At 62.9% G+C, this 112,228-nt stretch carries 114 protein-coding genes and 2 tRNA genes (1 of these 116 running past the window's edge); 73 read left to right on the top strand and 43 right to left on the bottom strand.

Translation table 11 applies throughout. From position 1 onward, the window contains the following. The 13 genes from hisD to N5095_RS11375 form a co-directional block, all read left to right on the top strand. Positions 1-233, top strand: the 3' end of a protein-coding gene (gene hisD, locus N5095_RS11435) for a histidinol dehydrogenase (protein ID WP_267622967.1). It extends 1,084 nt beyond the left edge of the window; the window shows 233 of its 1,317 coding nt (coding positions 1,085-1,317); the start codon falls outside the window, past its left edge; its stop codon occupies positions 231-233. A 116-nt stretch (positions 234-349) separates the two neighbouring features. After that, positions 350-778: a hypothetical protein gene (locus N5095_RS11430; RefSeq protein ID WP_267622966.1), complete on the top strand. Its 429-nt coding sequence runs from the start codon at positions 350-352 to the stop codon at positions 776-778. 151 nt (positions 779-929) lie between these two features. Next, positions 930-1,295 (top strand): HesB/IscA family protein, encoded by a 366-nt coding sequence (locus N5095_RS11425; protein WP_267622965.1) that lies wholly within the window; start codon positions 930-932, stop codon positions 1,293-1,295. Between the two features lie 78 nt (positions 1,296-1,373). Further along, positions 1,374-1,931 carry a DoxX family protein gene (locus N5095_RS11420; RefSeq protein WP_267622964.1) on the top strand — a complete coding sequence of 186 codons (558 nt, stop codon included), beginning with the start codon at positions 1,374-1,376 and terminating at the stop codon, positions 1,929-1,931. Positions 1,932-2,042: 111 nt separating this feature from the next. Next, positions 2,043-2,288: a DUF5816 domain-containing protein gene (locus N5095_RS11415; protein WP_267622963.1), complete on the top strand. Its 246-nt coding sequence runs from the start codon at positions 2,043-2,045 to the stop codon at positions 2,286-2,288. 176 nt (positions 2,289-2,464) lie between these two features. Further along, positions 2,465-2,806: a DUF7116 family protein gene (locus N5095_RS11410; protein ID WP_267622962.1), complete on the top strand. Its 342-nt coding sequence runs from the start codon at positions 2,465-2,467 to the stop codon at positions 2,804-2,806. 106 nt (positions 2,807-2,912) lie between these two features. Next, on the top strand, positions 2,913-3,641 hold the full coding sequence (locus tag N5095_RS11405; RefSeq protein WP_267622961.1) for a mechanosensitive ion channel domain-containing protein: 729 nt from the start codon (positions 2,913-2,915) through the stop codon (positions 3,639-3,641). Positions 3,642-3,732: 91 nt separating this feature from the next. After that, complete coding sequence (locus N5095_RS11400; RefSeq protein ID WP_267622960.1) at positions 3,733-4,701, top strand: metal-dependent hydrolase; 969 nt, start codon at positions 3,733-3,735, stop codon at positions 4,699-4,701. Between the two features lie 119 nt (positions 4,702-4,820). Next, the gene (locus N5095_RS11395; protein WP_267622959.1) at positions 4,821-5,579 is read left to right on the top strand and encodes a hypothetical protein; all 759 of its coding nucleotides are present in this window, start codon (positions 4,821-4,823) and stop codon (positions 5,577-5,579) included. Next, complete coding sequence (locus N5095_RS11390; RefSeq protein WP_267622958.1) at positions 5,579-6,241, top strand: DUF2238 domain-containing protein; 663 nt, start codon at positions 5,579-5,581, stop codon at positions 6,239-6,241. Before N5095_RS11395 ends, N5095_RS11390 begins: the two co-directional genes overlap by 1 nt. 133 nt (positions 6,242-6,374) lie before the next feature. Continuing rightward, positions 6,375-6,584 carry a dodecin gene (locus tag N5095_RS11385; protein WP_267622957.1) on the top strand — a complete coding sequence of 70 codons (210 nt, stop codon included), beginning with the start codon at positions 6,375-6,377 and terminating at the stop codon, positions 6,582-6,584. A 118-nt stretch (positions 6,585-6,702) separates the two neighbouring features. Further along, entirely contained in the window at positions 6,703-8,259 is a 1,557-nt protein-coding gene (locus N5095_RS11380) for a bifunctional metallophosphatase/5'-nucleotidase (RefSeq protein WP_267622956.1), read from the top strand. 33 nt (positions 8,260-8,292) lie between these two features. Beyond that, on the top strand, positions 8,293-8,700 hold the full coding sequence (locus N5095_RS11375; protein ID WP_267622955.1) for a universal stress protein: 408 nt from the start codon (positions 8,293-8,295) through the stop codon (positions 8,698-8,700). 34 nt (positions 8,701-8,734) lie between these two features. Here the strand turns inward: N5095_RS11375 and N5095_RS11370 are convergent, their stop codons facing one another. Continuing rightward, positions 8,735-9,691 carry an EamA family transporter gene (locus tag N5095_RS11370; RefSeq protein WP_267622954.1) on the bottom strand — a complete coding sequence of 319 codons (957 nt, stop codon included), beginning with the start codon at positions 9,689-9,691 and terminating at the stop codon, positions 8,735-8,737. Positions 9,692-9,832: 141 nt separating this feature from the next. On the opposite strand from N5095_RS11370, the gene N5095_RS11365 reads away from it, so the two are divergent. Together N5095_RS11365 and N5095_RS11360 are read left to right on the top strand one after the other, a co-directional pair. Beyond that, a complete protein-coding gene (locus tag N5095_RS11365; RefSeq protein ID WP_267622953.1) occupies positions 9,833-10,417 on the top strand; it encodes a hypothetical protein in 585 nt (194 codons plus the stop codon). Between the two features lie 10 nt (positions 10,418-10,427). Then, entirely contained in the window at positions 10,428-11,360 is a 933-nt protein-coding gene (locus N5095_RS11360) for a glycosyltransferase family 2 protein (protein ID WP_267622952.1), read from the top strand. Between the two features lie 2 nt (positions 11,361-11,362). On the opposite strand, the gene N5095_RS11355 is transcribed toward N5095_RS11360, so the two are convergent. From N5095_RS11355 to N5095_RS11340, 4 genes are all read right to left on the bottom strand, one after another. Beyond that, positions 11,363-12,811 carry a sodium-dependent transporter gene (locus tag N5095_RS11355; protein WP_267622951.1) on the bottom strand — a complete coding sequence of 483 codons (1,449 nt, stop codon included), beginning with the start codon at positions 12,809-12,811 and terminating at the stop codon, positions 11,363-11,365. Positions 12,812-12,998: 187 nt separating this feature from the next. Next, positions 12,999-14,342: a sodium-dependent transporter gene (locus N5095_RS11350; RefSeq protein WP_267622950.1), complete on the bottom strand. Its 1,344-nt coding sequence runs from the start codon at positions 14,340-14,342 to the stop codon at positions 12,999-13,001. Between the two features lie 174 nt (positions 14,343-14,516). Then, positions 14,517-15,233, bottom strand: a complete 717-nt coding sequence (locus tag N5095_RS11345; protein WP_267622949.1) for an SDR family oxidoreductase — start codon at positions 15,231-15,233, stop codon at positions 14,517-14,519. Between the two features lie 89 nt (positions 15,234-15,322). After that, a complete protein-coding gene (locus N5095_RS11340; protein WP_267622948.1) occupies positions 15,323-15,487 on the bottom strand; it encodes a hypothetical protein in 165 nt (54 codons plus the stop codon). Between the two features lie 268 nt (positions 15,488-15,755). Between N5095_RS11340 and moaA the strand changes: the two genes are divergently transcribed. The 3 genes from moaA (at position 15,756) to N5095_RS11325 (ending at position 17,678) form a co-directional block, all read left to right on the top strand. After that, positions 15,756-16,730 carry a GTP 3',8-cyclase MoaA gene (gene moaA, locus N5095_RS11335; RefSeq protein ID WP_267622947.1) on the top strand — a complete coding sequence of 325 codons (975 nt, stop codon included), beginning with the start codon at positions 15,756-15,758 and terminating at the stop codon, positions 16,728-16,730. Between the two features lie 222 nt (positions 16,731-16,952). Next, positions 16,953-17,312: a helix-turn-helix domain-containing protein gene (locus tag N5095_RS11330; protein ID WP_267622946.1), complete on the top strand. Its 360-nt coding sequence runs from the start codon at positions 16,953-16,955 to the stop codon at positions 17,310-17,312. Between the two features lie 3 nt (positions 17,313-17,315). Then, the gene (locus tag N5095_RS11325) at positions 17,316-17,678 is read left to right on the top strand and encodes a type II toxin-antitoxin system PemK/MazF family toxin (RefSeq protein WP_267622945.1); all 363 of its coding nucleotides are present in this window, start codon (positions 17,316-17,318) and stop codon (positions 17,676-17,678) included. A gap of 99 nt (positions 17,679-17,777) precedes the next feature. Here the strand turns inward: N5095_RS11325 and N5095_RS11320 are convergent, their stop codons facing one another. After that, positions 17,778-19,280 (bottom strand): MATE family efflux transporter, encoded by a 1,503-nt coding sequence (locus N5095_RS11320; protein ID WP_267622944.1) that lies wholly within the window; start codon positions 19,278-19,280, stop codon positions 17,778-17,780. Positions 19,281-19,509: 229 nt separating this feature from the next. Here N5095_RS11320 and N5095_RS11315 point away from each other — a divergent pair, with 229 nt between their 5' ends. Beyond that, the gene (locus tag N5095_RS11315) at positions 19,510-19,899 is read left to right on the top strand and encodes a hotdog family protein (protein WP_267622943.1); all 390 of its coding nucleotides are present in this window, start codon (positions 19,510-19,512) and stop codon (positions 19,897-19,899) included. A gap of 76 nt (positions 19,900-19,975) precedes the next feature. Further along, positions 19,976-21,346, top strand: a complete 1,371-nt coding sequence (locus tag N5095_RS22245; protein WP_303651564.1) for a DUF389 domain-containing protein — start codon at positions 19,976-19,978, stop codon at positions 21,344-21,346. Here N5095_RS22245 and mct read toward each other — a convergent pair. Further along, complete coding sequence (mct, locus tag N5095_RS11305; protein WP_303651563.1) at positions 21,287-22,492, bottom strand: succinyl-CoA:mesaconate CoA-transferase; 1,206 nt, start codon at positions 22,490-22,492, stop codon at positions 21,287-21,289. The two genes, N5095_RS22245 and mct, sit on opposite strands and share 60 nt — an antisense overlap. Before the next feature lie 159 nt (positions 22,493-22,651). On the opposite strand from mct, the gene glmS reads away from it, so the two are divergent. The 5 genes from glmS to citE are packed head-to-tail and all read left to right on the top strand — an operon-like array spanning position 22,652 to position 28,109. Then, positions 22,652-23,092, top strand: coding sequence for a methylaspartate mutase subunit S (glmS, locus tag N5095_RS11300; RefSeq protein ID WP_267622942.1), 441 nt, complete (start codon positions 22,652-22,654; stop codon positions 23,090-23,092). A 1-nt stretch (position 23,093) separates the two neighbouring features. Next, positions 23,094-24,611, top strand: coding sequence for a methylaspartate mutase subunit E (locus tag N5095_RS11295; protein ID WP_267622941.1), 1,518 nt, complete (start codon positions 23,094-23,096; stop codon positions 24,609-24,611). Beyond that, positions 24,608-25,948 (top strand): methylaspartate ammonia-lyase, encoded by a 1,341-nt coding sequence (locus tag N5095_RS11290; protein ID WP_267622940.1) that lies wholly within the window; start codon positions 24,608-24,610, stop codon positions 25,946-25,948. Before N5095_RS11295 ends, N5095_RS11290 begins: the two co-directional genes overlap by 4 nt. Beyond that, a complete protein-coding gene (mch, locus tag N5095_RS11285) occupies positions 25,945-27,036 on the top strand; it encodes a 2-methylfumaryl-CoA hydratase (protein WP_267622939.1) in 1,092 nt (363 codons plus the stop codon). The genes N5095_RS11290 and mch overlap by 4 nt, the downstream gene beginning before the upstream one ends. Then, positions 27,033-28,109 carry an L-malyl-CoA/beta-methylmalyl-CoA lyase gene (citE, locus tag N5095_RS11280; protein WP_267622938.1) on the top strand — a complete coding sequence of 359 codons (1,077 nt, stop codon included), beginning with the start codon at positions 27,033-27,035 and terminating at the stop codon, positions 28,107-28,109. The genes mch and citE overlap by 4 nt, the downstream gene beginning before the upstream one ends. 19 nt (positions 28,110-28,128) lie before the next feature. On the opposite strand, the gene N5095_RS11275 is transcribed toward citE, so the two are convergent. Together N5095_RS11275 and N5095_RS11270 are read right to left on the bottom strand one after the other, a co-directional pair. Next, complete coding sequence (locus N5095_RS11275) at positions 28,129-29,061, bottom strand: ABC transporter permease (protein WP_267622937.1); 933 nt, start codon at positions 29,059-29,061, stop codon at positions 28,129-28,131. Continuing rightward, positions 29,058-30,146 carry an ABC transporter ATP-binding protein gene (locus N5095_RS11270; RefSeq protein ID WP_390203004.1) on the bottom strand — a complete coding sequence of 363 codons (1,089 nt, stop codon included), beginning with the start codon at positions 30,144-30,146 and terminating at the stop codon, positions 29,058-29,060. Before N5095_RS11270 ends, N5095_RS11275 begins: the two co-directional genes overlap by 4 nt. 185 nt (positions 30,147-30,331) lie before the next feature. Here N5095_RS11270 and N5095_RS11265 point away from each other — a divergent pair, with 185 nt between their 5' ends. From N5095_RS11265 to N5095_RS11245, 5 genes are all read left to right on the top strand, one after another. After that, the gene (locus N5095_RS11265) at positions 30,332-30,760 is read left to right on the top strand and encodes a winged helix-turn-helix transcriptional regulator (protein WP_267622935.1); all 429 of its coding nucleotides are present in this window, start codon (positions 30,332-30,334) and stop codon (positions 30,758-30,760) included. A 145-nt stretch (positions 30,761-30,905) separates the two neighbouring features. Continuing rightward, positions 30,906-31,547 (top strand): NAD(P)-dependent oxidoreductase, encoded by a 642-nt coding sequence (locus N5095_RS11260; RefSeq protein ID WP_267622934.1) that lies wholly within the window; start codon positions 30,906-30,908, stop codon positions 31,545-31,547. After that, complete coding sequence (locus tag N5095_RS11255; RefSeq protein ID WP_267622933.1) at positions 31,514-32,413, top strand: NmrA family NAD(P)-binding protein; 900 nt, start codon at positions 31,514-31,516, stop codon at positions 32,411-32,413. Before N5095_RS11260 ends, N5095_RS11255 begins: the two co-directional genes overlap by 34 nt. A 97-nt stretch (positions 32,414-32,510) precedes the next feature. Further along, entirely contained in the window at positions 32,511-32,780 is a 270-nt protein-coding gene (locus N5095_RS11250; protein WP_267622932.1) for a hypothetical protein, read from the top strand. Next, complete coding sequence (locus tag N5095_RS11245; protein ID WP_267622931.1) at positions 32,777-33,613, top strand: beta-keto acid cleavage family enzyme; 837 nt, start codon at positions 32,777-32,779, stop codon at positions 33,611-33,613. Before N5095_RS11250 ends, N5095_RS11245 begins: the two co-directional genes overlap by 4 nt. A gap of 33 nt (positions 33,614-33,646) precedes the next feature. Here N5095_RS11245 and N5095_RS11240 read toward each other — a convergent pair whose 3' ends face one another. After that, entirely contained in the window at positions 33,647-34,519 is an 873-nt protein-coding gene (locus N5095_RS11240) for a DMT family transporter (protein ID WP_267622930.1), read from the bottom strand. A gap of 245 nt (positions 34,520-34,764) precedes the next feature. Here N5095_RS11240 and N5095_RS11235 point away from each other — a divergent pair. From N5095_RS11235 to rpsB, 13 genes are all read left to right on the top strand, one after another. Further along, positions 34,765-34,849, top strand: a tRNA-Ser gene (locus N5095_RS11235). Between the two features lie 23 nt (positions 34,850-34,872). After that, positions 34,873-35,403 (top strand): 30S ribosomal protein S13, encoded by a 531-nt coding sequence (locus N5095_RS11230; protein WP_267622929.1) that lies wholly within the window; start codon positions 34,873-34,875, stop codon positions 35,401-35,403. Beyond that, a complete protein-coding gene (locus N5095_RS11225) occupies positions 35,404-35,931 on the top strand; it encodes a 30S ribosomal protein S4 (RefSeq protein WP_267622928.1) in 528 nt (175 codons plus the stop codon). Positions 35,932-35,937: 6 nt separating this feature from the next. After that, complete coding sequence (locus N5095_RS11220) at positions 35,938-36,336, top strand: 30S ribosomal protein S11 (protein WP_267622927.1); 399 nt, start codon at positions 35,938-35,940, stop codon at positions 36,334-36,336. Position 36,337: 1 nt separating this feature from the next. Beyond that, positions 36,338-37,087 (top strand): DNA-directed RNA polymerase subunit D, encoded by a 750-nt coding sequence (locus N5095_RS11215; protein WP_267622926.1) that lies wholly within the window; start codon positions 36,338-36,340, stop codon positions 37,085-37,087. Between the two features lie 218 nt (positions 37,088-37,305). Next, positions 37,306-37,390, top strand: a tRNA-Leu gene (locus N5095_RS11210). A 152-nt stretch (positions 37,391-37,542) separates the two neighbouring features. Next, entirely contained in the window at positions 37,543-37,899 is a 357-nt protein-coding gene (locus N5095_RS11205) for a 50S ribosomal protein L18e (RefSeq protein WP_267622925.1), read from the top strand. Next, a complete protein-coding gene (locus N5095_RS11200) occupies positions 37,896-38,351 on the top strand; it encodes a 50S ribosomal protein L13 (protein WP_267622924.1) in 456 nt (151 codons plus the stop codon). Before N5095_RS11205 ends, N5095_RS11200 begins: the two co-directional genes overlap by 4 nt. Beyond that, complete coding sequence (locus N5095_RS11195; RefSeq protein WP_267622923.1) at positions 38,345-38,743, top strand: 30S ribosomal protein S9; 399 nt, start codon at positions 38,345-38,347, stop codon at positions 38,741-38,743. The genes N5095_RS11200 and N5095_RS11195 overlap by 7 nt, the downstream gene beginning before the upstream one ends. Positions 38,744-38,755: 12 nt before the next feature. Then, positions 38,756-38,950 (top strand): DNA-directed RNA polymerase subunit N, encoded by a 195-nt coding sequence (locus N5095_RS11190; protein WP_267622922.1) that lies wholly within the window; start codon positions 38,756-38,758, stop codon positions 38,948-38,950. Positions 38,951-38,952: 2 nt separating this feature from the next. Further along, positions 38,953-39,132 (top strand): DNA-directed RNA polymerase subunit K, encoded by a 180-nt coding sequence (locus N5095_RS11185; RefSeq protein ID WP_267622921.1) that lies wholly within the window; start codon positions 38,953-38,955, stop codon positions 39,130-39,132. Beyond that, positions 39,129-40,334 (top strand): phosphopyruvate hydratase, encoded by a 1,206-nt coding sequence (gene eno / locus N5095_RS11180; protein WP_267622920.1) that lies wholly within the window; start codon positions 39,129-39,131, stop codon positions 40,332-40,334. Before N5095_RS11185 ends, eno begins: the two co-directional genes overlap by 4 nt. Continuing rightward, positions 40,331-41,167, top strand: a complete 837-nt coding sequence (gene rpsB, locus N5095_RS11175; protein WP_267622919.1) for a 30S ribosomal protein S2 — start codon at positions 40,331-40,333, stop codon at positions 41,165-41,167. Before eno ends, rpsB begins: the two co-directional genes overlap by 4 nt. A 148-nt stretch (positions 41,168-41,315) precedes the next feature. Here the strand turns inward: rpsB and N5095_RS11170 are convergent, their stop codons facing one another. Next, positions 41,316-41,891 carry a hypothetical protein gene (locus tag N5095_RS11170; RefSeq protein WP_267622918.1) on the bottom strand — a complete coding sequence of 192 codons (576 nt, stop codon included), beginning with the start codon at positions 41,889-41,891 and terminating at the stop codon, positions 41,316-41,318. Next, positions 41,888-42,400: a metal-dependent hydrolase gene (locus N5095_RS11165; RefSeq protein ID WP_267622917.1), complete on the bottom strand. Its 513-nt coding sequence runs from the start codon at positions 42,398-42,400 to the stop codon at positions 41,888-41,890. The genes N5095_RS11170 and N5095_RS11165 overlap by 4 nt, the downstream gene beginning before the upstream one ends. Positions 42,401-42,514: 114 nt before the next feature. Here N5095_RS11165 and N5095_RS11160 point away from each other — a divergent pair, with 114 nt between their 5' ends. Next, positions 42,515-43,459 (top strand): biotin--[acetyl-CoA-carboxylase] ligase, encoded by a 945-nt coding sequence (locus N5095_RS11160; protein ID WP_267622916.1) that lies wholly within the window; start codon positions 42,515-42,517, stop codon positions 43,457-43,459. 60 nt (positions 43,460-43,519) lie between these two features. Here N5095_RS11160 and N5095_RS11155 read toward each other — a convergent pair whose 3' ends face one another. The 5 genes from N5095_RS11155 to N5095_RS11135 all read right to left on the bottom strand — a co-directional run bounded on the left by N5095_RS11155 (position 43,520) and on the right by N5095_RS11135 (position 50,550). Beyond that, entirely contained in the window at positions 43,520-44,065 is a 546-nt protein-coding gene (locus tag N5095_RS11155) for a universal stress protein (RefSeq protein ID WP_267622915.1), read from the bottom strand. Positions 44,066-44,304: 239 nt separating this feature from the next. Continuing rightward, positions 44,305-45,435 (bottom strand): amidohydrolase family protein, encoded by a 1,131-nt coding sequence (locus N5095_RS11150; RefSeq protein WP_267622914.1) that lies wholly within the window; start codon positions 45,433-45,435, stop codon positions 44,305-44,307. Further along, positions 45,432-46,670: an HD domain-containing protein gene (locus tag N5095_RS11145; protein ID WP_267622913.1), complete on the bottom strand. Its 1,239-nt coding sequence runs from the start codon at positions 46,668-46,670 to the stop codon at positions 45,432-45,434. Before N5095_RS11145 ends, N5095_RS11150 begins: the two co-directional genes overlap by 4 nt. Positions 46,671-46,747: 77 nt before the next feature. After that, positions 46,748-48,670, bottom strand: a complete 1,923-nt coding sequence (locus tag N5095_RS11140; protein ID WP_267622912.1) for an ABC transporter ATP-binding protein — start codon at positions 48,668-48,670, stop codon at positions 46,748-46,750. Next, complete coding sequence (locus N5095_RS11135; protein ID WP_267622911.1) at positions 48,667-50,550, bottom strand: ABC transporter ATP-binding protein; 1,884 nt, start codon at positions 50,548-50,550, stop codon at positions 48,667-48,669. Before N5095_RS11135 ends, N5095_RS11140 begins: the two co-directional genes overlap by 4 nt. Before the next feature lie 129 nt (positions 50,551-50,679). Between N5095_RS11135 and N5095_RS11130 the strand changes: the two genes are divergently transcribed. After that, complete coding sequence (locus tag N5095_RS11130; protein WP_267622910.1) at positions 50,680-51,768, top strand: winged helix-turn-helix domain-containing protein; 1,089 nt, start codon at positions 50,680-50,682, stop codon at positions 51,766-51,768. Between the two features lie 12 nt (positions 51,769-51,780). On the opposite strand, the gene N5095_RS11125 is transcribed toward N5095_RS11130, so the two are convergent. After that, on the bottom strand, positions 51,781-52,947 hold the full coding sequence (locus tag N5095_RS11125; RefSeq protein WP_267622909.1) for an HD domain-containing protein: 1,167 nt from the start codon (positions 52,945-52,947) through the stop codon (positions 51,781-51,783). Positions 52,948-53,541: 594 nt separating this feature from the next. Here N5095_RS11125 and N5095_RS11120 point away from each other — a divergent pair. After that, on the top strand, positions 53,542-54,495 hold the full coding sequence (locus tag N5095_RS11120) for a zinc-dependent metalloprotease (RefSeq protein WP_267622908.1): 954 nt from the start codon (positions 53,542-53,544) through the stop codon (positions 54,493-54,495). Positions 54,496-54,535: 40 nt separating this feature from the next. Here the strand turns inward: N5095_RS11120 and N5095_RS11115 are convergent, their stop codons facing one another. Continuing rightward, the gene (locus tag N5095_RS11115) at positions 54,536-56,032 is read right to left on the bottom strand and encodes an amidase (RefSeq protein WP_267622907.1); all 1,497 of its coding nucleotides are present in this window, start codon (positions 56,030-56,032) and stop codon (positions 54,536-54,538) included. A gap of 141 nt (positions 56,033-56,173) precedes the next feature. Between N5095_RS11115 and N5095_RS11110 the strand changes: the two genes are divergently transcribed. From N5095_RS11110 to N5095_RS11100, 3 genes are all read left to right on the top strand, one after another. Continuing rightward, positions 56,174-56,497: an ASCH domain-containing protein gene (locus tag N5095_RS11110; RefSeq protein WP_267622906.1), complete on the top strand. Its 324-nt coding sequence runs from the start codon at positions 56,174-56,176 to the stop codon at positions 56,495-56,497. Positions 56,498-56,574: 77 nt separating this feature from the next. After that, positions 56,575-57,384 (top strand): alpha/beta fold hydrolase, encoded by an 810-nt coding sequence (locus N5095_RS11105; protein ID WP_267622905.1) that lies wholly within the window; start codon positions 56,575-56,577, stop codon positions 57,382-57,384. A gap of 137 nt (positions 57,385-57,521) precedes the next feature. Then, on the top strand, positions 57,522-58,229 hold the full coding sequence (locus N5095_RS11100; protein ID WP_267622904.1) for a DUF2270 domain-containing protein: 708 nt from the start codon (positions 57,522-57,524) through the stop codon (positions 58,227-58,229). Between the two features lie 158 nt (positions 58,230-58,387). Here the strand turns inward: N5095_RS11100 and N5095_RS11095 are convergent, their stop codons facing one another. From N5095_RS11095 to N5095_RS11075, 5 genes are all read right to left on the bottom strand, one after another. Further along, complete coding sequence (locus N5095_RS11095) at positions 58,388-58,603, bottom strand: hypothetical protein (protein WP_267622903.1); 216 nt, start codon at positions 58,601-58,603, stop codon at positions 58,388-58,390. Next, positions 58,603-59,025 carry a nuclear transport factor 2 family protein gene (locus N5095_RS11090; protein ID WP_267622902.1) on the bottom strand — a complete coding sequence of 141 codons (423 nt, stop codon included), beginning with the start codon at positions 59,023-59,025 and terminating at the stop codon, positions 58,603-58,605. The genes N5095_RS11095 and N5095_RS11090 overlap by 1 nt, the downstream gene beginning before the upstream one ends. A gap of 55 nt (positions 59,026-59,080) precedes the next feature. Then, entirely contained in the window at positions 59,081-59,632 is a 552-nt protein-coding gene (locus tag N5095_RS11085; protein WP_267622901.1) for a hypothetical protein, read from the bottom strand. 76 nt (positions 59,633-59,708) lie between these two features. Beyond that, positions 59,709-60,098 (bottom strand): hypothetical protein, encoded by a 390-nt coding sequence (locus N5095_RS11080; RefSeq protein ID WP_267622900.1) that lies wholly within the window; start codon positions 60,096-60,098, stop codon positions 59,709-59,711. A 73-nt stretch (positions 60,099-60,171) separates the two neighbouring features. Next, positions 60,172-60,429, bottom strand: a complete 258-nt coding sequence (locus N5095_RS11075; RefSeq protein ID WP_267622899.1) for a hypothetical protein — start codon at positions 60,427-60,429, stop codon at positions 60,172-60,174. A gap of 199 nt (positions 60,430-60,628) precedes the next feature. Here N5095_RS11075 and N5095_RS11070 point away from each other — a divergent pair, with 199 nt between their 5' ends. Further along, positions 60,629-63,388 carry an AAA domain-containing protein gene (locus tag N5095_RS11070; protein WP_267622898.1) on the top strand — a complete coding sequence of 920 codons (2,760 nt, stop codon included), beginning with the start codon at positions 60,629-60,631 and terminating at the stop codon, positions 63,386-63,388. A 111-nt stretch (positions 63,389-63,499) separates the two neighbouring features. Here the strand turns inward: N5095_RS11070 and N5095_RS11065 are convergent, their stop codons facing one another. Continuing rightward, a complete protein-coding gene (locus N5095_RS11065) occupies positions 63,500-63,949 on the bottom strand; it encodes a UPF0179 family protein (RefSeq protein WP_267622897.1) in 450 nt (149 codons plus the stop codon). A 38-nt stretch (positions 63,950-63,987) separates the two neighbouring features. Further along, positions 63,988-64,410 carry a DUF5820 family protein gene (locus tag N5095_RS11060; RefSeq protein WP_267622896.1) on the bottom strand — a complete coding sequence of 141 codons (423 nt, stop codon included), beginning with the start codon at positions 64,408-64,410 and terminating at the stop codon, positions 63,988-63,990. A gap of 1,123 nt (positions 64,411-65,533) precedes the next feature. Here N5095_RS11060 and N5095_RS11055 point away from each other — a divergent pair. The 5 genes from N5095_RS11055 to N5095_RS11035 all read left to right on the top strand — a co-directional run bounded on the left by N5095_RS11055 (position 65,534) and on the right by N5095_RS11035 (position 73,981). Beyond that, a complete protein-coding gene (locus N5095_RS11055; protein WP_267622895.1) occupies positions 65,534-67,606 on the top strand; it encodes a PrkA family serine protein kinase in 2,073 nt (690 codons plus the stop codon). A gap of 1 nt (position 67,607) precedes the next feature. Beyond that, positions 67,608-69,875, top strand: a complete 2,268-nt coding sequence (locus N5095_RS11050) for a PrkA family serine protein kinase (protein WP_267622894.1) — start codon at positions 67,608-67,610, stop codon at positions 69,873-69,875. After that, a complete protein-coding gene (locus N5095_RS11045) occupies positions 69,866-71,182 on the top strand; it encodes a YeaH/YhbH family protein (RefSeq protein ID WP_267622893.1) in 1,317 nt (438 codons plus the stop codon). The genes N5095_RS11050 and N5095_RS11045 overlap by 10 nt, the downstream gene beginning before the upstream one ends. Position 71,183: 1 nt before the next feature. Then, positions 71,184-73,217, top strand: a complete 2,034-nt coding sequence (locus tag N5095_RS11040; protein WP_267622892.1) for a SpoVR family protein — start codon at positions 71,184-71,186, stop codon at positions 73,215-73,217. 206 nt (positions 73,218-73,423) lie between these two features. After that, positions 73,424-73,981, top strand: a complete 558-nt coding sequence (locus N5095_RS11035) for a DUF7344 domain-containing protein (protein WP_267622891.1) — start codon at positions 73,424-73,426, stop codon at positions 73,979-73,981. A 78-nt stretch (positions 73,982-74,059) separates the two neighbouring features. Here N5095_RS11035 and N5095_RS11030 read toward each other — a convergent pair whose 3' ends face one another. The 3 genes from N5095_RS11030 to N5095_RS11020 all read right to left on the bottom strand — a co-directional run bounded on the left by N5095_RS11030 (position 74,060) and on the right by N5095_RS11020 (position 75,671). Further along, entirely contained in the window at positions 74,060-74,482 is a 423-nt protein-coding gene (locus N5095_RS11030; RefSeq protein WP_267622890.1) for a disulfide bond formation protein B, read from the bottom strand. Positions 74,483-74,571: 89 nt separating this feature from the next. Further along, positions 74,572-74,928 (bottom strand): DUF7344 domain-containing protein, encoded by a 357-nt coding sequence (locus N5095_RS11025; RefSeq protein WP_267622889.1) that lies wholly within the window; start codon positions 74,926-74,928, stop codon positions 74,572-74,574. Between the two features lie 305 nt (positions 74,929-75,233). After that, positions 75,234-75,671: a DUF7344 domain-containing protein gene (locus N5095_RS11020; protein ID WP_267622888.1), complete on the bottom strand. Its 438-nt coding sequence runs from the start codon at positions 75,669-75,671 to the stop codon at positions 75,234-75,236. Positions 75,672-76,163: 492 nt separating this feature from the next. Between N5095_RS11020 and N5095_RS11015 the strand changes: the two genes are divergently transcribed. After that, the gene (locus tag N5095_RS11015) at positions 76,164-76,997 is read left to right on the top strand and encodes a lamin tail domain-containing protein (protein ID WP_267622887.1); all 834 of its coding nucleotides are present in this window, start codon (positions 76,164-76,166) and stop codon (positions 76,995-76,997) included. Between the two features lie 454 nt (positions 76,998-77,451). Beyond that, entirely contained in the window at positions 77,452-78,318 is an 867-nt protein-coding gene (locus tag N5095_RS11010) for a hypothetical protein (RefSeq protein ID WP_267622886.1), read from the top strand. On the opposite strand, the gene N5095_RS11005 is transcribed toward N5095_RS11010, so the two are convergent. Next, the gene (locus tag N5095_RS11005) at positions 78,315-78,863 is read right to left on the bottom strand and encodes a hypothetical protein (RefSeq protein WP_267622885.1); all 549 of its coding nucleotides are present in this window, start codon (positions 78,861-78,863) and stop codon (positions 78,315-78,317) included. The genes N5095_RS11010 and N5095_RS11005 overlap by 4 nt on opposite strands. Before the next feature lie 243 nt (positions 78,864-79,106). Here N5095_RS11005 and N5095_RS11000 point away from each other — a divergent pair, with 243 nt between their 5' ends. Further along, on the top strand, positions 79,107-79,469 hold the full coding sequence (locus N5095_RS11000; protein WP_267622884.1) for a hypothetical protein: 363 nt from the start codon (positions 79,107-79,109) through the stop codon (positions 79,467-79,469). Positions 79,470-79,490: 21 nt separating this feature from the next. Here N5095_RS11000 and N5095_RS10995 read toward each other — a convergent pair whose 3' ends face one another. Continuing rightward, entirely contained in the window at positions 79,491-80,300 is an 810-nt protein-coding gene (locus N5095_RS10995; protein WP_267622883.1) for a hypothetical protein, read from the bottom strand. 134 nt (positions 80,301-80,434) lie between these two features. On the opposite strand from N5095_RS10995, the gene N5095_RS10990 reads away from it, so the two are divergent. Together N5095_RS10990 and N5095_RS10985 are read left to right on the top strand one after the other, a co-directional pair. Further along, on the top strand, positions 80,435-80,740 hold the full coding sequence (locus N5095_RS10990; RefSeq protein ID WP_267622882.1) for a hypothetical protein: 306 nt from the start codon (positions 80,435-80,437) through the stop codon (positions 80,738-80,740). Between the two features lie 90 nt (positions 80,741-80,830). Continuing rightward, positions 80,831-81,358 (top strand): TIGR02391 family protein, encoded by a 528-nt coding sequence (locus N5095_RS10985; RefSeq protein WP_267622881.1) that lies wholly within the window; start codon positions 80,831-80,833, stop codon positions 81,356-81,358. A 21-nt stretch (positions 81,359-81,379) separates the two neighbouring features. On the opposite strand, the gene N5095_RS10980 is transcribed toward N5095_RS10985, so the two are convergent. Further along, positions 81,380-82,057: a hypothetical protein gene (locus N5095_RS10980; protein WP_267622880.1), complete on the bottom strand. Its 678-nt coding sequence runs from the start codon at positions 82,055-82,057 to the stop codon at positions 81,380-81,382. A 342-nt stretch (positions 82,058-82,399) separates the two neighbouring features. Here N5095_RS10980 and N5095_RS10975 point away from each other — a divergent pair, with 342 nt between their 5' ends. Further along, positions 82,400-86,443, top strand: coding sequence for an AAA family ATPase (locus tag N5095_RS10975; protein WP_267622879.1), 4,044 nt, complete (start codon positions 82,400-82,402; stop codon positions 86,441-86,443). Between the two features lie 415 nt (positions 86,444-86,858). Here the strand turns inward: N5095_RS10975 and N5095_RS10970 are convergent, their stop codons facing one another. Further along, positions 86,859-87,101, bottom strand: a complete 243-nt coding sequence (locus tag N5095_RS10970) for a helix-turn-helix transcriptional regulator (protein ID WP_267622878.1) — start codon at positions 87,099-87,101, stop codon at positions 86,859-86,861. 229 nt (positions 87,102-87,330) lie between these two features. On the opposite strand from N5095_RS10970, the gene N5095_RS10965 reads away from it, so the two are divergent. Continuing rightward, positions 87,331-88,374: a twin-arginine translocation signal domain-containing protein gene (locus N5095_RS10965; protein ID WP_267622877.1), complete on the top strand. Its 1,044-nt coding sequence runs from the start codon at positions 87,331-87,333 to the stop codon at positions 88,372-88,374. A gap of 7 nt (positions 88,375-88,381) precedes the next feature. Here the strand turns inward: N5095_RS10965 and N5095_RS10960 are convergent, their stop codons facing one another. Further along, the gene (locus tag N5095_RS10960) at positions 88,382-90,094 is read right to left on the bottom strand and encodes a hypothetical protein (RefSeq protein ID WP_267622876.1); all 1,713 of its coding nucleotides are present in this window, start codon (positions 90,092-90,094) and stop codon (positions 88,382-88,384) included. Positions 90,095-90,123: 29 nt separating this feature from the next. Here N5095_RS10960 and N5095_RS22555 point away from each other — a divergent pair, with 29 nt between their 5' ends. After that, the gene (locus N5095_RS22555; protein WP_390202984.1) at positions 90,124-90,624 is read left to right on the top strand and encodes a signal peptidase I; all 501 of its coding nucleotides are present in this window, start codon (positions 90,124-90,126) and stop codon (positions 90,622-90,624) included. A 149-nt stretch (positions 90,625-90,773) separates the two neighbouring features. After that, positions 90,774-91,202 carry a hypothetical protein gene (locus N5095_RS10955; RefSeq protein ID WP_267622874.1) on the top strand — a complete coding sequence of 143 codons (429 nt, stop codon included), beginning with the start codon at positions 90,774-90,776 and terminating at the stop codon, positions 91,200-91,202. A gap of 228 nt (positions 91,203-91,430) precedes the next feature. Here the strand turns inward: N5095_RS10955 and N5095_RS10950 are convergent, their stop codons facing one another. Continuing rightward, positions 91,431-91,754, bottom strand: coding sequence for a hypothetical protein (locus N5095_RS10950; protein ID WP_267622872.1), 324 nt, complete (start codon positions 91,752-91,754; stop codon positions 91,431-91,433). Between the two features lie 321 nt (positions 91,755-92,075). Between N5095_RS10950 and N5095_RS10945 the strand changes: the two genes are divergently transcribed. Continuing rightward, entirely contained in the window at positions 92,076-92,465 is a 390-nt protein-coding gene (locus N5095_RS10945) for a DUF8104 domain-containing protein (protein WP_267622871.1), read from the top strand. Continuing rightward, positions 92,455-94,476 carry an ATP-binding protein gene (locus tag N5095_RS10940; protein ID WP_390203063.1) on the top strand — a complete coding sequence of 674 codons (2,022 nt, stop codon included), beginning with the start codon at positions 92,455-92,457 and terminating at the stop codon, positions 94,474-94,476. The genes N5095_RS10945 and N5095_RS10940 overlap by 11 nt, the downstream gene beginning before the upstream one ends. Here N5095_RS10940 and N5095_RS10935 read toward each other — a convergent pair. Together N5095_RS10935 and N5095_RS10930 are read right to left on the bottom strand one after the other, a co-directional pair. Beyond that, on the bottom strand, positions 94,454-95,284 hold the full coding sequence (locus N5095_RS10935) for a restriction endonuclease (protein WP_267622870.1): 831 nt from the start codon (positions 95,282-95,284) through the stop codon (positions 94,454-94,456). The two genes, N5095_RS10940 and N5095_RS10935, sit on opposite strands and share 23 nt — an antisense overlap. Before the next feature lie 100 nt (positions 95,285-95,384). Continuing rightward, the gene (locus tag N5095_RS10930; RefSeq protein ID WP_267622869.1) at positions 95,385-96,446 is read right to left on the bottom strand and encodes a Cdc6/Cdc18 family protein; all 1,062 of its coding nucleotides are present in this window, start codon (positions 96,444-96,446) and stop codon (positions 95,385-95,387) included. Positions 96,447-96,613: 167 nt separating this feature from the next. On the opposite strand from N5095_RS10930, the gene N5095_RS10925 reads away from it, so the two are divergent. From N5095_RS10925 to N5095_RS10910, 4 genes are all read left to right on the top strand, one after another. Continuing rightward, positions 96,614-97,444: a Cdc6/Cdc18 family protein gene (locus N5095_RS10925; protein WP_267622868.1), complete on the top strand. Its 831-nt coding sequence runs from the start codon at positions 96,614-96,616 to the stop codon at positions 97,442-97,444. A gap of 408 nt (positions 97,445-97,852) precedes the next feature. Beyond that, entirely contained in the window at positions 97,853-99,049 is a 1,197-nt protein-coding gene (locus N5095_RS10920; protein ID WP_267622866.1) for a right-handed parallel beta-helix repeat-containing protein, read from the top strand. Between the two features lies 1 nt (position 99,050). Then, complete coding sequence (locus N5095_RS10915; protein ID WP_308203534.1) at positions 99,051-100,217, top strand: outer membrane protein assembly factor BamB family protein; 1,167 nt, start codon at positions 99,051-99,053, stop codon at positions 100,215-100,217. A 100-nt stretch (positions 100,218-100,317) separates the two neighbouring features. After that, on the top strand, positions 100,318-101,649 hold the full coding sequence (locus tag N5095_RS10910) for a polysaccharide deacetylase family protein (RefSeq protein WP_267622862.1): 1,332 nt from the start codon (positions 100,318-100,320) through the stop codon (positions 101,647-101,649). A gap of 677 nt (positions 101,650-102,326) precedes the next feature. Here N5095_RS10910 and N5095_RS10905 read toward each other — a convergent pair. From N5095_RS10905 to N5095_RS10895, 3 genes are read right to left on the bottom strand one after another with little or no spacing between them, the layout of a single operon-like run. After that, a complete protein-coding gene (locus N5095_RS10905) occupies positions 102,327-102,956 on the bottom strand; it encodes an SLATT domain-containing protein (RefSeq protein ID WP_267622861.1) in 630 nt (209 codons plus the stop codon). Between the two features lie 25 nt (positions 102,957-102,981). Beyond that, a complete protein-coding gene (locus tag N5095_RS10900; protein ID WP_267622859.1) occupies positions 102,982-104,034 on the bottom strand; it encodes a CBASS oligonucleotide cyclase in 1,053 nt (350 codons plus the stop codon). After that, positions 104,034-104,858 carry a hypothetical protein gene (locus tag N5095_RS10895; RefSeq protein ID WP_267622857.1) on the bottom strand — a complete coding sequence of 275 codons (825 nt, stop codon included), beginning with the start codon at positions 104,856-104,858 and terminating at the stop codon, positions 104,034-104,036. Before N5095_RS10895 ends, N5095_RS10900 begins: the two co-directional genes overlap by 1 nt. Positions 104,859-105,038: 180 nt before the next feature. On the opposite strand from N5095_RS10895, the gene N5095_RS10890 reads away from it, so the two are divergent. After that, positions 105,039-105,929: an HFX_2341 family transcriptional regulator domain-containing protein gene (locus tag N5095_RS10890; protein WP_267622856.1), complete on the top strand. Its 891-nt coding sequence runs from the start codon at positions 105,039-105,041 to the stop codon at positions 105,927-105,929. Between the two features lie 110 nt (positions 105,930-106,039). On the opposite strand, the gene N5095_RS10885 is transcribed toward N5095_RS10890, so the two are convergent. Then, entirely contained in the window at positions 106,040-106,705 is a 666-nt protein-coding gene (locus N5095_RS10885; protein ID WP_267622855.1) for a hypothetical protein, read from the bottom strand. A 555-nt stretch (positions 106,706-107,260) separates the two neighbouring features. Here N5095_RS10885 and N5095_RS10880 point away from each other — a divergent pair. Then, positions 107,261-108,496, top strand: a complete 1,236-nt coding sequence (locus N5095_RS10880) for a tyrosine-type recombinase/integrase (RefSeq protein ID WP_267622854.1) — start codon at positions 107,261-107,263, stop codon at positions 108,494-108,496. On the opposite strand, the gene N5095_RS10875 is transcribed toward N5095_RS10880, so the two are convergent. Together N5095_RS10875 and N5095_RS10870 are read right to left on the bottom strand one after the other, a co-directional pair. Beyond that, positions 108,493-109,944 (bottom strand): ribonuclease H-like domain-containing protein, encoded by a 1,452-nt coding sequence (locus tag N5095_RS10875; RefSeq protein WP_267622852.1) that lies wholly within the window; start codon positions 109,942-109,944, stop codon positions 108,493-108,495. The genes N5095_RS10880 and N5095_RS10875 overlap by 4 nt on opposite strands. Before the next feature lie 446 nt (positions 109,945-110,390). Continuing rightward, entirely contained in the window at positions 110,391-111,242 is an 852-nt protein-coding gene (locus N5095_RS10870; RefSeq protein ID WP_267622851.1) for a hypothetical protein, read from the bottom strand. A gap of 727 nt (positions 111,243-111,969) precedes the next feature. Between N5095_RS10870 and N5095_RS10865 the strand changes: the two genes are divergently transcribed. Next, positions 111,970-112,155, top strand: coding sequence for a hypothetical protein (locus N5095_RS10865; protein ID WP_267622849.1), 186 nt, complete (start codon positions 111,970-111,972; stop codon positions 112,153-112,155). Positions 112,156-112,228: the final 73 nt, after the last annotated feature.

Here is a 112,228-nt window from a genome sequence, read left to right as displayed (position 1 = left end):
CGGTCGCCGCCGGGGACTACGCCTCCGGGACGAACCACGTCCTGCCGACGAACGGCGGCGCGCGCCTCCACGGCGGCCTGTCGGTCGACAGCTTCCTGCGCTCGACGACGGTCCAGCGTCTCGACCGCGACGGCCTCGCCGCCATCTCGGAGACGGTCACCACTCTCGCCGAGGCGGAGGGGTTGGAGGCTCACGCCGAGAGCGTCCGGCGCCGGCTCCGCGACGAAGAGTGAACCACGAAGGAACGCACGGCTCGCGTCCGATATAAGCTTGCCATATCAACCAACTCCTCATGGTTTCGAGGTTTAATGGGCGCATAGTAAGGTCGGTCGGGTGTCCAGTGCGGCGCATGCGACCCATCGCCACGCTCCTCGGACGGTTCGGCCGGACCGACCGGCCGGACGCCGGGACACGAGGGGAGCAACCCCGGACGCCGACCGATGTCGACCGGGAGGCCGCAGGCACCGAGACGCCGGTCGGGCCGGACCGGCCGCCGGCGACGACCGACACGGTCGTCGGTGGGACCGACGGCGACGACGCAGTCGAAGACGGCGACGGACCCGAAGCCCGTGACAGGCCAGGAGCCGACGACGGGGTCGGCGATGGGGACGGAGCCACCGACGACACTCCGGCGTCACCGACGCACGTCTGTGCCATCTGTCGGAGTTCGTTCAGGCGCGAACCGGAGTCCTGCCCCGACTGCGGGAACACGGTCGTGACGCCCGTCGATGAGTGGGAGGACTCGGAGCTCATCAGACACCTCTGTGGCGGCGGCTGAGACCTTCTTCGACGACCCGAGAGCCGCGACTCGACACGAAGCCGCGAGGAGCGACGACACCCGCGGCCCCCGGTGACGTCCCGGCGGGGCACCCTCGGCCGCGGGTCGAATCGGCGTCACCGTTATCACGCTCTAGTGGGTAGGGGTGTCCATGAGTACGGACGCCGCGAACGGTGACTCCGACCCCGCCGTCACGGTGACGCCGGCGGCGGCCGAGGAGGCGCTGTCGCTACTGGAGGGAGAGGGGATGGACACGGACGTGGCCGGCCTGCGGCTGTTCGTCCAGCAAGGGGGCTGTGCCGGCCTCTCCTACGGGATGCGCTTCGACACCGAAGCCGAGGAGGACGACACCGTGATGGAGTTCCACGGCCTGCGCGTGTTCGTCGACCCCGCCAGCCGCAACTACATCGGCGGGAGCACGCTCGACTACGAGAGCGGGCTCCAGGCGAAGGGGTTCCACGTCGAGAACCCGAACGTCGTCAGCGAGTGCGGCTGCGGCGAGTCGTTCCGGACGTAACCCGTCGGTTTCCCGCTCTGCTGACTGGTAGTCGAGCGCCGAAAAAGGAATTTTTTGCCGCGTGCCGAACGGTGGTGCATGGCTACCAGCCAAAGCCTCGAAACCGAAATCCTCGGCCGTGACGTTCGATTCGACTACTCGGAGAGCTGGGTCGGCTACTCGCTGTTCACGCTACGTGTCGTGATGGGATGGGTCCTGTTCCAGGGCGGCATCACGAAGGTGCTCGACCCGGAGTGGACCGCCGCCGGCTTCCTGCTGAACGCCATCCCCGAAGGAAACCCGTTCACCGGCCTGTGGACGGCCCTCGCGAACGACTGGGTCTGGCTCGTCGACCCGCTCAACGCGTGGGGACTGACGCTCACCGGACTGGCGCTCATCGTCGGCGCGTTCGTCCGCTGGAGTGCGTTCTGGGGGGCGGTGATGATGCTGTTCTACTGGCTCGCGGCGCTGGAAGGCGGGCTACTGCAGGGTCTCCCGGTCGCACACGGCTGGGTCGTCGACGACCACGTCGTGTACGCGGTGCTCCTGTTCGGCCTCGGTGCGTTCGGGGCCGGGCGCATCCTCGGCGTCGACGCCTCCCTCGAACGGACCGACGTGGTCCGCGAGAACCGGTGGCTCCGATACCTCCTGGGGTGAGCGTCCGCCGGCCGGCTCCGTTCCGCGGCCTTCTCCCGGGTCGCTCCGACGGTCGACGGCAGTGAGTCGGAAAACAGGAGCTTTACCGCCGAGGTGCGTAGCCGGGCGCAGATGACCCTCGAAGCCGCCACGACTCCGAACGGGACCGACGTGTACGTCGACCACGGTACCGTCGAGAAGGGGTCGAACGGGCCGTTCCGCATCGTCTTTCTCTCCCCGGACCGGGACCGCCGCTGGGGGTTCTTCTGTAGCAACTGCGAGACGTTCGACAACGCGATGGACCCGATGGGTCGCATCCAGTGCAACGTCTGCGGGAACGTCCGCAAACCCGACGAGTGGGACGCCGCTCACGAGTAACGCGCCGTTGTTCTGTCGGGTAGTCGAGACTCGAGAGCTTCGACCGCCGACGGGCGCCGGACGCCCGTCCGGCGAGTCCGGCGTAGCCGGCGCTTCGCCCGGAATCGCCGGCTACACCATCCGACACGTTGACGTGTGCCAACCTTTATCAAGAAGCGTGTGGTATCTGAGGCTACATGGCCCCTGTTACCATGCCACCGGTCGAGGAGGCCAAGAGTATCTTCACGCGGCTCGGGTACGCCGTGTCCGGCGAGGGGACCGAGTTGCGCGCGGAGCGGAAGTGGCGGACAGTACACGTGACCGCAGTCGACGGCGAGACGGCGACCTCCGGAACCTGCCCCATCGCCGACGGCGGCCACACGGAGGACCACCTCCGCTGTTTCGTCACGTGGAAGACGTCGACGGCGGCGCTCCGCGACAGCCTCCGCAGCCTCCGACCGGGGTACGAGTGGGCCATCATCGGCGTCGACGACGCCGGCGACTACGAGGTCGTGCGCGACGAGCCGATTCCCGCCTGAGCTCGGCGCTCCGCGGGCGGTCGGGGGCGTGACTCCGGACAGGCGTTCGGGGTAGCGCCCCGGCACGACCGTCCGATTTTTCGACGCGGTGGACGACGGAGAGCGTATGCCACAGTCGTCGGCGTCGTCCACTCGGCGCTTCGCGCTCCAGACTGACACGCCGCTCGGTCCGTCGGGCCCGTCCACCGGCGAATCCGGCGTCGTCGGCGCCGTCCTACAGGCGCTCGACACGTTCGTCGCCGACCTCCTCGCCGCCCTCCCGAACCTCGTCGCCGGCGCCGTCTTCCTCGCCGTCGCCGCGGCGCTCGTCTGGGTCGTCATGCGGGTCGTCGAGTTCGGTCTCGTCCGCGCCTTCTCGACCGAGTCGCCGGTGTACCGCGACTTCGTCGCGACGGTCGTCCGGCTCTTTCTCTGGTTCGGCGTCGCGCTGACGTTCCTCTCCGTGCTGGGCCTCGACGAGATCGCCGCCTCGTTGGGCACGGCGACCGGGTTCGTCGCGCTCGGCGTCGCGTACGCCACCTCGGACATGATAGCGGACGCCGTCGCGGGCGTCTACCTCCTCCGCGACCCCGACTTCAACGTCGGCGACCACGTCGAGACGGCGAAGGTGACGGGCGTCGTCACCTCCATCGAACTCCGGAAGACCCGCTTCGAGGCCGAGGGTGACGTGGTAGTCGTCGGCAACGCCGCCATCGAGGACAACTGGCGGCAACTGACCGACGGGTCGGGGGGAGCCGAGGCGGGCGCCCCGCCGCCGGCCGACTCACTGTCGGCCGACTCGACGCCGACCGACTCACCATCGGCCGACGACTCGACGCCGACCGACGACGCCTGAGACCGGTCCGTCCGCCCCTTTCCGAGATATCTGCTAGCGATTCACACAACGCGCCGAGCGCCTTATCTTTCCGCACCGAGAACGTGGCTCCATGTTCGTCGGCCACGCGACGGCCGCCTTCGCCGTCGCCGCCGTCGCGGCGTCGATGGCGGGGTACTCCCGGGAGCGGGCGCTCGCCGTCGCGCTACTCGCGGGGGTCTTCGCGGCGATTCCGGACGTAGACATGAGTTACGCGCTCGTCGGGGTCGCCGGAACGGGGCTCCAGCCCGGCGACGCCGGGACGATGGCGCTCGCCCGGAGCTTCTGGCAGAGCGGCAACGTCGTCCACCGCGCGGTGACCCACTCGCTGGTCGTCGCGCCCGTCGTCGCGCTCGCCGCCGGCGCGTGGGTCCGGGGCCGGAACGTCGACGCCCGGCGTTTCCGGGGGACCGCGTGGGCGCTCCTCGTCGGACTCGTCGCCACCGCCGGGTTCGTCAGCGGCCCGCTCGGCGCGGCCGTGATGGGGCTGTTCGGACTCGCCGCCCTCGGCGCCAGCGAGGCGGCGGTCCACCTCACCGACTTCCGGCCGCGCGAGGTGTTCGCCGCCGCGCTGTTCGGGCTGGTTTCTCACCCCTTCGGCGACCTGTTCACCGGGGAGCCGCCGGCGATTCTCTATCCGCTCGACGTCGCGCTCGTCGCGGAGCGCGTCGCGTTGAGCGCGGACCCGACGCTCCACCTGCTCACGGCGTTCGGAATCGAACTGGCGACGCTGTGGGCAGCGCTGTTCGCGTATCTGGCGCTCCGCGGCCGTCGTCCACGGCGCGTGCTCGAACCTCGGGCGGCGCTCGGCGTCGGGTACGCCGTCAGCGTCCTGCTCATCCCGGCGCCGACGCTGGACCTCTCGTACCCGTTCGTGTTCTCGGTGCTCGCCGTCGGACTCGTCGGTGCCGTCCCGCGAGTCCGCCGGTTGGGCGAACGCCTGTCGGTCGAGCGCCCCGGAGCGGCCACCGCGGTCGTGACGGGGCTCGCCGCGGTGACGGTCGCGTGGCTCGCGTACGCGGTCGCTTATCTCCTCGCCTGATACGTCTCTTCGACTGACAAGCATCCTCGCCTGACACCCCCTCGCTCGGCTTCTACGTCGCCGAACGCCGGACGGTTCGGTTGCGAAACGTTTTCCCGGAACGTGCTCTACCACCGGATATGCACCCTCGCTCCGGCCTCCGCGACGTGGTCGAGAGCGAGCGGACCAACGCCGTCGCCGGGTGGCTCCTCGTGGTCTTCCTCAGTCTCACCGCCGGGTACGAAGTCGCCCGGGGCGAACTCCTCTGGGCGGGGTTCGTCCTCACGCTCGTGGGGCTCACGCTGCTCCCGGCCGTCGTCTCCCGTAACCCGGAGGCGATGCTCCCCGTCGAGGTGCTGGCCCTCGCGGCGCTCCCGCTGGTCGGACGCGTGCTCATCTCCGGGCAGTCCGTCGGCGGCGTTCTCCTCACGGGGCGGGTGACCACCTACCTCGCCGTGGCGGCCGTCGCGCTGGTCATCGCCGTCGAAATCGACGTGTTCACCCCCGTGAAGATGAACCACTCCTTCGCCGTGCTGTTCGTCGTCGTCGCGACGATGGCGGCCGCGGGCGTCTGGGCCGTCGCCCAGTGGCTCTCGGACCTCTACCTCGGGACGACGTTCCTGCTCGGCACCGGCCTCCCGGAGGACGCCGTCGAGGAGGCGCTGATGTGGGACTTCGTCGCCGCGACGGTCGCCGGCCTCGGCGCCGGCGTGCTGTTCGAGTACTACTTCCGGCGGCGGGCGAACGCCCGCGCTCGCGTCGCGGAGGCGTCGGGGACGGGACGTCCCAGTCGAACCGGGTCGAGAAGCACCACCCCGCCGAGCACCGTCTCGACGGGGAGCGACGGGAGCCACGACGAGTCGACACCGGGCGACGGCCGGGGGCGAGGGCGGGACTGATGCGCCTCCGGGACCACCTCGGAGTGAGCGCCCGCCGCCAGGAGCAGGCGAGCCACGCCATGCAGGTCGTGCTCGTCGGCATCTTCTTCGTCGGCCTCTACGACCTGAACGGAGGCGTCGTCGTCAACGCGGGGGTGGCGCTGGGTATCACCTACCTCCCGGCGCTCCTCGAACGCGACTACCAGATTCCGATGGACGCCGGGTTGACACTGTGGATAACCTCGGCCGTCTTCCTGCACGCGCTCGGCACCGTCGGACTCCCCGGGATGGAGGACAGCTTCTACCAGTCGGTGTGGTGGTGGGACCACCTCACCCACGCGCTCTCGGCGAGCGTCGTCGCCGCCGTGGGGTACACGACCGCTCGCGCCATCGACGAGCACACCGACGCCATCCACCTCCCGGGCCGGTTCATGTTCGTGTTCATCCTCCTGTTCGTGCTCGCCTTCGGCGTATTCTGGGAGGTCATCGAGTTCGCCGTGTCGCTCGCGGCGGCCGCCCTCGGCGCCGACTCCGTACTGACCCAGTACGGCCTCGACGACACCCTGTTGGACCTCGTGTTCAACACGCTCGGCGGTGTCGTCGTCGCCCTCTGGGGTACCGCCCACCTCTCGGACGTCGTCGGCGCGGTGACCGACCGGCTCGCCGAACGGCGTCCGGAGTAGCGCGGGACGGACGGGGCGCTCACCGGGCGCGGTCAGGAGGGTGAAGCGGGCCGGGCCGCCCGCGTCCCACGGTCTCGACTCCCGGGTCGGCGCGAAAGTATTTGCCACGGGAGTCCGACACACTCGAACGCAGATGGTATTCAAGAAGATCACCCTCATCGGGCGTAGCGACGAGAGCTTCGACGCCGCGGTCGACGACGCCGTGACGCGCGCCACCGACACCCTCAACAACGTCCACTGGGTCGAAGTGGAGAGCTTCGGCGTGGAGATCGCCTCTGTCGAGGGCCACCAGTACCAGGCCGAGGTCGAGGTCGCCTTCGAACTGGAGAGCGCCGAGGAGTAGACTGGACTCACCACCGACCCACCGCACCGACTCGCCGGACCGGCCCGTCGGCTCCGCCCGCCGCCCCGCCGCGGACCGACGGACTCTTCTCCGCCGACCCGTCAGTTCGCACAACTGAATGGTCCGGCTGCTCCACTACTCCGACATCGAGAACGTCTACGACGACCCGGAGCGCGCCGGCCGCCTCGCCGGCCGCCTTCGTGACCTCGACGGCGAGGACGCGCTCGTCGTCGGCACCGGCGACGACACCGCCCCGGGCGTGCTCGCGCTCGTCGCTCGCGGCGGGCAGGCGCTCGACTTCTTCGAGGCCGTCGACGCCCGCGTGGAGACGTTCGGCAACCACGACTTCGACTTCGGCGTCGCCCGCGCCCGCCAACTCGCCGGCGACGCCCCGCAGACGTGGGTGAGCGCCAACGTCCGGGACGAGGACGGGGACCGCTTCGGCGCCGACGTGGGGGTCGTCCCGTGGACCGTCGAGGAGGTCGCCGGCGAGCGCGTCGGCCTCTTCGGGCTCACCGACCCGGCGACGCCCTCCATCAACCCGATGGCGACCGACCTCACGTTCACCGACCCCTACGAGGCCGCCGCGGAGGCGGTGGATGCCCTCCGTGAACGGGGCGTCGACCACGTCGTCTGCTGTTCGCACCTCGGCGCCGGCGACGACGAACTCGCCCGTCGGTTCGACCTCGACGCGGTGCTCGGCGGCCACGTCCACAGCGAGCGCGCCGAGCACGTCGACGGGACGCTCTGCACCCGGCCGGGCGTCAACGGCCACGTCGTACTGGAAGTGGAGTTGGGGTCCACCGGGGACGGGAACGACGACTCGGGACGCGCCACCGCGACGCGCCACCCCGCCGCGGGCGCCCCCGTCGACGAACGCCTCGCCGCGGCCCTCGAGGCGCGGATGGCCGAGTCCGGTCTCAGGGCGGTCGTCGCGACGGTCGACGACCCCATCGAGCGCACCGAGGAGACCGTCTTCGGCGGCGAGTGCCGAATCGGGAACCTCGTCGCCGACGCCTACCGGTGGGCGGCCGACGCCGACGTGGGCATCCAGAACAGCGGCGGGGTCAGGACCGGTCCGGCGCTCGCGGGCGAGGTGACGACCGGCGACCTCGTCTCGGTCCTCCCCTTCGAGGAGCACGTCGTCGTCGCCGAACTGACGGGCCGGGAACTGGAGGCTGTCTTCCGCGAGTTCGCGGGCGCCAGGCTCGACTTCGGCGAGCCCGACTGGTGGCACGGCCACGTGAGCGGCGCCGAACTGGTGTGGGACGACACGGCGGGAGAACTCGTCGCGGCCCGCGTCGGCGGCGACCCGGTCGACCCCGAGGCGACCTACCGGGTCGCCACGAGCGAGTATCTGCTCCACACCGACCACGAACTCCCGACGCTCGGCGCGCGCCACCGCGCCGGGGAGTACGGCATCCAGCACGAGGTGCTCGCCGCGTACGTCCGCGAGACCGGCGCGGCGGTCGACGTCGAGGGGCGGATGCGGCGGGTGAACGCGAGAGGCGACGCCGACGACGCCAGCACCGGCGTCGATGCCACCGATTCCGACGCTGACACCGGTGCCGCCGATTCCGATACTGGCGCCGACGGCGACGGGCCGGGAGACGCCGGCGCCGGGGAGGGCCCCAGCCCGGACCCGGTCCCCGGCGAAGCGGGCACCGAAGAGTAAGCTTCAGGGAGCCGAGGCGAGGAGAGGGAGACGATGACGCTGGTCGTGGTCCCCGTCCGGTATCCGCTCACGCGCCACTCGCTGGCCACGCTCTCGGAGGCGATAGACGCCGCCCGGAAGCGCGACGCAGAGCTCACCGTCCTCCACGTCGACCTCTATCAGAACAGCCACGACGTGACCCGTTCGGAGCTGAAACGCGCCGTCGAGAGGGAGTTCGGCCCGCTCGAACGCACTCGATACGTCGTCCGCCGGGGGTTCCTCGTCGAGGAGACCATCCTCGAGGAGGTCGCCGCCGAGGGGGCCGACGTGGTCGTCATCGGCTCGAAACAGGCCGGGCGCTGGCGCCGCACCATCCGGAAGTTCCTCGACGACCCCGACATCGAGTCGTTCCTCAAGGGGAAGCTCGACTGTACGGTTATCACGGTGCGAGCGGACGACTGAATCCTCCACGACGGCACACGACGGCGTCTTCGGTTCAGACGACCAGCGCCCCGAGGTCGGGCTGTACCGTCACCAGCGCGACGCCGACCACGACGAGGGCGGCGCCGACGACGACCCCCCGCGTCACCGACTCCAGGTCACCGAGCAGGAAGTACGCGAAGACGGCGGTGAACAGCGGCGCGGTCGCCGCCAGCGGGTCGACGACCGCGACCGTCCCCTGCGGGTGGTTGAGCGCCGCGAACAGCGACAGCAGGGCGACCGCCGTCAGCGTCCCCGAGGCGGCGAAGTAGCGCGTCGACCGGTCCGGAAGGCCGATAGAGTCCCGTCCGAACCATCCCCGAACGCGGTCGGGGTCCCGCGCGAGGAGGTACGCCGACAGGACGACCAACGCGGCCGTCTCGTTGAGCGCGACGGCCTCCAGCGGCGTGGTGTCGAACGCCTGGAGGCCGTACCGTCGGAGCACGTTGCCGACCGCGAAGACGACCGCGGCCGCGACGGGAAAGAGCAGGTCGCGCGGGCGCCACCCCTCCACGTCGCCGCCCTTCGACAGCGTGAGCGCCGCGAGGCCGACGACGAGTACGAGGACGCCGAGCAGCGTCGCCGGACCGACGGCCTCGCCGAGGAAGCCGGCGGCGAGGAGCGTCGCGAACAGCGGCCGGGCGCTGATGACCGCCGAGTTGACGCTGGCGCCGACCCGGTCGACCCCGTTGAACACGGCGATGCGACCCAGCGCCGTGCCGAAAACGCCGGCGAGGGCGAAGATGCCGACGGCGACGGGTGTGAGCCCGGAGAAGGGGAGTCCGCCGCCGCGTACCGCGAGCGCGGCCCAGTACAGGGCCGAGTCGACCACGACGACGACGAGCGCCGCTTCGACCGCGTCGCCACCGGCGGCCATCCCGCGCTTCGAGAACACCGGGGAGAACCCCCACAGGAGGGCGGGGAGGAGGGCGAGCAGGTAGACGACCGGCGGGCCCGCGAGGAGTCCGTCCATGCGGGCCGGACGGGCGGCCCCGGAAAAGGCGACCCGATTGCGGCGAGGGAGGGTGCGGACCGGGTCGGGTGCAGGTCGGGTCCGGTCGGAGGTGCCCCGGCGGCCGTATCGATTATCGGGCCGCTGGCCCAATCCCCGCGCATGCCCGAACAGCGCGACCTGCCGCCGATTCTGGACTTCGACGACGAGCTGGACCGTCTCGAACGCGAGGCCGACGCGGACGTGAGCGACGACCTCGACGAACTCAGAACCCGGCTCGACGAGATGGCCGAGCGGGCCGCGAACGGGGAGGAGGTCGGCTCGCTGGTCAGCGACGCCGAGACCGACCTCTACGCCCTCCGCGAGCGCCTCTCGGGCGACGCCGACCGCCAGGCGGAGGCCATCCTGAACCGCCTCGAAATCTACGAGGACTCACAGGCGGAGCGGAGCGAGACGCTGAGCGTCGCCGACGCGCGCTTCGAGCAGGGCGGTCGGGAGGTCGACTTCGCGGACCACCGCGGCGAGCCGCTGACCTTCGCCGGCACCCTCACCAACGCCGGCGACATGGGCCACGCGCGCGTCAGGCTCAGCTTCTACGGTCACGACGACCGGACGGTGCGGGTCGTCGAGGTGCCCGAACGCGAGGTCGAGGCCGACGAGAAGCGCGAGGTCGAGGTCGAGGTGCTCGTCCCGGAGTCGGTCGAGTACTACGACGTGACCGTCGTCGACGAGACGACCGGGTCGTAACTGGACGACCGTGTCCGACTCCCCGCCGGCGAGCGTCCTCCTCCCCACCGTCAGGTGGACAGACGCCTGTCGGGAGGTCGCGGACCAACTCGACCCCGACGACGAACTGCTCGTGTTGTGCGACGACGAGACCGACCCCGTGGCCGCGCGACGAGACGAGTTGCCCCCGGACGTGCGACTCGTCCTCGCCGGCGAGCCTGTGGGCTGTTCCGGGAAGGCGAACGCCATCGCGGCCGGAATGCGCGCCGCCGAGCACGACCGACTCGTCTGGACCGACGACGACTTCCACCACCCGCCGGAGTGGCTCGCGACCCTCCAGGCCGACTACGGACGCCACGGACCCGTCACCGAACTCCCCTTCTTCGTCGGCCGCGACGCCCTCTCCGTGCTCCTAGAACCGTTGTACGCCGGTGGGGGGACACTCGGCGTCTACGCGAACGACAAAGTGTGGGGCGGCGCGGTGCTGTTCGAACGCGACGACCTCGACGAGGCTGCCTTCCTCCGCGACCTCGAACGCACCGTCAGCGACGACGGACTGCTCTCCGAGTACCTCGACGTGACGCCCCTGCGTCGCGCCCGGACGGTCGAAATCGGGGGGACGGTTCGGAAGTCCCTCGAACGTCACGTCCGCTTCACGCAGATCGTGTTTCGACACGAGCCGCTGATATCGGCCTTCTCGACCGTCGTCGCCCTCGTCGTCACGGCGCTTGCGCTCCTCTTTCCAGTCCCCGTCGTGGTCCTGGCGACGCTCCTGCACGCCCTCCTGTACGCGGCGTTCGACGTCCGCCGGCCGACGTTCCTCCTCGCGTATCCGGCCGGTCTCGCTCAGGTGCCGCTCACGGCCTACGGGCTGGCACGCCGGACGTTCGTCTGGGGCGGGCGGCGCTACCGCTGGCGGTCGAAGTACGACGTGGAAGTGGTGGAGCGGTCCGGTGCGGAGTAGGCTCAGGACGCCGCACGGCCCCGGCGGAAGCCGGCGGCCGCGAGCGCGACGACGGCGGCGGCGGCGGCGACGGTCGCCCAGAACCCGGCGGAGGCGGGGAGGCCGAGGCCGGTGAGCCACGCGGAGAAGCCGAGGGAGGTGAGCAGCGTAAAGAGGAGGAACAGCGGCAGCGCCACCCCGACGGCGAGACGCCACGGGTCCGCCAGAGAGGCCGCGAGGTCGCCGGCGCCGTTGCGGAACTCCGCGGTCGCCTCCCGACCGAGCACCCAGCCGACGAAGAGGAGGAACACGGTCAGGCCCGCGGTGAGGAGGAAGTCGACGACGGGGCCGGCGACGACACCGAACAGCGGCGGGCGGAGCGCGAGGACGGAGCCCGTGACGACGAGAACGACGACCGACCCGCCGACGGCGACGGGCCGGGAGACGCCGGCCTCGTCGACGAGGATGGACACCGGAATTTCCAACATCGAGATGGAGGAGGAGAGCGCCGCGAGCGTCACGACGAGGAAGAAGACGGTCGCGATGAGCGTCCCGGCCGGGAGCGTCGCGAACGCCTCCGCGAGGCCGACGAACAGCGCGCCGGGGCCGGGGCCGGTCGCGGACGGGTCGATGCCCTGCGCGAACATCAGCGGGAAGACGACGAGGCCGGCGAGCACCCCGACGGCGGTGTTGAGCACGGCGATGGTCGTCGCGTCGAAGGGGAGCGAGCGGTCCTCGCCGAGGTAGGAGGCGTAGGTGACCATCGTGCCGGCGCCGAGCGAGAGGGTAAACAGCGCCTGCCCCGCCGCGGGGCCGAGCACGTCGAAGAAGTTCGCCCGCAGGGTGTCGAGGTCGAACGCCAGCAGGAAGGCGTACCCTTCGCCTGCGCCGGCCCGCGTCGACGCCCAGAGGGCGAGGCCGACGAGGAAGACGGCGATGGCGGGCATCATCACGGTCGTCGCGCGCTCGATGCCCTTGCGGACGCCGCCGACGACGATGCCGGCGGTCAGCGCGAGAAACAGAACGTGGTAGGCGACCGCGTCGAGGCCCGACTCGACGCCGCCGAAGTACGCGCCCGGTTCAGCGAAGTACGGCGCGGGGCCGCCGGTGAGGAGGCCGAGTCCGGTCTCGACGGCGTATCGGAGTATCCAGCCGCCGACGACGCTGTAGAACGAGAGCAGGACGAGGGCGGTAACCGCGGAGAAGAGGCCGACGTACCCCCACGACCGGGAGCCGCCGAGGTCCCGGAGCGCGCCGACGGGGTTACGGCCGGAGCGCCGACCGATGACGAACTCGCCGAGCAGGCCGGGGACGCCGACGAGGAGGACGACGCCGAGGTAGACGGCGAGAAAGGCGCTGCCGCCGTTCTCGGCGGTCACCCACGGGAACCGCCAGATGTTCCCCAGTCCGACGGCGCTGCCGACCGCGGCGAGGATGAACCCCGCGCGTGTCGCCCAGGTCTCACGTGTCATTGCCACACGTTGGCGGGGTCCCACAAAAAGGCGTTTCGAAGCGACGAACCGTCAGCCGTCAAATATGACGGTTTCTCGTCGGTCAGCCGCCCGTTCGAGACGCAGAGGGACGGCGAGAAGCCGTCGGCGCCGACGATTCGTAACCGGCGGGGGAGAGCCCCTCCGCCGGCCGTCTCGGCCGACCGTCTCAGACGACGGGGTTCGCCAGCACGCCCGCCCGCAACGCGAGCGACTGGAGGCCGAGCAGGAGCGTCACGAGGACGCCGACCGGGACGACGACGCGAATCCACCAGAGCCAGCCGCGGTTGAACCCCTCGCCGAGCGTGGAGCCCTGTCGCAGTTCGCCGATGGCGCCGTCGGCGTACACCCAGCCGACGAACAGGAGCAGGAGGAGCACCGAGAGCGGAAGCAGGAGGTTGTACGCGATTGCGTTGTACCAGCCGAGGTTGGAGACGCCGAACGCCGACGGGACGCCGAGCAGGAAGATGCCCGTGCCGAGGGCGACGGCCACAGTCGGCCGACCGTAGTCGTAGTTGTCGACGACGTAGGAGGTGACGACCTCGAGGAGGCTGATGGCGCTGGACAGCGCCGCCAGCAGGAGGGTGAAGAAGAAGACGACGCCGAGGATGGCGCCGGTCGGGCTCGGGAGTTGGCCGAACGCGCCGGCGAGCATCTCGAAGGCGGCGCCGAGGCCGCTCTGGCTCGGCTCGATACCGATGGCGAAGAGAACCGGGAAGGCGACGAGACCGGCGAGGAGGCCGACGAGCGTGTTGAGCGCGACGATGGTGACGCCGTCGCCCGCGAGGCTGTCGTCCTCGCCGAGGTAGGAGGCGTAGGTTATCATCGCGCCCATCCCGAGCGAGAGCGTGAAGAACGCCTGCCCCACCGCGTTCGGCAGGATGCTCCAGAAGTTCGTGGTCAGCGCGCCGAGGTCGGGCGCGAGGTAGTAGGCGTAGCCGGGGCCGGAGCCCGGCAGGGTCGCGGCCCAGGCGCCGAGCCCGACGAGGAGGACGATGATGCTCGGAACCATCAACTTGGTCGCGCGCTCGATGCCGTCGTCGACGCCGGCGGCGACGATGCCGACCGTCAGCGCCATGAAGACGGCGTGGAGCGCGAGCGCGTCGGGGCCCGCGGCGATGGCCCCGAAGTACTCTGAGGGGGCGCCGAAGTACGCGCCCGTCGCGCTGCCGAAGATGTACCGGATGACCCAGCCGCCGACGACGCTGTAGAAGGAGAGAATCCAGAAGGCGGTGAACGCCGCGATGGCACCCGCGAACTTCCAGTTTCCGTGACCCAGCCTGCCGAACGCGTCGATGGGGTTGCGCTCGGCCCGCCGCCCGACGACGAACTCCGCCAGCATGGCCGGGAAGCCGATGGCGAGTACGGCGAGCAGGTAGACGACGAGGAACGCCGCCCCACCGTTCGTCGCGGTCTGGAACGGGAACTGCCAGATGTTGCCGAGCCCCACCGCGCTACCCACTGCGGCGAGGATGAACCCGAGTCGGGACGTCCACGTCTCTCGTTCACTCATGTGTAGCCGACTGGTTCGTGAAATTCGTTCATAAAAGCGCCGAATCGGCGGTGCTGAAATGGACACGCGTCCTCTTTTTGGGTGAAAATGCTGGGTGGTACCGTGGGTCTCGGACGGCGCCGTACCTCGCTCGTCGGAGCGACGGTCCGGCCGCCGTCGACGAGTCGTCCTCGCTCAGGCCTCGCCGTACACCGGCACCGCCGCCCCGCTCGTCACGGGGGTCGCGTCGCTACAGAGCGTGAGCATCGTCCGGGCGATGTCGGCCGGGTCGACCCACTTGTCGTGGTTGCTGTCGGGCATCGCTTCCCGGTTCGCCGGCGTGTCGATGACGCTCGGCATCACGGCGTTGACGCGGACGACCCCTTCGTTCTCCTCGGCGAGCGTCTCGGTCAGGAGGCGGACGCCGGCCTTCGCCGCGCGGTAGGGGCCGTCGCCCTCGCCGCCCTCCAGCGACGACCGGGCCGACACCGAGACGACCGCGCCCTCGCGCTCGTGGAGGTGGGGGAGGGCGTGCTTCGAGGTGAGGAACATCGTCCGGAGGTTCACGTCGAACAGCATGTCGAACGTCCCCTCGTCGGTCTCGTGGAGCGCGGTCCCGCCCTTCCACGTGCCGGCGACGTTGAGGAGGCAGTCGATGCCGCCGTGGTCGTCGACCACGTCGTCGACGACCCGCTCCACGTCGTCCTCGTCGGTGAGGTCGGCCTGGTAGAACTGGACGCCCCCGTCCTCGGTGGCGTCGAGGTGGGCGTCCTCCTCGCTCGGCTCGACCACGTCGACGGCGGCGACGGTCGCGCCGGCGTCCCGGAAGGCGGCCACGACGGCGCTGCCGAGGGCGCCGCTTGCGCCGGTGACGAGGGCTACACGGTCCGTGAAGTCGAACGAGACGGACATGCCTCTACGTGGGTCGGAGCCGACATAAAACGACGGGCGGGTGTCTCCGTCGGGGGTGTCGCCCCGGGACGGCGGCTACCGGTCTCCGCTCAGAGGACCTGCTGGACGACCCAGAGCACGAGCGCGACGACGATGAGCGTGATGCCGATTCCGGACGTGGCCGGCTCCGGGAACAGGAACAGGATGATGCCGACGAGCAGGAGCAGTCCGACCAGTCCGAGGCTGAGTCCGGCGACGTTTCGGGTTCGTGCCATACCTCCGTTTTCTCTGACGGATTTCAAGTAGGTTTGGGCCGACCTGCGGGACGACCGCCGCGGTGACGCCTGACGTACGGCGACGACGGCGATGTGAGGTGTCGGTCGGGTCGACGCTCGAATCACCCGCCCGGCCGGAAGCAGTTGCGGGGTGCCGGCGCCGAACCCGCCCGCTGTTGTGTGTCGTCCGCGACGTAACCACATCCAGTTACGAATCGGGTCGGCTCCCCCGGCCATTTAAGCACGACCGGGCGAAAGAACGGGCATAATGCTCGAGGACGAGTTCGGGCGCGCCGTCTCCGGGGTTCGGGTCTCTCTGACCGACCGTTGTAACTTCGACTGCGTCTACTGTCACAACGAGGGGCTCGGGGACACGCGGGGACCGATGGAACCGGGCGAGAACGAGATGTCGACCGACGACGTCGTGCGCTTTCTGGAGGTCGCCGCCGAGTACGACGTGGACTCGGTGAAGTTCACGGGTGGGGAGCCGATGCTCCGCGAGGACTTGGAGGAGATTATCCGCCGCACGCCCGACTCGATGGAGGTCTCGATGACGACGAACGGCACCTTCCTCCCGGGCCGCGCGGAGGGGCTGAAGGACGCCGGACTCGACCGCGTGAACGTCTCGCAGGACGCGCTCGACCCGGAGGCGTTCGCCGAAATCACGAAATCGGGCGCCTACGACAAGGTCATGGAGGGCGTCGAAGCCGCCCTCGACGCCGACCTCGCCCCGGTGAAGCTCAACATGGTCGTGTTCGAGCACACCGCCGGCTACGTCGAGCGGATGGTCGAGCACGTCGCCGACGAGGACGGACTCCAGCTCCAGCTCATCGAGTACATGCCCGAGCTGACGGGCAAACCCGAGTGGAACATCGATATCGGACGGGTACACGACTGGCTCGCCGACATCTCGGACAGGGTCGAACACCGCGAGATGCACGACCGGAAGCGGTACTGGGTCGGTGGGGACTCCGACGAAGGGGGCATGGTCGAAATCGTCGACCCCGTGGAGAACGCCGACTTCTGTGCGAACTGCGGCCGGGTCCGTGTCACCCACGAGGGGTACCTCAAGGGGTGTCTCAACCGCAACGACGACCTCAAGTCGATGGGCGAGATGACGAAACCCGAGATTCGCGAGGCGTTCGAGGCCGTCGTCGCGAACCGCGTGCCGTACTACGGCGAGTACCTCGTCAAGAACGACCAGGGCGAGTACGAGTTCAACGAGAAGTACATCGGCGCATAGCGACTCCGCCCTCGCTCGCCGGTCGTCACCGCCACCGGCAGCCCTCATCGTCGACCGTCTCCACCCTTCTTCGTCTCCACCTCTCCCAGTTCCTGCTCTCGGCAGTCTCTCCCATCGGTCTCCACCACCGACAGCTGCGCCGAGGGGAACGCATAGAACAGCAGGAACAGCCGGAGTAGGGAACAGCACAAACACCAATACGAAGGAACGACGAGAACAGGTATGGGGACCGAGTCGATAGACATCGCTACGTTCGAGGAGGCAGAGGAGGGGGAGTTCTCCGGCCGGGGGGCCACCGAGCGGGTCGTCAGGTTCCTCGCCGAGAACGACCGACGGGCGTGGAAGGCGACGGCCATCGCCGAACACGCCGACGTCGACCCCGACTCGGTGAGCACGCTCCTCACGCGGCTCCGGAATCGTGGTCTCGTTCGTCACAAGGAGCCGTACTGGGCGATCACCGACGACAGGGACCGGGTCGCGAACGCGTACCGACTGCACGAGGCGACGGAACGGTACGACGAACGCTACGGCGAGGAGGACTCCGCGGACTGGCGTCCCCTGGACCGCGGTACCGACGAGTAGCCGATGGGGCCCGCCAGAGGGGACGTCGTCTGGAGCGCCGACCCGTTCAGGAGTGGGGGCGGCGGGCGGCCGTGGCTCGTCGTCGGGACGGACGACGTGCCGTTCGGGGACGAACAGGTCATCTGCCTCGGTCTCACCTCGAAGACGTGGCACGAGGAATCGATTCGCATCGGGGTCGACGGGTGGCAGCGTGGTAGTGCGCCCGACGAGAGCTCGGTGATGCCTTGGGCGGTCGCCGTCGTCGACACCGAGGACATCGAGTACACCGTCGGTGAGCTAACCGATTCGGTCGTTCGACGGGCAGTCGGCCGACTGACCGAGTACGTCGGCGCTGCGAACGACGGCGACGTTACCGACGGCCGCTGATACGGCCGTATCCGAATCGACCCGCACTACTACGCTCACTACCACGATTCTCGGGGAGACGTGCGTCAGAGCGCGTCGTCTTGGACAGCCTCGTCCCCCTCAGTCGTCGCTCCCGGCGGCGCTCGCTCCTCGCTCCGTCAGGTCGGCCTCCCGCCACGACCCCGTCTTGAACCACAGGTACGCGACGGTGGCGCCGACGACGTTCGAGACGGCGAAGGAGAGCCAGATGCCGTTGGCGCCGACGACCGCGGCCGCCTCGACCGGGAGCCACGCGAGATTCGCCGGGTCCAGCCGCGCGAGCACCCACGCGAGCGGCAGGCGGACGACGCCGAGCATGAAGATGGACACCGCGGCGGCGACCATCGTCTTCCCGGCGCCGCGGAAGCCGCCGGTGTAGGCGCGCATCACCCCGATGAACCCGAAGGTCGGGGCGACGTACCGGAGGAAGGTGGTGCCGACCTCGAGCACTTCGGGGTCGTCGGTGAACACCGCGACGACGGGGCCGGCGGCGACCCACGTGACGACGCCGACGCCGGCGAGGACGAGGAACATCGCCTTCGCGGCGAAGTGGTTGGCGGCGGCCGCCCGGTCGGGTTTCTCCGCGCCGAGGTTCTGCCCGCTCATGGTCTCGACGCCGCGGGCGACGGCGATGGCGGGGAGGAACACCACGGAGAACACGCGGACGCCGATACCGTAGCCGGCGACGACGGTGGTGGGAAAGAGGCCGATGACGAACAGCATGAGGTTCACCGACAGCGCGCGCCCGCCGACCTCGACGGAGGCGGGGGCGCCGATTCTGACGAGGCGCTCGACGTAGCCGAAGTCCGGCGCCATGTCCGAGAGGTGAATCTCGACGCCGCGGTTCCCGCGGAACATGATAAGGAGGCCGACGACCATCGCGAGCGAGCGTGCGAACACGGTGGCGATGGCGGCGCCCGCGACGCCCGAGCCCCCGTACCCCGTCGCGGCGAAGAGGGACGCCTCCAGCCCCCGGAGGCTGAGCATCCCGAACAGCGGGTTCGACTCGAAGCCGAAGATGAGGAACGGGTCGATGGCGATGTTGACCACGACCGAGCCGAACATCACGAGCATCGGGGTGATGGTGTCGCCGTACCCGCGCATCAGCGAGACGAACACCCAGAAGCCGAACATGGAGACGAGCCCGAGCGAGATGATACGCATGTACCCCGTCGCCAGCGGGAGCACCTCCGGCGAGGCGCCGAGGACGGAGAGGAACGGCCCGACGACGACGTAGCCGACGGCCCCGAAGACGAGCGAGAACAGGACGGCGAACGTCACCGTCTGGGAGGCGGCGTACTCGGCCTTCCGCGGCTCGTCGGCGCCGGTGTGCTGGGCGACGAGCACGCTTCCCGCCACCGAGATACCCATCCCGAAGGAGATGAGCAGGAACACCATCGGGAACGCGAAGCTGATGGCCGCCAGCGCCTCCGTGGAGTACTGCCCGAGCCAGAAGGTGTCGGCGAGGTTGTACGCCGTCTGCATCAGGTTCGTGACGACGATGGGGAGAGAGAGGAAGAACAGCGGCTTCGCGATGCCGCCGGAGGTGAGGTCGAACTCCTCTCGGTCCTTGAAGAGGCTCACTGAGCGGACACCCCGGCGCGGCCGAACGCACCGGCCGCCGCGACGCAGTCCCCGCTGGACGCGTCTCGACCGGACGAATCCCGACCGAGAGCCGCATCGACGGACCGGTTGGTAGCGAACATCCCTTACTCGCACTGACCGGCTGGTCAGGCTAAAGCGTTCGGAACGACGGCCGGACTGCCGCCTCTTCGCCCGGAAGTATTTCAGGTCGCCTACCCACTCGACGCGCATGACAGACGAGACGCCCCCGGCGGAGGGTGACGTCGTCAGCTACTCGCGCACGTTCACCGAGGCGGACGTCCGGACGTTCACCGAACTGTCGAACGACCGCGGCGACCACCACCTCGAACCCGACGACGAGGGGCGACTGCTCGTCCACGGACTGCTCACCGCGACGCTCCCGACGAAGGTCGGCGGCGAGATGGACTTCCTCGCGCGGACGATGGAGTTCGACTTCCGTCGCCCCGTCTACACCGGCGAGAAGATCACCTGCCGCGTCACCATCGACCGCCTCGAGGAGCGTGAGGACCGGTACGTCGGCGCCTCGCTCGTCGAGTGTGAGAACGAAGCGGGCGAGACCGTGATGACCGGGTCGTTCGACGGCATCATCCGGAAGTAGTCGTCGCTCGGGAGAGCCTCTCACACGGTCATCACAGCCACGCTGTTCATCCCCGGAGGGGGTGTAGACCGCGTCGATGCGACAGGTCAACCTCCGCGTGTACGAGAAGGTCGCCGACGACGTCGAAGGGGTGCTGGAGGCCCACGGCCTGGACTACGTCTCGATACGGGACGACGGCGACGAGGACGAAGACCCCGGCAGGCTGTTCCTGTTCCCCCTGCCCAGCGAGGCCGTCTCCGACGTGTTCCACGACCTCACTGACGCCGGCGTCTCCGACGACGCGTACAACGTCCTCGCCGAGGCCTCTCACGCGGAGACACCCCGGTACGAGGAAATCCGGTCGGAGTACTCCACCGAACTCCGGGGGCTCTCTCGCCGGGAACTCCACTCGAAGATTCTGGAGATGCAGTGGCCCGAGACCACCTACTATCTCGGGACGATTCTCAGCGTCGTCGTCGCGACGGTCGGACTCCTCATCGACTCGCCGGCCGTCGTCGTCGGGTCGATGGTCATCGCGCCGCAGGTGAGTTCGGCGCTGTCGACGACAGCCGGCATCATCCACGGCGACTGGGAGATGTACGTCGGGAGCGCGAAGCGACAGGTGGTGGGGCTGGCCGTCGCCGTCCTCGCAGCGGCCGCGTTCACGCTGGTCGTCAGGTGGACCGGATTCGTCCCGACGACGGCGTCCATCACGTCGCTCGAACTGATGGGGTTCCGGTTCGCGCCGACGTTCCTCTCCTCGGTGGCGGCCCTCGCCGCAGGTGCGGTCGGTGCCTTCGGCTACATGACCGACCAGACGATGTCGCTCGTCGGCGTGATGATAGCCGCGGCCATCGTCCCGGCCGCGGCGGCCGGCGGCATCGCGCTCGCGTGGGGCGTCCCTCTCGTCGCGCTCGGTGCGCTCGCCCTGCTCGCGGTGAACGTCCTCGCCATCAACCTCGGCGCGATGGGAACGCTCCTCGCGCTCGGGTATCGGCCCGTCTGGGTCGACGAGACCCGGCTCGCGTACAGCCTCCCGAAGCGGAACCGCGGGACCGTCGGCGTGGTCGCCCTTCTCTTCACCCTCTCGGTGGTCGTCGCGGCGACACTCGGCGGCCTCCACGTCGGCTACGAGCGGTCGGTGAACGGTGCGGTCGACGAGACGTTCGACGACGCACGGTACGCGGGGGTGACGCTGGTATCGGTCTCGTCACAGTACGGTGGCGTCCCCGGGACGACGCCGAACGTCACCGTCACCGCGAGCCGGACCGTCGAGAGGTCTCACCCGTCGCTCCCGCCGACTGTCGAGCGGCGCATCGAAGAACGGACGGGGCGGGACGTCCGCGTCCAGGTGCAGTACACCGAGGTCCGGGAGTCGAACGCGAGCGTGAACGAGCGACGGGCGCGACTACCGGCTCCCGTTCGAGCTTCGTCGGGCCCGTCGAAGCTCCGTCCGCTCACCCAGTAGCTCCTCGCGGTGTTCGTCGAGGAGCGGCGCCCGCTGGCCTGGCCGGGTCGGTGTCGCGCTCAGCTTGATGGGCTGGCCGGCGACCTCAACGCGCTCCCCCGTGCCGGGCTGGTCGACCTCGACCAGCATCTCGCGGGCGCGGACGTGCGGGTCGGCGGCCACGTCGTCCGCGTCCTGCACCGGGGCACAGGGGACGTCGCCGTCGAGAGCGTCCACGACGGCGTCGCTCGACCGCCCGGCGGCCCAGTCGGCGAGCACCCCGCGAAGGTGGTCGCGCGCGTCGAGGCGAGCGGCGGCGTCCGGGTAGTCGGCGACGAGGTCGGGGCGGTCCATCGCGGCACAGAGCGCGCGCCAGTGGCCGTCGCCGAAGGCGGCTATCACGACGTGGCCGTCGGTCGTCTCGAAGGCGTCGTAGGGAAAGAGCGTCGGGTGGGAGTTCCCCTGTCGGGTCGGCGCCTCGCCGGTGTAGGAGCGCTGGTACGCCGTCCGCTCGCACATGCTCACCATGCTGTCGTACATCGCGGTGTCGACGAACTGGCCCTCACCCGTGCGCTCGCGGTGGTGGACGGCGGCGAGGATGCCCACCGCGTTGAGCGTCGCGGTGAAGAGGTCGCCGACGCCGGGACCGACCTTCGTGGGCGGGCCGTCCGCCTGGCCCGTAATCTCCATCACGCCGCCGAGCGCCTGCGCGACGAGGTCGAAACAGGGCCGACCCTGCCGGTCGGTCTCGCCCGTCCGCGGGTCGCCGAAGCCGCGGATGGCCGCGTAGATCAGCTCGGGATTGTGCTCGCGGAGCGTCTCGTAGCCGAGGTCGAAGCGCTCCATCGTCCCCGCGCGGTAGTTCTCGACGACCACGTCGGCGGTCTCGACCAGCGAGAGGAAGTCCGTCCTGTCCCGCCGGTCCCCGAGGTCCAGTTCGACGGAGCGCTTCCCCCGGTTGACGCTCTGGAAGTAGCCGCCGTAGGGCTGGTCCGCGGGGTCGGTGTCCCCGTCGTCGAGGAACGGCGGGTTCGGCCGGATGAGGTCGCCGCCGGGTCGTTCGACCTTCACCACGTCGGCCCCGAGGTCCGCCAAGAGCATGGTACAGTACGGGCCGGCGAGCACCTGCGTCAGGTCGACGACGCGGAGGTCCGAGAGCGCTCCCATGGCTCCGGCGTCGACGAGGCGACTCAAAAACATAACGAATAATCATGTTAATATCGCCTTCCACTGTACCCATACCTCCCGGGCCGGCGAAGGTGTCATAGGTATATTAACACGATAAACCATTACGTTTATCAAATCTATCACGGTCGTTCATGATGAATGCCTCGAACTCTCATACTGGGCGTCGTCGGTTCCGACGCCCACGTGGTCGGCATCACCATCCTCGAACACGCGCTGTCGGCGGCCGGGTTCGACGTGGTGAACCTCGGCGTCCAGACGAGTCAGGCGGAGTTCGTCGACGCGGCCCGCGAACACGACGCCGACGCGGTGCTCGTCTCCTCGCTGTACGGCCACGCGGCGCAGGACTGCGCCGGCTTCCACGAGCGCCTCGCCGGAGCCGACCTCGACCCGGTCACCTACGTCGGCGGCAACCTCGCCGTCGGTCAGGACGACCCCGAGGCCACCCGCGAGCGCTTCGAGGCGATGGGGTTCGACCGCGTCTTCGACGCCGAGACCGAACCCCACGAGGCCGTCGACGCCCTTCGGGCGGACCTCGACGTTCGGGTCACCGAGCGCGAACCGATACGGGTCGAGGGCTGACGTGTCCGACGATACGTCTCTCGAGGGGCTTCGCGACGAGCGCCTCCCCGAGTCCGAACTCCGCGCCGTCGCCGACTCCCTCCGCGGGGACTGGCCCACCGCCGACGCGGTCGACTTCGCGGAGGCGGTGGCCTACCACGAGTCCCTCCCCGAGCGCAAGCGGTTCGCCCCGGTGCTCGAATCGGCCGACACACCCCTGCTCCAGCCGAGAGCGGGCGTCCCTCGCCTCGACGACCAGTGCGCTCTGCTCGACTACCTCCGCCGAGAGGGCGGCGCCGACCTGTTGCCAACGACCATCGACTCGTACACCCGCGACAACGAGTACGGGAAGGCCCAGCAGGGGTTAGACGAGGCCCGAGAGACCGGCGAAGACACGCTCAACGGCTTTCCAGCCGTGAACCACGGCGTCGACGGCTGTCGGGAGCTTATCGAGCGCGTCGACGCGCCGGTCGAAGTGCGCCACGGCACCCCCGACGCCCGCCTGCTCGCGATGGTCACCTTCGCCGGCGGGTTCCAGTCCTTCGAGGGGGGCCCCGTCTCGTACAACATCCCGTACTGCAAGCGTCGCGACCTCGCCGAGACCATCGCCCACTGGCAGTTCGTCGACCGCCTCGCCGGTCTCTACACCGAGTTCGGCGTCCGCATCAACCGCGAGCCGTTCGGGCCGCTCACGGGGACGCTCGTCCCGCCCTGCATCGCCATCGCGGTGATGGTCGTCGAGGGCCTGCTCGCGGCCACCCAGGGCGTGAAGAGCCTCACGCTGGGGTACGGACAGGTCGGCAACCTCGTCCAGGACGTGGCCGCCCTCCGCGCCCTGCGCTCCTTGGGCGAGGCGTACCTCCCGGACGACGTGACCGTCACCACCGTCTTCCACGAGTGGATGGGCGGGTTCCCGCCCGACGAGGCTCGCGCCAGCGGCGTCATCGGTCTCGGCGGCGCGACGGCGGCTATCGCCCGGCCGGACAAGGTCATCACGAAGTCACCACAGGAGTTCCGGGGCGTCCCCACCCGCGAGGCGAACGCCGCCGGCCTCCGGACCACCAGACAGCTCATCGACATGCTCCTCGACCAGCGAGTCGACATCGACGGCATCGACGACGAACAGGCGTTCATCGAGCGTTCGACACGGCCGCTCGTCGAGGCGGTCCTCGACGCTGGCGACGGGGACGTCGCCCGCGGCGTCGTCCGCGCCTTCGAGACGGGGAGGCTCGACGTGCCGTTCGCCCCGAGCGAGAGCGCCAAGGGGGCCGTGCTCCCGGCACGCGACGACGACGGTCGGGTCCGGATTCTGGCGTTCGGCGACCTGGCGCTCCCGGCCGATATCAGGGAGGTCCACGAGAACCGCCTCGACGAGCGCGCCCGTACCGAGAACCGTCCGCGGTCGTTCCGGATGGTCGCCGACGACGTCGACGCCATCGGCGAAGGGCGACTCATCGGTCGACCGAGGACGGATGGTGACCCGGAGGACGCACCATCGGAGGAGGCGACGGTCGCCACAGGGGGTGACGACTCGACATGAGGATTCGAACGATTCGAGCGACGCCGACCGTCTCGGGGTTCTACACCGACGACCAGGCGGCCATCAAGGCCGGCGCCGAACGCGACGGGTTCGACTACCGCGGCGAACCGCGAACGGCGGGGTTCACCCGCGTCAGGCAGGCCGGCGAGGCGCTGTCGGTCGAACTCGACCTCGGCTCCCCCGCCGGACCGGACAGGAGCCTCGTCGCCCACGGCGACTGCTGTGCCGTCCAGTACTCGGGTGCCGGCGGGCGCGACCCGCCCTTCTTCGCCGGCGACCACCGCTCGACGGTCGAGGGTCCCGTCGCCGACAACCTCCGCGGGCGCGACGCGGCGGCGTTCCGCGAGAACGCGGCCCTGCTGGAGGCGATGCGCCCCGGCGGCGACCGACTCCACACCGCCGTCAGGTACGGTGTCTCGCAGGCGCTGTTACACGCGGCGGCGCTGGCCCGCGGGACGACGATGACCGACGTGCTCGCCGACGAGTTCGACCTCGACCCGGCGACCGAGCCGATTCCGGTGTTCGGGCAGTCCGGCGACGAACGCCGGCGCACCGCCGAGAAGATGCTGCTGAAGCGGACCCCCGTCCTCCCCCACGGGCTGTTCAACAGCGCCGAGGCGGTGGGCGAGGACGGGAGCCGACTCCGCGAGTACCTCGCGTGGCTCGCGGACCGGGCCGACGAGGCGGTCGCCGACGCGGCCGCGGCGGGTGAGGCGTACGAGCCCCGCTTCCACGTCGACGTGTACGGTACCCTCGGGGACCTGTTCGGCCCGCCGTACGACCGCGCCGAGGTGGTCGACTATCTCGCCGACCTGCGGGCGGCGGCCGCGCCGTACCCTCTGCAGGTCGAGGGGCCGATGGACGAGGGCGGACGGGCCGAGCAGATTCACGCGATGTGCGAACTCCGAGAGGGGCTTGCCGACGCCGGCGTCGCCGTCGACGTCGTCGCCGACGAGTGGTGTGACACCCTTGAGGACGTGCGGGCGTTCGTCGACGCCGGCGCCGCCGACCTCGTGCAGGTGAAGACGCCGGACCTCGGCGGCGTCGACCGCAGCGTCGCCGCCGTGCTGGCCTGCGAGGGCACCGACACCCGTGCGTACCTCGGCGGGACGTGCAACGAGACCGACCGCTCGGCGCGGGTCTGTGCCCACGTCGCGCTCGCGACCGACGCCGCGCAGACCCTCGCGAAACCCGGGATGGGGTTCGACGAGGGGTACATGGTCGTCGAGAACGAGATGCGCCGGACGGTCACACGGCGGGCGGACCGGCGGAAGCCGGGTTCGGAGCGGAGGCCGGGGCGCACGCCGACCGCCGCCGACGGGGGTGTCGACCGATGAACGGCGACGACCCGTTTCTCGCACGGACGGCTGACGCGCTCGCCCGCGCCCCAGTTCGCGAGAAGGGCCGGTACTTCGAGACGTTCACCGAGGGGGAGACCATCGACCACGAGCGCGGGATTCGCCTCACGCGGGCGGGGAGCGACTGCTGGGCGAGCCAGACGCTGAACCACGACCCGGCGTACTGGCGCCTCGACGCCGCCCGGGAGCGGGGGTACGATGCCCCGCCGACGCACCCGGACTACCTGCTCGCCTGCACGATGGGGCCGAGCGTCGAGGACCTCAGCGAGAAGGGCGGCTACTTCCTCGGTCGGACCGACGTGCGGTACCCTTCGGGCGCGGTCGCCCCCGGCACCGACCTCGTCGTCGAGTCCGAGACGGTCGTCACGCGGCCCTCATCGTCCCGCCCCGACTACGGCATCGTCACGTGGGAGACTCGGGGACTCGACGCCGACACCGGCGAGGTCGTCTGCGCTTACGAGCGGACGAACATGGTGCCGCGACGGGAGCCGACCGAGCCGCCGTCGACCGACGACGACCGTCGGGCGGCCACCGACGGCGGGGAAACCACCCCCGAGGAACGCTCGGAGCCGTCGCTCCCGGCCGACCTCGTCGCCCCCGAGGGGCCGTACTTCGAGGACTTCCGGACCGCCCTCGACCGGACGGACGGACGGGACGCCGCGGTCGCCTACCGCCACGAGCGCGGGCGCACCGTCGACGACTACCTGCTGTCGGTGCTCCCGCTGCGCACGCTCAACACCGCGAAGCAACACCACGACGCGCACGCGATGGCCGACTCGCCCTCGGGGGAACCGGTCGTCTACGGCGACGTGACCCGGTCGGTCGCGCTCGGCCACGCCCGCTCCGACGAGGCGACGTGGCGCGAGGAGCGATGCGAGGACGAGCGCTTCCACGACTTCATCGTCGCCGGCGACACCGTCTCGGCGGTCACGCGCGTGCTCGACGCCGACCCCGACACGGGCAGCGACGCGGCCGGCCGCGTCACGTTCAGACACTACGCCGTGAACCAGCGCGATGAGCCCGTCTACTCGGGGACGCGGACGGCGCTGATTCGGAGGAGACCATGACCCGATTCGACGACACTACCACGACCAGACTCACGCGAACGTTCCAGACCGCACCGGCCGCCGTGCCCCGCGAGAACACGGCGAAGTACCTCGACTCCGGCCTCCGGGCCGAGGGGTTCGAGCGCCCCGACTGGCTCGTCCCGGACCTCGAAGACGGCACGGCGCCCGACATGAAAGCGGAGGCCCTCGACAACGTCGTCGACCGGCTCCCGGGGGCCGACTTCGCCGGCGAGGTGTGGCCCCGCGTGGAGTGGAGCTACGCCGACGAGCGGCTCCGGCAGCGGGGGGCCGAGCAGATTCGGACGCTCGTCCGGGAGGTCGGCGAGCACGTTTCGGGGGTGGTCGTCCCGAAGGTCGGCCGGGTCGAGGACGTGGAACGCGCGGTCCGAGTCGTCGCCGACGCCGAGGCCGACGCAGGTCGGCCCGACGGGTCGGTCCGACTCGCGGTCATCGTCGAATCCGGCCGGGCCGTCTCGGACCTGCGGGAGATTGCCCGACTCGGCTCGAAGGACGCCGAGGCCGGAGCCGACGACCGACTCGACGCGCTCGTGTTCGGTCCCGTCGACTACACCGCGGAACTCGGCGGACGCGAGTTCGACGGCGAGCGTCCCCGCTGGGACGGGCTACTCGAACGGCTCTCGAACGAGGCGAGCGCGACCGAACTCGTCGCGGTCGGCGGCCCGTTCGACCGGCTGTTCGGCGAGCGCGCCGGGGTCCGGTTCTACAACGGCGACGCCTACGCCGACCAGGTCGAGCGCGAAGCGCAGGTCGGCCTCGACGGCTCGTGGTCGCTCCACCCAAATCAGACCGCGCAGGCGAACCGCCTCCACATGCCCTCCGAGGCGGAACTCGCCCGCGACGTGGACCGAATCGAGCGGTTCCACGCCGCGAAGGCCGAGGGGACGGGCGCCGTCACGGTCGACGGCCAGATGGTCGACGAGGCGACGTTCAAGACGTTCGCGAACACGGTGCGGACGGCGCTCGCCATCGCCGAGCGCGCGCCGACACAGGCCGAGACGGTGTACGACGCGGAGTCGCTGGAGCGGGCGCGACGCCTGCGTCTGAGCGGCTGAGACGGAGGCTCGTCCGCTCCTACTGTACGTTCGAACTCGACGCCCGGCCGAGGAGGTAGACGGCGACCGAGCCGAGGACGAGGTCGAGCGCGACCAGGACGGCGAGCGCGGGGACGAGCGTGTTCCAGAGGCCGCCGAAGGCCGATACCTCGATTACGGTCATCACGTCGGCGTCGAGCATGACCGCGCGAGCGGCGTCGACGCCGTAGGTGATGGGGTTGTACGTCGCGACGACCCGAATCCAGTCGGGAAGCGCCGACAGGGGGAGGAACGCGGTCGAGACGAACAGCAGCGGGAACTGGAGGAGGTTGACGCCGACGATGGTCGACTCCTGGTCCTTCGTGAGCACGGCCAGCGAGTTCGACAGCGAGACGAACCAGAACGAGAACAGCACGCCGATGGCCACGATGCCGAGCGCGCCCGGAACGCCGGTGGCGATGTCGGCGCCGAGCAGGACGCCGAGGCCGAGGATGATGCCGATTTGGAGGGCGATTCGGAGCACCTCGGCGGCGGTCTTCCCGACGAAAACGGCGGCGCGGTTCATCGGGCTGACCAACACCTTCTCGAACATCCCGTTCTCGATGTCGTTGACGAGTCCCACGCCCGAGGTGGCCGCCGCGGCCAGCGCCACCTGTATCGCGATGGCGGGGACGAGGTAGGTCTCGTAGCTGATGGCGGCGCCTCCGCCGCGGTTGATAGCGCTCGTGGCGACGTTGCCGAACACCTGCGTGAAGAGCACGAGGAAGATGATGGGCTGGACGAGCGAGACCACCAGGACGAACGGGTTCCGCACCGCTTTGAGGTTCCAGCGTTTGAAGTTGACCCAGACGTCGCCGAGAAAGGAGTTGCTCGACCGTCGGACCGGTTCGGAGTCGGTATCGCTCCCGGTGTCGACCGAAGCGGCGTCCGCCGTACCGCCGTCGGCTCGCGTCTTCTCGGTGGGGGTACTCATCGCGACGCCTCCGACTCCGTCGTCTCGGTCGCCCCGCTCGTCTCACCCCGTCCGTCGGCCTCGCTCGCGGTAGCTCCGTCGGTCTCGGTGTCGACCACACCGCCCGCCCCCGCGGTGTCGTCGCCGTCGGTAATCGCGAGGAACACGTCGTCGAGCGTCGGCGCGCGGACGTTGAACCCGGTGACCGTGACGCCGGCGTCGCGGAGCGCGACGAGGAGGTCCGTCCCCTTCGTCCGGGCCGCCCTCGAGGTGACGCTGAGACCCTTCTCCGTCGGTTCGACGGTCGCCTCGTCCTCGAAGAGGTCGGAGTCGCGCGCGACCGCGACGGCGCGCTCGGCGGACTCGGAGTCGCCGAGGTCGACGTCGAGGATTTCCCCGCCGACGCGCCGTTTGAGTTCGTCGGGCGAGCCGGTGGCGACGATTTCCCCCTCCAGGATGACCGCGAGGCGGTCACAGAGCTGGTCGGCCTCCTCCAGGTACTGCGTGGTGAGGAAGATGGTCGTCCCGCGGTCGTTGATGCGCTCGAAGTAGTCCCACAGCCGGTTGCGGGCCTTCGGGTCCAGCCCGGTCGTCGGCTCGTCGAGGAAGACCAGCGGCGGGCGGTGGACGAGCGCCGTCGCGGCGTCGAGGCGCTTCTTCATCCCGCCGGAGAACTCCTCGGCCTCCTTGTCGGCGGCGTCGACGAGGTCGACGAGGTCGAGCAGTTCGTCGATTCGGCTCTCGCGCTCGCCGCGGGGGACGCCGTACGCCTCGCAAGCGAACTTGATGTTCTCCCGCGCCGTGAGTTCGGGGTCGACGCTCGTCTCCTGGGCCATGTAGCCGATGGACTCCCGAACCTTCCGGGGGTCCGCGGTCGCGTCGAACCCGTTGACCTCGACCCGCCCGGCGGTCGGTGAGAGGAGGGTCGCGAGCACCTTGATAGTCGTCGTCTTCCCCACTCCGTTGGCACCGAGGAAGCCGAAAAACTCCCCCTCCGGGACCCGGAGGTCGACGCCACGGACCGCCTCCGTCCCGTCGGCGTACGTCAGTTCGAGGTCGGTCGTCTCGACGGCGTGCACGTGCGTCGGGTAGGACCCGACGGACATAACGGTCCGCCTCGTCCGGTCGTAGTCGCTTCGAGCGGTCGAAGTGAGGGGTTCGTCTTTCTCCGAGCGACGAGTTCGTTCCTCTCCAGTCCTTCGTCGCCGCGTCCGCACGGTGCCGCTCTCAACGGAGCGTCCCGCGCCACGGTCTCCCGAAGAGCGAAGTGGCGGTGTCCCCTGGGACGCCCATGAGCGATGCCGACACCGACGCGGACGCGGTCGAGAGGGCTGTCGAGGGGTGTCCCGCCGGCGGGAACGACGAGGGTCGGGACGGACACCCCGCGACCGATTTGTTCACCCTCCTCGGCCGGGCACACGCCGTGCCGATTCTCGCGCACCTCGTCCACGGGGGGTCGGGAGCGTGGCGCTTCAGCGAACTCGAATCCGCGCTCGACGTGGCGCCCAACACGCTGACGACGAGACTCCAGGAGTTCGCCGAGGCCGGCCTCGTCGAGCGCCGCTCCTACGACGAGATTCCGCCCCGCGTCGAGTACCAGGCGACCGACCGGGCGCGCGACCTCGACCCCGTGTTTCGCGCCCTCCACGACTGGATGGACGACCACGGCGAACCGGCCCTCGGCGTCGTCGTGGGCGACGAGTCGGCGAGCGACGACTGACCGGCGAGGCGGGTGACGGCCGCCCGACGTCCGCCGGACGAGCGAGCACCTGCGCCTCCCACTCCGCCTTTCGCTTCGCGCCCGACGAGTCACTTCCACCCCTCGAAGTCGACGACTTATCCCCTCGGCAGGGCTACAGGTTCCCGTGAAACTCGCAGTGTTCGGAGCCAGTGGTCGAACCGGCCGGCCGTTCGTCAGACAGGCGCTCGGCGCGGGCCACGAGGCGACGGCGTTCGTCCGCGACGCCGAGAAACTCGACGGCGACGTCCGGGACCACGACCGCGTGACCGTCGTCGAAGGCGACGTTTGTGACGCGGAAGCGGTCGCGGAGGCCATCGAGGGCGCCGACGCCGTGGTCTCGGTGCTCGGTCACGCCGAGGGGTCGCCCGACGACGTACTGACGCTCGCCGCCGACCACGTCCTCAGGGGGATGGAGCGGGCCGGCGTCTCCCGGCTCCTGTGGCTCTCGGGGGCCGGCGTCCGGACGGGGAAGGACCCCGAGCGGACGCTCGGCGGGCGACTGATGACGGGTGCGCTGAAACTCGTCGGCGGTGACCTCCTCGCGGACTCGAAGCGCGCCGTCGAGCGAATCGTCGACAGCGACACCGAGTGGACGGTCGTCCGCGCGCCGCGGCTCACCGACGGGGAACGCCGCGGCGAGTACCGGACCGGCTACCTCCAACTGGGGCCACGCGACTCCCTGTCGCGCGCCGACGCGGCCGACTTCCTGCTCCGCTGTGCCGTCGAGGGCGAGTGGACGAACGAGGCGCCGATGGCGAGTTACTGATGTCGCGGACCGTCCTCGTCACCGGCGCGACCGGGCGCGTCGGCGGCGCGGTCGTCGACGCGCTCGTAGGCGGCACGGGCGAAGACGCCGCCGACGTTCAGGTCCGCGCGGCCGTCCGCGACCCGGAGTACGCATCCCTCCCCGAGGGCGTCGACACGGTCGCGTTCGACTTCGCCCGGCCCGAGACGTGGGGGCCGGCGCTGGACGGCGTCGACGCGCTCTTTCTGATGCGCCCACCGTCGACCGGCGCCGACGAGGTGGTCGGGTTCGCCGAGGCGGCCGACCGGGTCGGCGTCGACCGAATCGTCTACCTCTCCGTGTTGGGCGCCGACCGCAACCGCCTGATTCCGCACTACCGAGTCGAGCGCCGACTCGAGTCCCTCGGGGCGGACCACACTTTCCTCCGGGCGGGGCAGTTCATGCAGAACCTCGCCGACGTGCACGCACCCGAGATTCGGGAGCGCGACGAGTTGTTCGTCCCCGCCGGCGACGGGCGGATGAGCTACGTCGACGCCCGCGACGTGGGCGCGGTCGGTGCGGCGGCGCTGGTCGTCGACTCCCCGGTGCCCGCGGCCTACGAGGTGACTGGCGCCGCCGCGCTCGACCACCACGAGGTCGCCCGGACGCTCACGGACGTGCTCGGTCGCCGAATCGAGTACGCCGACCCCTCCCCCGTGGCGTTCGTCCGCCGGATGCGAGACCGGGGGCTGGCGTGGGGAATGGTCGGCGTGATGCTCACGCTGTACACCTCGGCGCGGTTCGGACTCGGCGCACGAACCGGCGACGGCGTCGAACGGGCGCTCGGCCGGCCGCCCCGGACGCTCCGGGAGTTCGCGGAAGACCACCGCGACGCCTGGGAGCGGTGAGCGGGCCGCGCCGAAACGACCGCCGACCCGCGACGACACCGGCCGGGTGACACCGCCGTTACCGGGGGTTGATGCCCGCTCCGGCCCAGCCTCGGCCATGGCCGAACGCTGTCAACATCTCGACTACCGACGCGAGGGCGACGGGAAGGCGTTCGAGGTCGCTCGCGCGTACTGCACGGTCGCCGACCGGTTCGTCCAGCCGGTCACGGCGGACATCTGCAACGCGCGGTACGACCTCGACCCGACCGAGCACTGCGAAATCTACCTCGACCACCACGGGGTGGACGGCGAGGAGTCGGCCGGGGGGACCAGTGACAGCGACAGTGTCGGCGACGGCGAGGACGGGCGAAAGGGGAGCGACCCGTGACCTACGACGACTACCTCGACGGGAAGCCGGTGGTCGTCACGGCGGCGCTCACCGGCGGTATCCACGGGAAGGAGGCGAACCCGAATCTGCCCGAGACACCGGAGGAGATAGCGGAGGCGGCGGCCGCCTGTGAGGCGGCGGGCGCGAGCGTCCTCCACCTGCACGCGAGGGAGGCGAACGGCGAGCGGGCGTTCTCGACCGAGCGGTTCCAGACGGTGACCGACGCCGTCCGGGCGGCTACCGACGACGTCATCGTCCAGCATTCGACGGGCGGGACTGGCGCCCCAACCGAACTCCGAGCCGAACCGCTCCGCACCGACCCGGCGCCCGACATGGCCTCGCTCGACATGGGGCCGATGAACCGCGGGCAGCACCTGACGAGCGAGAACACGCGGGCGACGGTGGCGGCGCTCCACGAGGAGATGCGCGAGCGGGGAATCAAACCCGAAGTGGAGGTGTTCAACGACGGCCACCTCAACGAGGTGCTGGCCGTCGCAGACGACCTCGCGGCGCCGCCCTCCATCACGCTCATCCTCGGGCCGGGCACGCTCTCCGTCCCCTCCCCGCGGAGCCTGCTCCACCTCGTCGACCACCTCCCGGAGGGTGCTGAGTTCACGACGCTCGGGTTCGGCCGCCACCAGTTGCCGCTGACGACCCTTTCGGTGCTGCTCGGCGGGCACGTCCGCGTCGGACTGGAGGACAACGTCTACTACCGACGGGGAGAACTCGCAGAGAGCAACGCCCAGTTGGTCGAGCGGGCGGTGCGAATCGTCGAGGAGTTCGGGCGACCGCTGGCGACGACCGACGAGGCACGGGAGATTCTGGGGGTGTAACTTCCAGGGGCGTTGCTTCCGCGTCCCGACGGGTCACTCCCCGGCGTCCTCGTCCGTGTTCCCCTCCTCACCGACACCGACGTTGCTGGCCGCGCCGGCGAGGCCGGCGCCCCCGCCGAGGCCGGCGACGACCGGTTCGGGCTTCGAGGACCGGACGAGCAGGACGCCGCAGAGGACGAGCGCGGCGCCGCCGACCTGGACGGGGCCGACCGGCTCCCCGAGGAGGAGCGCTCCCCAAGCCGACGCGGGGACCGTCGTCCACGCGACGTCGCCGTAGGCCGGGAGCGCGAGGAGGTGTAACGCGGGAAGCGCGGCGAGCAGGCCGAACAGGGTGAGCGCGAGCGACGACACCGAGTCGAGCACTGGTCTGCTGAAGACGGTGTAGGCCCCCCAGACGACGGCGGCGAGGAGCACGGGAGCGTTCCCGACGAGCGACCCGGTGGCGGAACTGTCGCCCCCGACTCCGCCGGCCCCGACCACGGCGACGACGAGCGTGCCGGCGAGTGCGACGGCGAGGCCGACCCAGCCGCGAGTCCCGAGTCGGTCGATGCCCGCGAGTCGGCCGAAGACGGCGGTCCAGATGGGCGCGCTGGCGGCGATGAGTGCGGCGTCGCCGGCGGTGGTCGCGTCAACGCCGACGATGAACGCGGCCGGGTAGACGAACGACCCGAGGAGGCCGAGCGTGACGAGGCGCTTCGGCGCGGCGCGGAGCGGGGCAGTGAGTCCGCCCGTCTCGGGCCGGGTCACGTAGAGGGCCCCCAGCACCGCCGCCGAGACGGTGAAACGGAGCGCGTTGACCACGGTCGGCGGGAGGGCGTCGAGAGCGACTTTCAGGAACGCGAAGTTGGTAACCCCAAGCGAGCACCGTCGCGAGGAGGAGCGACTCGGTCCGACCGGCGCCGTCACCGGCACGGTCGCTCGTCGTGAGGGCTCCAGCCAGGAGGGACACGTCCCCGCCTGGACGCCGGACGCGCATAACCGTTCTCGCCGATGGACCGTATCCGGAGGTGATACGTCTTCACACGCGGACAGCGGGCGTTCCGTGACCCTTAAGTGCAGTAACCGTGAATCGGGGAACGCAGTCACTGTAGGGGCGTCGGGTCCCGAGTCCGACCGAACGCGGGTTCGGAGGGCGGCAATGAACACACGGTGTTGCGGTAGCCAAGCCTGGCCCAAGGCGCTGGGTTGCTAACTCAGTGGCGTCAAGCCTCCGGGGTTCGAATCCCCGCCGCAACGCTCGAACGCAGAACCACCAAGCTATGAGTGCAGAAGAACCAGAGGACGGCTCGCCGGAGGACGACGAGAACCTCCGATACTTCGTCCGCATCGGGCAGACAGACCTCGATGGGACGAAGGCGGTCGAGCGGTCCCTCACAGAGATGAAAGGTATCGGCAAGCGCATGGCGCGCATCGTCGCCGACACCGCGGGCGTGGACCGAACGGCGACGTTCGGTCGACTCGACGAAGACGAGATCGACTCGGTCGTCGACGTCGTGGAGAACCTCCACGACCACGTCCCGGAGTGGATGGCCAACCGCCGGAACGACTTCTTCACCGGCGAGACCAGCCACGTGATCGGCTCCGACCTACAGGAGAAGCGTCGCCACGACATCAACCGGATGAAGATGATCAGCTCCTACAAGGGCCAGCGCCACAAGCGTGGCCAGAAGGTCCGCGGCCAGCGCACGAAGTCCACTGGCCGGACGGAGGGCACCATCGGTGTCAACGTCGAGGAGATCCGGGAGGAGATGGAAGAAGAGGCCGCCGGCGGCGACGAGGAGGACGAGTAAATGGCAACCGGGAACAACACCAAGTTCTACGAGACGCCGAACCACCCCTTCCAGGGCGAACGCATCGCCCAGGAGGGCGACCTCCTCGGGCGCTACGGCCTGAAGAACAAACAGGAACTGTGGCGCGCACAGTCCCAGCTGCGTGAGTTCCGCCGCGAGGCGCGACGCCTCCTCGGCAACGCACAGGGCGACATCGACGTCGCCGAGCAGCAGGGCAGCGAGTTCCTCGGTCGGCTCCGCCGACTGGGCATCCTCAGCGAGAACGACGACATCTCGCAGGTCCTCTCGCTGGACGTCACCGACCTCCTGGAGCGTCGGCTCCAGACGGTCGCCTACCGCAAGGGCCTCGGCCACACGCCGAAGCAGGCGCGACAGTTCATCGTCCACGGTCACGTCACCGTCGACGGCGCGCGCGTCACCGTCCCCTCGCAGAAGGTCGAGGTGGACGACGAGGGCTCGGTGTCCTTCGACGAGAACAGCCCGCTGGCCGACGACCTCCACCCCGAGCGGGCGGAGGGGCAGGAGTAACTCACCATGAGCGAATCCGAACAGGAAGGCGGCGACAAGTGGGGCATCGCCCACGTCCACGCATCGTTCAACAACACCCTCATCACGGTCACCGACCAGACCGGCGCGGAGACCATCGCGAAGTCCTCCGGCGGGACGGTCGTCAAGCAGAACCGCGACGAGGCGTCGCCGTACGCCGCCATGCAGATGGCGGAGACGGTGGCGGAGGAGGTCAAGGCCGCCGGCATCGAGGGGCTGCACGTCCGCGTGCGCGGCCCCGGCGGCAACCTCACGAAGTCCCCCGGCCCCGGCGCGCAGGCGACTATCCGCGCGCTGGCCCGAGCGGGCCTCGAAATCGGGCGCATCGAGGACGTGACGCCGATCCCGCACGACGGGACGCGAGCGCCCAAGAACAAGCGAGTCTGATATGACCAACGAATTCGACGTCGAGATCATCGAACGCGACGACCGCTCCGCCCTGTTCGTCGTGCGCGGGCTCACCCCCGCGTTCGCGAACGGTATCCGGCGGGCGATGGTCGCCGACGTGCCGACGTTCTCGATTGACACCGTCCGGTTCGTCGAGAACTCCTCGGTGATGTTCGACGAGATGATCGGGCTGCGGCTCGGTCTCGTGCCGCTGACGACGCCGCTCGACGACTTCGAGGTCGGCGAGACGGTGACGCTGGCACTCGACGTCGAGGGGCCGGCCACCGCCTACTCCGGCGACATCGAGACGTCGGTGCCGGAGGTCGTCCCCGCCGACGAGAACATCCCCATCATCGAACTCAAAGAGAACCAGCGCCTCGAGTTCGAGGCGGACGCGGTTCTCGAGTCGGGCAAGGTCCACGCTAAACAGCAGGGCGGCGTGGCCGTCGGCTACCGACACCTCCAGCGAATCGAGGTCGTCGGCGACGCCCCCGAGTTCGACGAGCAGGAACCGAACATCCTCCGTGGCGTCATCGAGACGGAGGACGGCGAACTCGTCGTGACCGACGAGTTCGACAACGACCTCACCCAGCGATACCCCGGGAAGGAGGTCGAGGTCGTCGACGTGCCCGACACGTTCGTCTTCGACGTGGAGACGGACGGGTCGTTCACCGTCGACGAACTGGTGCTGCGCGCCATCGAGTCCATCGACGCGCGCGCGGCGGAACTGGAAGAGAAGGTCTCGGTCTGACTGATTCACCATGCACGCTCCCACGCGAACCACCACGACACGACCGCTCGCCCCCGCGCGAGCCGCGGCGCCCGGCGACGAGGCTTCGACGCCTCGCGCGCCCGGCGTCGGGGCGCTCGGGACGGCCCCCTCCGCCGCGACGACGCGGCGGGACGAGGTCGCTCGCGGCGGTCGTATCGAAACTGGTTTGAAGGGGCGTGCGGTATGGCGAAACGCGAGCAGGGATAGCCAAGTCAGGCCAACGGCGCAGCGTTCAGGGCGCTGTCTCGTAGGAGTCCGCAGGTTCAAATCCTGCTCCCTGCACTCTACTACGTTCAGTCGTAACCGATACGACGGACACGTCGCCTGTCGGCGACGGTCCGTGGAGGATACGACCGAACGCATCACCTTCCGAACCCCACCCCGACAGCGGAGCGCCCGCTTTCCGGCGGGCTTCGGAACTAGGAGGCAAATTCATGAGTAGCAACAAGACGAACCCGAGACTCCAGAGTCTCATCGCCGAGCTGAAGTCGGCGTCGCGCGGGTCCGACGTGAACGTCTGGTCCGACATCGCGACGCGACTCGAAAAGCCCCGGCGCACCCACGCGGAGGTCAACCTGGGCCGCATCGAGCGGTACGCCCAGGAGGACGAGACCGTGGTCGTCCCCGGCAAGGTGCTGGGCAGCGGTGTGCTGCAGAAGAACGTCACCGTCGCGGCCGTGGACTTCTCGTCCACCGCCAAGAAGAAAATCGACCAGGTCGGTGACGCCGTGGAGCTCGAACAGGCACTCGAACAGAACCCCGAAGGGTCGAACGTGCGGGTGATTCGATGAGCGCGAACGCCGCCGAGTTCGACGCGGACGTCGTCGTCGACGCCCGCGACTGCATCATGGGCCGCGTCGCCAGCGAGGTCGCCCAGCGCGCCCTCGCCGGCGAGACGGTCGCCGTGGTCAACGCCGAGCGCGCCGTCATCACCGGCTCCGAAGAGGACATCATGGGCGTCTACCGCAAGCGCCGCGACCTCGGGTCGGACTCCGGTCCGTACTACCCGAAGCGCCCCGACGGCATCTTCAAGCGCGCCATCCGCGGGATGGTGCCGTACAAGACCGACGAGGGCCGCGAGGCCTTCGAGAACGTCCGCGTCTACCTCGGCAACCCCTACGAGGGTGCCGACGACGCGGAGGCGGAGGTGCTCGAGGAGACCTCCATCGACCGACTGTCGACCATCAAGTTCGTCTCCCTCGGGGAGATCAGCGAGAACCTGGGTGCTAACGTCACATGGTAACGAACACGTCCGGTAAGAAGAAGACCGCCGTCGCCCGCGCCACCGTGCGCGACGGGAGCGGCAAGATTCGAGTCAACTCCCAGCCCGTCGAGCTGGTCGAGCCGGAGCTGTCCCGCCTGAAGATGCTGGAGCCGTTCCGCATCGCCGGTGAGGACCTCCGCGGCCAGGTCGACATCGAAGTCACCACCAACGGCGGCGGGTTCGCCGGGCAGGCAGACGCCGCCCGAACGGCCCTCGCCCGCGGGCTGGTGCAGCATCTCAACGACGCCGAACTCCGCGACGCGTTCATGGAGTTCGACCGGTCGCTGCTGGTCAACGACGTGCGTCAGTCCGAACCGAAGAAGTGGGGCGGACCCGGCGCGCGCGCCCGCTACCAGAAGTCCTACCGCTGAGGTGACCACGCCATGATGATACCCGTCCGGTGTTTCACGTGTGGAACCGTCGTCGGCGAGCACTGGGAGGAGTTCAAGGCTCGCGCCAAGGAGGGTGACGAGGACCCTGCCGAAGTGCTCGACGAGCTCGGCGTGAACCGCCACTGCTGCCGGCGGATGATGGTGAGTCACACCGACCTCGTGGACGTCGTCTCCCCCTACCAGTAACCATGAGCGCCCAACGCTACAACCGATACGAGAAGGCCCGCATCCTCGGTGCACGAGCGCTGCAGGTGTCCTACGGGGCACCCGTGCTCGTCGACACCGAGCAGTCCGAGCCGATACTCATCGCCGCGGAGGAGTACGACGCCGGCGTCCTCCCCTTCACGGTCAGGCGGGGTGAAGCGTGACGCTGATTACGTCGGTTCGGCTGCGTCGCGTGCTCGACTCGCGCGGGAACCCGACGGTCGAGGCCGACGTCCTCACCGAGTCGGGCGGCTTCGGCCGCGCGGCGGCGCCCTCCGGGGCGTCGACCGGCGAGTACGAGGCCATCGAACTGCCGCCGGGCGAGGCCATCGCCAACGCCCGGAAGCGCGCGGTGCCGCGCCTCGTCGACGAGGTGTACGCCGGCGACCAGCGCGCGGTCGACGCCGCGCTCCACGCGGCCGACGGCACCGACGACTTCTCCGACATCGGCGCCAACTCCGCCGTCGCCATCTCGATGGCGGCCGCGAAGGCCGGCGCAGACGTGCTCGGCGCGCCGCTGTACCAGCATCTCGGCGGCGCCTTCCGCGGCGACAACTTCCCGGTACCGCTCGGGAACGTCGTCGGCGGCGGCGAGCACGCGAAGGAGGCGACGTACATCCAGGAGTTCCTCTCGGCCCCCGTCGGCGCCCCGAGCGTCGAGGAGGCCGTCTTCGCCAACGCGCAGGTCCACGCCGCGGTCGGCGACGTGCTCGACGAGCGCGGCGTCCCCGCGGCGAAGGGTGACGAGGGCGCGTGGGCGCCCGCCATCGACGACAGCGAGGCGTTCGAGGTCGTCGAGGAGGCCGTCTCCCGCGTCGCGGACGACCGCGGCTTCGACATCAAGTTCGGTCTCGACGTCGCCGCGACGGAGCTGTACGACGCCGACGACGAGGTGTACCGCTACGGCGACGAGGAGCGCACGCCCGAGGAGCAGGTCGAGTACATGGCCGAACTGGTCGACGAGTACGACCTCGCGTACGTCGAGGACCCCCTCGACGAGAACGACTACGCGGGCACCGCCGACCTCACCGAGAAGGTCGGCGACCGCACGCTGATCTGCGGGGACGACCTGTTCGTCACCAACGTCGAGCGCCTGCAGACGGGTATCGACGAGGGTGCTGGGAACAGCATCCTCATCAAGCCGAACCAGATCGGCACCCTCAGCGACGCCTTCGACGCGGTGGAACTCGCGACGAAACACGGCTACGACGCCGTCATCTCCCACCGCTCGGGCGAGACCGAGGACACGACCATCGCACACCTCGCTGTCGCGACCGACGCGCCGTTCATCAAGACCGGCGCGGTCGCCGGCGAGCGAACCGCCAAGCTGAACGAACTCATCCGCATCGCGGAGGACGCTGTATGAGCAACAACGACAACGAGACACTGGAGACCGCCGAAGAGGAGGTCGACGCCGAGGCCGACGAACAGGCCGGGGCGGACCCGAGCGTCGACCCCGACGTGTCGGACGCGGACCTGCCCGAGGAGGGCGAGGTCGACGCCGACGCAGACGGCGACGTAGAAGCGACCGACTCGGCCGCCGCGGAGGCCGCCGAGGACGAAGAAGCCGAGGAGGCCACTGGGCCGATGTTCGACGAGGACGTCATGCCCGACGACGAGGCCGACCTCCTCATCCCCGTCGAGGACTACCTGCAGGCCGGTGCCCACATCGGCACCCAGCAGAAGACCAAGGACATGGAGCGGTTCATCCACCGCGTCCGTGACGACGGTCTGTACGTCCTCGACGTGAGCCAGACCGACCAGCGCATCCGCACGGCCGCGGACTTCCTCGGGAACTACGATCCCGAGCAGGTGCTCGTCACCTCCTCGCGCCAGTACGGTCGGTTCCCGGCGAAGAAGTTCGCCGACGCCATCGGCGCGCGCGCCCGCACCGGGCGCTTCATCCCGGGGACGCTGACGAACCCGCAGTACGCCGGCTACATCGAGCCGGACGTCGTAGTCGTCACCGACCCCATCGGCGACGCCCAGGCCGTCAAGGAAGCCATCACGGTCGGCATCCCGGTCATCGCGATGTGTGACTCCAACAACCAGACGAGCAACGTCGACCTCGTCGTCCCGACGAACAACAAGGGTCGACGTGCCCTGTCGGTCGTCTACTGGCTGCTCGCCAACGAGACGCTCGACCGCCGCGGCGCCGAGCCCGGCTACGCCCTCGAAGACTTCGAAGAGGGCATCTGAGGCGACCGTCGACTTCCGGTCGAAGAACGGTTTCGGATTTTCGTTTTCGCAGTCCCCAACTGTCGACGACTCGCTCCGTACTCGGCGAGCGCCAGCCGTCGACGACATGGAAAACGAGAGACGAGAACGGCGCGTCGTGTCCGGTCGGTCAGTTCCCGCCCGTCGACGACGCCCACCACGCGTGGCGTTTCCCGTCCGGCCGTGCTTCCCCGTAGAGGACGCGGAACTGCTCGACGGTGACGTCCTCGGGGAGGAGGAACATCATGTCGCCCTCGTGGCTCTCGCCGGCGTCGACCTTGCCGCCGACGTACTTCGCCGTCGGGCTCTTGTTGCGTCCCGGGTGGTAGACGATATCGCCGACGACGCCCCCGAAGTTCGACGTCAGCGGGAGTCGTACCGTCCGGTCGGCCGTGTTGCTGGCCCGGGTGTGGACGACCATCCACTGCTTGCCCTCGCCGGCCTCGACGGTCTGCTCCGCGCCGTCCTGTTCCCAGCGGTACTCCTGAATGGCCTCCGGTTCGGACAGCGTCACGTCCACCCGGGGGAGCGAGAGCGTCTCGCCGAACGAGAGGCGCTGGGCCCCCGACGGCGTGGTGCCGAGTGTCTTCGTCGGCTGGCCCCCGAGCTTCGCGTCGCCGCTGTCCTCCGGGTTGGTCCCCGCACAGCCAGCGAGACCGGTCGCCGCGAGTGCCGCGGTCGCGAGGTAGCTCCGTCTGTCCATCATCGGTCCAGGTACTCCCTGATTCCGAACCCGGTCTGTACGGCGATACCGAGCGCCAGCGGCCCGAGGTTCCAGAGGTTGGACTTGACGAACGCCGCGTCGAGGACGATCGGCTCCTTGACGACCGGCCACAGCGGCTTGACCGGCGGGGCGATGTCCGGACTCGTCAGCACGTCGCCGACGAGGTGGGCCATCATGCCGACGAACAGCGCCACCGCCACGAAGGCGTACACCCGCAGCGACGAGGGGGTCGTCCCGTCGCGGACCGCGAGGTACGCGCCCGTCACGACCGCGCCGATGACCAGCGCGGACGCGAGGAGGAAGAACACGCCGTGTGTCAGCCCGTGGTGTTCGATGAACAGGTACTTCACCAGTACGAGGTCGACGTCGGGGTACATTCCCATCGAGGCCGCCAGTCCGGCGAACGCGAAGTTGGTCTTCAGTCCGTGGAAGACCAACCACGCCGGAGCGGCGAACAGGAGCGCCAGCCCGATGTGGCCCGGTGATTGCATACCGTCGCGTTCTCCCGACCGGGGTAAAAGGCTTTTAGCGGATTTGACGTCCCGACGGCCGACCGCCGAAGCTATCACCCGTCACCGACCTACCGATAGTCGATACGCACCACGATGACCGACACACGCCGTGCCCTCCTCGACGCACTCGCCGCCGGCCCCGTCGCCGGCCCGTCTCTCGCCGACCGCCTCGGCGTCTCGCGGGCCGCCGTCTGGAAGCAGGTCGACGCCCTCCGAGAGGCCGGATTCGGCATCGACTCCGGCCCCGACGGCTACGTCGTCACCGACGTTCCGGCGTACAACGCCCCCGCGGTCGAGTTCGGCCTCGACGCGCCGTACACCGTGGAGTACCACGGCTCGGTCGGGAGCACGAACGACCGGGCGCGGGAGCTGGCGGGCGACGGCGCCGAGAACGTCGCCGTCGTCGCCGACGAACAGACCGGTGGACGCGGTCGGTTGCGGCGCGCATGGAGCGCCCCGGCGGGCGGGGTCTGGGTGTCGCTCGTCCTCCGACCGGACTGCCCGGCGGCACACGCCCCGTTGTACACGCTGGCGGCGGCGGTGGCGACCACCCGCGCCTGCCGGGAGGCCGGCGTCGACGCGTCGATAAAGTGGCCCAACGACGTGCTGATTTCCGACGCCGACGAGGACCGGGGCGGCCGCAAGCTCGCCGGCATCCTCACCGAGATGGAGGGGGAGGCGGACCGCGTCTCGTGGCTCGTCGTCGGCGTCGGCGTCAACGCCAACATCGACGCCGACGCCCTCCCCGAGGGTGCGACGAGTCTCCGGGCCGAACTCGGCCGCGACGTGGACCGCCGCGCGTTCGTCCAGCGCCTCTTGGAGACGTTCCACGAGGTGAGCGCCGACCGTGAGCGGGTGCTCGACGCCTGGCGCGAGCACGCCGCGACGCTCGGCCAGCGCGTCCGGGTCGACACCCCCGGCGGCGTCGTCGAAGGGACGGCGGTCGACGTGCGCTCCCCCGGTGCGCTCGTCGTCGACACCGACGACGGCGAAGTCGTCGTCCACGCCGGGGACTGTGAACATCTGCGGCCGGCCTGAACCCGGCCGCGACTCCGGAGCCGTCGCTCTCGACAGTGGCGGCCCGCCGGGCGCGCGGGTTCAGACCACGCTCTCGCCGGGATGCTCGTCGGCGAGGTCGAGGTCACCCTCGAAGTCGGCGTCGGCGCCGGCCTCCGCGGACGCCTCGGCGGGCGTACCTCCCTCGCCGTCTTCCCCGTCGACGTGGACGGTCATCACGGGTACGCGCGACGCCCGGACCACCTTCTCGGCGACGCTCCCCAACAGCAGGCGGTCGATGCCGCCGCGGCCGTGGGTTCCCATCACGACGAGGTCGCAGTCCTCGCTCTCGGCGAAGCGGACGATTTCGCGGTGCGGCGCGCCCTCGAGGACGCGCCCCGACGCCTCGACGCCACAGTCGCGCGCGCGACGCTCGACCGCCTCGACGGCGGCCTCGGCGTCCGACCGGAGCAGTTCGTCGACCCCCTCCCACGAGGACTCCATCGGGAGCCCGGCGAGCCCGCCGCTGTTCACGACGTACACCGCCTCGACGACCGCGTCGTGGGCGGCCGCCAGCCCGATGGCGTGGTCGACGGCGCGGCCGACACCCGTCGAGCCGTCCGTCGGAACCAGGATTCGGTCGTACATGTGCTATCTACCCACACGCTTGTCGTCGATAGATAATAGTTCTTCGTGCAGGATTCGAGGAGCGGGTAGCCGTATCCGGGTACACAGTACCGGCATCGAAGGTATCGAGCTACCAGTCCACGGAAGCCCCACCCGGGGTAGTTGTTCGGCCGGTCGTCGTCACCTCCACGACCGGTGGGGCGTTCAGGGAGGGCAGGGATTCACAGCAGCCGTCTTACGGGGACGCCGCGAGTCCGGATTCAGCGGTACACGCGTTCCACGTCGGCGTGGCCCGCCCGCCGGACGACCGCGCGGACGAGGTCCTGGGCGCCCGCGAGGTTGTCGGAGTCGCCGTCGAGGACGAGCAGGTTCGCGTCGCGGCCCGGTTCGACGGAGCCGCAGTTCAGCCCCGCCAGTTCGGCGCCGTTCAGGGTGGCCATCCGGAGCACCTCGGCGGCGCTCGTGTCGGTCAGCTTGGCCGTGAACTCCATCTCGCGGAACATCGACGGGGAGTTGAGCATCACGTTGTCCGTGCCGAGCGCGACGGTCGTGCGGTCCAGTAGGTCGCGGAGTGGCGGGACGCCGACGCCGGTGACGAGGTTCGACCGCGGGCAGACGACGACCGGGAACCCTTCCGACTCGATGCGGTCCAGATGGCCTGGCTCGGGGTGGACGACGTGGACGAGGAACTCGGGGTCGAGGTCCATCGCCGGGGTCAGGTCGTCCGGGTCGCGCTCGCCCGCGTGGATGCCGAACGTCTTGTTCGCCGCCCGCGTCGCCTCGCGTACCGCGTCGAAGTCCCCGTCTCGAGCGCCGCTGGCGCCGAACCCGTTCGCGGCGTGCATCGCGTCTTCCGTCTCGCGGCCGAGCACGACGCCGTCGAGACCGAGACCGGCCATCGCCTCCTCGATGCGGTCGACGCCCTCGACGCCGCCCTCGCGGAACTCGACGAAGCCGGTCGTCCCGCCGGCGAGCATGTATCGGAGGGAGCGCCGCATCGCCCCGACCATCTCCTCGCGGTCGGCGGCGCGGAGCAGTCGGTGCTTGAGCCCGTCCGGCGGCGCGACGAGTTCGTCGAGGCTCATCTCCCGACTTCCGGCCTCCTTCGCGATGGAGTCGCCGAGGTGGGTGTGGGCGTTGACGAACGTCGGGAGCACTACCGAAGTGGGGTCGACGGAGTCGTCCGCCTCGACCGCCTCGATTCGGCCCTCGTCGCCGACGACGACGCGTCCGACCGTCGGCTCGAAGTCGGGACCGACGAGTATCGTCCCCTCGACCGCTCCGGCCTCCGCGGCGGCGACGACGTGCTCGGGGGTATCGGTGCCGTCGCGGGTCGCCCCGCGGGCGTCGCTCTCGGTGTGTCGGTCGGCCTCGGCGGGTTCGTCGTTCATTCTCGCACCCCCGTCTCGAACTCGTCGAGGGTCGTTCGCATTCCGGTGCGAACGTCGCTGACGAGCGCGCCGCTCAGGTCGAGACCGAGGGCGTCGACGGCTTCCTTTCCGACCCTGTCCGCCACGTCCGCCGGGGCGTACACGCCGAGGCGCCACTGGTTCTCCTGAGCGGTGCGCAGGGCGCCGACGAGCGGTGACTGCCGGCCCAACCGGCGAATCTCGCCGTTGACCATCACCCGGGAGGTGGACTCCGTCATCGACGGCTCCGGCGGTACGTCGACCACGACGGCCTCCTCGTCGACGCCGGCCTCGGCGGCGACCTCGCGTTCGACCTCGCGGAGTTCGTCGTGGGGGAGGTCACGCACGCCGTCGGGCACGTCGGCGTACTCGGCCCAGACGCCGCGCTTGAACAGGTCGCGCTCGTCGAGCCGGCGCGCGAGTTCGGCGGTGTCGGGCGTGGCCCGGAGCGCGACGAGCAGGTCCGCGTCGTCCATTCTTCGCAACTGTTCGGCGGTGATGTCCGGCTGGTCGAGCAGGAGTTCGGAGGCGCGCCGGAGCATCGCCTTGCTGATGCGGGCGACGTGGTGCTGGTAGACGGTCGGGTTCATCAGCGCCCGGGCGAGGAGGAGCGACTCGGCGGTCTGGACGTTCCCCTCGTCGAGGACGAGTTCGCCTTCGACGAACCGCAGTTCGCGGACCAGGCGCTCGTGGTCGATGGTGCCGTAGGGGACGCCGGTGTGGTGGGCGTCGCGGACGAGGTAGTCCATCCGGTCGACGTCCAGTTCGCCCGAGACGAGCTGGCCGTACTGGCCCTCGCCGGCGACGAGCCCGGCCACTTCGGCCGGGTCGAGGTCGTGGTCGCGGAGCACGTCGCCGACGGCGCCCCGCGCGAGTAGCTCCTCGACGTCGTCGTGGTACTTCCCCGTGTGGCGATGGGTGAGGGACTCGACGTTGTGGCTGTAGGGGCCGTGACCCACGTCGTGGAGGACCGTCGCGGCGCGGACGCGCTCGGCGCGGGGTCCCTCCACGCCGAGGTGAGAGAGCGCCCGGTTCGCGAGGTGGTAGACGCCGAGGGAGTGCTCGAAACGGGTGTGGTTCGCGGAGGGGTAGACGAGCTGCACCGTCCCGAGCTGCTTGATGTGGCGGAGCCGCTGCACCTCCGGCGTGTCGAGGAGGGCCGCGGCGACGCCCTCGACCTCGATGTGGTCGTGGACGCTGTCCTTGATGGTGCTCATGGCCCCGGGTTCGGCCCGATTCGGTTTAAACGGTCGTACGTAGCTCCGAGGAGCGGTTCGAAGCCAGCGGCTCCGTCCTACGTCCCGTCCGACTCGCCGGCAGGGTGCGAATCGACCGCCCCTCCCTCCGTCCCCGTCTCCGCCTCGCCCCCGACCGCCAACTCCCACAGCGTCGCGTACCGCCCGCCCCGGTCGAGTAGGGCCCCGTGAGAACCGCACTCGGCGACCGCCCCGTCGTCGAGCACGACGATACGGTCCGCCTCGCGCACCGTGGAGAGTCGGTGGGCGACGACGAGTGTCGTCCGGTCGGCCGCGAGGTCGGCGAGGTTCTCCTGGAGCAGGCGCTCGGTCTCGCTGTCGACGTGGCTCGTCGCCTCGTCGAGGACGAGCACCGGCGGTTCGTCGACGACCGCCCGGGCGACGGCGAGTCGCTGGCGCTGGCCGCCCGAGAGTTTCACGCCGCGTTCGCCGACGCGCGTGTCGTACCCGTCGGGCAGGTCGCGGACGAACTCGTGGGCGCCGGCCAGCCGTGCGGCGGCCTCGACCCGGTCTGCGGGCACGTCGCCGGGCGCCGTCCCCGAGGCGCCGTACGCGACGTTGTATCGGACCGACCCGTCGAACAGGAACGACTCCTGGTCGACGTAGCCGACGGCCGCCCGGAGCCGTCGGACCGGGAGGTCCCGAACGTCGCGGCCGTCGACGGTCACCCGCCCGGTGTCTGCCTCGCGGAGCCGCAGGAGCAGGTCGACCAGCGTGGACTTCCCGGCACCGGTCGCGCCGACGACGCCGACCGTCTCCCCGAGTTCGACGACGAGGTCGACTCCGTCGAGTGCCGGGCGGTCGCTCCCCGGGTACGCGAACGTCGCGCCCTCGAAGGCGACGCGTCCGCCGTCGACGGCCGGTCGTCGTGACGACCCACTTTCCTCGTCGGACGACCGCTCCGGGTCGACGCCGGCGGTCAGCCCGTCGATGCGCTTCGCGGACGCCTTCGCGGAGGTGTACCCGTCGACGACGCCGGTCAGGTTCCTCAGCGGGAGCGTGAGCCGTTCCAAGTAGAAGAGGAACGGGACGAGTTCGCCCGCGGTCAGCGTCCCTGAGAATCCGGGCGGCGGCCCCTCGACGACCCAGTACGTCCCGAGCGCGAGCGTCAGGAGGAGCCACCCCCCGACGACGAGTCGGTTGACCGGCTCCTGTCGGAGCGCCGCCCGACGGCTCTCGTACCGCGAGCGAAAGAGGTCGCGGGAGGCGTCGGCGGCGCGGTCGCGCTCGAACGCCTCGGCGCCGAAGGACGTGACCACGTCGGTCCCGGAGAGCGTCGTTTCGAGGCGAGCGTTGAGCGTCCCGCGGCGCTCCCGGACGGCGTCTTGCAGGGGCTCCAGCCGACGCGAGAACCAGACGTTGAACCCGGCGACGAGCGGCGCCGCGAGCAGCACCACCAGCGCGAGTTGGGCGTTCAGGGCACCCATGTACGCGACGGCGCTGCCGAGCGTGACGGCTATCCAGATGCCGGCGCCGGCGATGGTGCTGAAGAAGCTGTCCAGCCGGTTCACGTCGTCGTTGAGGGCGCCGATTACGTCGCCGGTGCGCGCCCGGTCGAAGAACGCCGGCTCCCGGCGCTGCACGTCGTCGAAGACGGACACTCGAAGCTCGTGGAGGAACCGCTGGGTGAACAGTCCGGAGGCGTACTCGTCGACGAACCCGCCGAGGTTCGTGAGGACGTTGAGCGCGACGAGCAGCCCGGTGACGAACAGGAGCAACGGAATCGGCTCCGTCGGCACCCACGCCGCCGGCAGCCCCGGCACCGCGAACGGCTCGCCGTTGAACAGGGCGTCGATGCCCAGCCCGATGAGGTACACGTCGGCGAAGCTCAGAAACGTCGAGAGGGCGCCGGCGACGGACGCGGCGACGAAGTACCGTCGGTTGCCGCGGCCGTAGCGTCGAAACAGCGCGAGGAGCGGCCGGTCGGCCTCGGCCCGCTCGGCGAGCATGGCGTCGCTCATCGGCCAGCCTCCCGGGCGTCGTCAGTGTCTCTCGGCGCCGTTTTCTCGCCCCCGCCCCCGTCCGCGGCGGTGACGGCGCCGATCTGGGTCCGCCAGAGCCGAGCGTAGGTGCCGCCGGTCGCGACGAGGTCCTCGTGGCACCCGTCTTCGACCAGTCGGCCGTCCTCGACGACGAGAATCCGGTCGGCGTCGCGGACGGTCGACAGCCGGTGGGCGACCGCGAAGACGGTTCGGTCGCCGGCCATCGCCCGCAGGCAGCGGCGAATCTCGGCGCCGGTCTCGTTGTCGACGTGGCTCGTCGCCTCGTCGAGGACGAGAATCGGCGGGTCGACGAACAGCGCCCGCGCGAGGGCGAGTCGCTGGCGCTGGCCGCCCGAGAGCGACGCACCTCGCTCGCCGACCTCTGTGTCGTACCCGTCGGGCAGGGTGCGGACGAACTCGTCCGCACCCGCGAGCCGCGCGGCGTCGACGACCGCCTCGCGGTCGGGGTCGGCCTCGGCGTACGCGACGTTCTCGGCGACGGTCCCCGGGAAGAGAAACGGGTCCTGACTCACGTAGCCGACCCCCCGTCTGAGACTCGACAGCGTCACCGCGGACACGTCCCGACCGTCGATTCGGACCGTCCCCGCGTCGGGGTCGTACAGCCGGAACAGCAGCTTCAGCAGCGTCGACTTCCCGGCGCCGGTCGGGCCGACGACGCCGACGAACGCGCCGCCGTCGACCGAGAGGGAGACGTCGTCGATTGCCGGGGTGTCGGCCCCCGAGTACGCGAAGGAGACGCCGTCGTACTCGACGGCGCCCGCCTCGACAGCGAGGTCCGGGGCGTCGGGCCGCTCGTCGATGCGCTGGTCGCTCCGGAGAAGGGAGACGACGCGCCGACTCGACGCCGCCGCGCTCTCGTAGCGGTCGATCACGTCGACCGCGAGCCGGCGGGTCGGGTCGAGCACGGCGAAGCTGAAGAGGATGAACGTCAGGAGCGTCCCCGGCGTGAGCGGCTCGGAGAACCACAGGGGCGGGCCGGCGAGAATCCAGTAGCTCCCGAGCGCGAAGAGTCCCCAGATGCCGACGGCGGCGAGCGGCCAGGAGACGCGGTTGTAGACGGCCCGGAGGCGGAGGGCCGACCACTTCGCGTCCCGGTAGTCGGCCGACGCCGCGGCGACGCGCTCGCGCTCGGTAGCCTCACGGGTGAACGCCTTCACCGTCCGGATTCCCCCGACGGCGCCGGCGAGGCGGACGTTCACGGCGCCGACGCTCCCTCGGACGGCGTCGTAGCGCGGTTCGAGCAGCCGCGCGTACACTCGGCCGGTCGCGGCGATGAGCGCGGGGAGCGCCGCGAGGAGGAGCGCGAGTTCGTGGTGTAGCAGGAGCATGAAGGCGAACGCGGTGACGATTTCGCCCCCGTAGCGGACGCCGTCGCGGGTGCCGACGAACAGCGCCCGGAGGTTCGAGGCGTCGTCGACGAGCGTGCCGAGCACGTCGGCGTCCTCGCTCCCGTCGTGGAAGGCCGTCGACAGAGAGAGCGCGGCGTCGACTGCGGCGACGCGAATCTCGTGGAGTGCGCGCAGGCTCGCCTCGGCGTACCGGAGGCCGCCGTACCACTTCGCCGCGCTCTCGCCGACGACCGCGACCGCGAGAACGGCGAGCAGCAGCGCCGTCCGCCCACCTGTGGTCTCCGGCGTCAAATCGGCCGGGAGCAACGGGAGGGCGAACGGCCGGGCGTCGAGGAGCAGGGCGTCGAGCGCGACGCCGACGACGAACGCCGGCACCCGCTGGAGGGTGAGCCCGAGCAAGAGGAGGACGAGTCCGCCGAGGAACGCTCCCGAGCGCCGAGCGACGAAGCGACGGACGAGATACCGGACCGATGATGTCGACTCCTGCATCGTGACTGTCGTGTTCGACTCGCCGGTCGCTGGCCCGTTAAGCGTAATCCGCAGTCGATTACTGTTGGCAAAGTTACAACATCGGCGTCCACCGAAACCGACATGCCGGGCCGTGACAAGCCACGACGCATGAGCGACGGCGATCTCGACGACGACGGGTCCGATACCAGTGCCGACGGCGACGGCCGGGCCGACGGCGGCGACGGGGCCGACGGCGACAGCGACTTCGGCGGCGGTGACTCCTGTGCTGACACCATCACCGACGCCGACACCATCACCGACACCGGCACCATCACCGACGCCGACACCATCACCGACATCGACACAGAGCCGTCCGCGACCGTCGAGCGACGGTCGCCCGACGAGGCGTTCTCGCTGCTCGCGAGCGACCTCCGAATCGACGTGCTGCGCGCGCTCGGAGAGGAGCCGAACGACTCGCTCTCGTTCTCGGCGTTGTTCGACCGCGTCGCCATCACCGACAGCGGGAACTTCAACTACCACCTCGGGAAGCTGCTCGGGACGTTCGTCCGGAAGGACGACGGCGGCGACTACGAACTGACGCTGGCCGGCAAGCGGGTCGTCGGGGCGATGTACGCCGGGTCGTACACGGCGGCGGCGTCGGTCGACCCCATCCCGGTCGACTGGGACTGCACGCTCTGTGGCGGCGAGATGGTCGTCGAGTACGCCGAGGAACGGGCGACGTTCCGCTGTACGGGCTGTGACGCCGGCGCCAAGTTCTCCTTCCCGCCGGGAACCGTCGACCAGTTCGACCGCGAGGAGCTTCCGGAGGCCTTCTCGCGCTGGTACCACCGCCTCGCGACGCGCATCGCCGACGGGTTCTGTTCGTTCTGCGCCGGCCGCCTCGAGGGGGAACTCGTCCGACTCCCCGGGGGGACGGAGGCCGACCCGAAGCCGTCACAGGCGGCGTTCGTCTGCGACCGCTGCGGGAACGAGGCTCGACTGAGCGGGACGGGGCTCGCGACGACACACCCGGTCGTGCGGGGGTTCCTCGCCGAACACGGGTTCGACGTGGCCGCCCGCCACCCCTCGCAGATTTGGGCCGAGTTGGACGCCTTCGACACGGCGATTCTCGACGAGGAGCCGCCGCGACTCGAGGTGCGGTTCGTCGACGAGGGGGAGGCCGTGCTGGCGGTAATCGAACCGGACGCGACGGTGACGTCGGTCGAGCGTCGGTCGGTCGACGACCGCGAGTGTTGACGCCGAGGCGTGCTACGGAGTCGCCCGCACGCCCAGCACGTCGAGTGCCGCCCCGCGCACGTCGTCGACGACCGGCTCCGGCGCGTACACGCCGAGTCGCCACCCCGCCCGTTCGGTCGCCCGGAGCGCCCCGACGAGTTCGGAGGCGTCCTCCAGCCGACGGACGACGCCGTCGACGACGACGTGGGTGTTCGACTCCTTGATGCCCGGGCGAGACGGTGCGTCGACGATTACCTCGTGGTCGTCGACGCCGGCCGCCTCGGCGATATCACGCTCGGCGGCGCGCTGGTCGTCGTAGGAGAGGTCGGCGAGCGCGGCGTCGACCTCGTCGAGCCCCGCCCAGACGGCGCGCTTGTAGAGGTCGCGGCGCTCGATTCGCGCGCCGAGGTCGGGGACGTGCTCGCGGAGGGCGACGAGCAGGCCGTGGTCGGCCATCCGGGCGAACTCGTCGACTTCGGGGCCCGACTCGTGGGCGAGCAGGCGTTCGGACGCCCGGTCCAGCATCGCGCCGGCGATGCGGGAGACGTGGTGACGGTAGACGGTGCCGTTCATCAGCGCACGGGCGAGCAGGAGCGCCTCGGCGGTCCAGACGTTCCCCTCGGCGAGGGCGAGTTGGCCGTCCCGCAGGCGGAGTTCGCGGATGAGGCGCTCGTGGTCGATGGTGCCGTAGGGGACGCCGGTGTGGTGGGCGTCCCGGACGAGGTAGTCCATCCGGTCCACGTCGAGTTCGCCGGAGACGAGGCCGCCGAGGTCGCCCTCGCCGCGGACCAGCGCGGCGACGCGGTCGGGGTCGAGGCCGTGGTCCTCCAGGACCGTCCCCGCCTCGGTGGCGGGGAGCAGGTCGGCGATGTCGTCGTGGTGGCGGCCCGTGTGGCGCATGATGACGCGCTCGGTCTGGTGGCCGTAGGGGCCGTGGCCCACGTCGTGGAGCAGGGCGGCGGCGCGGACGTGAGCCGCCGTGTCGTCGTCGACGGCGAGGTGTGAGAGCGCGCGGTCGGCGAGGTGGTAGACGCCGAGGGAGTGTTCGAAGCGCGTGTGGGAGGCGGAGGGGTAGACGAGCCGGACCGTGGAGAGCTGTTTGATGTGGCGCAGCCGCTGGAACGCGGGGGTGTCGAGCAGGTCGGCCGCGACGGGGTCGAGCGTGATGTGGTCGTGGACGCTGTCCTTGATCGCTTTCATCGTTCTGTGGGCCTCTCGGGGTACGAGTTGGTTCGTCGGTGGGTGGGGTCGGCGTATGGGTGTTTCGTCTGTGGTCCGTGGTATCGGTGGTTGGTGGTGGAGTTCGTGTAGGGTCCGTGTCGGAGGCTTCCGAAAGCCCCCGGTGGCTGGACTCGCGCGCCTCGCTGTGCTCCTCGCTCGCTCCGCTCGTTGCGGTGCTTGCTTCGTCGTGCTTCGTCCAGTCACCGGCCCCTTTCGAAGCCCCACCCGACTGCACCGCAGCCACGTCCTCCCCAGCCGATTCGCTCGGTCGCTGACGCTCCCTCTCTCATCCACCGGAAGACTCCGCCGCGGACGGAGGTCCCGGCGAGCGGAGCGAGCGGGAAGCAGCGAGAGCAGCAGGCTCTCGCCAGCCAAGCACCGAAGGAGCGACCGGAGGGAGCGACGAGGAGCACAGCGAGTCAGACGACCCGAGGGAGCGACGGCTTTGCTGGGTCATCATCCCAATAATACTTGCCTCACATAACCCTCGGCATCTACTAGCTCCTCTAACTCGTAGCAAACGAACTCACACCCGTAACAAGCGTTATACGGCGCCGACTCCCAGAATCGGTAATGGACCTCTATCGCAGCGTCCGGGCGGTGACGAACGCCTCCGGCACGGGGTTCGTCGACTGGGCCGCCGTCGCGGAGGCCGCGAAAGCCTCGACGCCGCCGGGCGACCTCACCCTCACCCAGGAGGAGCGAACGGGGTACGCCACAGACGTGCGCGACGCCCGCCGCGAGGTGCGCCGCGTCGCCGAGGTGGAGTTCGACCTCCCCGACACCGTCGAGGTGCAGAACCGTCACCACTGGATAGACGCCAACGTCGCCACCTTCGAGCGCGTCATGCGCCCCATCGAGGAGAAGGGCGGCTCCTTCTTCCCCGGCGTCGCCCGCGTCGTCAACACCGGGACGATGGCGTTCATGCTCTCCTTCCTCGGGAAGAACGTCCTCGGACAGTACGACCCGCTTCTCCTAGCCGAGGGCGACCCCGACCACTCGCTGTACTTCGTCCGTCCGAACATCCAGAAGGTCGCGGCGATGCTCGACGTGGACTACCCGCGGTTCCGGCGCTGGATCGCCTTCCACGAGGTGACCCACGCCGCCGAGTTCGGCGCCGCGCCGTGGCTCTCCGGCTACCTCGAACAGCGCATGGAGGAGGGCGTCGACACCCTCGCCGAGGGCGGATTCGACCGCCACTCGTTCCAGGAACTCGACACCGCCATGACCGCCGTCGAGGGGTACGCGGAACTCCTGATGGACCGCGCCTTCGACGACGACTACGAGGACCTCCGCCGGAAGCTCGACGAACGCCGCCAAGGCGGCGGCCCGCTCGCCCGCCTCGTCCGGCGCGCGCTGGGCCTCGGGCTGAAACGCCGGCAGTACGAACGCGGCGCCGCCTTCTTCGAGGCCGTCGCCGACGCCCGCGGGGTGGCCGCCGCCTCGAAGGTGTGGGAGCGCCCGGAGAACCTCCCGACCGACGACGAACTCGACCACCCCGAGCAGTGGATGCGCCGGGTGGTCTGAGCGGGAGACGAGTCGGAACCGACCTCTACCTCACCTCACCTCACTCGTCGAGCGGCGGCGCCGTCTCCGGCGGGACGCGCGGGTCGGCCATCCGCTCGAAGGCGTGTGCGAGCGACAGCAGGGTCGACTCGCGGTAGGGCTTGCCGAGGAGTTCGACGCCGACCGGAAGCCCGTCGTCCGTCAGCCCCGCCGGAACCGACACCGCACAGAGGCCCGCCTGCGAGGCGACGACGGTGTTCGTCGGGAACGTCAGCGTGTCCAACTCGCCGGCTTCGATGGACTCGGCGGTCGGCGGCACCACCTGGGCGTCCGGACAGAGGAGGACGTCGAGGTCGTGCGCGGCGTAGACGTTCAGCACCGCCCGCTGGAACGCGGGCTGAGCGGCGACGGCCTCCCAGTACCCCGGGTCGTCCGTCGGGTCCTCGGGACCGTTTTCGGCGATGCCGACGAGGAGGTCGAGCACCTCGTGGTACTGCCCGGAGTCGTACAACTCCTCGACGGAGTCGACGGGGGCGTCGTCACGGGCGGCGAAGAACGCGTTCAGGTCGCGTTTGGACTGGAGGATGTATAGCGAGGTCGCCTCCAGGTGGACGTCGAGGTCCGGAATCGACACCGGGTCGACCACCTCCGCGCCCGCCTCGGCCATCGTCTCGATCGCCTCGTCGACCAGGCGCGTGACCGGCCCGCTCTCCGGGTCGTCGGCGTCGCCGAACGCGTCGCGGAGGACGCCGATGCGGGCACCCGACAGCGCGTCGGGGTCGAGCGAGTCGACGTAGCGCCCGGCGTCCTCGGTGAGTGCGGCGACGGCCGTGTACTCGTCGTCGGCGTCGTAGCCGACCGTCACGTCGAGCACCTGCGCCAGCTCCTTCGCAGTACGCGCCATCGGCCCCGGCGTGTCCTGGGAGACGACGAGCGGCGACATCCCGGTCCGACTGAGGAGCCCGGGCGTCACCCGGATGCCGAACAGGTTGTTGTACGCCGAGGGCAGGCGGATGGAGCCGCCGGTGTCCTCCCCGATGCCGACGAGACCGAGGTTGGCGGCGACCCCGGCGCCCGTCCCGCTGGAGGAGCCGCCGGGGTCGCGGGCGAGGTCGTAGGGGTTCTTCGTGCGCCCCGTAATCGAGGAGTAGCCGAACCAGGAGGTCGCCCAGTCGGGCAGGTTGGTCTTGGCGAGGACGACCGCGCCGGCGTCTTCCAGCCGGTCTATCAGCGTCGCGTTCTCGGCGGGGTGGTAGTCGGCGAACGCCTCGGACCCGAACGTGGTCCGCACGTCGGCCGTCTCGACCTGGTCCTTCACGAGAAACGGGACGCCGTGGAGCGGGCCGACGAACCCGTCCGCCTCGAACGCGGCGTCCAACTCGTCTGCGCGGGCCGTCGCGCGGTCGTTGACGGTGACTATCGCGTTGAGCGCCGGTCCGTCCCCGTCGTACGCCTCGATACGGTCGAGGTAGCGCTCGACGAGTTCGCGGCAGGTCAACTCGCCCGACTCGTAGGCGGCGTGCACGTCGTCGATGGTGGCCTCTGTCACGTCGAACATGGGAAACTCCGTAGGCGCCAATCCGCGGAGGCGGGGATAACTGTTCGTGCGACTCGTTCTCGCGCGTTGATGCGTCGGTGGGCACCCGATAGCTGTGCCGCGGGCCACAGCGTTTTGCCCCGAGAGACCCAGAACTCGGGTATGTCCGAAATCGACGCCGACGCCCTACTGCCGAACGACCGCGTGAAAGGCGCCGTGCAGAGCGGCGACATCTCCCAGATGACTCGTGGCGCGAGCAACCGCTACGCCGAGGAGGGCGACACGTTCACGCTCGACGACGACACCTTCCGCGTGACGAGCGTCGAGCACCGGACGCTCGGCGAGTTCACCGACGAGGACGCCCGACGGGAGGGGTCTGAGTCGCTCGAAGCCTACAAGGAGCGCATGGTGCGCGTCCACGGCGGCAACTTCGAGTGGGACGACTCGGACGAGGTGCTGACCTACCGCTTCGAGCGCGCGGACTGAGCCGTTCACGGGGGACGCCACGGCCGCTCCGTAGATGACAACGCTTTTACTCCCGATATCGGTAGCAGAGCAGTCCCATGACCCTCCCCGACGGCTGGAGCACGGGTACGCTCCGGACGAACGGTATCGACCTCCGCTACTACCGGACCGGCGACCCGACAGAGGACGCTCCCACCGTCGTCATGGCCCACGGCTTCTACGACGGCGGCCTCCGCTGGGTACCCCTCGCCGAGGCGCTCGCGGACGACTACGACGTGGTGACCTACGACGCCCGCGGCCACGGGAAGTCGGACGCTCCCGAGGACGGGTACGGCATCGAGGACCGCGTCGGCGACCTCGTCGGTCTCGTCCGGGGACTCGAAATCGAGGACCCGGTGCTCGTCGGCCACTCGATGGGCGCCGCGACGGTCGCGTGGGCGGCCGCCGAGCACCCCAGCCTCCCGCGTGCCCTCGTCCTGGAGGACCCCATCGGGATGCACGACACGCCGGACGTGAGCCCGGACGAGATGGCCGGTGTCGTCAGCGAGCGTCTCGACGCCGTGGCCGACGCGACGGTCGACGAACTCGTCGCCGAACACTACGAGGAGTGGGACGAAGCGCAGGCCCGCCGACTCGCGACGGCGACGACACAACTCTGCCCACGAATCGCCGAGATCGCACGCGAGGGCTACCCGAAACCCCTCCGGGCGGTGTTCCCCGACATCACGGCGCCGACGTTGATTCTCCGCTCCGACGGGGACGACGACCGGCGGACGAAGGACGGAGAGGCGGTCGAATCGCTCGCCGACGGACGACTGGCTCGATTCGACGACGCCGGCCACTACGTGCTCAACGACGCCTTCGACGCCGCCCTCGACGAGGTTCGAGCGTTTCTGGAGCGAGTGTAGCAACGGGTCGGCCGTCGTCGCATCCGACCGGTTCGGTCGTCGGCCGACCCGACACGGACCTCGTCGCCCCAATCAGACCCGAACGATAGTGTCGTCGCAGACGCGGCTATATGTCTGCCGCGACGAACCGGTACGCTATGGCAGACGACGATTCGTTCGACACCGAGAGTCGCGACGCTCGGGAAGTGGCAGCGGAGGCAGGGCGCGACACGGAGGAGTTCCTCTCGTTGCTCCCGCACTACTACCGCGGCGAGGTCGGGCAGATGTCGACCCACCTGGGTCGACTCGACCTGACGACCGACTGGGCTATCGCCCTCCTCACCGCCGTCCTCGCGCTCTCGTTCGGCAGCGCCGACAGCCCGCCGTACTTCATCCTCCTCGGGATGCTCGCGCTGATGATGTTCCTCCTGTTCGACCTCCGGCGCTATCGGACGTACGACGCGACCCGGTCGCGGGTGCGGCTCATCGAGGAGAACGTCTTCGCCAACGCGTTCGACCCGGCAGGAACGACCCACTCGAACTGGCGGGAGGGGCTCGGCAACGACTTGCGAAAGCCCACGCTGAAGGTCTCGACGCGGGAGGCGCTGTCCCGGCGGCTCAAACGCGTCTACTTCCCGCTGATCACCGTCCTGTCGCTCGCGTGGCTGTTCCGAATCACGATATTCGTCCCGGACGAGACCGTATTCGAGACGGCGGCAGTCCCAGGTATCCCCGGAACCGTGGTGGTCCTCGTCGTCGGAGTAGGTTACCTCGGCGCGGTAGTGCTGGCGGCGTGGCCGACCACCCGGGAGGCGAAAGGCGAGTTCCACGGCGAGGAGCCCGGCGAGTGGAAAACCGACGAGTAACGCCGGCGACCGTCGACGGCGAAGAGCCCGGCCCCCCTCTCGTGTGACCTCACACGTCCGGGAGTCGAACGTCTACGACGTGACGGAGGTGCGGTCGGAGTGAACGCCACCGGCAGGCGGCTCCCGGTCGCCGGGAGGGTCCGGTGGCCCACCCCGGGTCAGAGATTGCTCTTGCGGTAGCTCCTGACGAGCCAACGCACGAGGAGCCAGCCGACGAGGAGCCCGGCGGCGACCGACCCGGCGACCTGGAGGGGTGTGGGGTCGACCTGCAGCGAGACGAGGCCCGCCGAGATGCCGACGAGCACGACGAAGCCGATTCGGAGCCGGGCGTTCGCGCTGATACGCTCCTCGTCGGACATGGTGGGTCCGACCATCAGGCCGCCCCGCGACCCGCGTCGTCTCCGTCCTCGCCCTCGTTCCCGTCCCCCGAGTACGGCACACTGACGTGCATCCCGACGAACAGCCACTCCTCGCCGCTCCGTTCGAGCGTCCCGCTCCAGCGGGTGTCGAACTCGCGTTCGCGACCCGTCTCCGTGTCGTACCACCCCATGAACACGTCGTCGCTGAACCAAGCGTAGTCCTCGCGGGCGACGACGACCAGGTTTCGGCTCTTGACCGTCCAGTCGTCGGTCGTGCGAGTCTGCTCGCGCAGCCCCTCCGCGACCTCGTCGTACCCCGTCAGGCGCTCGCCGACCCCGAACTTCACCACGTCCGGCCGCTCGGCGAAGTACGGATACAGCGGCTCGCCGCGTCGGAGGGCCTCGTAGTAGTCTCTCACCGTCGCTTCGGCGCTCATGTCTCATCCCAGGGGCCGAGGGCTTTTCAACGTGTGCGAGACGGCCGTCCGGAGACTACTGGAACCCGCGGTCGACGCCGTCGTCCTCGACGAGGTCGTCGAGTTCGGCGTTCAGCAGCTCTTCGGCCGCCTCGAACTCGTCGGCGAGGCCGTCGAGGCGGTCCGGGCGGTCGGCGAACTCGTACTCCATCGGGCCGAACGCGGGGCTGTCGAGCGCCTCCATCACGTCGGTGAAGAGGTCCTCACCCGTCGTCGGCACCTCGCCGTGGACTCGCAGCGTCTCCTCCAGTCGGGTCGCCATCGACTTCGCCTCGTCCTCGTCCTCCGGCGGGCGATTGACCGCGAACCGGCCCGCCGACTCGCGGTCGGGGAGCAGCGGGTCGATGCCGTCGTCGACCTTCCTGGCCACGCGGGCGCCGACGCCCTTCACGTCGTAGGGGTTCTTCGAGTACGTCTTGAGGTGAAAGAGACCCCGGGCGGGGTGGCCGAGGCAGAGGTCCTCCCCGAGCCCCCGCTGTCGGTCGCCGGCGACGGCCCGCCAGCCGTCGGGGTCGACGCGCCCCTCGGTCACGTCGTCGAGGATGTCCTGCCACTCCCTGACACGCATCGTTCGTGCGACGGTTCGGGTGTGGCGGAGATGAGGATGCCGGTCCGTGAGCCGCCGTTCTCCTCGCCGCCCGTCCTCAGTCTCGTATCGCCAGTTCGCGGGTCAGGAGCACCGCACCGAGAACCAGGAGCGCGTACGTCACGAACCCCTGTCGGCCGGCGACGTAGTTGACGACGCCCCACGCGAGCACGCCCGCGTAGAGAGCGATGCGGAACCGCTTCGTGCCGGCGGCGTCACCGAGCACGCCCCACGCGGCGAGGGCGACGATGTAGACGCTGACGAGCGCCTCGGGGACCGCGGCCGCACCCCCGATGGAGACTTGCACCGCCGCGCCGAGCAGCACGAACGCGAGCAGCGCCCCCAAAGCGAGCTTCGCGCCCCACCCGAGGTTCCCGAACCTACCCCCGGTGGTCTTCACAGCCTCGTCGTTCTCCTCGCTCTCCGCACCCGCTGTGTCCTCTGTCACGGTCGCGTGGAGGCGGGCCGGGTACTTGCCGTCACCGGAACCGAATCGGAGAGCCCGGAAGCCGGGCCTCTCTTCAGGTGGTGACGTCGGCGCGTCGCTCGGCGGCCCCGGCGCAATCGTCGCACTTCACGTCGCGCCTGATACCGTCGATGTCGCCGTTGGCCGTCGCCGCCTGCCGACTGGAGACGCGTCCGCTCGACTCACAGTCCGTGCAGGTCAACGTCGGTGTGCCGCCGTCGGTGACGATACTGTCGAGCGTGGCTTCCCTCCCGGAGTCGGTGCCGAACCGGACGACCATCACGCTCCTGTTCGACATCAGTTCACTGCTCATGGTTCGAGATGACCGTTCGGGCATATAATTCGACTGGCGGTACACCATTAGGTGATAATATGGATTGGGAGGAGTCCGGAGGAGAGTCGCGCCGGATATCCGTTCGTCCGTCGAGCCGTAACCCGAGGGGTCCGGCTCCCGTCGCCCCTCCCTCCGACGACCGACAGCGTTTACCCACGCGCCGCGCTGGTCACCCACATTGAACGTCCGCGGCGAGATTATCGAGGTTCGGGAGCCCCGCGAGGTGTCGACGCAGTACGGCGAGCGGAGCCTCGCGGAACTGGTGATTCGTCCCGACCCGAACGGGAGTTCGCCGCCGTCGGGTGCCGCGAACTCCGACCGAAGCACCGCCGCGGTCACCCCCGAGCCGACGACGGTGACGCTCTGGGGGAAGTGGACCCACACCGCCGAGCACGCGCAGGCGGGCATGGAGTTGCTCCTCACGGACGCCGAGGAGAACGAGTACCAGGGGAACGTCGGGTACACGACCTCAAAGAACTCGTACGTCGTGCTCGAACCGGGGTTCCTCGTCAACGTGACCGACGTGCGCTCGTGGGTGCAGTGTCCCCGGATGTACTACCTCAACAAGCTCTCGGGCATCCCGCTCAACTACCCCGTGGCGAAGGGGACCATCGTCCACGAGGTGTTCGGCGACCTGCTCCGGGGCCGGGACCTGGAGGAGTCCATCGACGAGCGCGTCGCCGAGGCCGGCCTCGAGTTAGGCCTGCTCGGGAGGGAGGCCGAGGAGGTCAGAGACGAAGTGAGGAGAAACGCCGCCGCCATCGAGGGGTGGCTCTCGCAGGGGACGCTGACGGAGGAAGACGACTGGCGCTCGGAGTACACGCTCATCTCGCCGACATTCGGCATCAAGGGCCGTGCCGACGCCCTGCGGCGGGGGGCCCCGGTCGAACTGAAGACGGGGAAAAACACGAAGCGCGACCCGCGCTTCCAGGACAAGATTCAGGCCGCCTGTTACGCGCTGATGCTCGAAGAGCGCGGCGTCCCGGCCGACACCGGCACCCTCCTGTACACAAAGAACACGGCGCTCGACCGAAACGAGGCGACCGGCGACCTCTCGCCGGCGAAGGAGTTCTCGGTCGGGTCCGGCCTGCTCGACTTCGTCGTCCGCCAGCGCAACGAAATCGCGGCGATGGAGTTCGACTCGTCGGTGCCGACGGGGTACGAAGCGGACGCGAAGTGCGAGTACTGCTTCGAGAAGGACACCTGCATGGTCGTCGCCGGCCGCCTCGGCCAGGAGTCGAAGGCCGGCGCTATCGGCCAGGCGGTCCCCGAGGAGGAACGCGAGTACTTCGACCGGTTCTACCGCGCCCTCGAGGAGGAACGTCGCGAGACCCACACGGAGTACAGAAAACTGTGGGAACAGACCGCAGCGGAGCGCGCCGACGCCGACCGCGCGCTCGTAAACCTCGACCCGCAGGGGCGCCGCCAAATCGAGGGCGGGCGCTGGGAACTCCGCGCGAAGAAGCCCGGCGACGCCGTCTCCAAACTCCGGGAGGGCGACGTGGCGCTCGCCAGCGACGGCGACCCGGTGGAGGGACACGCGGAGCTGTGTCGCATCCGCAAACTAGGCGGAACGGCAGGCGACGAGGTCGTCGTCACCGTCGACGAACCGCTCTCCCTGCGCCGGCTGGACGTGTACCCCTCCGAGATATCCGTCGACCGGATGCTCACCGCGCTCCACGACGCGGTGCTGAAGGGGAGCGAGGAGCGCAAGGACGTGCTGTTCGGGCGGCGGGCGCCGGCGTTCTCCGGCGAGACGCGAACGTACATCGACAACAACGCGGCCCAGAACGAGGCGGTGAACCTCGCCACCCGGGCCGAGGACTGTGCGCTCATTCACGGCCCGCCGGGGACCGGCAAGACCTACACCATCGCCCGAACGATTCGGGCGCTCGTCGACCGCGGCGACCGCGTCCTCCTCTCGGCGTTCACGAATCGGGCGGTCGACAACGCGCTCGAAGCCCTCCGCGAACAGGGGTACGGGGACAGCGCGGAGCAGAGCTCCGCTGGCAACCGGACGCAGTCCGATTACGTGGTTCGATTCGGCACCGAGAACGGCGTCCGCGAGGACATGCAGGACCTCCGGCTGGTGAAGGAGGGCGAGCCGAACGACCGCGCCGCCGAGTTGAACGGGGCTTCGGTCGTCGCCGCGACGACCTCCTCCTGCGGGTCGCGACCGATGCGCGAGCAGTCCTTCGACGTGGCGCTCGTCGACGAGGCGTCCCAGTTGACGGAGCCGAACACCCTCGCCGCGGTCAACCTCGCCGACCGGTTCGTCCTCGTCGGCGACCACCAGCAGCTACCGCCGGTCGTCCGTGCGGAGAACGACCTCACGGAGTCCCTCTTCGAGCGGCTCATCGAGGCCTACCCCGACGCGTCGGTGATGCTCGACCGGCAGTACCGCATGAGCCAGCGCATCCAAGCGTTCGCCTCCGCGGAGTTCTACGACGGGGCGCTCCGACCCGCCACCGGCGAGGTCGCCGGCCAGCACCTCTCGGGATTGGGCGTCGACGTCGACGACCTGCCGCCCGAGATTCGGGACCCGGTCGCGTTCGTCGACCCCGACGGCTCGCGGGCCGGCAACACCAACCCCCGGGAGGCGGACCGCGTCGCCGAACTCGTTCGCGCCTACGTCGACGCCGGCGTCGACCCCGACGACATCGGCGTCATCGCCCCGTTCCGGGCGCAGGTGGCAGAAATCACCCGACGGGTCGACGTGACCGTCGACACCGTCGACCGCTTTCAGGGGTCGAGCAAGGAGGTCGTCCTCGTCTCGTTCGTCGCCACCGACAACATGGACGGCCCCATCTTCGAGGACACCCGCCGCGTGAACGTGGCGCTGACGCGAGCGAAGAAGGCGCTCGTCCTCGTCGGCGACGCGAGCGCACTGGAGAGCGACCCGTTCTACGGGCGGATGCTGGACTGGGCGCGGCGATAGACGCCTGTGGTGCGAGGGTGGGGCCCCTGAAGGGGCCGGACTCCGAAAGGCCAGGACAGACTGCTCGGGACGCCGAACGGAACGTCGCCTGACACACCGGGGGTCTTCGAACTACTCGTCCCGCGCCGCCAACTCCACCAGCGTCAGGTCTCGGCCCAGATGACAGTACTCGTGGGGTGGCTCCCCGATTATCTCGTCGATGCGGTACTCGGTGTCGAACTCGGCGCCCTCCGGCACACAGTACTCGTGGCTCGGACACTCCGTGTACGGACAGGGGCCGGCCAGTTGCGCCTTGCTCCCGGCGTAGGCACCGCGGGCGGGGACGTTCGCCGGGACGCTCGCAGGCTCGACCTCCACGGCCCGGACGCCCGTGTCGTGGACCGCACACTCGAGCGTCTGCCCGCCTTCGCGCACGCCCGTGACGCGGTAGCGGTTCCCGACCGTCAGATTGAGACACTGGTTCCGGTAGGGACACCCCTCGCACGCGCTCGACTCCCCCTCGTAGACGAACTCGGTCCCGACCGACGCGAGCCGAGTCCCGATGAGGGTCACCTTCGACATGACGCGAGATTCGCGGGGGGTCCGGATAAGGCTCCCGTCTACGCGCCTTCCCCGTTCCCGTCGTCCCCGTCCCCGCTTCGACCTCCACCGAGTAGCTCGTCCAACTTCGCGAGGTAGTCGTCGCGGGGCACCTGGTACAGCGCCCGGTGGTCGATTTCGCCCTCGGCGAACCGGCGGGCGTACTCGCGAGCCCCCTCGACCGCCGCCTCGCGGCTGTCGTACTCCTCGACCTCACCTGCGACCTCCGGCTCCAGATACAGGGTGACGTGCCAGGTGTCGGTGGCGACGTAGCGTGCCTCGGGCCGGTTCTTCCGCGAGCGGTTGCTGACGAACAGCGTCGGCATACACGGAGCCGGGAACGCGTCGGTGTCGAACACGTCGGGCCGGTAGGCGAGTATCGCCCGACCCTCGGTCTCGTCGGTCCAGACGGTCCACCCGTCCGGGAGGGAGTCGAAGCTCACGCCCGCCCTTGCCCGCCGTCGGGGATAGGACTCCCGCTTTCGACCACGAGGCGGGCGACCGCGAGTGTGGCGAGGAAACACGGTAACCGAACCTCACTGGCCTCCGGTTAGCACACCCTTGTAAAGGCTTTCGCTGACAGTGTCATGCCGGCGAACCCGAACCCGCCGCCGTCTCCGGGTTCCGTCCCCGGCAACGGGAGATTACGAACGAAATCGGGGCAAATGTTATGTGGTACCAAGCACCAACAAATTAATAGTCTCGGTCGACCGGACCGGACGACCGCCCCGCGTATCGTCGTCGAACGCGTCGCTTCCTGTCGAAGTCGTCGGTGTCGCCGTCGCTGACACCGGGGCATGTGGTATGGACAAACATGGCAAGGAACGGTCACCCGACCGCGGCGTTCGCCCGTGGGGTGAGCGGTGCCGTCGCTCCGAGTCAGTGTTTGGCCAGCGCCGACGGGTCGTCGGCGCCCGCCACGGTCCGGCCGCGACGACCGGGGGCGCGACGAAGTGAGAAATCCACCACCATGGAAGGGATACTCACGGGACTCGAAATCGGTGTAAAAATACTGGCAATCGTAGTTCACTCCCTTACGATCGCCATACTGTGGTACCAGCTCCACCGTGTAGACAAGGAGGGCCCAGAATAGTAGGCTAATCATCCGACAGCGACAATCACTGCCGATTTTGGTTATCAACCCTGCTTGGGCTACTATATATATTTGTAGGCTTCGATTGACACCCTATACGATTCCACTCCGTTCCGTACTGCGGTTTTCTATTAGTATGAACCAACTATGGCGGCAGTTGGGACAAACGTTATGTGGTACCAAGCACCAATACATTAATAGTCTCGGTCGACCGGACCGGACGACCGCCCCGCGTATCGTCGTCGAACGCGTCGCTTCCTGTCGAAGTCGTCGGTGTCGCCGTCGCTGACGCCGGGGCATGTGGTATGAATAAACATGGCAAGGAACGGTCACCCGACCGCGGCGTTCGCCCGTAGGGTGAGCGGTGCCGTCGCTCCGAGTCAGTGTTTGGCCAGCGCCGACGGGTCGTCGGCGCCCGCCACGGTCCGGCCGCGACGACCGGGGTCGCGACGAAGTGATTCCCGAGTGATACAATGACCGGTGAAAGAGAAACCCTCGAAGAGCTCAGTAGAAACTACAAAGAGTCGGTTCCCTCGGACCTGCGGGAGGCCAAGTCCTTCGACTGGTACCTCGAACAGGTGTACGAGGACCCGCGAATCGCCCGCAACGCCCACCAGCGCGTTGCCGACATGTTCGACCACTACGGTACGGAGTACGACGAGGAAGCGGGTATCGTCGAGTACCAGATGGCCTCGGAGGACCCGCTCCACGACGGGGAGAACGTCTTCTACGGCCGCGAGGTCCACGAGTCCATCCACGAGTTCGTCAACAAGGTGAAGTCCGGTGCCCGCGGACTCGGCCCCGAGAAACGCATCAAACTCCTCCTCGGTCCGGTGGGGTCGGGGAAGTCCCACTTCGACTGGATGGTCCGGCGGTACTTCGAGGACTACACGATGCGCGACGAGGGCCGGATGTACACCTTCCGGTGGACCAACCTCGGCGACGTCATCCGCGACCAGGACCCCGCCGACGACACGGTCCGGTCGCCGATGAACCAGGACCCGCTCGTCCTGCTCCCGCAGGCCCAGCGCGACCACGTCATCGACTCCATCAACGAGGCGTTCGACGCGCCGTACACCATCCGCAACGAGCAGTCGCTGGACCCCGCCAGCGAGTTCTACATGGACCGCCTGCTCACCGAGTACGACGACGACCTCCAGGCGGTGCTGGAGAACCACATCGAGATAATCCGGCTGGTCGCGAGCGAGAACAAGCGCCAGTGCGTCGAGACGTTCGAACCGAAGGACAAGAAGAACCAGGACGAGACCGAACTCACGGGCGACGTCAACTACTCGAAGCTCGCCATCTACGGCGAGTCCGACCCCCGCGCGTTCGACTACGCGGGGGCGTTCTGTAACGCCAATCGGGGGCTGTTCTCGGGCGAGGAGCTCCTCAAACTGCAGCGGGAGTTCCTCTACGACTTCCTGCACGCGACGCAGGAACAGACCATCAAGCCGAAGAACAACCCGCGTATCGACATCGACCAGGTCATCGTCGGCCGGACGAACATGCCCGAGTACCGGGACAAGAAGGGCGACGAGAAGATGGAGGCGTTCAACGACCGCACCAAGCGCATCGACTTCCCGTACGTCCTCGAGTACGACCACGAGGCCGACATCTACCGGAAGATGCTGCGCAACGCGGACGTGCCGAACATGCACATCGAGCCCCACGCCCTGGAGATGGCGGGGTTGTTCGGCGTCCTCACCCGCATCGAGGAGCCCGACGGCGAGCGCGTCACGCTCGTCCAGAAGGCCAAGGCCTACAACGGCGAAATCGACGACGGCGACGACGTCGACGTGAAGAAGCTCCGCGAGGAGGGCGAGGCGAAAGCCGACATCGCGGAGGGGATGTCCGGCGTCTCCGCGCGGTTCATCGGCGACGAGATCGCCGAGGCCATCATGGACTCCACCCACCGGGGGCGGAACTACCTGAGCCCGCTCACCATCTTCAACCACTTCGAGGAGAACTTGGAGAACCACGGCTCCATCCCCGAGGAGAACCTGGAGCGCTACCACCGCTACCTCGAACTCGTCCGCGAGGAGTACAAGGAGCGCGCCATCGAGGACGTGCGCCACGCGCTGGCCTACGACCTGGACGAGATACAGCGCCAGGGCGAGAAGTACATGGACCACGTGATGGCCTACATCGACGACGCCACCGTCGAGGACGAACTCACGGGCCGCGAACAGGAGCCGGACGAGAAGTTCCTGCGCTCCGTCGAGGAGAAACTCGACATCCCGAGCGACCGCAAGGACGACTTCCGCCAGGAGGTCTCGAACTGGGTCTCCCGACGCGCCCGCGAGGGGACGACGTTCAACCCGCAGGACAACGACCGCCTGCGCCGCGCCCTCGAACGCAAGCTCTGGGAGGACAAGAAGCACAACATCAACTTCTCGGCGCTGGTGTCGGCGAACGAACTCGACGACGACGAGCGCAACGCGTGGGTGACGGCGCTCGAAGAGCAGGGGTACTCGACCGAGGGCGCCCGCGAGGTGCTCGAGTTCGCCGGTGCGGAGGTGGCGAAAGCCGAGCTCGAGGACTGAGATGCGCCGAGACTACCTCCACGCGGCCGACGAGGAACTCGACGGGGCCTACGAGGAGCCGATGACCCTCGCCGAGTACGTCGACGCCGCGTTCGAGCGCCCCTCCATCGCCTCCCACGCCTCGAAGTACCTGCTGGAGGCCATCGAGTCGATGGGTACCCGGGCCGTGGTCGAGGAGGGCGAGGAGATAGAGCGCTACCGGTTCTTCGACGACCCGCACAACGACGGCGAGCACGCCATCCTCGGCAACACCCAGGTGCTCAACGGGTTCGTCGACGACCTGCGGACCATCGCCGCTCGTCGCGGGAAGGGCGAGAAGATACTCTGGTTCGACGGGCCGACCGCGACGGGCAAGTCCGAACTCAAGCGGTGTCTCATCAACGGACTGCGGGAGTACTCGAAGACGACCGAGGGCCGGCGCTACACCGTCGAGTGGAACGTCGCCAACGCCTCCGACACCAGGGGACTCTCCTACACCGACTCGGAGTTGGAGAGCGAAGACGACTGGTACGAGAGCCCCGTGCAGGCCCATCCGCTGTCGGTGTTCCCCCCCGAGGTCCGGCGGGCAATCGTCAGCGACCTCAACACCGAGTCGGGGGACCACATCCCGGTCGTCGCCGAGGAGGCGCTCGACCCGTTCTCCCGCGAGGCGTACAACTACCTCGAAGAGCAGTACCGCCGCGCCGGCAAGAGCGAGTTGTTCTCGAAGATTGCCGACGCCAAGCATCTGCGAGTGAAGAACTACGTCGTCGACGTGGGGAAGGGCATCGGCGTCCTCCACTCCGAGGACGACGGCTCGCCGAAGGAACGGCTCGTCGGCTCGTGGATGCCGGGGATGCTCCGCGAACTCGACTCGCGGGGCCGGAAGAACCCGCAGGCGTTCAGCTACGACGGCGTGCTGTCGCAGGGTAACGGCCTCCTCACGGTCGTCGAGGACGCGACCCAGCACTCGGACCTGCTCCAGAAGCTCCTGAACGTCCCCGACGAAGGCCACGTCAAGCTCGATAAAGGAATCGGGATGGACATCGACACCCAGCTCCTCATCATCTCGAACCCCGACCTCGACGTGGAACTGGACAAGTTCGCCGACCGCAACGGCCGCGACCCGCTCAAAGCCCTGAAGCGCAGGCTCGACCGCCACGAGTTCCGCTACCTGACGAACCACTCGCTGGAGACCGAACTCGTCAGACGCGAGCTCACGAACGAGACGAGCGTCTGGGAGACGGAGTCCTACGACGAACTCGCGGAGCGCATCCGCGCGCCGCTCAGACTGGACGTCCGCGACAGCGAGGGCGCGGTTCGGACCATCGAACTCGCCCCGCACGCGCTGGCGGCGGCGGCGCTGTACGCCGTCGTCACCCGGCTCGACGCCGAGGACGTGCCTGCCGGGTTGGACCTCGTCGACAAGGCCGTGCTGTTCGACCGCGGCTACCTGCAGGAGGGCGACGAACGCCGCTCCATAGACGAGTTCGACTTCGACCACGAGACCGACGGTCAGCACGGCATCCCCGTCACCTTCACGCGGGACGTGGTCGCAGACCTGCTCCACGTCGAGCGTGACCGTCACCACCCCGAACTACCCGTCGAGACCGTCGTCACGCCCGAGGACGTGCTCGACGCCATGGCGCAGGAGCTGACGGCGGCGCCGGTGTTCTCCCGCGCCGAGGCGACGGAGTACGAGGGGCGGCTGGCGGCGGTGAAGAGCCACCTGTTCGAGCTGCAGGAGGAGGACGTGCTCGACGCCCTGCTCGCCGAGAAAGGCGTCGAAGAGGAGACCGTCGCGGAGTACGTCGAGCACGTGTACGCCTGGGACGCCGAGGAGCAGATCGAGACCGAACACGGGCCGGTCGACCCGGACCCGCTCCTGATGAAGCTGTTCGAGACCGAACACCTCGGGCGGTTCCGCGAGGCCGACTACGCGGGCAACGAGCCCAGCGAGGCGGTCGAGGAGTTCCGCCACGAGAAGGTCATCACCGCGCTCAACCGCTACGCGTGGGAGAACCGCGACGAGGAGTTCTCGGTCGCGAACGTCGACTTCGCGCGCATCCCCGTCATCCAGGAAGTGTTGTCGACGCACTCCTGGACCGACGTGAAACGGCTGTTCGAGGACTTCGACCCGCGCCAGTGGGAGGACCCGCCGGCGAACACCGAAACCGCGCGCGTCAAGCGCGCCACGATAGACTACATGACCGACCACGGCTACAGCGAGGCCTCCGCGGAGTTGGCCTCGCGACACGTGATGCGCGAGGTGGCGTACAAATGGGACTGAGAGAGGACTTAGAGCGGTTCAGGGAGGTCGGCGACGAACGCCGACAGGACCTGAAGGAGTTCATCCGCCACGGCAACCTCGGCGGCTCCGGTCCCGACAGCATCCAGATTCCCATCAAGATCGTCGACCTGCCGGAGTTCGCCTACGACCAGCTCGACAAGGGCGGCGTCGGCCAGGGGCAGGGCGGGACGCCCGACGTGGGCCAGCCCGTCGGCCGCCCACAGCCCGGCGACGGCGACGAGGAGGGGAAGCCGGGCGAGGAAGGTGGCGAGCACGAGTACTACGAGATGGACCCCGAGGAGTTCGCCCAGGAGCTGGACGAGGAACTCGGACTGGACCTGGAACCGAAGGGGAAGCAGGTCGTCGAGGAGGTCGAGGGCGACTTCACCGAACTGACGAGGGCGGGGCCGAACTCCACCCTCGACTTCGAACAGCTGTTCAAGCGGGGGCTGAAGCGCAAGCTCGCGATGGACTTCGACGAGGACTACGTCCGCGAGGCCTGCAAGGTCGCCGGCGTCACCCCCCGAGAGGTGTTCGAGTGGGCCCGCGGCGAGCGAATCCTCGTCTCGCAGGCCTGGATAGAGGACGCGTTCTCCGACGTCCCCGAGGACGAACGAGGAACGTGGGGGAGCTTCGAGGAGATGATGGAGAACGTCGAGCGCACCACGACGCTCCAGCGCATCCGCCGGGACGGACTCCAGAGCGTCCCGTTCCGCCGGGAGGACGAGCGCTACCGCCACCCGGAGGTCGTCGAGAAGAAGGAGAAGAACGTCGTCGTCGTGAACATCCGCGACGTGTCCGGGTCGATGCGCGAGCAGAAGCGCGAACTCGTCGAACGAACGTTCACGCCGCTCGACTGGTATCTCACGGGCAAGTACGACAACGCCGAGTTCGTCTACATCGCCCACGACGCCGAGGCCTGGCGCGTCGAGCGCGAGGAGTTCTTCGGCATCCGCTCGGGTGGCGGGACGAAAATCTCGTCGGCGTACGAACTCGCGAAGGCCATCTTAGAGGAGGAGTACCCGTGGGCGGAGTGGAACCGCTACGTGTTCGCCGCCGGCGACTCGGAGAACTCCTCGAACGACACCAAGGAGCGCGTCATCCCGCTGATGGAGGAGATTCCGGCGAACCTCCACGCCTACGTGGAGACCCAACCCGGCGGCAACGCCATCAACGCGACCCACGCCGAGGAGGTGGAGTCGGCGCTGTCGGATACGGGCAACGTCGTCGTCGCCTACGTGAAGAGCCCCGAAGACGTGACCGACGCCATCTACCGCATCCTCAGCACGGAGGACGGGGAGGACTGACATGAGAGACAAGAGAGTCGAAGCCAGACGCGTCGCGGCGAGCCTCGAGGAGCCGGTCCGCGAGGCCGGCGCGCTCGCGCGCAAACTCGGACTCGAACCGTACCCGGTCAACTACTGGATCGTCGACCACGACGAGATGAACCAGCTCATCGCCTACGGCGGGTTCCAGCGCCGGTACCCGCACTGGCGCTGGGGGATGGGGTACGACCGTCAGCAGAAGACCGACCAGTTCGGGATGGGGAAGGCGTTCGAAATCGTCAACAACGACAACCCCTCGCACGCCTTCCTCCAGGAGTCGAACTCGCTGGCCGACCAGAAGGCGGTCATCACCCACGTCGAGGCTCACGCGGACTTCTTCGCGAACAACGAGTGGTTCGGCATGTTCGTCGAGGACGCCGCCTCCCCGGACGCGGCGGCGATGCTCGAACGCCACGCCGAGGCCATCGCGAACTACATGGAGGACCCCGAAATCGACCGGGGGGAGGTAGAGGCGTTCATCGACGCCGTGCTCTGCCTCGAGGACACCATCGACCAGCACCGCCCGTTCTCTGAAGCCGGCTCCCCCCGCGGGAGCGACGAGGTCGAAGACATCCGCGAGAAGCTCTCGGGGATGAACATCTCGGAGGACGTGCGTCGGCAGGTGTTCGACGAGGCGTGGCTCGAACGACAGGAGACCGAGTCGGCGGAGCCGACCCTCGAGGAGCCACGCAAGGACGTGCTCGCGTTCCTCCGTGAACACGGGATGCGCTACGACGAGGAGACCGAGCGGGCCGAGGAGATGGAGCCGTGGCAGAAGGACGTACTCGACATGCTCCGCGAGGAGGCGTACTACTTCGCCGCCCAGAAGATGACGAAGGTGATGAACGAGGGGTGGGCGGCGTACTGGGAGTCGCTGATGATGGGCGACGAGCGCTTCGCCGGTACCGACGAGTTCGTCACCTACGCCGACCACCAGTCCCGCGTCCTGGGGTCGCCAGGGCTCAACCCCTACAGTTTAGGAATGGACCTCTGGGAGTACGTCGAGAACTCCACCAACCGCCGCGAGGTCGCCGACAAACTCCTCCGGGTCGAGGGAATCACGTGGCGGAACTTCCACGACGCCGTCGACTTCGACGCGGTCGAGGCGCTGCTGAAGCCCCACCCGGCCATCGACGGTGTCACCGCGGCGACGCTCGAGGACCTGCTCGAACTCGGCCCCGACGACCCGCGGGTCGACCACGACGCCCTCGAACGAGCCATCGCGTCGCGGGACGGCGAGGTCGACCCCGAAGACGAAGACTACGTCGACGCCGACCGCTACCCCTGGAAGGTGCTCACCTACGAGGGGCTCGCGGAGCGGCACTTCTCGCTCAACAAGCGCCAGAACCGCGGGTTCCTCCGGCGGGTTCGCCGGTCGGAGCTGGAGCGGCTCACCCGGTACATGTTCGACGACGAGAAGTACGCGAGCGTGGAGGCCGCGCTCGAAGACGTGGACTACGGCGCCGGCTGGGACCGGATGCGCGAGATTCGCGAGAGCCACAACGACGTGACCTTTCTCGACGCGTTCCTCACCGAGGAGTTCGTCACCGAGAACCACTACTTCACGTACGAGTACACCCGCGCCAGCGGCGACTTCCGCGTCACCTCGAGTCAGTACGAGGACGTGAAGAAGAAGCTCCTGCTCCAGTTCACCAACTTCGGGAAACCGTCCGTCGCCGTCTACGACGACAACTTCGACAACCGGGGGGAGCTCCTCCTCGGCCACCAGTACAACGGCGTGATGCTGGACCTGAAGCAGGCCCGTGGCGTGCTCGAGCGGACGTACGACCTCTGGGGCCGACCGGTGAACCTCATGACCATCGTCAAGGAGTACGACGAACACGACCTCGAAATCGCCCGCCGGCGCAACCGCGAGCCGGAGCCGACGGAGGCGGGCAAGCGGGTCCGCTACGACGGGGAGTCCTTCGAGGTACACGAACTCGACGCCGACCTCGAGGAGCTGATTGCGGCGACCGACGTGGACTACGACACCAAGCCCGAGGATTGGCTGGCGTAGCGCCCCGTCGGCCGCCGATATCGGAGACAGAACGGAGCGCGCGGAGCCGAACTACCTGAACGAGTAAATTTCTCGAATACTTAAACGTTCGTGGGATGTGAACGTCAACGGCCGTCTTTCTGGAGGTAACGACAGATTAAACGACGCTCACGCGAGCCACAATTTTTGGATAGATTCATGTCACATCAGGTTCCAGGAACATTCGAATGAGTCTCGAATCGATTCCCCGGACCAGTTCCGACGCCGACCGCGAGCTGGACCAGGGGCAGATTCACGACGTCCTCCGGAACGCCCGGCGTCGGCTCGTGCTCGAGCGACTCCGGGAGACCGAGGACGCACAGACGGTTCGAGACCTCTCAGAGCACATCGCGAGCATCGAGTCCGGCGAGACCCCGCCACCCCGGAACGTCCGCCAGAGCGTGTACGTCTCGCTCCACCAGACCCACCTCCCGAAACTCGACGACCTCGGTATCGTCACGTACGACTCGAACGGGAAGGAGGTCTCGCTCGCCGAGCACGCGGACGAACTCACGGTGTACATGGAGGTCGTCCCGAAGTACGGGCTCTCCTGGGGGGAGTTCTACCTCGCGCTGGCGACGCTCGGACTGCTCCTACTGGTCGCCGACGGCGTCGGCGTCCCCCTTATCAGCGGGCTCGACGCATCGTTCATCGGCGGGGCGTTTCTCACCTTGGTCGCGCTCTCCGCGGCGTACCACGTGACGACCCAGCGCAGTTCGCTGTTACACCGCCTGCGCGACCGCTGAGACTCGCGGCGTGACCACCACGCGCCCCACCCCGCCTCCCGTTCCCCACCCTCCACCTCCCCCGTCCGCTTCACCCCCTCACCGCGTCGGCGACGACTCTTGACCTCGGGCGAGGACGACCAACCCGCCGGAGACGAGGAGGAAGGCGAGCAGCGACAGCCGCGGAATCGTGAGCAGGCCACCGGCCATCGGGTAGAGCACGGCCGCACACGCGCCGCCGAACGAACAGGTGATGCCGCTCGGAGTGACCTGCAAGTAGACGTGGTACGCCGCGACTACCGTCCCGAACGTCGAGAGCGGGAGCGCCATCCGCCACACCGTCGGGGTGCGGTCGACGGCCGCCACACCGAGGACGACCACGAGCGGGTACATCAGAATACGCTGGTACCAACAGAGTTCACAGGGGACCAGCCCGAGGACGAGGCTGAACCCGAGGCTCCCGAGCGTCGCGACGGCGGCGACGACGGTCGCGGCCACCAGGAGAGCGCGGGTTCGGTCCATCCCTGCGAACGTCTCACTGGCGTACGTGATGAGTTTTCCGGATACCGGAGCCGACCGAGCGGTCGGGGAGGCCGACTCCGAGAACTCGCTCAGTCGTCGTTCGCCAGCGCCGGGGGCCACTCCGACTCGCCGACCTCGCCGTCGGCCTCCCCGTCGTCGGCTCGCGTCGTCGACTGGACCGTCCCGGCTCGACTGTCCCAGTCGACGAACCCCAACCCGTGAAGCGCCGGGAGGTGCGACCGCTCGAGGCTGATTCGCACCGGCCCGCACTGTTCGGGCGTCACCCGCTCGGGACTGGCACCCGTCTCCTCGACGACGACGCCGACCGCGAGCTCCTCGACGCTGACCGGTTCCTCACACCCCGTGAGGTAGTCGAGAACGAGTCGCCGTCGCGGGGCTTCGAGCGCCCGCCGCACCATCCGTTTACTAACCCCCTCTGTGGCCATGTCGTTCCTCCTCCCTGCGTCGCTAGTTACCGTGCAGTACGCATCGTCCCGATGCTTTAGGAATCATGGTCTACTTTAGCTACGCGCGGTTCCGGCGGGCGCTCCGAGTCGTAGAGCGAGGTTCCGACTTCAACTGATGAGGCTCCTGAGCAGTCGAAGCGGGAACGTGATAATCTGGATGACGATACTGATCGCCTCCGAGGCGAACTTCCGGAGTGTTCCGACGATGCTCGACATACACGTCGGTACTCCCCCTACTGGGACCGTCTTTGAGGCTGTATTTGCAAGGTCGGCCGTCGACCGACTCACGACGGTCGCGGGCAATCGTCGTCGGCCCCGCTTGTGATTTCCGGGCTCGGTGCGTCGACCTTCTTCGGCCCGGCCGGCCGAGAGACGTCGACCAGGCCGCCGCCGACCGGACTGAACAGCGGTAGCTCGTGTGCGCGTTCCCCGAGGGTTACGACCCCCGCTTCGCGCCTCCAGTCGACGAGTCCGGCGTTGTCGAGCGCCGGCAGATGCACGTGCTGGAGGCTGACGTGAATCGTTCGTACTCGGTCGTCCGCCACCGACGCCGCCGACGAGGCGTGCTCCCGCTTCCCGACCTGTGTCGCGAGTTCGCCCACCCCGACCGACTCCCCCCGGCGATACAGGTGGTCGAGCACGTGGCGACGCCGCGACTCCGCGAGCATGCGGTACAGTTCTCCCCACTCGTCCCGCCCCTCTTCTATCGGACTTCGAGTCATCCTCTCGGGCTCCGCTTGTCCGTGACGAGGCTACCGGTAACGAGTTACTGCTTGGTCGGTCCGGCCGTATAACGGAGGGCGGCTTACCTCTCAGGTGCGTGTGAGTTGGCGACGCGCAACGTCGGCGAGAGGCCGAACTGAACGGCTCTGCCGGTCTCCCATATACAACGGTCCACAGAAGGGAGAGGATGGTCGGGATAGGATTCGAACCGCAGTCGCTTCGCTCACCCCGCTCTCTGGTTCGAAACTCTCTCTTGTACCCCTACTCGTCGCTTCGTTCACACGTGAACGTGCCGCGTTTTCCGGTTTGCGCACGCGATGCACGGCGAGGGAATCTACTACGGACTCGGTCCCAGCGGGATGTGACGCTGTTCTTAAACTCACAGTTCACTCACGATACCTGATACATGGCCAACAGTTCTTTTTGACTCTGATGTAGTGCGATAAATGACAATGCAGAAGCGTCGCTCGATACTCGCAGGACTCGGTGGAATGGCAGCAGTTGGTGCGCTCGGACTCGGGGGGACGGCACTCGCTCAGGAGGACCAGCCCGACTTTCTGGAGTTCACCGAGGTGAACAACGATGCGGAGTACGTCGTCCTCACGAACTATTCGAACGAGGACTTCGACCTCAGCAACTATGTCATCAACTTCGAGGCGAACAACCCCGAGGTCGACCAGACCAAGTCGTTCCCCTCGGGGACGGTCGTTCCCGCGAACGGGAGCATCAAAATCGCCACCGGGGCGGAGGACCAGACGGGGGACGTCGTCTTCGACTACGAGGGCCCGGTGATGAACAACGACGACCAGGACCTCATCGCCATCGAGACGCCCGACCGGTCCCGGACGGTCGTCGACGAGAACACCGAGGCGTCGACGCCGACGGCAACCCCGACCGCAGAGCCGACCGAAACGCAGACGGCGACGCCCGAACAGACCGAGACAGCCGAGCCGACGGAGACGGCTACCGAGACACCCGAGGAGACGACGACCCCGGAGCCGACTACGGCTGAAGAGACGACGGAGACGCCAGAGGAGACGACGGCAGAGACCCCCGAGACGACGAACGAGCCGACGACCGAGGAGCCCGAGCCTGAGCCCGTCGACTCCGACGGTGACGGCCTGACCGACGCCGAGGAGAAGGAACTCGGAACGGACCCGAACGACCCCGATACGGACGGCGACAAAATCTGGGACGGGAAGGAAGTCGACGAGTACGGTACCGACCCGACCGAGGCCGACAGCGACGGCGACGGCGTCAACGACTGCCGCGAAGTGAACATCTTCGGAACGGACCCGAACGACGCCGACGACACGCCGAACTAATCTAATCGCTTTCGGTGGCTCGTATCGTGTCCAGCTAGTGGGAACTGATACGGGATTCGAACTACGTTCGCGTCGTTCCCTGCTTCGAATCCCGCACGTCCCGCTTCCGCTCGTCACTACGTTCCTCGCAGAATGCTCGGTACGGGATTTGAACCCGTGTCATCGGCTCGAAAGGCCGATAAGTTCAATCTGACTGAATTCCGGATTTTGGCTCCGTAACGCGGTTTCTGACCCAATCAGCCTGTACAACTCGGACTGTACTTATAAAGACTCGTGACAGCCTAGGCCAATCGGCCCAACGCCGAATCTATAATTCTTGAACTGAATGGTTGAAATGAAAATCGGATATAAATGGAAGCTGTTTTATCGGAACGTACCTCTGTAGTCTTCAGCTAAAATGACAGATTCCAAACCAATGCTTTAAAACAGTTGGATTCCCCTATTTATATTGATCGTGAGAAGGACGGAGGAGAATGGTGGGCTAGTCGATAATTTTCATCAGGCAGTAATTAGTTATCACGACGAACTCGAGTCATTAGACGAAGAGATTGGTTCGTTTGTAAGCTCCGGAGACGCTCGAATATATGACGTTCGGCAATCATATGCTATGGAGGACGAATTTAATGACGTATGGCCTGACGCGGTATCTTCTCGACCTTCCGAGAAAGAGTGTTGGGAAGCGTATGAACGCGTCCGCGAGCAGCTAGGAGAAAGTGAGGGAGCAAGCGACGTAGGAGAATATGTCTCCGACGAGGCCTTTCATGTCCTCTGTGACGGCACTTTCAAAGATGTGATTTTCCCCATCCCAAACTATCCACATATACGGTTTGAGACGGATTTTGATAAGAATGATATACGTAATTACATAATGAGGATTCAAGAGTCTGATCTGGAATACGTTGACCGCGTTAGTTTGAATCCCACTACTGACGATACTTTGCGACTTGAAGAGATCAACGACGAAGATTTAGACGAACGAATTTTTGCTCCCGATGATACTTGGCCGCTTGTCTCGAGTTTTAGCCGTGAAGTATCTTCCAACTGGCCCGGCCAGAAACTTGTCACGATGTTCAGTTTTGTTTTACAAGATGACTTGGAAAGCACCGATGATTGGCTACCCTCTTCTATTGACCAACGTATTGATTCTTTGGTAGATAGAGAGGAGTATGAACAGTATCAAGACCACTTTGTGATGGAGGTAACTGCTGATGAGAACAGCGACGGTTACGCCCTAGAGTTCTCTGTTCCCCCAGGTAATTTTCAGTCAAAGATGGAGACCTTGGAGACCGCAGTCAAACTTTGGAAAGACGATGAGGATTAAATTAGTTCTGATATTTGATCTGAAAGCTCGAACCAGATATCGATTTTGAGCTGGGTCCAGCTCTCAAGCTGGTTCGTATTCAGCTCGTAGCTCTCTGTGTATATTTCAGAGAATTCTTCTATATCATACTCGGTGAGGGCTACAGCATCTTCTACTCCAAGATTTCTGATCCGCTCTGCATCCCCTGAGAAAACCGTCAAATACGGGACCTTATTCAATTCTTCTGGGCCATCAAGACAAGGAGGTGTAAGTATACAGTTATTTAGAGAGGTAATTGCAGCCACTCGTAGATGGTCAGAGTTCAGTTGAAGTGATTCCTGATAACCTCCGTCATTGACTTGGAGATCCATACTATTGGTGACAGCTGCCTCCGCTCCTCTTAATACCGAAATAGTTTGAATCCTCTCCGCGTCTTCCTCTGTGACTCCCTCTATCGTATACAGGAATTTTGAAGAGTATCTATGAGCGTATTCTTCCGCTTCAGGGGTTACAGCTATTCCACGCTCCTGAAGAAAATCGACAACTGCCGAATATGAATCTGCCATGCGACCTGATAACGTGCGTAAGGCTTTAATCCTTGCTACGAGCAATCCTATCGAGAACTCTGTATGAATTACCGCACATTTATAATGAGCTACTGGCCGATACCTACCTTCTTTCTGATATTCCCGATTTTGCTTATTTGGCTATTGTATCTATTCTCTGACGCCAATCTCAATCTCTCGATTGCCGGTTCGATCATTGCGATAATTTATAGCCTTATTCTTTCAGTAGAGTACGCCCTACGCTTGAACAACGAGGTCGCGGAAGAGACGCTAACCCGATATCCAGACCAATTTTCTACAATACGTTCTCTTTCTACCAATCTAATTACAGTCGTTGGTATCTTCATTTCCCTTCTCGGTTCTGGAGCGTTTTTCGGAGATACAGAAATCAATTCACTGATTATTGTGGCATTCGCCTCACTTGTATTCGCCCTTATAATCGGGTTCCTCGCTTTAGCAGAGATCTCCGGAGCGGTCAAAGAACAGGAGGACGGAAAGATCCTAGTTGGCTCGAAGGAGTGGGGTAGTATCTGGTTTTCCGCTCGATATCAACTACTATTGTTTATTTTCAGTCTGATTACGCTCATCAGCGGGATAGAACTATAATGTAAATCTTGGTTTTGAGGTCTAACGAGTAGATTCGACCAGTTTGAGGACATCTGACCGGATGCGGGAACGCATGAAGGGAAGGATGATTCTGAGTTTGACGTCAGCTCCATCGCCTGTTCCACCGCCGGTAACACTCACCCAATCCGTCTGCTGGTTATACGATACGGCAGGCCAGGCTCCTCCTGCCGCAAATAGTGCTTCGCCGGTTTTCCACACCGAGAGAACTGAGTTGATCTGCAGCCGAACGTCATCGAATTCGAACGTACGCTCCGTACCCTTCTTCACCTCGACCTCGATACTGAACGGACCTGTGGAAAATCGGCCAGAGAATCCCTGCGTCTGGACCTCCTTCGCTCCTTTGGGATTCGGTTCGTTGCCGGAGAACTCGCTCTGTCGCACCTGAGTAATCCCTTTCTGTTTCAGCTGGTCCTTGAAACTCGACCCGATATTACCCATCATCCAATCGACTGGGATACTACTGAGTAACGCTCCTTCGAGCTCGAACCGAGTTGCAAACCCAATTCCTACGGCCTGACCGAACTCTCCCTCAGTTTTCTTCTTTACTTGATTAGCTGCAGGCGAATGAGTGAAGGTCTGCGTTTTCCCGTGTACCGTCCCTAGTGTGACTGTTTTCTTGATTTTCCTCTCGATAGTGCCCTCGTCCTGCTTTTTCCAGGTCCCATTTAGAGTGTTCACCTTCGGCGGCTCCACTCCGTTCGACCCATCACTCCCTTCTACACTGCCTTCATCACCGCTGCATCCAGCCAAGCTGACTGACAATGCTGCCCCGGCACCCATCAGGACTGTTCTTCGGTCGACATTCTCCATATCCGAACGATTTCAACTATCCTGTATAAGTCTTCTGAGCAATAGAATATCTCGTCTCTTGTACATTCGACGCTTTCCAGGTAGCGAGAGATCAACGGTGATTTCATCAATCAGGGGCTGTCTCGCTTAAGAGAATGACTTCGGACGAACTGGAAATCCGGTTGAAATCCGTGAATAAGCATGTGGATTGGGACGATTCAGTAGATCTTCACATTCAGGCTGTCCTCTCCGAGAATAGCACTTTTGCTAAAAACACGTTCTTTTTCGACTGCGATCCGGTGGGAACCAACTGTAGGCGCTCCTATCTGGAGGTGGTTTTACCGGATCGCGAGGTCATCGATGACATCCATGAATTCCTGTCAAATCACCTGATAAAAGACGATGAAATCCGGCGATCAATCGAGATCCCGCTTGTAGAAGGCAAGAAGGCTAATTCATGACATGGAAGAGATAGGAAAGAAGTTGAGGGGATGGACCATCTTCGTATTGAGGCGAACTCGGAGGGTATTTCATTCGGTCCTTGGGGTTCGATGAATCCGAGCATCCGGTTTCATGAGACAGCGGATGAGGATGGTCCTCAGGATCGGAAGAATGGTGAAAAGCTGTTGAATTTTCTTGATGAGGTTAGACAGGGTGCCGAGAAAGGAAATACGATTGACTCTCTTCACGATGGGGAACTGATAGAACGGTGTCTGCCGCTCTTTGAGCAGGGAAAATATCCTGAGGCTGCTCGTCTCGCTGGACAAATTTTGGAAGAGCGTGTGGATGATGTTCCTATTGAGTCTCTAGAGAATTTTGGGGGGACGAATTTGATGCATCAAGCATTCTCTCCCGATGGCGGTCCAGTCCGGCTTGCCTCAGAGAATAGCGAACAGAAAGGGTTGATGTACTTGTTTGCCGGTGCGTATTTAGCGATTAGAAACCCGCTCAGCCATCGGACACCAGATCCAGAACGGAATCGATACTTAGACCAGATCGACCGAAATCAATCCCGAAACGCTATCCACACGATTGATTTTCTTTTAACTGTCTTGGAACGATATTCGAACATCGACTAATAAAACCAGAATTATTGAATTTTAATCTCTGAGTGACCAATCAGCTTCTTTCTTCACAAGTTCCCCACACTTTTCACAGCGCAGTATCCGGAAGCCGTTCACCTTACGTCCGCTCCTCGTTTGCTGGATGTCCAGATTCGGGCGATAATACCGGCCCTCGCTCGCCAGGGCGAACGGCTGTCTGCAACATTGGCACGTATAATCCGTCTCAAACTGGAGGTAGGCTAGAGGGGCAAACAGAAGCCCAACCGCAGGGAAAATCGAAACAATAGCAGCTCCGGTATCTACTGACAGCGGAGATAGTTGAGAGATAAATGTCATATAATTCGGCTTCAACCCGGATGACCCGATGACCTCTGCGAGTATCAAGAACAGCCACATCCCTCCGGTAGCTGAGATAGCGAAGAGGAGTAACATTATCCGCTTCCGGGTGATATGCGGTGATCCCAACGCAACTGAAGACAGCCAATCGAATACCTTCCCGAGCGATCTATAGCTCTCAAAAGCATTATCCTCGTAACTCCGCCAGTCTGGGCTGGTCTCCATTTCTTCCATCACCTCTTTATCAGTTAATTCCGACCAGTCTCGGCCACCGTCTGCCCTCTCGACCGGACTCCCTGCCGAGACAGTCTTGTGTTGGATCAGTTGAACGCGTGTACCCTTCCCTGGTTGCTCCACGTATTGATGGACTGCCAACATCGTACTGACAAGACTGAGAGGAAAGGTAAGAACTGGACTTACACTCAGATGTAATATACTCTCAAAGGCAATTGTGAGAAGTACAGAAACAACAACGGTTGCGATAATTGCCAACGCCAGGATAGCTGTCCTTCGATTTCTCATCTTTAGAATTGAGTAATAACCTGTCTATATCAATCAATCGCTCGGACCGGCCAGAGGAAAATTTCATAGATTAATTATTTTACAACAAGACTACTAAGTGAGGTTTAGAAAGGGCTTCTAACTTCCAGGAGTGGTTTCCGCCTTGCCAAAGCCACAACCAAGATTATAAACGTCTCCCGCTAAGCTAAATTCAGTTCGATGCCCGATAGCAGTTCCTCAAACGAGCCTATACAACGCCCTGTTGTAGAGGTAATAGCCGAATATATCAACAATGGGGTCGGGCACATTCATATCGCCGGAGAACCAGGAATCGGTAAGACAACGACACTACATCAAATCGCGGCCGCAGTTGACGACGGATATAATGTTGATATCCGGAATATCCGACCGAACCACGAACTCACCGATCTTTTTCGAGAGATCAATCATGCCTTGTTTGATCGTCTCCCAGATGACCTCACAGAAGAGGGACGGCAACTTACTGGCATCAGCGTTGGTCCGGTAGGGGGCGTTTCATGGGATTCTGATGCAGCCGATGTGAAGAGACCCCAGTCCGGTCACAGAGATATTCTTCGACGACTCGCAGCAGCCTTCCCGGACGACCAGCGCCTGCTGATCTGCGTCGACGATGTCCACGAACTAGGGGACGATGATCGTGCGATTAGAGGCGCAATGGAAGAAGCAGCCGACGCCCTGCCACCAAATGTCCTTCTAGTTACTGCAGGACGACTCACATACCAAAGTTTAGATACATCGGTCTGCCTTGATACTTTTACCGAAGAACAAACTGCGCAGCTGTTACGAAATGCATTCGAAGATATCACCGACGTGCAGATCCATGATATCCATAATCAGGTAGACGGCCATCCCCTCTATCTCGGCTTACTAATCGATTCGAACGATGACAGCACCTCATTGAACCTTCCGGACAACGATGTATTCCGTGAGATTGAACAGCGATATCTTCAATCTCTTTCACCCGACGAGCGCCGCCTTCTCCGGGCGACGGCCCCGTTGAGCGAACTGAATGAAGCCATCTGCACATACGTCCTGCCCGAAGGCTTTGACCTCGACCGCATCGATGTAGCTGACATCCTTGACTCACTTAGCAACCGCATCATCGTCCAGACCATCGGACGTACCCATAACGGTCTCAGAATATTCAAAGTCCACGATGTTTTCCGCGACTTCCTCAAGAGCCGTTGGGATCATACAGAAGAGACCGAACAAAAAGCGTTCCAGTACTACGCTGAGACCGTTATTGAACAGGCCGGCCATGATTTGTCGCTTGAAAGGGAAGTTAAATATATTACTTTATGCCTCGAATTTCTCTCAACCCCAGTTATTCAGGCCAAGGCTGAGGTACTATCTCATCTCATTGAACAGATCCTTACAGAGGAAGAACTCAGTTTCTACCCTACCTCATTACTACTAACCGACATAAAAACACGTGACACAACTGAGCTGCCGGACAAGGTTATCAAGACCGTTGTAGCCAACATCAATGTCCGGCAGAAGATTGCTAAAGACTTCTACGATGATCAGCTTCACCTCTCTTGGGCGAAACACCAGTTCAACCAAGGGTCATTCGAAGACCCATCCGGCAATCTACTTAGCTATCTCAATCGAATTTCCGACACCTATCCTTCGTTCGTTTCAGAAGTCATCGTGGAAACGACAACAGAGAATCCCCGGACACACCGATACCTCATCTCACTCGGCACCGAACTCCCCGCTGAGGACGCTATAGCCGTAGCCGAACAAGCAATCGAGTGGATTCAGGATACAACGGAGTACCACGAACTCGCAAGACCAGGACTGGAGTTAGTTACCTATCTCTGCGAGCAAAACGCATTCGATACTGCTCTGGAACTGCTGAACACTATTCTCACCCCGCGCCAAGGGAACAGCGAGGGCCAGCTGGAAGGCGCGCAGGGCATGACGCGCTACAACCTTATCCAAACGCTTGACGAGACATTTGATATACTCCTCACCGAGCGAGGCACCGCATTCATAGACCTGTTAAAAACCAATCTCGAAGCTGCACTTCGCATTGAAGAAGAGAGTCAGGTTGATCACGAGGTTATTGAAAACCACTTCGCAGTTACTGATCTCAACTATGCGGACGAGAACCGCGGGAACCTACAGCAGCTATTACTGGAGTATTTCACCCGCGCGTCCACAAAATGGCTTAGTGACGATCCAGATGGTACCGAGCGTCGGGAACTCATTGAAGAATTGTTGGATGGGCCGATCGTGTTCCGACGCGTCGGCTTTGTACTCCTGGCCTCACACCCAGAATCCTTTCGTGATACCGTCAAGATCACGTTACAGGAGGTTGATAACTACCGCAGCCTCCCGGCAGGGTACGAGTTCTATCAGCTCCTGAAATCCGGGTTTACCCAGTTGGATACGGCTGCTCAGGAACGCATCTGTGAAATTATTAGCGGGGGTCCTTACACCGCCTATGAAGAATGGGCCGAACAGCTCGCTGAAGAGCAGGAAGAACCAGCCAGTTATTTTGAGCAACGGATTGAGGAGACATGGCGGCGAGACCGATTCTACCTTATCCGCGAGGAATTGCCTGCTCCCTATGCGGACGTCCTTCCTGGTCTGATCGAAAAACATGGAGAGCCAGACCGCCTACCCACAGAATCACCCATCTCGAGGACGACTGGTGGATTTGTTAACCAACGGGGACCCGAACAGATTGAGGAATACCAGAACTGGCCTGCAGAAGAAGTTCTCAAATCTGCTGTCGAATGGGAACCACCCGAAGCGACAGGATGGGATACCAACGAACATGGCCGTTTTGAAGAACGGAACCATCTCGGGTTTTCGCGTCAACTTAGTGAGCTGATCAGAGAACACCCAACCCGTTACGCTCACGAAATCTCGATTCTTGAAGACGCCAATCCTCGGTATGCTGACGCAGCCTTCGGCGCATTCCGAAACCTCCTCGATGATGGGCAGACATTTCCTTGGAACTCTATCGTCGCACTCGCAACAGCCATCACCGAGGATCCAACAGAGTGGACTTCCAGTTGCCGGACAAATCTCGCGATGCTGTTGAACAAAGGAATAGCCGCCGATGAAACACCGTTCCCCCGAGACAATGCTGACGAAGTCCGCGCAATCTTATTGGTACTTCTGGGTGACCCAGACCCCGATCCGGAGCGGGACCAGCCCGAAGAAGGTGTGATGGGCCACGGTGACCCGGTTCAGGTCGCAATAAATTCTGTTCGCCCGATGGCGCTCAATGCCTTCATCACATTTCTCTGGTGGACTACACAACAAGGAGGTAACCTCGACCCCACGCTCTTAGATGCCGTCGAAAAGCGAATGACCGATGACCCAGCGCTCGCTGTTCGCACTGTGATTGGCCGCCGATTCGGAACATTATGGGAGCTCGATTCGGATCGAATTGAACGGTGTCTTGAGGATGTCTTTCCGAGGGGTGAGATGACAGTAGAACAGCGTCGGTTTACCGCTGCATGGAACTCATTCGTACGCCACAATGTCATGTGGGGATACGATGCCCTTCGACCGTACTACCGCCACGCCATTCAACTGCTGGACACTAGTGATGATGATATCTACGAAATCAATACCCGTTCAACCGCCACTCATGTCCTATCAGACTACTTATTTGGAGATGCATCGATCGCCGACGATAACAGCCTTATCAGGAGATACTACGATGCGGCCTCACCAGAGGAGGCGACAGAGCTGGCTATCAGCCTTGCGGACTCCTTCGATAATCCGGAGGTCGAAGACCGCTGGGACGCAATTAGAAATCTCTGGGATTGGCGTCTAGACCAAATTGAGAATGCCGGGACTACACCAGAACAAAAATATGCGGATGAGCTACGTCAGTTCTTGGACTGTGTACATGAGTCGTCTACAATCGACTTGACGCTCGAAAAGGGCCGGATACAGCGCTCACTACCTATTGTGATTTTAAGCGATTTGAACTGGCGGCGTATTGAAGACTGGTTGGCAGAACAATCAGATTCGTATTCAGCAACCTCTGTGGATCTGTATAGGACGATGGTTGAATCGGTCAACGATGAAAAGTGGTCCTCGTTGGCTCGTACAAGTCAGGATTCAAATCGCAAACGTATCTATGAGAAGGCTGCTGAGGAAGGCGAAGAATCGATTCAATCAGCACTTTGGATTGCAAACCAGTTCGCAGCTGAAGGGTACGAAACGGATCGTGAATTCTTGGATGACCATCTGTAACTACAAAAATCGAGTTTCTGAACGAAGATGAGTGGTGTAGCCAGAGTTCGTTCTCTGAAGATCCGGGAGAATTCAACTAGCGATCAGAAGCGAAGCATATCGCTTCATATGAAGTACACCAAACCTCTTCTCATATTTTTCTAGCCCATCAATTTCCTCTATGGAGTCTTCAAACAATTTAGATGAAGACGAGAAGTTACTCTCGAATGTAAGTTCCTGGTCGAAGGACGAAGTCAAGGCTATAAATGAGGTAAATCGGCTCTTGGACAATCTTGATAAGCGAATTCAATTAGTATATAGAGAAACAGACAGTTCTGAGATGAAGATAGAGTTGGAGGAGATTCTGGTTCAGCTGCGGGATGCTCGCCAGCTTTTGTTGAGTCGGAGGGATTTGGAGTAGCTGTTTTCTTGATGGTTACTGGGTTGAGTTCTCAGTCATCGATTTGCGGCCTTTGTCGGTGAGTTCGTAGTAGATTTTGTCTTCGTCTGGTTTTGTGACGAGTTCGTGGTTTTGGAGTTCTCTGAGTGCTCGTGTGATGGTTGATCGGGAGGGCGGTCGTTTCATGGTTCTCTCGAGTTCGTACTGGATTGCCCCGGCGGAGATGGCTATCCCGGCTTTGTGGAGTGTTTCGAGTACCGGGATGGAGGCGTCGTTCATCCAGGTTTTCCGCTGAGGCATGTTTCGAGTGAGGATTGGTCGGTACCTGTTTTTGACAGCCTCGATATAAAATTGAACTGACTAATAGTGGCTCAAATGAGCCAGTTTGAGTCAGAATTATTGTGGTGTGGACACTAACGGTGTGAGCATGGACTGGAGATTTTGGGGCTGGACCACCACAGAACATATAAAATTTTTGTTACTAAACAGTAATAGGTGCCCTCCCTCGATGAACAAAACACCGAACAGACGCCAATTCTTGAAAGCCACAGCAGCCACCGGAATCACCGGAATCGCAGGCTGCACCGACGGCAGCGGACAAACCGACGACAATACTACAACCCCACCAAACGACGACGATTCCACGCCAACAGATACCCCTACTGAAACCAGCACCTCAACATCGGAGCCCGGCTACGAATCTCAGATCAAGAAAGGTGAAGAGTTCGACTGGTTCATCGACCCTCGGGTACTAACACAAGAAAACGCGATCCGGGAACAAGCATACGGCGGCGACGAAGCCTACGAAGAAGTCCTTGCAAGTGTTCCATGGCAAATTTACAGAAACAATGATATCGTCGACGCAATCGACGAAGACACTCGAAAATATCTCGACGAGAACGCTCCACGGGTTACAGGCAGAGGATTTGTCGATGCCGACTGGAGCGAAACAGGTACCAAAGTCGTCGTAGGACTTGGCGAGCTCGGAGCGCTCGACCTCAAGAAATCGCCGGACGAGATCACCGGACTACTTGAGGAGAACTTTGAATCCGCAGGTATCGGGAACAGAACCACTTATAGAGGCAGTTTCCAGGATGAAGGCCGAGAACAAGAATACGAGGTCATCATCGGTCAGAACGGCTCCAACCTGATCTGGGCAGCCGACCGACCCGACGAATCGGTTAGCCCTCCCTTCCTCGGAGACCTCGAAACCGGCTACGAAGTACTCGAAAACACAGCAGCCGGCGACAGGGAATCCATCATTGACGCCAACGGCTACGGACCAAAGATAGTCAAAACTCTTCAGGCCCATTTCCCGAATGAAAAAGATGACCTTGGATTCGTAATCAGGGCTCAGGAGTCTGAGGGCGATATCCAAGCCCCATATGGAATGGGTGATTGGTCTGAAGAATCGTATCTTAGTACAACTGGCGCGATTATTGAGAAGGATGGAGAGTACGAGTTCTTTGTTGAGGATGGGTCACCGTCACAGACTCCTGTCGACGAACTGGCGAAAGACTACGACTGCGGATTCGATAACTCTTATACCTAAGCTTTGTTCAACAGCCGTCTACGTCCATTGTGGATAGATCGATGGTGTGGGTGTCCGTCACGCCGACGGGTTCCACCCATGCCTGTATCTCTACTTTGCAGTCATCCATTGCACCGAATTTCTTGGTGACTGTGAGCGGGTTAGTGGTGGTTTGGCCTGGTTCTAAATCCATGTTGGAGAATCTGGCCTCTCTGTGTTTGTCTGAGGTGTACTGCATTCGCAGGTTGTAGTAGCTCCCGCCTTTTCTCCCGGTATTAGCGATCCTTGCGTGGACTCGGAGCTTTTCAGTACCGAACAGGTCTGTCACAATCTCCTTCGACACCGTCCGAAGCTTCGCGTCGTACTCGCTCAATGCGTCATCGCATTCTTGAGGTGCTTGAACCGGAGTCAAATCCTCGACCTTGTCTACAGTAGCTCCTCCCTGTCTAATTTCGACATCGACGGAGCAGAGAGAGGCTTTGAACGGCCCGTTCGCTGCAGTCAATGTTTTCTGGCCGGCAGCAGGAATCTCTGCCTGCGCCCCTTTGATCTGATTGCCTTTCGAATCTATGACAACCAGCTCGACTTCTTTCGGAATTCCATATGTGCTTTCTACGGAGACCTCTGTTAGAAGCCGGCCGCGCTGAGTTTGCTTGCTGCTGTAGATGTTGACCGCGTTCTCTATGCTGATCGCTCGGTCATCAGCGCAGTTTTTCCCAAGCTCCGTTATCTGGATGAACCCGTACTTCGCAGCCTCTCCCGATTCTTCGATCGAACTTCCTACAGTTTCTCCGGCTTCTCCGTCGTTGGTAGGGTCCTTCCCCTTATTCATCTGAATATAGCCCTTGTCACCAGGACAGAGAATGACTGAAGCCGGTTTATCGGTTGAACCAGCCAAGAACGGGTCGACATGAGGCTTCTTTTTAGTTTTATCACCACAGTAGGGCTGTTTATCGCCGATCCCACCCTTCTTCGGTGAGTCGCTCATCCAGACTCCGGCTCGGTTGTCGGGTACGTCTCCGTTGAAGTATAGTGCGAAATTCTGCCGAGTGCCATGGAATTTTTCATCACTCTGACAGGAGGCGGTTCTAGTCTTGAAGCTGGTTTTTGATGCTAATATGAAGTTTTTCTCGAGCCAGGTGTCTCCCCTGTCTTTTGAGGGTTTGCTGCCGGTGATTTGACTGCCTGAGCTTTGTTCGTTGCCTGCGATCAGCACGACCTTCTTTTTCCCTTTGATTTCGAAGTATTCTCGGCTGTAGATGCCTTCCATGTCTTGGCCGAGCTTGCCGGTGGCTGATCCCTCTGTAACTCTTATCCCGGTGTCTTCTGCGCCGTAGCACTTCGGATACTGAGTTAGATAACTACCTTTGAGACCGGGGTATCCTGCCTGCCCTTCCCCGTCGTTAGCGGTCTGTGGAACGCCGTTCCTCCACTTCTTGATCTTGTTATTGTTCTGCTTCCAGACTGTAGGTCCTTTCAACCCCAGAGATTTCTTGTACGGACCTTCGGCGCAGCCATCGTTTGATGCCCGGTGATACACATACAATGCAAGATCCGACAACTGCTGATCAGGTGTAATATCGCCGTCCCCCTTGATCTCTATTGTGAAGTCGGAGTTCTTTTTGGTGATCTCTTGGCCTTGCCAGATTGCTTTTTCGAGCGGGCTGTTGGTGAACAGGGTGCCTATCAAGCCGGCGAACATTAATGCGCCAACTAAGACGAGAATAGTGTTGATGCCCATTCCTTTCCGATTTCCGAATTCCACGTAGAATGTTTTGGAATTCGGTATTTAAAATCGGATGCGTCAATTCTTTCTTATGGTGTTACGGTATGAGCCCGTTTTTTGATTCATCCCTCAAGATAGATATGCGGCTATCGCATAGACAGGTGGCAGGTTGGATAATTTCCATTTCAGTCCTTTTTGGAGTCCTCTTAGCTGCTCCAGTTAACTGGATGCATCCTTCTGTGGAGGTATCGGGGTGCTCAATGTACCCTGCTTTGGAACCCGGCGAAATCGTGATACTGGAACCAACCAGCACTTCAGATCTCAGCAAAGGCGATATAGTGGCTTTCAGAGCGATTGGTACCTTGGTAATCCACCGAGTAGTCGAGAAGAGAAATCGTACGGTAGGTACGAAAGGTGACTTGGCGCGGAAACAGTTCTGGTTCGAACAGAGAATTACTGACTCCCAGATTCTGGGCAGAAAGCTGTTCAGCATACCTCTGCCATGGAACCCGGATCGGCAGTGTCGAACATCACCTCCGTTATGAATCATAGAACATCTAATGTATCATTGCCTGAATCTCATCGGAACATTCTTCTTTAGCTAGATGATAACAAAGCACCTAGAACCAGGTAGTATGCGTGACGCCAACCCCAACCCAAAACAAACTTAAATGAGTGAGAGACTATAACACACATGACCTCAGATAACGATCTTCCGGAAGACGCCGCGGAGCGATTAGATGACTGGTTTGAGCAGAATTATACCTTGTTCCCAGATGGACTTGAAGGCTATAAGCTCCAAGAAGATCAGGAGGATGGTGTCTACGTTGTCCTGACTGAGGAGTTTGATACAGACCGGTTCGAAGATCTTTTAGAAGAGCGAGATGGGTTTGAGCCGTCTAATCCCAAAGGTGATTCTAATGCAGTCGCAGCGCAGAAAGTGGAGGAAATTGAAGGAGGATTTCTATACAAAAGTGCTTTCGGCACGACCTTTCACCGGTCGAAGTCAGTACCTCTTGGAGGATATGAGGAACCAATTGATTCTACTGGTGAGCCAGCGTCGACTTCTGTCGGTGAGACTTTAGAGATGCTGGTTTTTTATCTCGAAGATCGATATGCGTAGCAGATATTCACAGGAAAACAGAGCCGGATACCACGAGAAGCGCCCCGATTACGGAGGGTACTGATAGAGCTATCAGCTTTCGTCGTTCCAAACTTTGTTCTGAACCTCTCGGGTCGTTAGGATCGGGGTCGTACGTGTATTCTGCTGCAAATGCTGATGGTCCGGCTAATGAGAGCAGCAGAAATCCAAGCGAGACTACTATATCGCTCATAAGCTGATTGGGCGTGTTCAGGGATGTTGACCAAGGACAACCGATGCCCAGAATTTGGTTACTGGATTCTTGCTGTTACGGTTCTTTATTTCGATTTGGAGGTTATCATTGAATGGAAGACCCAAGCTCATTCCAACATTCCCGTAGTTACTTCCCCATCCAGATCCGATCTCTCCCTTCTGATCGATGTTGCCATCTATTTTAATCCGAACAACTGGAACCGCAGCGTATGCGTGAGTGACTCCAATTCCTTTCAGAACCCCTGGTCCATTAGTTGACACCAAGTTTTTCCATCCAGTCGTGTTGGCGTCCTCTACTTCCAGCTTGGGAACTGGACTCATACTGCAACAAACTCGTCGAACTATTGAAAACCGTTGTGCAATTACGCTTCTCAAGGTTTCATTCACCCCTGAAGCAAACGAATCACGACCACTCCTGAACCTCATATGTATCTGTGCGAGTATGTTCATTAATGAAATATTCAGAAGATTTGGCAGAGGTAGAACAGCTCCTTGTGAAGATCAGGTCGTGGTCTGATGAGGAAGTCGAACAGCTTCCACAGCTCTACCGAAAGAAGGCCGAGCAGTACCGCCGTCTAACGAACACTGGTCAAGAATAACTCACTACCCACTTCGCCACGATACGATCTACGGGGCGGCAGGATGGACTACTTCGACTACCTCAACAGGACTACTGACGACATTGAGACGCTGCTGGAGCGATCTCAGGAAAGAGAGGAGCAACGGATAGAGAATGAGCTTGAACGAGTCAACAAAGAGCTGAAGAGCAGAGAACAGATCCATGAAGAGATTATCGAAGACTTGGAGTCGAAGATTGACTGGTACGTAGAACGTCTCGGGCTAATTTACAAGCGGACAAGGAATCCAAGCCAGGTAGAGAAGTTGAAGAAGAGCCTGCGGAAGTTCTACCAAGAGCTGCGTGAGGAGCGACGTGAGAACTGGCGTGACCGGGAAAATCTCGAAGAATCTCGTCGAGAGCTGCTATCAGAACTTGACGAGCTTGAAGACGGTGATCTAACCGATTTCCTCTGATATCGAACCCAACTGGGAAAACTTACTCAGCCAAATCAACCAGGCAGGGCTTCAAGACGATGACCGAATTCAGAAACTGCTCAAGGCTGGTATCGCAACCAACAGTCCTTCCCTCCAGAATCGGATTCAGAAGCTGATTCAGCTGAGGCTGTCTCAGCACTCACAGTATCCGTTCCACCGAACTCCTGAGGGATACGGGTACGACCACCTGTTGTTGGGAACTTCGGCTACAGGCGCTCGTGTGTCGCTTAGAATCGATGACCTGGCGAAGCACTTGCTTGCAGTAGGTCAGTCGGGGTCCGGGAAGACTACCTTGTTCTATAATTTGATGAGCCAGCTTCCCGTTCCATTCTGGGCTTTTGATCGGAAGCAGGACTACCGTCACCTGCTGAACCAGCGGAGCGACCTTGTAGTGTTGCCGTGGAGTCAGCTCAGATTTAATCCGTTGAAGCCTCCAGAGGGTGTGGCTCCACGGCGTTGGGCGCAGGTCTTCTCCGAACTCTTCAGTCACTCCACAAGCCTGCTATCGGGTTCAACGAACTACCTGCTGAAGCAGGTTATTCAGCTCTACAAGCTCTATGAGTTGTTCAATGAGAACTCGCCGCCGTATCCTAGCTTGCATGAACTCGAGCTCTTGGTCAAGGAGGAGAAGGTGAACTACGTCCGGAAGACTTCGAATTATCGGGATACGGTTCTCAACCGGTTGGAGGCGATGAACCTGTCTGCGGGCACTATCTTCGACTGCAGCACCGGATACCCAGTACCTGAGCTGTTGAATCAGAATGTGGTGTTCGAGCTTGATGGTTTGAATCGGGATGTACAGAACTTCGTCACCGAGATCCTGTTCGCGTACGTCTACGAGTACCGGCTTTCACAGGCTCACCGGGATCAGGGATTGAATCATGTGTTCTTCTTGGATGAGGCGAAGCAAGTTTTCAGCGTCTACAAGGAGCGTCAGGATGCGGCTGGTATCCCGGAGATCGATGATATTACTGCGAAGATGCGGGAGTTCGGTGAAGCACTTGTAGTCGGTGATCAGGAAGCTTCGAAGCTGACCGAGTCGATCCGGGCGAATACCTACACCAAACTCTTGCTCTCTACAGGTGACCGAAACCAGTTCAACGCGGTTACGAAGGCGATGAATCTCTCAGAGCTTCAAACAGAGTACGCCAAACAGCTCGATGTCGGCGAAGCGGTCTACCAGTCAGGAAACGGTAGCCCTGTCCCAGTAAATCTCCGGAACTACCCACTCCAGAAAGACATCACCGACCAGGACCTGGAACGAAGAATGGCTGAGAAATGGAGCGAATTACCGTTTGAGGAACGGCAGCGACCGATCCGGTTCAAAGAGTACGTCGCGCCCGGCCGATCCAACGAACCACAGGAACCCAACATCGTCGAGGATCCACAGGAAGTAGATCTTTCCGACGACGCAAAGCGGTTCCTCCAAGACGTAGTCGACAACCCGTTCAAACCACTCACAGAGAGATACGAGAAGTTCTCCAGCCGATACAAAGGTAACAACGCTAAAAACGAACTCCTCGACAACGGCGTCGCAATCGAACGAAATCTCTCCACTAGCGACGGCCGGCTCAAACTACTGGAGTTCACCGACAAGGGACGCACTTATCTCGAAAGCCAGGGGATAGAGATCAAGCAAGAAGGTCGTGGAGGGGTCGTCCACCGATACTGGCAACATCACATCAAGCAGCTCTTCGAAAAAGCCGGCTGGACCGCTGAAATTGAAGTCTTCGACACCGATATCTACGTCCATATGGACGACTTCGAGCTGGCAGTAGAAATCGCGATGGGCAACAACGCAAGAGAGATCGAACACGTAGATAAACATCTCTCGAAGAACTTCGAAGTCTGGATTCTAACCCCGGACAAGAGCGTTCGAGAAAGATTAAAACAGAGGTTGAAGAACTCGGATACTTCATTGGATCATGTTGCCTTTCGTCTGCTCTACGACTTCACTGAATCGGATGCTATTCCATCTCAACAAGGCTAAGCGATTCCCTGGCTTCGTCGAATGTTCCGTATTGGACCCCATCAGATAATGCATCGGAGATCCTCAGATCGACGTGATCTGCAAGATCGATCCAGTGGGTAGATTCAATTGGCGAATTCGGATTTCGTCCGGACTTGATCAGGAGTAGCTCACGCAGTTCTCCATCTACCCTTACTGTCTGACCATCGAGATCTCGTTCTCCAGGTCCGAATTCTCGAGCTTGTTCGTCCGCCCACTCCCGTACTGTCTTTCTGAGGGCAGTCCCCTCAGATGATCGAATCAGGACTTGATCTGCACGGACCTTAGGAATATCCCGCAACCGGCTCCAAGAATCAGTCTGAGGATTGTCTACTACAATTCTATGCCGGAACTCCGGATACTGCAATGAGATCGATATCTCATCAATAGGAAGCTCTTTCTCGTAACCTTGAATGCTTTCCAGGACAAGAAGTCTGACCCCCATCCCCTTTGCGATTTTCTTCGCACCGGTTTGAAACCCGTTCTTCGCGACGAGAACCCCCTTGTCAGCCTCGGAGTGATCTAAATAGAATCCGAAGCTCGCCAGTACGTCTTGTTCGATTCTGTCTTTTTGGAACTTGCACTCGATAAGAGTCGTTGTCCCATCTGAGTCCTCCACTAAGACATCGATTTGTTTGGTATGGAATTCGTATTCGAAGTTCTTCTCGTCATGGGTTACTTTGTAGTCATTGTCTGCATGCTTTAGCTTCCCTGCGATTAGCCCTGCGACGAGCTTCTCATACTTCTTACAATCAAGGCCATCAAAATCGGTGGGGATATCATCGGTCATTGGCTCAGCTAACGGACTCAAACGTGTAGTGGTTACGTTGATCAACGGTTACGACTGCCGATTGGAAGCGGTGGGGTCTGTTATCTTCTCTCCTTGGAGATTACGAGTGGACGATAGGCTCTGAGTCTGCGGTGAATGGCTGGCTCAGACTGATTTTTCTGGTTTTCCCGTGTTGGCCTCCTCGGAAGTACTCGGCGTCGATAAATTGCAGTAGCTCTAATTCGGTGAGTACGTCGCTGATGCTGCGTTGACTAACTGAGTCCTCGGAGTATACGTCGCAGAGTGCTTTGTACCGTGAGTAGACTTTTCCGGTCCGCACAGTTCCAGGGGATTCCTTCAATAGCTCCATCACAGCTTGGAGCACCAGCCGATGATGGACAGAGAATTCCTGTAGCTGGTCGTCGAGATATCGGCGGAAGGCGTCCGGCTTCACATCTTCAACAACTGTAGTCGTGATTGTATTCCGGCGCTGACCCGCGACCTGAAGCCAGTAGAGCCCGATCGAGATATTCCGAGTAGTGTCCACGATGCTTTGAAGCGCGTCGTTGTGAAGCGAGTGTGAGGCTAACGCGGCTTCTGCTCGATCAGCTAAAATCGAAAACGCTTGCTTCTCAGAGTACTCCGACAGTTCAAGGCTGCGTGGTAGTAGAGAGCTGATCGCCCGGCCGTCAACCTGTTTCAGAGCCGACGGTGATGACGATGTTAGAATCAGTCGAACTGAATCAGATAGTCTTGAGAGGAAGTAGAGTAGATCGCTTCCATCATTCTGTACCAAGAACTCGAGGTCATCGAGTACAACCAGCAAGGGCTGAATCCCGACCCGGTTCTGTAGCTGGCGCTGTAACGAAGAGACGTGATGACCGGTATCTATCTCTTCATCGGTGAGAACACTCAGGATCTGACTCAATCCCTTGTACTGGGTGTTCGACTGACGGCAGTTGACGTAGCACGAGGCGACATCGTTGTGGGGTAGGTCTTCGAGCAATTTCCGTATGAAGTGGGTCTTTCCGGTTCCACGAGGACCCAAGATGAACATGTTTGATGCCGAGTTGAGATCTGAGCCGAACTCTTGATTCAGTGCTGATTTCAGTTCATTGCGGTTCTTCAGTTGGGTTGGAAGATGCCGGGTTTCCAAGGGCTGAAAGTTTTCAATACAACTCATGGCTAAAGCTGCTTCAACAGATTTCATATACACTATCACAGGAAAGCCCATTATCCGGGTCAAGCAGGCCTATAACGTTGTAGGATAGCTCATACGAACTCCTCTGTCTGACCAACCATTAGATAGTTGCCATAAATACAGTAGATGCATTGCAAAGGTGTAGCATAGTGTTCAAAGACAGAACAAGCAACAACGCAACCGTATTCCAATCCGAATCAGTCCTGACATCGGAACATCAACCAGAGGAACCCTTCAACCGGGACTCCGAGATCCAGAAAATTGCCGATGCCCTCCGACCACTCACCGACCAAGTAGAACCGGTGAACGTGCTCGCGTACGGCCCAGCAGGAACCGGGAAAACAACCTGTATAGAACACGTCTCCAACCGGCTAAAAGACGAAACCAGTATCAAGCCGATCTCTATCAACTGCTGGCAGTACAACACCCGGCCATCACTCCTCACACAGCTTCTCATCGAACTCGGATACCCGGCACCAAGAAAAGGCAAACCCATCGACGAACTGCTCAATAAACTCGAGGAATGGGCCGACAAAAGCCGGGGCCTCAGAGCACCGAAAGGCTACGCAATAATCCTCGACGAGTTCGACCAACTCAAACAGAAATCAGAAGTGATCTACGACATACAAAGACTCAACAGAGAAGTTAAATCCAAATTCGGCCTGGTGATGATCTCGAACCAGCAGCCAAGCAGACTCCAGCTTAATCGTCGAAGCAGAAGCCGAGTCCAGATAGAAGGTATCGAATTCCCCACTTACACCGCTGAACAACTGACCCAGATTCTGAAGCAACGTGCAGAGCAAGCATTCTACCCTGGCACCGTCGACGAAGACGTGATTCGAAAGGTGGCTGAAGCCGCAGTTAGAGATGGAGGTGACTGCCGTAGAGCAATACACTTACTCCGAAGGCTCGGCAGAGAAGCAGATAATAATGGTCTGACTGAGGTGAGTCAGGAGTTGTTGGATCAGATCCTTACTTAGGAATTGGGTCTGATGAGATGTTGCTGAGTTATTCACCTGAATATCTAAGCAAGGTCTCCAAATCAAGGTACCCTATGCCGCTTCTCTCTATCCCTTACCCAGATATTCCAAAGGAATTTATACTGTATATAGTGTAAAATATTAATAACAGATATATTAAAATTTAATTATATAATTTGATACTATAAATCATGTAGCCTAATTATTAGCTGAGGAAGGCGTCGAGCGTCCAGAAACGATAGCCACCACAATGACTTCATCTTCATACTTCATTTAGCTTCAGATATACTATCAATTATATTAAAAATACTATACCAGAAGTGCTTTAAGATGCTAAATCAATAGTGGAATCGCACTACTAATTCATACGATTTATAACGGTATAATTGTAGTGCAAGACTAAATACAATGGTCACACCCCATAACGAAACAGTCGTCCAAGGAACTTGGTCGGATGTTGTAACGGCAATCCAAAACGCTGAACCAGGGGCAACAGTTACGATTCATGAAAAATCTGATGGCTCGGCCTATCAACCTACGAATGACACTACTCCTGTAGAAATAAACAAAGATCTCACTATAGTAGGGTCAGGGGATGTTAGATTTGATTGGGATGATTGGGCGTACAAGTACCTCTTTGTAATTAAAGGATCGAAACGTTCTACAGAATCACTTGATTCCGATACGCAAGCTGGGGGAACGTATGATGATAGTTCAGATCAAGCCGATCATCTGGATTATCCTGCAAGCCTTACTGTACCAGGCGATCTGAATGTTATTCACGACGACGCATATTGGTCGTCTGACAACAGCTACCACCGAGGTGAATCTCACGTTGTTCAAGACGAAGCCGAAAATGGTGACGTGAGGGTTGAAGAATCACTAATTTATGACTATCTAACCAGCCGGAATGCAAAAGTAGAAGTAATTGAACCGGTGGAATTCCACCTAAAAAATGTTGAGCTCGACGGTCCTAGCGCAGTGGACAAAGATATCGATGGAGATGGATACAAGGACTTCTTTGAAGGTATAAAACTTAAGTGGTGTAAAGATAGCACACTAGAGAATGTCACGGTAAGGAATTGTTCGAGTATCGGACTACAAATTGACGAGTGTTACAATATCGATATAACAGACTCGAAGTTTGAGAAGTGTAAGAAGGATGGTATTGGATACGGGGTGGTCGTCTACAATGCAAGTGCCCACGTCTCAATTAAAGATTCACATTTAAACGAGTGTCGTCATGGCCTCTCAGTCGGAACAAATAGGTTTGGCCAATCCCGTAACGTATCGGTCGAAGACTGCGTCTTGGGTACGTCTACACTTCAGATTTTAGACGCCCATCCCACATGTGAATCACTACACGTGCAGAATTGCCACTTTCAGCTTGGTACTGAAATGCCCTTGTTCTCGGGCGCGAGATACACTAGCTTGGAGCGTAATCAAATATTCGACAGTTGGAAGGTAAACGTTCGTGGGAATCCTCCAAACCCAGTATTCAACGTAGAGAATAACACCTTTGTTCGGCCTAAGCAGACGCCAAGCGAGTGGAGTACTAGTGACCAGATGAATCTTCACCGAAACAATATCGTAGATACAATTTAAAATGCCAGAACTAAATCGCCGTACACTCCTCACGTCAGTCGGAATCGCAAGCACAGTAGGTAGTACCACACAGGTAAGCGCCTCATTCGGAATGCCTCCAAGTCCCAGTTGGTCTGTTGACTTAGGGAGCGGAGCGTTAACGACACCAGTCGTATCCGGGAACAGTGGTTTTACCGTTGGGCCATCGTCAGTCTTCTCAGTAAATATAAAAAGCGGGGACCTTCGGTGGGAGTTCCCGGTGAATATTGAGGGGACAGGTCTTACGGTACCTGCAGTGAATGAAGACTTGGTGTTCTTCGGAACTGAGGGACAGGGTATCCGAGCACTTGACAGAAGCAATGGAAAAGAAGTATGGGAAAATCCACTCAACTCCGTTATTGAAGGGGTAAAGCAGGGGTATAGTCACCCTGTGATCGCGGGAGACACGATATTAGTAGTAGAAAATGGGAACCCCAATTCTATCTCTCGGGATGGCGAATCTGCGGTTCGAGACCGCCTCTATGCTCTCGACTCTTCAACAGGAAAGGTGAAGTGGACATACGATGCTGGAATTGCTTGGGGACTCGAGCATGCGCACGCACCTCCGGTCGGGATAAGTGATGGAACTGTCTATTTGGCTGCTAATGATGTGCACGCGATTGACCTGAGCTCCGGAGAGGCTACTTGGGTGTCAGAAGCTGGTTCCAGCAGTTTCAAGAATAACAGAATTCTCTCACCTCCGATCGTAACTGGTAACACCGTCTTCCTTGGAGGCGGGTATACTGGCGAGGTTGTGGCGTTAAACAAGTCCGATGGCTCTCTGAGGTGGAAAAAGGCGCCGGCAGACGAGACGGAAACTTGGTCCGCGCCTACAGTAATCAGAGATCAAGTCTTTGTCGGCGCAATCGGTGGATCCGGACTTGATCGAGATAGTGCTCCTGTGGTTGCTCTAAGCGCTTCAGACGGATCTACTGTCTGGGAAAGCACTGCAGCACTACCAAGCGTTTATGACCCAACGGTTGCTCCAGTTGGAAAAGGAGAAGGAAGCGGAAAACTCTTCTTCGGGAACACAGCTCTCAACCAGAATACTGGGAAAAAACTCTACACGTTTGACCGAGACACATCTTCACCGACTGTTGCAAACGGAAGAATATATACCGGAGGATCCAACCTAAGCAAGCTGAAGTAAAACTTAGAAAACATAATTATTTTCTTCGCTCGGTAGCGTTGGAATCGGGTTTACCTACCATATAATAAGGTCCCGCTATGAGAGAAGGTTGTTATAGACCATGAGTTCATTCAGAGTCAATAGACGCCACTACCTCCGTACCGCTGCAGCCGGCATCAGCATTACAGCCCTCCCCAGCGTCTCAGGCCAAGGGTCAAATGGTCAGTTGGTGTTCGTGTACGACGATGGTCCGATCACCGATTATTCAAAAGCGTTTCCGATCCATCAAGAGAAAAACGCTCCTGCGTGTGTTGGTGCAGTTGTTAATCTTGTAAAGGCGGAAGATGATCTCGACGGTGAACACTTACTCGAAATGGAGGATGCAGGCTGGGAGATTCTCTCTCATACAATGGATCACAGAGCGCTCGGTCCCATCGAAATAACGAGAGACATCTCACCCGGCGATGAGAAAATTTACGTAAAAACCGATCTCCACGCCTGGAATCTAGGAGATACAATTCTTATCTCTGATGAGAATTCAGAAGAGGTAGCTACGGTGATTGGTGGAGAAAGTGACCAGAGCGGTGAGTACTTGCTCCTTGAGAACCCCGTCGAAAACTCTTACTCGGTAGAGAACGGAGCGCAGGAGCGACTAACCGATGATGTACTGAAAACTGCCATCGCAGAGTCAAAAAATCGACTTGAAGAGATGGGATTAGAAATCAATAATTTCGTGTATCCGTTCGGTCGTCATGGTCCTCGTTCTAACGAAATAATCAAAGATCATTATGATGGGGTCGCTAACTTCAATTATCAGGGTCTCAATCCTGGTCAAGGAATCGACCCATATGAGGTCGGTCGATCGTATTATCGGAAGGACAAGATGTCCGAAGAGAGATTGAAAGAGTTCCTTGATACTGTTGAAGAGGACGGTCTTTTAGGCATGTTCGCCGCCCATACTTGGTATCAAGATCTGACCGAGGACCGGATCCGACTCGCTATTCAAGAAGCCCAGAAGCGCGATATAGAGATAGTAACACTGACTGAAGCTTTTGAGGACCAAGGGGTACTAAAATCTGAATTTTCACCCAGCGAATCAACGACCTCTACCAAAGATTCTTCAGAGGAGAATACGTCAACAAGCACAAGTAGCTCTTCTACTACTGATAAACCAACAAGCACCAAGACCGCAGACCAGAGTACAAGCACCACTAATTCGGTGGAACCAACTCAAACTGCGGAACCGAGAGGTTCACCCCAATCACCGAGCTCAAATACCTCAGAACTTACTTCCGAATCAACTACTGCAGCAACTCCTACTACCTCTCAATCCACTATTAATAACACATCTGAACCCTTAGCACGTCCTGATAGTACTTCGTCAAATAACTCAGACTCTAACAAAGGGTTTTTCAATAACTTTGTTAACTGGTTAACTAGTCTATTCAAATAATATCTCTGTAATTAGATTAACTGAGGCCGTTTCCTTTCTCTGGGGTTTGTACCTATTAGCTTGTCCTGGTTGTCTGCATCAATCAAACTGAACATCGTAGTTCATTAGAACCGGCAGCTGCGTGGCTTATTCGATATAACGGGTGATGAAGGCTTATAACAATTTAGGATGGTGTTGCCAAACTCAAGCTTGAGAACAATTGATTTTTCTGAGTTGTCCGCTTGGCTGGATTTGAAAGGATGGCAATCCCTGGAACAGGGAGCACCCGGGTGTGAGTTCGGGTGTCCTGCCGGAATGCCGTTGACTCGCCAAATAAGTCAGTGTCCGCCGCCAACCCACCCAACGAGTCAGAGGTTTCTAAGGCACGAGATTTGTTAATAGTAATGGTCCAATCATGATTTTCACTTGTCTACACCTATATTCCGCTAACCCGAACAAGCCGAACACCTCCTCTGGAAGATTACTCCAGCTCCGGATACGGCCGAACTCGCCGAAAAACTGCTTAGAACTCTCTAGCTGCCAGCAGCCACCATCATTCAACTCATTGTCCAAAACTGGGTGAGAGAAATAATGGCACACATAGAACAGGATGTTGAATTCAACCGACAACCTGGGTGCTCACCGACAAGGGCGCTTCTGTAGAACGATTATACAACGAAAACGCTACTGAATGTGTCCTAACTGTCTTTATCGCGCCCGAGTCGAGCGCTGTCCGCCAGATCTTCACCAGTTGATGATTCAGTCTCAGTATCTGAGAGGCAGGCGTCCCCGGTAAGATTCTCCTTCGCTTCGTCAGTAGTTCCTATCTCGTCGTAGACACTGTCGTCGAGCTTCTGGTACCAACGGCTGGTGACGTCCGGCTGGTTCTCGTTCAGGTCCTGCCGGCGTTCGGCCAGCTCCCGATACCTCTCCTGCATAGTCTCCAACCCCGTGCTCTCATCCGCGAGATCGAGTTCGATGTAGTCTCGGAAGTCATCGAACAAGCGGTGGTAGGCGTTCGCCGCCCGGTAATACTCGTCGGCTTTCTTACCGGGCTTGATCATGCGCCTGAATCCCGAGAGAACTGCGGTTAAAATCGCCAACCCGATCAACCAGATCCGAGGTGTTGATCCCCAAATCAAAGCAGTTGTGAGCAGAGCAGAAATGCCGAAGACTATCCAGTCGGACGCCAAGTCTACCTTGCGGTAGAAATCGGCTGCCCTGTAGAAGGCCTTGAATGTCCAGAGAACGCTATCTGCAGCATTAGCCACCCTAGACCGCAAACGTTCGTGGACTTCGTAATCGAAATCAGCCTCCTGCGACTTCATCCCTTCATCGCCTCTCTGTACGGGCTCAATTGAATCCCTCTCCGTGAACCTCTCGGAGCAATTCCTTCGCCTTCTCGGTCTCGCCTTGCTTCTTCAGCTGTTTAGCCCGCTTCAGCTTCTCAGCCGCAGACTTCGCCTTCTTCGCCACCCGGTCCTTCTGCTCCCGACTCGTCCCACTATCTACGGCTTCATCGTAGACTGGCTCACGAGTAGTATTCTTCACCCGACTGGGAAGAGTATTGACGAAATCCCGTGTAAGAGATTCATACGAACTCGGGACAGGCTCGCCAGTTCTGGACTTCTCAGCGAAGTAGTTGTACACCATAATCTCCATATGGTAGGAACGGACCGGCACATCGTTGTTTTCCGACCACTTTTTCATCGTCCGGGTGAGACCTGAAACCCGACCGTTGTTCGCCTCGTCCCGTACCTCGAACATCTGCTTGTACCTCCGCGGGTTCGTACCCTGCCAGGACTGCTTCCCGTGGGTGTCCGGAATCGCATACCCGTCGCTCGCATCGTTGAACAGGTTCCAGCCGTCCTGCTTCGGGTGTTTTGCCTGCGGGACTTTACTGTAGTCGAACGCGGGCGCGATCTCGATCGTGGAGTCGTGGTACCGGACCTGCACAACATTCCGACGGACACGGACCTCTGTATCGGAGAACCGTGGGTCATTCTGGATTTGCCGCATGACTGCATTCAGGCAGTTCCGGGGACCGTTCTCCTGATGAATCCATTCGCGATGACGGTCGGCATCAAGCACGACCATGATATCCGCATCAGAGTCCTGGTTGAGCGGACCCACCATCGTATCTCGGGTGAAGGAACCAATCAACCGGCTATCCTCAACCTCCATGCTCTCCTCCAGAATGTTCACCAGTCGGTCACGCCGATCAGAGATCCGTTCCCCTTGACGGTCGGTGATCTTCGACCCCTCGGCGTAGTTCTCGTAGCAGTCCTCGACCTCGTTCTCTGTCGAGAGAATTTGGTCCAGGGTTCTATCGACCTCCGGGGTTTCGACCGGTGCTCTGCCGGCATGAGACTGCTGCGTCATCGAGGTCCGGTATCCGCCACCCATCACGCCATCACCTCCGTCGAGCTCCAAACACCGAGAGGCATCTGACCCTGACCCAGCTCTGATTCAACGTTCTCTTTCATGCTATCGTAAAGTGAATTGTTCTCAACGACTGAACGGTCACGAAGCTGTATCTCGCCAATCCAGCGCCGACCTACTGCCGCGACGACCTGAGGCGGCAGCTTCCGAAGGAGTCGAGGTGACTGCAGACCGAACAGCATGATGTTGAGATCCGGCTGCTCGGAAACGACCTGGCAGATGTCCTGCCGCAGCGGCTTGAAACCTTTCCTCGACGTGAAGTACTGCGTACCGTAGAACACTACGTAACCAGCGCCAAGGCTCTGGAAGACCTTGTAACATCGAAGACGCTCGTCAGGTGTCTCCCCCTTGACTAGCGGGATTAGCTCGACTCTCTGTAGTCGAGGAGAGAGCCAGAGCAAACCTCTGAGATAGTTCTCGACATGGTCTCTTCGTCGACCACCGTCATCTGACTTGTAGACCGGATAGTCACACGGGACATGGTAGTCAGGGTTGAACCGCTGAATCAAATCCCGCTCCTTCTCCCAGGTGAGATCTGCAAGGACTTGGTCGGAAACGGTTGTTGTGGTGATTACTGTCACATCTGGGCCGTAGAATGACTCCGCGGTGTGGTCCTTGTTCAGCAGCGTCTGCACGTGGTTGATCCGGAGCACGATCGTGAGCTGTCCTGGGTAGCCCTCGATGAACTCCTCGTGGGCGTTCTGCCTTTCAGCAAGCAGAATCAGGCCGCTATTCTTCTCGTTGAGCTCTGCGGGGTTGGATCCCGGGTGTGATTCGTTGGGGATCATGTTGTTCTGTGTTTTCGCACGTCTCCCGTACGCGTAAACAAAACAGACACGGAAACTTAAGTGTTTGCTCTAGGTCGGCCAAAACCTGAGTGTGAGCAAAATAGTTTGTCAGTAGGCCCGGTTCCGAATCCTTTTACCTCAATTGATGGCTTAGTCGGGAGTGGAAGGGAAGATAGCTCGATGAGTGAGACCGTTCATATAATTCCGGTCGGATTCGACTACGAACGACTGCTACTACCTATCTCCCAAGGGGGTTTAGAAGCGGACCGAATTCTACTCCTTCAATCCTCAGAGGATAGCGGTGAATCCGCCGAGGCAGTTATCGAGACAATGGTTGACCGGCTTGAGCATACTTTTCGGACTGTACTCGGGAAGGAAGTTGAAATCCAGCCGGTCAAAGACATCTACGACTACAAGAGCCTCTATCGAGAAGCTCATCGTCAAATCAGGGAGGAGGTTGACAGCGGGAATGATGTCTGGGTGAATATTTCGTCAATGCCTAGGACGGTCGCGTTTGCGTTCGCTACTGCGGCTAATTCTCTGATCGTAGAGCGCCCTGAACTCCGTGAATCTATTCACACGTACTATGTCTCACCTGAGGAGTATCTGGTTACTGAGATGATTGGGGAGCTACGCGAGCAGAAACAGATGCTTCAGGAACTGGGTGAAGATTATAACGATGACAGAATCCAGGATCGACTTCAAGCGGTCGATACTCTACTTGAGGAGGTTGACCAAAGCGGAGTGACGAAGGGCGCAAGCCGATTAGGTAATGGACAGATGTTCGTAGAATTCCCGGCAGCGCCGCTATCCGATCTACGAGAGTTTGAGCGGGAGATTCTATACTGTCTCTATGAAAATGGGCCAGCTTCTTCGACCTCAGCTTTAGCACGTCTGTTGGCGGAGCAACGCGAAGAGAAGTACCAGTCTCTGCGGAGTAAGGTCCAGTACAATGTGAGACAGCTCGAGGATGAGGGCTATATCCGTAGAACTGAGAAGAGCGGTGGCCACGAAACCCGGCTCTCAACAATAGGTGAACTCTGGGTAGAGACACATTTTAGAAGAAATTAAGTGTGACAAACCCACTCACCGTGTGAAAGTCATAATATGTGTGGCAGATTTCGGTAGATGTGAAGAAATTTTCGACGTAGTGCGATAGCGTTTATCATATAATGTTATCCTCAGCTATCATTTTCACTACCTTCTCCGTTTAGCCGCTTGATTTTTTCTTCGAATGTTTCCTCCTCATATTCGGAATACTCCTCCCAAGGGACGGTCTTTTGGTACTTCTCTTTGGCCTTCATCAATCGATACCAATACCCGCCTAATTGAGGTGTCGATTGGTTCAGACGGTGCCTCCTTCGGTTCAAGCGCTGGTACTTCTGTTTCAAATCATCAAATTCCGATTCTTGGTCAATAATCTCCATCTCGATGAAGTCATCCAGCTGGTCGTGCAGCTCTTGAATCTCTTGTCCCGCATTGTAATAGACTCTAGATCGTAGTTTCGGCCCGTAGAAAGCACTCAAGAGAGATCCGACCAAGATGATGATTGCTAAATCCGCTGGAGCGAATTCTATTAGGGAATTGAGAAGCTGATTTGTAGGAGATCCTTCTCGAGTCAACGCGTAGAGTAATACGGACCCGATGATTGCCGTAAACAGGTCGAGACCCCATCCAAATCGTCCGACCCATTCCGCGGCAACGAACATCCGCTTGTAGGTCCAAAACAACGAGTTTTTTCTATTACATGCTTGGTCGTGTAATTGACTCCGCTGTTGATACTCTTGCTGACCGAATCCGTACGTATTGTCTATTCTTTCGTATTCATTGCGGCCAGTCTCGGTCATACTTAGTAGATATATCGGTAGTCGCATAGTTGAGGAATAATTCTACTGGAGAACTAACAGAAACTGGTTCACAAGATTACAGTAGAAATTTCAATAATCAAATGTGTGTAATTTTAATTGACTACTTGACAAGAAGAAATTTCAAACACCTGATTTCAAATCCTGCTTCGACTTTGAATTCCGCCGAGCTCGCCAAATTACTGCTCATACCGCTTGAATCGCTGGTTCGTGAGATTATTTATTGATGAGTCATGGTTTTAGCGAGATACCACATCTTCATTCGATTTCTGCGGCCTTGTTTCGATTGAGTGCGACATGAGTATACATATACTAATAAATCTTGTTCAGACATATTGTATTGAAAATCAACCCAAGCGAAATCGGGCTTAGGGAAAAGTAAGACGGAACAGACCTGTAGACAGTAAATAACAGGGACTGAGGGTCCACTCCCACCAACCGTTCACTGGACTCCAAGTGAACGGTGGTCACCGACTACCAAACGAATCCTTGTTTTCCCCGCTCGATTTCTCCAACCAACTACTGAATCAAAGAATTATGTCAACCACAAAGTACGACGACGTACAGCGCAGTCTTCAAAATCTACGAGACGAACCCATTTCCCAGGGAAACATCGAGGCGGTAGAGACCTATATCGATGCCTCAGCTGCGGAAGGAGTCGGGAATTCCCAGCAGGTCCGGATGATCTACGCCTTCAAGACCCTGCTGAAGAAATTCGCTCCAGACGACTTCGAACTACGGGGAGCCACTGAATCTGAGCTGAAGACCGTGATCGCCCGTGTTAACCGGAGCGACTACGCCGAAGCATCGAAGCACAAGTTCCGTTGCGCGGTGAAGAAGTTCTACAAGATCGAAAACGGCGGGAAACACCCTGAGAAGGTCGAGTTCTTCTCAGTCCACAAGAAAGGCGCTAAGGCCTCACCCGTCACACGAAACGACCTCTTCACCGAAGAAGAACTCAAAAGCTTGTTTCAGGGCTTCCGAAGCACACGTGACCGGGCGTTCTTCAAACTGATGTACGAATCAGGCGGAAGACCCGGAGAAATCATCAATACCAGCATCGCCGACTTCACCTCGAACGGCAAAGGCGACTTCATCTTCCTCCAGGGACTCAAAGGAACACCTGATCGCACGAACCAGTTGATCCGGGCCGGAAGAACACTCCGAGAATGGCTGCTTGAACACCCTGTTGGAGGAACCATGGGCGATATCGAGGACTCGTCTGCGCCCTTGTTCGTGAAACGAGAGCAACAGGCGTGTAAGAACTGTGGCAACATACCGCATAACCACACCGATGATTGCACGGAGTACGTTCCGAATCCTCGTGACCGGATGAACTACGATGCGTTACGTCGACGGTTCAAGGATGCGTGTGAACGCGCTGAAATCCCTGAGAACAAGCAGCGGCCGTACAACCTCCGGCACACCCGTTTGACCGAGGTAGCGAAGTTCATGGGCTACGAGCAATTGAATAAGTTTGCAGGCTGGAAACCAGGTAGTGATAGGGCGAAAGTCTACGTCCACCTCAACAACGACGACGTCAACCAAGCCATCCGACAAGAATACGGTCTCAACACCGATAACAACGAATCAGAGACTGTGGACTGTCCTTTCTGTGGTCAAACAAACCAATCACACCACTCGGAATGCGGGAACTGCGGCAGACCACTCAGCCTCCAACAAAAGAACGAGCAGAGGTCGAAACAAGAGGTCATAGACAGACTCGTCGAACTCGAAGAGAAGGGTGTATTGGAGAAGCTGGATCAAATCTAATCTGACGGGTTCGTATTGTCCGCGGCGGCTGCGCTGAGGATATGTTTGAGTGCCATTACGTCGTCGCGGTTGTACTCCTGATACTTTTCCCAGTCCGGGGGCTCGCCGCTTGTGAGATATCTTGAGTACGCGCCCCCAATCTCGAATCCTGAGATATCGGGGTAGGTGAATTCGTAGTTGAGACTGGTTGCTATTGTGGAGAGGCGATGGCTGGGGGCTGGAACGAAGATATTCTTCCGGGCGATCGGGCAGACATCCACCCATTCTTCAACTACGTCGGATAGATTGATGTCGTGAGATTCCATTCGGTCCTGCAGGATCCGTTCGTCGAATCCCTGACCAGCATAGTATGCTACAACTGGCTGGCTCTGGGCTTGAAGATATTCGTAGAATGATTTGCAGAGCCCTGCTTCGTCATCGGGTTCAAGAAACTGGGTGAATTCCACATCTCGGTAGCTGTATGCTCCGATAAGCCAAATCCGATCTTGCCTCAGATTGGTTTCGATATCGACCAGTACGGGCTTACGGCTCTGTAGAGCAGCGAACGGCTCTGGTGTGACCACAAGAGGCTGGCCTGTTCGGTAGGCTTCGGCGTGGATGAGTATTTTGTCAGCTATATCCTCCCAGACGTGGTCGATTCTCAGGAGTTCTTCACGTCGATCCCGTGTGAATTGTCTGAGTTCTTCGAAGCCGGCTTCACGCAGAAGTTTTGCACGGGAATTTCCCACCTGATTGAGTTTAGTCAGAGGGTCCGCGAGCCGCTGATTGATAGTAGAGTGGTTGATCTCTGATCGGATGCTCGATAATTGGATTGTCGCGAACCGTCCGTCAGCATTCGGGTCGTCGTGCGAAGCCACATTGACAATAGGTCCGAACTTACTGAACTCGGTCTGTCCGCCGAACTGGTGTACATGCCCGCAGACGGTGAGCTCTGGACTCATTGACTCTATGAACTCGTAGACTGCTTTCGAACCAAGGTGTCGCTCCCCGAATCGCTGTCCGATATCAAGAATACCGTACGGAGGTGTGTGAGTCACGAGAATTATACGCTTCCTCTGGTAGCTCTCAGAGAACTCTCGGAGATGTTCTCGAACCTCTTGCTCTGAGTAAGTGAGCGGTCCGATCGCCTCAGACCCGATCGCTCCTTCCTGACCAACTACTACGTAATTGCCATGCTGGTACGGATTTCGGTGCAAATCGTGAACGCGATCAGTCTCAAGCTCAGGGCCTACAGCTGCCGGAAGATCGTCGTTTCCACGGACGAAGCCGAGATCTGCACCAGCTCGATCTGCTAACTCATCGAGATAGTTAGAACCCTCCTCAACAAACCGGCTGAGATCGTCACCACTGTAGAGTATTAGATCCAGATTCGTATTGATCGACTCAACTAATCTGTATAGATCATCGATCGGCTGTACACGCCAGTCAGAGAACGCCAGAATATCCATACCTGAGCCTCTAATACATATGGTCGCTGAAAAAACTATCCGCGTATATGGCGGTACTGGATCCGGACCATTTACTGGCTCCAGGATTCCTTCTATGGGTGGGAAAAAATCAATGGGGGGGAGAATCGTCTTTACAGCTCTTGGTCATCCGGTCCCTTGCAGTAGTAAGCTTCAGCGGCGCTCAATTGATGGTCGTGGTCCAGTAACTGTTCAGAATATTCTTCATGGATCGAGTATCCTCCGTCAGGTAGGTAGTCGTCGAGCCCGGATGAAGTTCGTAGAGGCTTTCGAGGAACCGTTCCGCATCCTCCAATGAATCGAAGAACGGGTTCGTGAGCTGGATACCATCTTTTTCGAGGACCGTGGTGGTGAGTGTGCCTTCTTTCTGGTTTCGGTCCTGCCAGTACCAGTGTTCTTCCCGTCGATCGATGGCTGCACCACCACTACTACGCGGTCAGACCGTGCTGGGCCATCAGCTCCTGAAGGGTTTCGTCCTCCTGATCCCAGTACCGCTCGATGTCTTGGTTTTCGATTACTTGGTTGGCACGTCTCTCGATGACCTGTTCGCCGAACTGCTCCGCATCCGGTAACTGGTTGTAGCCTGTGTCGAGTAGCCGGGCTGCCTCGTCGAAACCTCTGTCAAGTCTGTACTGAGGGACATCATCCTTTGCATGGTGGCTGAGTGCTCGTGTCATCGACTGGTACGCATCGTATAGCGAGATATCGTCTGCTTGGGTTTCTGCTTCGATTGACAGCGGGATATCTCCGATCGGTGTATCGAGGTAGTCCCCGATCATTTCATGCATCAGTAAGCGGAGTTCGTCTTTCCCACCGAGGAGGTATTCGTTTTGAGCTGCTTCCAAGCGTTGTTCAAGCTCTTCGGCTCCGTCAATGACTGCGTCGACGCCGTGATGGATTAATGCGGGTTGGTATTCTTCGCTGTGTGTTTGCTCGAAGGTTTTGTCCGCGACCCAGCCCATCATGCCGTTGCTGCAGATCTGGCGTAGCGCGGACGGCTGGATTTTGAGACCGTGGAAGCCTGAGTGCCCGGAGCGAATGTTTAATCCGGTTTGGATCGCGTCATCGTCTTCGAGATGGAGAGTGGTTTCGTCGCCGTCGAAGATGGTGTTCGCGGTCATCTTGTGGTAGTCATCTGCGAGCTCTACATAGCCGGATACGCCGAAGTTCAGGTCGTCGGTCTGTTGCTTCCGTCTGATCGCGTCAGCAGTATCATTGAGGATGTCATCGTACTGGATTACCTGGTAGAAGTCCTTGTTCTTGGAGACGTCGCCTGCCATCCGTCCATCCTCGGTGAATAACGCGGAACGGTACGGCCATTTCACCCAGCTATCGGTCTCTCCATCATAACCGTGGATTTCGGCCCGGTGAACCCGTTGGATACTGTCTTCAGAGATTTTCTCAAGTTCGTAAAGGTCGTCGAAGTCGTATTTTTCAGTAATCGGTGGATCACCCTTCTACTCATAGAATTGGAGATACTCGGTGTAATCAGACAAGAGACACCGCAATTCCCTTGCTACCAACTGCAATTATCCTATACGAAATTACCAATATCGTAGAATGACTTCGACTTTCTTTTAACCTAAACCGTCGTGATTCAGTTCCAGCAAAGAGAAGGTGAGTTCAGCTGATGCGGTACGCATTCGACAGTAAAGTTGGGATGGCGACTCCAATTCTGATTAGGATAGCTACTGAAAATCGGAGCACGTCCTGTCGTTCCTTGCCTCGCACGCTGATCAGGCGTTCCGACCAGTGAAAATTGCCGGAGTGACAGAAATCCTGCAGAATTCGATCAATTCAAACAAGATTCGGATTTAAACTCCGAGTCATCGCATGACGATGGAGGTGTCGCACCACGTCCGTGGCCGTTTATCAGTCCTGATGCTGTCCCGTTCTACCCTGAGCAGTAGCTCTGTCTCACGCTCATGACACGGACGTGGCACGATGAGTCGATTCCCTTTTGATGGAGAGCTGAGTAGAAGGCGGCGCGCCGGAAGATCGTCAATAATGCCGTGGTTCATTTCCGCGATTCAACATCGGTTCTTGGATACGACTGATGACCTCCTCGCTCGCCTCAATAGCATTCCCAACGACATCCCAGAGGATGATTATCAGGGCCAGCTCACCGACAAGGTCACCACCGAAGCCACGGAAGAGGTGGTCACATATTTTGAAGCGACACACATCACCTAATTCGAGACGAGGTCTGCGATAGAACGACACGTTTTCCAATCCAAGATACGGGCGTATAAAAAAGAACCACCCA

Source organism: Halobium salinum (assembly GCF_026586625.1).
Taxonomy (GTDB): domain Archaea; phylum Halobacteriota; class Halobacteria; order Halobacteriales; family Haloferacaceae; genus Halobium; species Halobium salinum.
The sequence above is the reverse complement of the archived record's forward strand: the minus strand, read 5'-3'. Positions and strand labels throughout refer to the sequence as shown.

What these genes read in the sequence shown, in the direction of transcription:
- N5095_RS11430 (WP_267622966.1), top strand. Translation starts at nt 350, where the DNA reads ATGCGACCCATCGCCACGCTCCTCGGACGGTTCGGCCGGACCGACCGG.
- N5095_RS11425 (WP_267622965.1), top strand. Translation starts at nt 930, where the DNA reads ATGAGTACGGACGCCGCGAACGGTGACTCCGACCCCGCCGTCACGGTG.
- N5095_RS11420 (WP_267622964.1), top strand. Translation starts at nt 1,374, where the DNA reads ATGGCTACCAGCCAAAGCCTCGAAACCGAAATCCTCGGCCGTGACGTT.
- N5095_RS11415 (WP_267622963.1), top strand. Translation starts at nt 2,043, where the DNA reads ATGACCCTCGAAGCCGCCACGACTCCGAACGGGACCGACGTGTACGTC.
- N5095_RS11410 (WP_267622962.1), top strand. Translation starts at nt 2,465, where the DNA reads ATGGCCCCTGTTACCATGCCACCGGTCGAGGAGGCCAAGAGTATCTTC.
- N5095_RS11405 (WP_267622961.1), top strand. Translation starts at nt 2,913, where the DNA reads ATGCCACAGTCGTCGGCGTCGTCCACTCGGCGCTTCGCGCTCCAGACT.
- N5095_RS11400 (WP_267622960.1), top strand. Translation starts at nt 3,733, where the DNA reads ATGTTCGTCGGCCACGCGACGGCCGCCTTCGCCGTCGCCGCCGTCGCG.
- N5095_RS11395 (WP_267622959.1), top strand. Translation starts at nt 4,821, where the DNA reads ATGCACCCTCGCTCCGGCCTCCGCGACGTGGTCGAGAGCGAGCGGACC.
- N5095_RS11390 (WP_267622958.1), top strand. Translation starts at nt 5,579, where the DNA reads ATGCGCCTCCGGGACCACCTCGGAGTGAGCGCCCGCCGCCAGGAGCAG.
- N5095_RS11385 (WP_267622957.1), top strand. Translation starts at nt 6,375, where the DNA reads ATGGTATTCAAGAAGATCACCCTCATCGGGCGTAGCGACGAGAGCTTC.
- N5095_RS11380 (WP_267622956.1), top strand. Translation starts at nt 6,703, where the DNA reads ATGGTCCGGCTGCTCCACTACTCCGACATCGAGAACGTCTACGACGAC.
- N5095_RS11375 (WP_267622955.1), top strand. Translation starts at nt 8,293, where the DNA reads ATGACGCTGGTCGTGGTCCCCGTCCGGTATCCGCTCACGCGCCACTCG.
- N5095_RS11370 (WP_267622954.1), bottom strand. Translation starts at nt 9,691, where the DNA reads ATGGACGGACTCCTCGCGGGCCCGCCGGTCGTCTACCTGCTCGCCCTC.
- N5095_RS11365 (WP_267622953.1), top strand. Translation starts at nt 9,833, where the DNA reads ATGCCCGAACAGCGCGACCTGCCGCCGATTCTGGACTTCGACGACGAG.
- N5095_RS11355 (WP_267622951.1), bottom strand. Translation starts at nt 12,811, where the DNA reads ATGACACGTGAGACCTGGGCGACACGCGCGGGGTTCATCCTCGCCGCG.
- N5095_RS11350 (WP_267622950.1), bottom strand. Translation starts at nt 14,342, where the DNA reads ATGAGTGAACGAGAGACGTGGACGTCCCGACTCGGGTTCATCCTCGCC.
- N5095_RS11345 (WP_267622949.1), bottom strand. Translation starts at nt 15,233, where the DNA reads ATGTCCGTCTCGTTCGACTTCACGGACCGTGTAGCCCTCGTCACCGGC.
- N5095_RS11340 (WP_267622948.1), bottom strand. Translation starts at nt 15,487, where the DNA reads ATGGCACGAACCCGAAACGTCGCCGGACTCAGCCTCGGACTGGTCGGA.
- moaA (WP_267622947.1), top strand. Translation starts at nt 15,756, where the DNA reads ATGCTCGAGGACGAGTTCGGGCGCGCCGTCTCCGGGGTTCGGGTCTCT.
- N5095_RS11330 (WP_267622946.1), top strand. Translation starts at nt 16,953, where the DNA reads ATGGGGACCGAGTCGATAGACATCGCTACGTTCGAGGAGGCAGAGGAG.
- N5095_RS11325 (WP_267622945.1), top strand. Translation starts at nt 17,316, where the DNA reads ATGGGGCCCGCCAGAGGGGACGTCGTCTGGAGCGCCGACCCGTTCAGG.
- N5095_RS11315 (WP_267622943.1), top strand. Translation starts at nt 19,510, where the DNA reads ATGACAGACGAGACGCCCCCGGCGGAGGGTGACGTCGTCAGCTACTCG.
- N5095_RS22245 (WP_303651564.1), top strand. Translation starts at nt 19,976, where the DNA reads ATGCGACAGGTCAACCTCCGCGTGTACGAGAAGGTCGCCGACGACGTC.
- mct (WP_303651563.1), bottom strand. Translation starts at nt 22,492, where the DNA reads ATGGGAGCGCTCTCGGACCTCCGCGTCGTCGACCTGACGCAGGTGCTC.
- glmS (WP_267622942.1), top strand. Translation starts at nt 22,652, where the DNA reads ATGCCTCGAACTCTCATACTGGGCGTCGTCGGTTCCGACGCCCACGTG.
- N5095_RS11290 (WP_267622940.1), top strand. Translation starts at nt 24,608, where the DNA reads ATGAGGATTCGAACGATTCGAGCGACGCCGACCGTCTCGGGGTTCTAC.
- mch (WP_267622939.1), top strand. Translation starts at nt 25,945, where the DNA reads ATGAACGGCGACGACCCGTTTCTCGCACGGACGGCTGACGCGCTCGCC.
- citE (WP_267622938.1), top strand. Translation starts at nt 27,033, where the DNA reads ATGACCCGATTCGACGACACTACCACGACCAGACTCACGCGAACGTTC.
- N5095_RS11275 (WP_267622937.1), bottom strand. Translation starts at nt 29,061, where the DNA reads ATGAGTACCCCCACCGAGAAGACGCGAGCCGACGGCGGTACGGCGGAC.
- N5095_RS11270 (WP_390203004.1), bottom strand. Translation starts at nt 30,146, where the DNA reads ATGTCCGTCGGGTCCTACCCGACGCACGTGCACGCCGTCGAGACGACC.
- N5095_RS11265 (WP_267622935.1), top strand. Translation starts at nt 30,332, where the DNA reads ATGAGCGATGCCGACACCGACGCGGACGCGGTCGAGAGGGCTGTCGAG.
- N5095_RS11250 (WP_267622932.1), top strand. Translation starts at nt 32,511, where the DNA reads ATGGCCGAACGCTGTCAACATCTCGACTACCGACGCGAGGGCGACGGG.
- N5095_RS11230 (WP_267622929.1), top strand. Translation starts at nt 34,873, where the DNA reads ATGAGTGCAGAAGAACCAGAGGACGGCTCGCCGGAGGACGACGAGAAC.
- N5095_RS11225 (WP_267622928.1), top strand. Translation starts at nt 35,404, where the DNA reads ATGGCAACCGGGAACAACACCAAGTTCTACGAGACGCCGAACCACCCC.
- N5095_RS11220 (WP_267622927.1), top strand. Translation starts at nt 35,938, where the DNA reads ATGAGCGAATCCGAACAGGAAGGCGGCGACAAGTGGGGCATCGCCCAC.
- N5095_RS11215 (WP_267622926.1), top strand. Translation starts at nt 36,338, where the DNA reads ATGACCAACGAATTCGACGTCGAGATCATCGAACGCGACGACCGCTCC.
- N5095_RS11205 (WP_267622925.1), top strand. Translation starts at nt 37,543, where the DNA reads ATGAGTAGCAACAAGACGAACCCGAGACTCCAGAGTCTCATCGCCGAG.
- N5095_RS11200 (WP_267622924.1), top strand. Translation starts at nt 37,896, where the DNA reads ATGAGCGCGAACGCCGCCGAGTTCGACGCGGACGTCGTCGTCGACGCC.
- N5095_RS11195 (WP_267622923.1), top strand. Translation starts at nt 38,345, where the DNA reads ATGGTAACGAACACGTCCGGTAAGAAGAAGACCGCCGTCGCCCGCGCC.
- N5095_RS11190 (WP_267622922.1), top strand. Translation starts at nt 38,756, where the DNA reads ATGATGATACCCGTCCGGTGTTTCACGTGTGGAACCGTCGTCGGCGAG.
- N5095_RS11185 (WP_267622921.1), top strand. Translation starts at nt 38,953, where the DNA reads ATGAGCGCCCAACGCTACAACCGATACGAGAAGGCCCGCATCCTCGGT.
- rpsB (WP_267622919.1), top strand. Translation starts at nt 40,331, where the DNA reads ATGAGCAACAACGACAACGAGACACTGGAGACCGCCGAAGAGGAGGTC.
- N5095_RS11170 (WP_267622918.1), bottom strand. Translation starts at nt 41,891, where the DNA reads ATGATGGACAGACGGAGCTACCTCGCGACCGCGGCACTCGCGGCGACC.
- N5095_RS11165 (WP_267622917.1), bottom strand. Translation starts at nt 42,400, where the DNA reads ATGCAATCACCGGGCCACATCGGGCTGGCGCTCCTGTTCGCCGCTCCG.
- N5095_RS11160 (WP_267622916.1), top strand. Translation starts at nt 42,515, where the DNA reads ATGACCGACACACGCCGTGCCCTCCTCGACGCACTCGCCGCCGGCCCC.
- N5095_RS11155 (WP_267622915.1), bottom strand. Translation starts at nt 44,065, where the DNA reads ATGTACGACCGAATCCTGGTTCCGACGGACGGCTCGACGGGTGTCGGC.
- N5095_RS11150 (WP_267622914.1), bottom strand. Translation starts at nt 45,435, where the DNA reads ATGAACGACGAACCCGCCGAGGCCGACCGACACACCGAGAGCGACGCC.
- N5095_RS11145 (WP_267622913.1), bottom strand. Translation starts at nt 46,670, where the DNA reads ATGAGCACCATCAAGGACAGCGTCCACGACCACATCGAGGTCGAGGGC.
- N5095_RS11140 (WP_267622912.1), bottom strand. Translation starts at nt 48,670, where the DNA reads ATGAGCGACGCCATGCTCGCCGAGCGGGCCGAGGCCGACCGGCCGCTC.
- N5095_RS11135 (WP_267622911.1), bottom strand. Translation starts at nt 50,550, where the DNA reads ATGCAGGAGTCGACATCATCGGTCCGGTATCTCGTCCGTCGCTTCGTC.
- N5095_RS11130 (WP_267622910.1), top strand. Translation starts at nt 50,680, where the DNA reads ATGAGCGACGGCGATCTCGACGACGACGGGTCCGATACCAGTGCCGAC.
- N5095_RS11125 (WP_267622909.1), bottom strand. Translation starts at nt 52,947, where the DNA reads ATGAAAGCGATCAAGGACAGCGTCCACGACCACATCACGCTCGACCCC.
- N5095_RS11120 (WP_267622908.1), top strand. Translation starts at nt 53,542, where the DNA reads ATGGACCTCTATCGCAGCGTCCGGGCGGTGACGAACGCCTCCGGCACG.
- N5095_RS11115 (WP_267622907.1), bottom strand. Translation starts at nt 56,032, where the DNA reads ATGTTCGACGTGACAGAGGCCACCATCGACGACGTGCACGCCGCCTAC.
- N5095_RS11110 (WP_267622906.1), top strand. Translation starts at nt 56,174, where the DNA reads ATGTCCGAAATCGACGCCGACGCCCTACTGCCGAACGACCGCGTGAAA.
- N5095_RS11105 (WP_267622905.1), top strand. Translation starts at nt 56,575, where the DNA reads ATGACCCTCCCCGACGGCTGGAGCACGGGTACGCTCCGGACGAACGGT.
- N5095_RS11100 (WP_267622904.1), top strand. Translation starts at nt 57,522, where the DNA reads ATGGCAGACGACGATTCGTTCGACACCGAGAGTCGCGACGCTCGGGAA.
- N5095_RS11095 (WP_267622903.1), bottom strand. Translation starts at nt 58,603, where the DNA reads ATGGTCGGACCCACCATGTCCGACGAGGAGCGTATCAGCGCGAACGCC.
- N5095_RS11090 (WP_267622902.1), bottom strand. Translation starts at nt 59,025, where the DNA reads ATGAGCGCCGAAGCGACGGTGAGAGACTACTACGAGGCCCTCCGACGC.
- N5095_RS11085 (WP_267622901.1), bottom strand. Translation starts at nt 59,632, where the DNA reads ATGCGTGTCAGGGAGTGGCAGGACATCCTCGACGACGTGACCGAGGGG.
- N5095_RS11075 (WP_267622899.1), bottom strand. Translation starts at nt 60,429, where the DNA reads ATGAGCAGTGAACTGATGTCGAACAGGAGCGTGATGGTCGTCCGGTTC.
- N5095_RS11065 (WP_267622897.1), bottom strand. Translation starts at nt 63,949, where the DNA reads ATGTCGAAGGTGACCCTCATCGGGACTCGGCTCGCGTCGGTCGGGACC.
- N5095_RS11055 (WP_267622895.1), top strand. Translation starts at nt 65,534, where the DNA reads ATGACCGGTGAAAGAGAAACCCTCGAAGAGCTCAGTAGAAACTACAAA.
- N5095_RS11050 (WP_267622894.1), top strand. Translation starts at nt 67,608, where the DNA reads ATGCGCCGAGACTACCTCCACGCGGCCGACGAGGAACTCGACGGGGCC.
- N5095_RS11045 (WP_267622893.1), top strand. Translation starts at nt 69,866, where the DNA reads ATGGGACTGAGAGAGGACTTAGAGCGGTTCAGGGAGGTCGGCGACGAA.
- N5095_RS11040 (WP_267622892.1), top strand. Translation starts at nt 71,184, where the DNA reads ATGAGAGACAAGAGAGTCGAAGCCAGACGCGTCGCGGCGAGCCTCGAG.
- N5095_RS11035 (WP_267622891.1), top strand. Translation starts at nt 73,424, where the DNA reads ATGAGTCTCGAATCGATTCCCCGGACCAGTTCCGACGCCGACCGCGAG.
- N5095_RS11030 (WP_267622890.1), bottom strand. Translation starts at nt 74,482, where the DNA reads ATGGACCGAACCCGCGCTCTCCTGGTGGCCGCGACCGTCGTCGCCGCC.
- N5095_RS11025 (WP_267622889.1), bottom strand. Translation starts at nt 74,928, where the DNA reads ATGGCCACAGAGGGGGTTAGTAAACGGATGGTGCGGCGGGCGCTCGAA.
- N5095_RS11020 (WP_267622888.1), bottom strand. Translation starts at nt 75,671, where the DNA reads ATGACTCGAAGTCCGATAGAAGAGGGGCGGGACGAGTGGGGAGAACTG.
- N5095_RS11015 (WP_267622887.1), top strand. Translation starts at nt 76,164, where the DNA reads ATGGCAGCAGTTGGTGCGCTCGGACTCGGGGGGACGGCACTCGCTCAG.
- N5095_RS11005 (WP_267622885.1), bottom strand. Translation starts at nt 78,863, where the DNA reads ATGGCAGATTCATATTCGGCAGTTGTCGATTTTCTTCAGGAGCGTGGA.
- N5095_RS10995 (WP_267622883.1), bottom strand. Translation starts at nt 80,300, where the DNA reads ATGGAGAATGTCGACCGAAGAACAGTCCTGATGGGTGCCGGGGCAGCA.
- N5095_RS10990 (WP_267622882.1), top strand. Translation starts at nt 80,435, where the DNA reads ATGACTTCGGACGAACTGGAAATCCGGTTGAAATCCGTGAATAAGCAT.
- N5095_RS10985 (WP_267622881.1), top strand. Translation starts at nt 80,831, where the DNA reads ATGAATCCGAGCATCCGGTTTCATGAGACAGCGGATGAGGATGGTCCT.
- N5095_RS10980 (WP_267622880.1), bottom strand. Translation starts at nt 82,057, where the DNA reads ATGTTGGCAGTCCATCAATACGTGGAGCAACCAGGGAAGGGTACACGC.
- N5095_RS10975 (WP_267622879.1), top strand. Translation starts at nt 82,400, where the DNA reads ATGCCCGATAGCAGTTCCTCAAACGAGCCTATACAACGCCCTGTTGTA.
- N5095_RS10970 (WP_267622878.1), bottom strand. Translation starts at nt 87,101, where the DNA reads ATGAACGACGCCTCCATCCCGGTACTCGAAACACTCCACAAAGCCGGG.
- N5095_RS10965 (WP_267622877.1), top strand. Translation starts at nt 87,331, where the DNA reads ATGAACAAAACACCGAACAGACGCCAATTCTTGAAAGCCACAGCAGCC.
- N5095_RS10960 (WP_267622876.1), bottom strand. Translation starts at nt 90,094, where the DNA reads ATGGGCATCAACACTATTCTCGTCTTAGTTGGCGCATTAATGTTCGCC.
- N5095_RS22555 (WP_390202984.1), top strand. Translation starts at nt 90,124, where the DNA reads ATGTTTTGGAATTCGGTATTTAAAATCGGATGCGTCAATTCTTTCTTA.
- N5095_RS10955 (WP_267622874.1), top strand. Translation starts at nt 90,774, where the DNA reads ATGACCTCAGATAACGATCTTCCGGAAGACGCCGCGGAGCGATTAGAT.
- N5095_RS10950 (WP_267622872.1), bottom strand. Translation starts at nt 91,754, where the DNA reads ATGAGTCCAGTTCCCAAGCTGGAAGTAGAGGACGCCAACACGACTGGA.
- N5095_RS10945 (WP_267622871.1), top strand. Translation starts at nt 92,076, where the DNA reads ATGGACTACTTCGACTACCTCAACAGGACTACTGACGACATTGAGACG.
- N5095_RS10935 (WP_267622870.1), bottom strand. Translation starts at nt 95,284, where the DNA reads ATGACCGATGATATCCCCACCGATTTTGATGGCCTTGATTGTAAGAAG.
- N5095_RS10930 (WP_267622869.1), bottom strand. Translation starts at nt 96,446, where the DNA reads ATGAGTTGTATTGAAAACTTTCAGCCCTTGGAAACCCGGCATCTTCCA.
- N5095_RS10920 (WP_267622866.1), top strand. Translation starts at nt 97,853, where the DNA reads ATGGTCACACCCCATAACGAAACAGTCGTCCAAGGAACTTGGTCGGAT.
- N5095_RS10915 (WP_308203534.1), top strand. Translation starts at nt 99,051, where the DNA reads ATGCCAGAACTAAATCGCCGTACACTCCTCACGTCAGTCGGAATCGCA.
- N5095_RS10910 (WP_267622862.1), top strand. Translation starts at nt 100,318, where the DNA reads ATGAGTTCATTCAGAGTCAATAGACGCCACTACCTCCGTACCGCTGCA.
- N5095_RS10905 (WP_267622861.1), bottom strand. Translation starts at nt 102,956, where the DNA reads ATGAAGTCGCAGGAGGCTGATTTCGATTACGAAGTCCACGAACGTTTG.
- N5095_RS10900 (WP_267622859.1), bottom strand. Translation starts at nt 104,034, where the DNA reads ATGGGTGGCGGATACCGGACCTCGATGACGCAGCAGTCTCATGCCGGC.
- N5095_RS10895 (WP_267622857.1), bottom strand. Translation starts at nt 104,858, where the DNA reads ATGATCCCCAACGAATCACACCCGGGATCCAACCCCGCAGAGCTCAAC.
- N5095_RS10890 (WP_267622856.1), top strand. Translation starts at nt 105,039, where the DNA reads ATGAGTGAGACCGTTCATATAATTCCGGTCGGATTCGACTACGAACGA.
- N5095_RS10885 (WP_267622855.1), bottom strand. Translation starts at nt 106,705, where the DNA reads ATGACCGAGACTGGCCGCAATGAATACGAAAGAATAGACAATACGTAC.
- N5095_RS10880 (WP_267622854.1), top strand. Translation starts at nt 107,261, where the DNA reads ATGTCAACCACAAAGTACGACGACGTACAGCGCAGTCTTCAAAATCTA.
- N5095_RS10875 (WP_267622852.1), bottom strand. Translation starts at nt 109,944, where the DNA reads ATGGATATTCTGGCGTTCTCTGACTGGCGTGTACAGCCGATCGATGAT.
- N5095_RS10870 (WP_267622851.1), bottom strand. Translation starts at nt 111,242, where the DNA reads ATGGCAGGCGACGTCTCCAAGAACAAGGACTTCTACCAGGTAATCCAG.
- N5095_RS10865 (WP_267622849.1), top strand. Translation starts at nt 111,970, where the DNA reads ATGCCGTGGTTCATTTCCGCGATTCAACATCGGTTCTTGGATACGACT.